This window comes from Streptomyces doebereineriae (assembly GCF_031845645.1).
GTDB lineage: Bacteria > Actinomycetota > Actinomycetes > Streptomycetales > Streptomycetaceae > Streptomyces > Streptomyces canus.
The window spans coordinates 56,488-166,312 of record NZ_JAVREZ010000022.1 but is presented as its reverse complement, the minus strand read 5'-3'; the positions used below and the strand labels follow the sequence as shown (position 1 = coordinate 166,312).

At 71.3% G+C, this 109,825-nt stretch carries 114 protein-coding genes, 2 pseudogenes and 1 riboswitch (1 of these 117 cut by a window edge); of the genes and pseudogenes, 53 read left to right on the top strand and 63 right to left on the bottom strand.

The window, feature by feature from the left end:
• Window positions 1-99 precede the first annotated feature (99 nt).
• The 3 genes from RNB18_RS42440 to RNB18_RS42430 all read right to left on the bottom strand — a co-directional run bounded on the left by RNB18_RS42440 (window position 100) and on the right by RNB18_RS42430 (window position 2,466).
• Window positions 100-1,137, bottom strand: a complete 1,038-nt coding sequence (locus tag RNB18_RS42440; protein ID WP_311719455.1) for a LacI family DNA-binding transcriptional regulator — start codon at window positions 1,135-1,137, stop codon at window positions 100-102.
• Between the two features lie 178 nt (window positions 1,138-1,315).
• Window positions 1,316-1,510: a DUF5999 family protein gene (locus RNB18_RS42435; protein ID WP_057610513.1), complete on the bottom strand. Its 195-nt coding sequence runs from the start codon at window positions 1,508-1,510 to the stop codon at window positions 1,316-1,318.
• A gap of 389 nt (window positions 1,511-1,899) precedes the next feature.
• On the bottom strand, window positions 1,900-2,466 hold the full coding sequence (locus tag RNB18_RS42430) for a hypothetical protein (protein WP_311719454.1): 567 nt from the start codon (window positions 2,464-2,466) through the stop codon (window positions 1,900-1,902).
• A 525-nt stretch (window positions 2,467-2,991) separates the two neighbouring features.
• On the opposite strand from RNB18_RS42430, the gene RNB18_RS42425 reads away from it, so the two are divergent.
• Window positions 2,992-4,509, top strand: a complete 1,518-nt coding sequence (locus RNB18_RS42425) for a glutamate-cysteine ligase family protein (protein WP_311719453.1) — start codon at window positions 2,992-2,994, stop codon at window positions 4,507-4,509.
• Between the two features lie 21 nt (window positions 4,510-4,530).
• Here RNB18_RS42425 and RNB18_RS42420 read toward each other — a convergent pair whose 3' ends face one another.
• Window positions 4,531-6,312 (bottom strand): substrate-binding and VWA domain-containing protein, encoded by a 1,782-nt coding sequence (locus RNB18_RS42420; RefSeq protein ID WP_311719452.1) that lies wholly within the window; start codon window positions 6,310-6,312, stop codon window positions 4,531-4,533.
• 187 nt (window positions 6,313-6,499) lie between these two features.
• Between RNB18_RS42420 and RNB18_RS42415 the strand changes: the two genes are divergently transcribed.
• The gene (locus tag RNB18_RS42415; RefSeq protein ID WP_311719451.1) at window positions 6,500-7,300 is read left to right on the top strand and encodes a CPBP family intramembrane glutamic endopeptidase; all 801 of its coding nucleotides are present in this window, start codon (window positions 6,500-6,502) and stop codon (window positions 7,298-7,300) included.
• Here the strand turns inward: RNB18_RS42415 and RNB18_RS42410 are convergent, their stop codons facing one another.
• Window positions 7,301-8,113: a PhzF family phenazine biosynthesis protein gene (locus RNB18_RS42410; protein ID WP_311719450.1), complete on the bottom strand. Its 813-nt coding sequence runs from the start codon at window positions 8,111-8,113 to the stop codon at window positions 7,301-7,303. It lies immediately after the preceding gene.
• A 344-nt stretch (window positions 8,114-8,457) separates the two neighbouring features.
• On the opposite strand from RNB18_RS42410, the gene RNB18_RS42405 reads away from it, so the two are divergent.
• Window positions 8,458-9,348 carry an alpha/beta hydrolase gene (locus RNB18_RS42405; RefSeq protein ID WP_311719449.1) on the top strand — a complete coding sequence of 297 codons (891 nt, stop codon included), beginning with the start codon at window positions 8,458-8,460 and terminating at the stop codon, window positions 9,346-9,348.
• A gap of 592 nt (window positions 9,349-9,940) precedes the next feature.
• Here RNB18_RS42405 and RNB18_RS42400 read toward each other — a convergent pair.
• Window positions 9,941-10,198, bottom strand: coding sequence for a hypothetical protein (locus RNB18_RS42400; protein WP_311719448.1), 258 nt, complete (start codon window positions 10,196-10,198; stop codon window positions 9,941-9,943).
• 165 nt (window positions 10,199-10,363) lie between these two features.
• Window positions 10,364-10,681, bottom strand: a pseudogene (locus RNB18_RS53915) (hypothetical protein); the annotation flags it as partial.
• A gap of 420 nt (window positions 10,682-11,101) precedes the next feature.
• On the opposite strand from RNB18_RS53915, the gene RNB18_RS42390 reads away from it, so the two are divergent.
• A complete protein-coding gene (locus RNB18_RS42390; RefSeq protein ID WP_079077124.1) occupies window positions 11,102-11,725 on the top strand; it encodes a PadR family transcriptional regulator in 624 nt (207 codons plus the stop codon).
• Between the two features lie 105 nt (window positions 11,726-11,830).
• Here RNB18_RS42390 and RNB18_RS42385 read toward each other — a convergent pair whose 3' ends face one another.
• Window positions 11,831-12,259 (bottom strand): type II toxin-antitoxin system Rv0910 family toxin, encoded by a 429-nt coding sequence (locus tag RNB18_RS42385; RefSeq protein ID WP_306984518.1) that lies wholly within the window; start codon window positions 12,257-12,259, stop codon window positions 11,831-11,833.
• Between the two features lie 250 nt (window positions 12,260-12,509).
• Between RNB18_RS42385 and RNB18_RS42380 the strand changes: the two genes are divergently transcribed.
• From RNB18_RS42380 to RNB18_RS42370, 3 genes are all read left to right on the top strand, one after another.
• Window positions 12,510-13,076 carry a Clp protease N-terminal domain-containing protein gene (locus tag RNB18_RS42380; protein ID WP_311719447.1) on the top strand — a complete coding sequence of 189 codons (567 nt, stop codon included), beginning with the start codon at window positions 12,510-12,512 and terminating at the stop codon, window positions 13,074-13,076.
• A gap of 52 nt (window positions 13,077-13,128) precedes the next feature.
• Window positions 13,129-14,124: an EamA family transporter gene (locus RNB18_RS42375; protein ID WP_311719446.1), complete on the top strand. Its 996-nt coding sequence runs from the start codon at window positions 13,129-13,131 to the stop codon at window positions 14,122-14,124.
• A gap of 192 nt (window positions 14,125-14,316) precedes the next feature.
• Window positions 14,317-15,228 carry a DMT family transporter gene (locus RNB18_RS42370; RefSeq protein ID WP_311719445.1) on the top strand — a complete coding sequence of 304 codons (912 nt, stop codon included), beginning with the start codon at window positions 14,317-14,319 and terminating at the stop codon, window positions 15,226-15,228.
• A 39-nt stretch (window positions 15,229-15,267) separates the two neighbouring features.
• Here RNB18_RS42370 and RNB18_RS42365 read toward each other — a convergent pair whose 3' ends face one another.
• Complete coding sequence (locus tag RNB18_RS42365) at window positions 15,268-15,897, bottom strand: FMN-binding negative transcriptional regulator (RefSeq protein WP_311719444.1); 630 nt, start codon at window positions 15,895-15,897, stop codon at window positions 15,268-15,270.
• Complete coding sequence (locus tag RNB18_RS42360) at window positions 15,897-16,580, bottom strand: pyridoxamine 5'-phosphate oxidase family protein (RefSeq protein ID WP_280856297.1); 684 nt, start codon at window positions 16,578-16,580, stop codon at window positions 15,897-15,899. The genes RNB18_RS42365 and RNB18_RS42360 overlap by 1 nt, the downstream gene beginning before the upstream one ends.
• 35 nt (window positions 16,581-16,615) lie before the next feature.
• Between RNB18_RS42360 and RNB18_RS42355 the strand changes: the two genes are divergently transcribed.
• Window positions 16,616-17,947 (top strand): aminotransferase class I/II-fold pyridoxal phosphate-dependent enzyme, encoded by a 1,332-nt coding sequence (locus RNB18_RS42355; protein WP_311719443.1) that lies wholly within the window; start codon window positions 16,616-16,618, stop codon window positions 17,945-17,947.
• Between the two features lie 99 nt (window positions 17,948-18,046).
• On the opposite strand, the gene RNB18_RS42350 is transcribed toward RNB18_RS42355, so the two are convergent.
• Window positions 18,047-18,970: a DMT family transporter gene (locus RNB18_RS42350; protein ID WP_311719442.1), complete on the bottom strand. Its 924-nt coding sequence runs from the start codon at window positions 18,968-18,970 to the stop codon at window positions 18,047-18,049.
• Window positions 18,971-19,044: 74 nt separating this feature from the next.
• On the opposite strand from RNB18_RS42350, the gene RNB18_RS42345 reads away from it, so the two are divergent.
• Window positions 19,045-19,947: a LysR family transcriptional regulator gene (locus tag RNB18_RS42345; protein ID WP_311719441.1), complete on the top strand. Its 903-nt coding sequence runs from the start codon at window positions 19,045-19,047 to the stop codon at window positions 19,945-19,947.
• Window positions 19,948-20,034: 87 nt separating this feature from the next.
• Here the strand turns inward: RNB18_RS42345 and RNB18_RS42340 are convergent, their stop codons facing one another.
• On the bottom strand, window positions 20,035-20,502 hold the full coding sequence (locus RNB18_RS42340; protein WP_057610529.1) for a pyridoxamine 5'-phosphate oxidase family protein: 468 nt from the start codon (window positions 20,500-20,502) through the stop codon (window positions 20,035-20,037).
• Between the two features lie 138 nt (window positions 20,503-20,640).
• On the opposite strand from RNB18_RS42340, the gene RNB18_RS42335 reads away from it, so the two are divergent.
• Complete coding sequence (locus RNB18_RS42335; protein ID WP_311719440.1) at window positions 20,641-21,291, top strand: cysteine hydrolase family protein; 651 nt, start codon at window positions 20,641-20,643, stop codon at window positions 21,289-21,291.
• Window positions 21,292-21,295: 4 nt separating this feature from the next.
• Here RNB18_RS42335 and RNB18_RS42330 read toward each other — a convergent pair whose 3' ends face one another.
• A complete protein-coding gene (locus RNB18_RS42330) occupies window positions 21,296-21,736 on the bottom strand; it encodes a Rieske (2Fe-2S) protein (RefSeq protein WP_311719439.1) in 441 nt (146 codons plus the stop codon).
• A 91-nt stretch (window positions 21,737-21,827) separates the two neighbouring features.
• On the opposite strand from RNB18_RS42330, the gene RNB18_RS42325 reads away from it, so the two are divergent.
• The 7 genes from RNB18_RS42325 to RNB18_RS42295 all read left to right on the top strand — a co-directional run bounded on the left by RNB18_RS42325 (window position 21,828) and on the right by RNB18_RS42295 (window position 27,859).
• A complete protein-coding gene (locus RNB18_RS42325; RefSeq protein WP_311719438.1) occupies window positions 21,828-22,583 on the top strand; it encodes a HipA family kinase in 756 nt (251 codons plus the stop codon).
• Window positions 22,580-22,996: a DUF3037 domain-containing protein gene (locus RNB18_RS42320; protein ID WP_311719436.1), complete on the top strand. Its 417-nt coding sequence runs from the start codon at window positions 22,580-22,582 to the stop codon at window positions 22,994-22,996. Before RNB18_RS42325 ends, RNB18_RS42320 begins: the two co-directional genes overlap by 4 nt.
• A 154-nt stretch (window positions 22,997-23,150) precedes the next feature.
• Window positions 23,151-23,912, top strand: coding sequence for a 3-oxoacyl-ACP reductase FabG (gene fabG / locus RNB18_RS42315; RefSeq protein WP_069766276.1), 762 nt, complete (start codon window positions 23,151-23,153; stop codon window positions 23,910-23,912).
• Window positions 23,913-23,924: 12 nt separating this feature from the next.
• Complete coding sequence (locus RNB18_RS42310) at window positions 23,925-24,689, top strand: SDR family oxidoreductase (RefSeq protein WP_311719435.1); 765 nt, start codon at window positions 23,925-23,927, stop codon at window positions 24,687-24,689.
• 191 nt (window positions 24,690-24,880) lie between these two features.
• A complete protein-coding gene (locus RNB18_RS42305; protein WP_311719434.1) occupies window positions 24,881-26,461 on the top strand; it encodes an ABC transporter substrate-binding protein in 1,581 nt (526 codons plus the stop codon).
• 70 nt (window positions 26,462-26,531) lie between these two features.
• Window positions 26,532-27,215, top strand: a complete 684-nt coding sequence (gene ung / locus RNB18_RS42300; protein ID WP_311719433.1) for a uracil-DNA glycosylase — start codon at window positions 26,532-26,534, stop codon at window positions 27,213-27,215.
• 122 nt (window positions 27,216-27,337) lie between these two features.
• Window positions 27,338-27,859 (top strand): hypothetical protein, encoded by a 522-nt coding sequence (locus RNB18_RS42295; protein ID WP_311719432.1) that lies wholly within the window; start codon window positions 27,338-27,340, stop codon window positions 27,857-27,859.
• A gap of 12 nt (window positions 27,860-27,871) precedes the next feature.
• Here RNB18_RS42295 and RNB18_RS42290 read toward each other — a convergent pair whose 3' ends face one another.
• Together RNB18_RS42290 and RNB18_RS42285 are read right to left on the bottom strand one after the other, a co-directional pair.
• Entirely contained in the window at window positions 27,872-28,402 is a 531-nt protein-coding gene (locus RNB18_RS42290) for a hypothetical protein (protein WP_311719431.1), read from the bottom strand.
• Between the two features lie 112 nt (window positions 28,403-28,514).
• Window positions 28,515-29,027, bottom strand: coding sequence for a DinB family protein (locus RNB18_RS42285; protein WP_311719430.1), 513 nt, complete (start codon window positions 29,025-29,027; stop codon window positions 28,515-28,517).
• A 121-nt stretch (window positions 29,028-29,148) separates the two neighbouring features.
• On the opposite strand from RNB18_RS42285, the gene RNB18_RS42280 reads away from it, so the two are divergent.
• Window positions 29,149-30,054, top strand: coding sequence for a Gfo/Idh/MocA family protein (locus tag RNB18_RS42280; RefSeq protein WP_311719428.1), 906 nt, complete (start codon window positions 29,149-29,151; stop codon window positions 30,052-30,054).
• On the opposite strand, the gene lnt is transcribed toward RNB18_RS42280, so the two are convergent.
• The 6 genes from lnt to RNB18_RS42250 form a co-directional block, all read right to left on the bottom strand.
• Complete coding sequence (gene lnt / locus RNB18_RS42275) at window positions 29,978-31,537, bottom strand: apolipoprotein N-acyltransferase (RefSeq protein ID WP_311719427.1); 1,560 nt, start codon at window positions 31,535-31,537, stop codon at window positions 29,978-29,980. The genes RNB18_RS42280 and lnt overlap by 77 nt on opposite strands.
• A gap of 65 nt (window positions 31,538-31,602) precedes the next feature.
• Window positions 31,603-32,088, bottom strand: coding sequence for a nuclear transport factor 2 family protein (locus RNB18_RS42270; protein WP_311719426.1), 486 nt, complete (start codon window positions 32,086-32,088; stop codon window positions 31,603-31,605).
• A 105-nt stretch (window positions 32,089-32,193) separates the two neighbouring features.
• Window positions 32,194-33,366: an FAD-dependent monooxygenase gene (locus RNB18_RS42265; protein WP_311719425.1), complete on the bottom strand. Its 1,173-nt coding sequence runs from the start codon at window positions 33,364-33,366 to the stop codon at window positions 32,194-32,196.
• Between the two features lie 49 nt (window positions 33,367-33,415).
• The gene (locus RNB18_RS42260) at window positions 33,416-33,595 is read right to left on the bottom strand and encodes a hypothetical protein (RefSeq protein WP_311719423.1); all 180 of its coding nucleotides are present in this window, start codon (window positions 33,593-33,595) and stop codon (window positions 33,416-33,418) included.
• A gap of 396 nt (window positions 33,596-33,991) precedes the next feature.
• Window positions 33,992-34,867 (bottom strand): undecaprenyl-diphosphate phosphatase, encoded by an 876-nt coding sequence (locus RNB18_RS42255; RefSeq protein ID WP_057610546.1) that lies wholly within the window; start codon window positions 34,865-34,867, stop codon window positions 33,992-33,994.
• A gap of 131 nt (window positions 34,868-34,998) precedes the next feature.
• Entirely contained in the window at window positions 34,999-35,469 is a 471-nt protein-coding gene (locus RNB18_RS42250; protein ID WP_311719422.1) for a winged helix-turn-helix transcriptional regulator, read from the bottom strand.
• A 125-nt stretch (window positions 35,470-35,594) separates the two neighbouring features.
• On the opposite strand from RNB18_RS42250, the gene RNB18_RS42245 reads away from it, so the two are divergent.
• Window positions 35,595-36,764 carry a thiolase family protein gene (locus tag RNB18_RS42245; protein ID WP_311719421.1) on the top strand — a complete coding sequence of 390 codons (1,170 nt, stop codon included), beginning with the start codon at window positions 35,595-35,597 and terminating at the stop codon, window positions 36,762-36,764.
• A gap of 44 nt (window positions 36,765-36,808) precedes the next feature.
• Here the strand turns inward: RNB18_RS42245 and RNB18_RS42240 are convergent, their stop codons facing one another.
• Window positions 36,809-37,576, bottom strand: coding sequence for a TVP38/TMEM64 family protein (locus tag RNB18_RS42240; RefSeq protein ID WP_311719420.1), 768 nt, complete (start codon window positions 37,574-37,576; stop codon window positions 36,809-36,811).
• 26 nt (window positions 37,577-37,602) lie between these two features.
• On the opposite strand from RNB18_RS42240, the gene RNB18_RS42235 reads away from it, so the two are divergent.
• From RNB18_RS42235 to RNB18_RS42225, 3 genes are all read left to right on the top strand, one after another.
• Window positions 37,603-37,794: a hypothetical protein gene (locus RNB18_RS42235; RefSeq protein ID WP_311719466.1), complete on the top strand. Its 192-nt coding sequence runs from the start codon at window positions 37,603-37,605 to the stop codon at window positions 37,792-37,794.
• A 98-nt stretch (window positions 37,795-37,892) separates the two neighbouring features.
• A complete protein-coding gene (gene tuf, locus RNB18_RS42230; protein ID WP_311719419.1) occupies window positions 37,893-39,062 on the top strand; it encodes an elongation factor Tu in 1,170 nt (389 codons plus the stop codon).
• 123 nt (window positions 39,063-39,185) lie between these two features.
• Window positions 39,186-40,031, top strand: a complete 846-nt coding sequence (locus RNB18_RS42225) for a spermidine synthase (RefSeq protein WP_311719418.1) — start codon at window positions 39,186-39,188, stop codon at window positions 40,029-40,031.
• On the opposite strand, the gene RNB18_RS42220 is transcribed toward RNB18_RS42225, so the two are convergent.
• A complete protein-coding gene (locus RNB18_RS42220) occupies window positions 39,993-41,294 on the bottom strand; it encodes an MFS transporter (RefSeq protein WP_311719417.1) in 1,302 nt (433 codons plus the stop codon). The two genes, RNB18_RS42225 and RNB18_RS42220, sit on opposite strands and share 39 nt — an antisense overlap.
• A gap of 155 nt (window positions 41,295-41,449) precedes the next feature.
• Between RNB18_RS42220 and RNB18_RS42215 the strand changes: the two genes are divergently transcribed.
• Entirely contained in the window at window positions 41,450-41,887 is a 438-nt protein-coding gene (locus RNB18_RS42215) for a DUF4442 domain-containing protein (protein WP_266524882.1), read from the top strand.
• A gap of 39 nt (window positions 41,888-41,926) precedes the next feature.
• On the opposite strand, the gene galU is transcribed toward RNB18_RS42215, so the two are convergent.
• The gene (galU, locus tag RNB18_RS42210; RefSeq protein WP_311719416.1) at window positions 41,927-42,877 is read right to left on the bottom strand and encodes a UTP--glucose-1-phosphate uridylyltransferase GalU; all 951 of its coding nucleotides are present in this window, start codon (window positions 42,875-42,877) and stop codon (window positions 41,927-41,929) included.
• Window positions 42,878-43,345: 468 nt separating this feature from the next.
• Here galU and RNB18_RS42205 point away from each other — a divergent pair, with 468 nt between their 5' ends.
• Together RNB18_RS42205 and RNB18_RS42200 are read left to right on the top strand one after the other, a co-directional pair.
• Window positions 43,346-45,130, top strand: coding sequence for an RICIN domain-containing protein (locus RNB18_RS42205; RefSeq protein ID WP_394817761.1), 1,785 nt, complete (start codon window positions 43,346-43,348; stop codon window positions 45,128-45,130).
• 110 nt (window positions 45,131-45,240) lie between these two features.
• Window positions 45,241-45,891: a DedA family protein gene (locus RNB18_RS42200; RefSeq protein WP_059207663.1), complete on the top strand. Its 651-nt coding sequence runs from the start codon at window positions 45,241-45,243 to the stop codon at window positions 45,889-45,891.
• Window positions 45,892-45,894: 3 nt separating this feature from the next.
• On the opposite strand, the gene RNB18_RS42195 is transcribed toward RNB18_RS42200, so the two are convergent.
• A complete protein-coding gene (locus tag RNB18_RS42195; protein ID WP_311719415.1) occupies window positions 45,895-46,428 on the bottom strand; it encodes a gamma carbonic anhydrase family protein in 534 nt (177 codons plus the stop codon).
• Between the two features lie 106 nt (window positions 46,429-46,534).
• Between RNB18_RS42195 and RNB18_RS42190 the strand changes: the two genes are divergently transcribed.
• Window positions 46,535-47,323, top strand: a complete 789-nt coding sequence (locus RNB18_RS42190; protein WP_311719413.1) for an acyltransferase — start codon at window positions 46,535-46,537, stop codon at window positions 47,321-47,323.
• A 290-nt stretch (window positions 47,324-47,613) separates the two neighbouring features.
• Here the strand turns inward: RNB18_RS42190 and RNB18_RS42185 are convergent, their stop codons facing one another.
• A complete protein-coding gene (locus RNB18_RS42185; protein ID WP_311719412.1) occupies window positions 47,614-48,471 on the bottom strand; it encodes an EamA family transporter in 858 nt (285 codons plus the stop codon).
• A gap of 93 nt (window positions 48,472-48,564) precedes the next feature.
• Here RNB18_RS42185 and RNB18_RS42180 point away from each other — a divergent pair, with 93 nt between their 5' ends.
• Window positions 48,565-49,137: a helix-turn-helix domain-containing protein gene (locus RNB18_RS42180; protein WP_266524729.1), complete on the top strand. Its 573-nt coding sequence runs from the start codon at window positions 48,565-48,567 to the stop codon at window positions 49,135-49,137.
• A 20-nt stretch (window positions 49,138-49,157) separates the two neighbouring features.
• Window positions 49,158-49,715, top strand: a complete 558-nt coding sequence (locus RNB18_RS42175) for a YbaK/EbsC family protein (protein ID WP_311719411.1) — start codon at window positions 49,158-49,160, stop codon at window positions 49,713-49,715.
• Window positions 49,716-50,061: 346 nt separating this feature from the next.
• Here RNB18_RS42175 and RNB18_RS42170 read toward each other — a convergent pair whose 3' ends face one another.
• Window positions 50,062-51,192 carry a cation diffusion facilitator family transporter gene (locus RNB18_RS42170; RefSeq protein ID WP_311719410.1) on the bottom strand — a complete coding sequence of 377 codons (1,131 nt, stop codon included), beginning with the start codon at window positions 51,190-51,192 and terminating at the stop codon, window positions 50,062-50,064.
• A 9-nt stretch (window positions 51,193-51,201) separates the two neighbouring features.
• Here RNB18_RS42170 and RNB18_RS42165 point away from each other — a divergent pair, with 9 nt between their 5' ends.
• Window positions 51,202-51,561, top strand: a complete 360-nt coding sequence (locus RNB18_RS42165) for an ArsR/SmtB family transcription factor (RefSeq protein ID WP_311719409.1) — start codon at window positions 51,202-51,204, stop codon at window positions 51,559-51,561.
• Window positions 51,562-51,565: 4 nt separating this feature from the next.
• Here the strand turns inward: RNB18_RS42165 and RNB18_RS42160 are convergent, their stop codons facing one another.
• The 3 genes from RNB18_RS42160 to RNB18_RS42150 form a co-directional block, all read right to left on the bottom strand.
• Window positions 51,566-52,783, bottom strand: a complete 1,218-nt coding sequence (locus tag RNB18_RS42160; RefSeq protein WP_311719408.1) for a 4-hydroxybenzoate 3-monooxygenase — start codon at window positions 52,781-52,783, stop codon at window positions 51,566-51,568.
• 87 nt (window positions 52,784-52,870) lie between these two features.
• Window positions 52,871-54,508, bottom strand: coding sequence for an APC family permease (locus tag RNB18_RS42155; protein ID WP_311719407.1), 1,638 nt, complete (start codon window positions 54,506-54,508; stop codon window positions 52,871-52,873).
• A gap of 151 nt (window positions 54,509-54,659) precedes the next feature.
• A complete protein-coding gene (locus RNB18_RS42150; RefSeq protein WP_311719406.1) occupies window positions 54,660-55,067 on the bottom strand; it encodes a CoA-binding protein in 408 nt (135 codons plus the stop codon).
• A 226-nt stretch (window positions 55,068-55,293) separates the two neighbouring features.
• Here RNB18_RS42150 and RNB18_RS42145 point away from each other — a divergent pair, with 226 nt between their 5' ends.
• The 5 genes from RNB18_RS42145 (at window position 55,294) to RNB18_RS42125 (ending at window position 61,957) form a co-directional block, all read left to right on the top strand.
• A complete protein-coding gene (locus RNB18_RS42145; RefSeq protein ID WP_311719404.1) occupies window positions 55,294-56,010 on the top strand; it encodes a hypothetical protein in 717 nt (238 codons plus the stop codon).
• Entirely contained in the window at window positions 56,007-56,549 is a 543-nt protein-coding gene (locus RNB18_RS42140; protein WP_311719403.1) for a SixA phosphatase family protein, read from the top strand. Before RNB18_RS42145 ends, RNB18_RS42140 begins: the two co-directional genes overlap by 4 nt.
• 44 nt (window positions 56,550-56,593) lie before the next feature.
• Window positions 56,594-57,220 carry a YigZ family protein gene (locus RNB18_RS42135; protein ID WP_311719401.1) on the top strand — a complete coding sequence of 209 codons (627 nt, stop codon included), beginning with the start codon at window positions 56,594-56,596 and terminating at the stop codon, window positions 57,218-57,220.
• 583 nt (window positions 57,221-57,803) lie between these two features.
• Entirely contained in the window at window positions 57,804-58,967 is a 1,164-nt protein-coding gene (locus RNB18_RS42130; RefSeq protein ID WP_311719400.1) for an exonuclease SbcCD subunit D, read from the top strand.
• Entirely contained in the window at window positions 58,964-61,957 is a 2,994-nt protein-coding gene (locus RNB18_RS42125) for an SMC family ATPase (RefSeq protein WP_311719399.1), read from the top strand. Before RNB18_RS42130 ends, RNB18_RS42125 begins: the two co-directional genes overlap by 4 nt.
• A 2-nt stretch (window positions 61,958-61,959) precedes the next feature.
• Here the strand turns inward: RNB18_RS42125 and RNB18_RS42120 are convergent, their stop codons facing one another.
• Entirely contained in the window at window positions 61,960-62,406 is a 447-nt protein-coding gene (locus tag RNB18_RS42120; RefSeq protein ID WP_311719398.1) for an Lrp/AsnC family transcriptional regulator, read from the bottom strand.
• A gap of 94 nt (window positions 62,407-62,500) precedes the next feature.
• Between RNB18_RS42120 and RNB18_RS42115 the strand changes: the two genes are divergently transcribed.
• On the top strand, window positions 62,501-62,986 hold the full coding sequence (locus tag RNB18_RS42115; RefSeq protein ID WP_311719397.1) for a rhodanese-like domain-containing protein: 486 nt from the start codon (window positions 62,501-62,503) through the stop codon (window positions 62,984-62,986).
• A gap of 71 nt (window positions 62,987-63,057) precedes the next feature.
• Window positions 63,058-63,573: an immunity 21 family protein gene (locus RNB18_RS42110; protein WP_311719396.1), complete on the top strand. Its 516-nt coding sequence runs from the start codon at window positions 63,058-63,060 to the stop codon at window positions 63,571-63,573.
• Window positions 63,574-63,665: 92 nt separating this feature from the next.
• On the opposite strand, the gene RNB18_RS42105 is transcribed toward RNB18_RS42110, so the two are convergent.
• Complete coding sequence (locus RNB18_RS42105; protein ID WP_311719395.1) at window positions 63,666-65,357, bottom strand: DUF885 domain-containing protein; 1,692 nt, start codon at window positions 65,355-65,357, stop codon at window positions 63,666-63,668.
• Window positions 65,358-65,390: 33 nt separating this feature from the next.
• Window positions 65,391-65,885, bottom strand: a complete 495-nt coding sequence (locus RNB18_RS42100) for an Lrp/AsnC family transcriptional regulator (RefSeq protein WP_057610572.1) — start codon at window positions 65,883-65,885, stop codon at window positions 65,391-65,393.
• Window positions 65,886-65,945: 60 nt separating this feature from the next.
• On the opposite strand from RNB18_RS42100, the gene RNB18_RS42095 reads away from it, so the two are divergent.
• On the top strand, window positions 65,946-67,124 hold the full coding sequence (locus tag RNB18_RS42095) for a trans-sulfuration enzyme family protein (protein WP_311719394.1): 1,179 nt from the start codon (window positions 65,946-65,948) through the stop codon (window positions 67,122-67,124).
• On the opposite strand, the gene RNB18_RS42090 is transcribed toward RNB18_RS42095, so the two are convergent.
• The 3 genes from RNB18_RS42090 to pdxR form a co-directional block, all read right to left on the bottom strand.
• The gene (locus tag RNB18_RS42090; protein WP_311719393.1) at window positions 67,102-68,532 is read right to left on the bottom strand and encodes a GNAT family N-acetyltransferase; all 1,431 of its coding nucleotides are present in this window, start codon (window positions 68,530-68,532) and stop codon (window positions 67,102-67,104) included. The genes RNB18_RS42095 and RNB18_RS42090 overlap by 23 nt on opposite strands.
• A gap of 136 nt (window positions 68,533-68,668) precedes the next feature.
• Window positions 68,669-70,255: an alkaline phosphatase D family protein gene (locus RNB18_RS42085; protein WP_311719392.1), complete on the bottom strand. Its 1,587-nt coding sequence runs from the start codon at window positions 70,253-70,255 to the stop codon at window positions 68,669-68,671.
• Window positions 70,256-70,386: 131 nt separating this feature from the next.
• On the bottom strand, window positions 70,387-71,844 hold the full coding sequence (gene pdxR / locus RNB18_RS42080; protein ID WP_311719391.1) for a MocR-like pyridoxine biosynthesis transcription factor PdxR: 1,458 nt from the start codon (window positions 71,842-71,844) through the stop codon (window positions 70,387-70,389).
• Here pdxR and RNB18_RS42075 point away from each other — a divergent pair.
• Window positions 71,835-72,677: pseudogene (locus RNB18_RS42075) on the top strand (DMT family transporter); the annotation flags it as partial. The gene pdxR and the pseudogene RNB18_RS42075 sit on opposite strands and share 10 nt — an antisense overlap.
• Window positions 72,678-72,770: 93 nt before the next feature.
• Here the strand turns inward: RNB18_RS42075 and RNB18_RS42070 are convergent.
• Window positions 72,771-73,601 (bottom strand): alpha/beta fold hydrolase, encoded by an 831-nt coding sequence (locus RNB18_RS42070; protein WP_311719390.1) that lies wholly within the window; start codon window positions 73,599-73,601, stop codon window positions 72,771-72,773.
• Window positions 73,602-73,767: 166 nt separating this feature from the next.
• Between RNB18_RS42070 and RNB18_RS42065 the strand changes: the two genes are divergently transcribed.
• On the top strand, window positions 73,768-74,652 hold the full coding sequence (locus tag RNB18_RS42065) for an RNA polymerase sigma-70 factor (protein ID WP_311719389.1): 885 nt from the start codon (window positions 73,768-73,770) through the stop codon (window positions 74,650-74,652).
• A gap of 122 nt (window positions 74,653-74,774) precedes the next feature.
• The gene (locus RNB18_RS42060; protein WP_280856234.1) at window positions 74,775-75,539 is read left to right on the top strand and encodes a GntR family transcriptional regulator; all 765 of its coding nucleotides are present in this window, start codon (window positions 74,775-74,777) and stop codon (window positions 75,537-75,539) included.
• Window positions 75,540-75,601: 62 nt separating this feature from the next.
• Here RNB18_RS42060 and RNB18_RS42055 read toward each other — a convergent pair whose 3' ends face one another.
• The 3 genes from RNB18_RS42055 to RNB18_RS42045 form a co-directional block, all read right to left on the bottom strand.
• The gene (locus RNB18_RS42055; protein ID WP_311719388.1) at window positions 75,602-76,759 is read right to left on the bottom strand and encodes an ROK family transcriptional regulator; all 1,158 of its coding nucleotides are present in this window, start codon (window positions 76,757-76,759) and stop codon (window positions 75,602-75,604) included.
• Window positions 76,760-76,844: 85 nt separating this feature from the next.
• Window positions 76,845-77,507 (bottom strand): response regulator transcription factor, encoded by a 663-nt coding sequence (locus tag RNB18_RS42050; RefSeq protein ID WP_311719387.1) that lies wholly within the window; start codon window positions 77,505-77,507, stop codon window positions 76,845-76,847.
• Window positions 77,508-77,521: 14 nt separating this feature from the next.
• Window positions 77,522-78,691 (bottom strand): sensor histidine kinase, encoded by a 1,170-nt coding sequence (locus RNB18_RS42045; protein ID WP_311719386.1) that lies wholly within the window; start codon window positions 78,689-78,691, stop codon window positions 77,522-77,524.
• A 108-nt stretch (window positions 78,692-78,799) separates the two neighbouring features.
• Between RNB18_RS42045 and RNB18_RS42040 the strand changes: the two genes are divergently transcribed.
• The 3 genes from RNB18_RS42040 (at window position 78,800) to RNB18_RS42030 (ending at window position 81,484) form a co-directional block, all read left to right on the top strand.
• Complete coding sequence (locus RNB18_RS42040) at window positions 78,800-79,720, top strand: ABC transporter ATP-binding protein (protein WP_311719385.1); 921 nt, start codon at window positions 78,800-78,802, stop codon at window positions 79,718-79,720.
• Between the two features lies 1 nt (window position 79,721).
• Window positions 79,722-80,471 carry an ABC transporter permease gene (locus RNB18_RS42035; RefSeq protein WP_311719384.1) on the top strand — a complete coding sequence of 250 codons (750 nt, stop codon included), beginning with the start codon at window positions 79,722-79,724 and terminating at the stop codon, window positions 80,469-80,471.
• A 566-nt stretch (window positions 80,472-81,037) separates the two neighbouring features.
• The gene (locus tag RNB18_RS42030; RefSeq protein ID WP_311719383.1) at window positions 81,038-81,484 is read left to right on the top strand and encodes a hypothetical protein; all 447 of its coding nucleotides are present in this window, start codon (window positions 81,038-81,040) and stop codon (window positions 81,482-81,484) included.
• Window positions 81,485-81,488: 4 nt separating this feature from the next.
• Here the strand turns inward: RNB18_RS42030 and mug are convergent, their stop codons facing one another.
• From mug to RNB18_RS41980, 10 genes are all read right to left on the bottom strand, one after another.
• Window positions 81,489-82,037 carry a G/U mismatch-specific DNA glycosylase gene (gene mug / locus RNB18_RS42025; protein ID WP_311719464.1) on the bottom strand — a complete coding sequence of 183 codons (549 nt, stop codon included), beginning with the start codon at window positions 82,035-82,037 and terminating at the stop codon, window positions 81,489-81,491.
• Complete coding sequence (gene purB, locus RNB18_RS42020; protein WP_311719382.1) at window positions 82,034-83,476, bottom strand: adenylosuccinate lyase; 1,443 nt, start codon at window positions 83,474-83,476, stop codon at window positions 82,034-82,036. Before purB ends, mug begins: the two co-directional genes overlap by 4 nt.
• Before the next feature lie 59 nt (window positions 83,477-83,535).
• On the bottom strand, window positions 83,536-83,877 hold the full coding sequence (locus tag RNB18_RS42015) for a DUF4326 domain-containing protein (protein ID WP_311719381.1): 342 nt from the start codon (window positions 83,875-83,877) through the stop codon (window positions 83,536-83,538).
• 6 nt (window positions 83,878-83,883) lie between these two features.
• Window positions 83,884-84,657 carry an SGNH/GDSL hydrolase family protein gene (locus tag RNB18_RS42010; protein WP_311719380.1) on the bottom strand — a complete coding sequence of 258 codons (774 nt, stop codon included), beginning with the start codon at window positions 84,655-84,657 and terminating at the stop codon, window positions 83,884-83,886.
• A gap of 95 nt (window positions 84,658-84,752) precedes the next feature.
• Window positions 84,753-85,766, bottom strand: coding sequence for a hemolysin family protein (locus RNB18_RS42005; RefSeq protein ID WP_311719379.1), 1,014 nt, complete (start codon window positions 85,764-85,766; stop codon window positions 84,753-84,755).
• A complete protein-coding gene (locus RNB18_RS42000; protein WP_311719378.1) occupies window positions 85,763-87,088 on the bottom strand; it encodes a hemolysin family protein in 1,326 nt (441 codons plus the stop codon). Before RNB18_RS42000 ends, RNB18_RS42005 begins: the two co-directional genes overlap by 4 nt.
• 49 nt (window positions 87,089-87,137) lie before the next feature.
• On the bottom strand, window positions 87,138-87,563 hold the full coding sequence (locus tag RNB18_RS41995) for a GNAT family N-acetyltransferase (protein WP_311719377.1): 426 nt from the start codon (window positions 87,561-87,563) through the stop codon (window positions 87,138-87,140).
• Between the two features lie 57 nt (window positions 87,564-87,620).
• Window positions 87,621-88,511: an LLM class F420-dependent oxidoreductase gene (locus RNB18_RS41990; RefSeq protein WP_311719376.1), complete on the bottom strand. Its 891-nt coding sequence runs from the start codon at window positions 88,509-88,511 to the stop codon at window positions 87,621-87,623.
• 49 nt (window positions 88,512-88,560) lie between these two features.
• Window positions 88,561-91,128: an ABC transporter permease gene (locus RNB18_RS41985; RefSeq protein WP_311719375.1), complete on the bottom strand. Its 2,568-nt coding sequence runs from the start codon at window positions 91,126-91,128 to the stop codon at window positions 88,561-88,563.
• Between the two features lie 4 nt (window positions 91,129-91,132).
• Entirely contained in the window at window positions 91,133-91,945 is an 813-nt protein-coding gene (locus tag RNB18_RS41980; protein WP_311719374.1) for an ABC transporter ATP-binding protein, read from the bottom strand.
• A gap of 209 nt (window positions 91,946-92,154) precedes the next feature.
• On the opposite strand from RNB18_RS41980, the gene RNB18_RS41975 reads away from it, so the two are divergent.
• Window positions 92,155-92,379 carry a hypothetical protein gene (locus RNB18_RS41975; RefSeq protein WP_007380443.1) on the top strand — a complete coding sequence of 75 codons (225 nt, stop codon included), beginning with the start codon at window positions 92,155-92,157 and terminating at the stop codon, window positions 92,377-92,379.
• On the top strand, window positions 92,376-92,750 hold the full coding sequence (locus RNB18_RS41970) for a hypothetical protein (RefSeq protein WP_057610595.1): 375 nt from the start codon (window positions 92,376-92,378) through the stop codon (window positions 92,748-92,750). The genes RNB18_RS41975 and RNB18_RS41970 overlap by 4 nt, the downstream gene beginning before the upstream one ends.
• On the opposite strand, the gene RNB18_RS41965 is transcribed toward RNB18_RS41970, so the two are convergent.
• Together RNB18_RS41965 and RNB18_RS41960 are read right to left on the bottom strand one after the other, a co-directional pair.
• On the bottom strand, window positions 92,751-93,440 hold the full coding sequence (locus tag RNB18_RS41965) for a class I SAM-dependent methyltransferase (protein ID WP_311719372.1): 690 nt from the start codon (window positions 93,438-93,440) through the stop codon (window positions 92,751-92,753).
• Between the two features lie 77 nt (window positions 93,441-93,517).
• Complete coding sequence (locus RNB18_RS41960) at window positions 93,518-94,204, bottom strand: esterase/lipase family protein (RefSeq protein ID WP_311719371.1); 687 nt, start codon at window positions 94,202-94,204, stop codon at window positions 93,518-93,520.
• A gap of 117 nt (window positions 94,205-94,321) precedes the next feature.
• Here RNB18_RS41960 and RNB18_RS41955 point away from each other — a divergent pair, with 117 nt between their 5' ends.
• Complete coding sequence (locus tag RNB18_RS41955; RefSeq protein WP_394817763.1) at window positions 94,322-96,532, top strand: LuxR C-terminal-related transcriptional regulator; 2,211 nt, start codon at window positions 94,322-94,324, stop codon at window positions 96,530-96,532.
• Here RNB18_RS41955 and bioD read toward each other — a convergent pair.
• From bioD to bioB, 3 genes are read right to left on the bottom strand one after another with little or no spacing between them, the layout of a single operon-like run.
• Window positions 96,529-97,266: a dethiobiotin synthase gene (gene bioD / locus RNB18_RS41950; RefSeq protein ID WP_311719370.1), complete on the bottom strand. Its 738-nt coding sequence runs from the start codon at window positions 97,264-97,266 to the stop codon at window positions 96,529-96,531. The genes RNB18_RS41955 and bioD overlap by 4 nt on opposite strands.
• Before the next feature lies 1 nt (window position 97,267).
• Window positions 97,268-98,554 (bottom strand): adenosylmethionine--8-amino-7-oxononanoate transaminase, encoded by a 1,287-nt coding sequence (locus RNB18_RS41945; protein ID WP_311719369.1) that lies wholly within the window; start codon window positions 98,552-98,554, stop codon window positions 97,268-97,270.
• Complete coding sequence (gene bioB / locus RNB18_RS41940; protein WP_311719368.1) at window positions 98,547-99,737, bottom strand: biotin synthase BioB; 1,191 nt, start codon at window positions 99,735-99,737, stop codon at window positions 98,547-98,549. The genes RNB18_RS41945 and bioB overlap by 8 nt, the downstream gene beginning before the upstream one ends.
• Before the next feature lie 149 nt (window positions 99,738-99,886).
• On the opposite strand from bioB, the gene RNB18_RS41935 reads away from it, so the two are divergent.
• Complete coding sequence (locus RNB18_RS41935) at window positions 99,887-101,014, top strand: 8-amino-7-oxononanoate synthase (protein ID WP_311719462.1); 1,128 nt, start codon at window positions 99,887-99,889, stop codon at window positions 101,012-101,014.
• Between the two features lie 38 nt (window positions 101,015-101,052).
• Here the strand turns inward: RNB18_RS41935 and RNB18_RS41930 are convergent, their stop codons facing one another.
• Both RNB18_RS41930 and RNB18_RS41925 read right to left on the bottom strand, forming a co-directional pair.
• Window positions 101,053-101,274 carry a DUF397 domain-containing protein gene (locus RNB18_RS41930; RefSeq protein WP_311719367.1) on the bottom strand — a complete coding sequence of 74 codons (222 nt, stop codon included), beginning with the start codon at window positions 101,272-101,274 and terminating at the stop codon, window positions 101,053-101,055.
• Window positions 101,275-101,283: 9 nt separating this feature from the next.
• Complete coding sequence (locus tag RNB18_RS41925) at window positions 101,284-102,144, bottom strand: helix-turn-helix domain-containing protein (protein WP_311719365.1); 861 nt, start codon at window positions 102,142-102,144, stop codon at window positions 101,284-101,286.
• A gap of 213 nt (window positions 102,145-102,357) precedes the next feature.
• On the opposite strand from RNB18_RS41925, the gene RNB18_RS41920 reads away from it, so the two are divergent.
• On the top strand, window positions 102,358-102,816 hold the full coding sequence (locus tag RNB18_RS41920) for an ATP-binding protein (protein WP_266524626.1): 459 nt from the start codon (window positions 102,358-102,360) through the stop codon (window positions 102,814-102,816).
• A 6-nt stretch (window positions 102,817-102,822) separates the two neighbouring features.
• Here RNB18_RS41920 and RNB18_RS41915 read toward each other — a convergent pair whose 3' ends face one another.
• Entirely contained in the window at window positions 102,823-103,737 is a 915-nt protein-coding gene (locus RNB18_RS41915; RefSeq protein ID WP_311719362.1) for a LysR family transcriptional regulator, read from the bottom strand.
• An 87-nt stretch (window positions 103,738-103,824) separates the two neighbouring features.
• Between RNB18_RS41915 and RNB18_RS41910 the strand changes: the two genes are divergently transcribed.
• On the top strand, window positions 103,825-104,445 hold the full coding sequence (locus RNB18_RS41910; RefSeq protein WP_311719360.1) for a LysE family translocator: 621 nt from the start codon (window positions 103,825-103,827) through the stop codon (window positions 104,443-104,445).
• On the opposite strand, the gene RNB18_RS41905 is transcribed toward RNB18_RS41910, so the two are convergent.
• The 4 genes from RNB18_RS41905 to RNB18_RS41890 all read right to left on the bottom strand — a co-directional run bounded on the left by RNB18_RS41905 (window position 104,381) and on the right by RNB18_RS41890 (window position 107,051).
• Window positions 104,381-104,983: a DUF6328 family protein gene (locus RNB18_RS41905; RefSeq protein WP_311719359.1), complete on the bottom strand. Its 603-nt coding sequence runs from the start codon at window positions 104,981-104,983 to the stop codon at window positions 104,381-104,383. The genes RNB18_RS41910 and RNB18_RS41905 overlap by 65 nt on opposite strands.
• A gap of 93 nt (window positions 104,984-105,076) precedes the next feature.
• Window positions 105,077-105,550, bottom strand: coding sequence for a C40 family peptidase (locus tag RNB18_RS41900; RefSeq protein WP_057610604.1), 474 nt, complete (start codon window positions 105,548-105,550; stop codon window positions 105,077-105,079).
• A gap of 3 nt (window positions 105,551-105,553) precedes the next feature.
• A riboswitch (cyclic di-AMP (ydaO/yuaA leader) is annotated at window positions 105,554-105,687 on the bottom strand.
• Window positions 105,688-106,102: 415 nt separating this feature from the next.
• Complete coding sequence (locus tag RNB18_RS41895; protein WP_311719358.1) at window positions 106,103-106,408, bottom strand: hypothetical protein; 306 nt, start codon at window positions 106,406-106,408, stop codon at window positions 106,103-106,105.
• Window positions 106,409-106,415: 7 nt separating this feature from the next.
• The gene (locus tag RNB18_RS41890) at window positions 106,416-107,051 is read right to left on the bottom strand and encodes an ATP-dependent Clp protease proteolytic subunit (protein ID WP_311719357.1); all 636 of its coding nucleotides are present in this window, start codon (window positions 107,049-107,051) and stop codon (window positions 106,416-106,418) included.
• Window positions 107,052-107,121: 70 nt separating this feature from the next.
• Here RNB18_RS41890 and RNB18_RS41885 point away from each other — a divergent pair, with 70 nt between their 5' ends.
• Window positions 107,122-107,400, top strand: a complete 279-nt coding sequence (locus RNB18_RS41885) for a type II toxin-antitoxin system Phd/YefM family antitoxin (RefSeq protein WP_311719355.1) — start codon at window positions 107,122-107,124, stop codon at window positions 107,398-107,400.
• 28 nt (window positions 107,401-107,428) lie between these two features.
• On the opposite strand, the gene RNB18_RS41880 is transcribed toward RNB18_RS41885, so the two are convergent.
• Window positions 107,429-108,412 carry an ABC transporter permease gene (locus RNB18_RS41880; RefSeq protein ID WP_311719354.1) on the bottom strand — a complete coding sequence of 328 codons (984 nt, stop codon included), beginning with the start codon at window positions 108,410-108,412 and terminating at the stop codon, window positions 107,429-107,431.
• Window positions 108,413-108,536: 124 nt separating this feature from the next.
• Between RNB18_RS41880 and RNB18_RS41875 the strand changes: the two genes are divergently transcribed.
• The 3 genes from RNB18_RS41875 to RNB18_RS41865 form a co-directional block, all read left to right on the top strand.
• Window positions 108,537-109,187: a TetR/AcrR family transcriptional regulator gene (locus RNB18_RS41875; RefSeq protein WP_311719353.1), complete on the top strand. Its 651-nt coding sequence runs from the start codon at window positions 108,537-108,539 to the stop codon at window positions 109,185-109,187.
• A gap of 88 nt (window positions 109,188-109,275) precedes the next feature.
• Entirely contained in the window at window positions 109,276-109,578 is a 303-nt protein-coding gene (locus tag RNB18_RS41870; protein ID WP_037782101.1) for an urease subunit gamma, read from the top strand.
• Between the two features lie 9 nt (window positions 109,579-109,587).
• On the top strand, window positions 109,588-109,825 hold the 5' portion of the coding sequence (locus RNB18_RS41865) for an urease subunit beta (RefSeq protein WP_311719350.1). 74 nt of this gene lie beyond the right edge of the window; 238 of the gene's 312 nt are visible here — the first part of the coding sequence; it begins with the start codon at window positions 109,588-109,590; its stop codon lies off the right edge, out of view.

Below are 109,825 nucleotides of genomic sequence, written 5' to 3'. Positions count from 1 at the left end.
GGAGGGCCTGCTCGCGGGTCCTGTCGGTGGTGCGGGCCCGGCGCGCGTGCTCGTGTCTGCCGGGATGGCGGCCCGATCCACCGGACGGGCCGTGATCCGTCAGCGGATGGCCGGTGGTGCGGTGCTTGATCGCACCACCAACTCCGTGCCCAGCTCCACGCGCGGTGAGTCCGGGCGTTCGCCGCGGGCCAGTTTGAGGACCGTGCGGACGGCCAGCTTGCCCATGTCGGCGAGCGGCTGGCGCACGGTGGTCAGCGGGGGCGCCGACCAGCGGACTTCCGGAAGGTCGTCGAAACCCACCACGCTCATGTCCTCCGGCACCCTCAGCCCGCGTCTCCTCAGCGCCTCGATCGCGCCGAGGGCCATCTGGTCGCTGGCCGCGAAGAGGGCGGTCGGCGGCTCGGGCAGCTCGAGGAGCTTCTCGCAGCCGGCGAAGCCGGACTCCGGGTGGAAGTCGCCGGGTACGACGAGGGACTCGTCGAGGGTGAGCCCGGCGCCCTCGAGAGCGGCGCGGTAGCCGTCGTAGCGGGCCCGCGAGCACAGCAGCCGGGGCGGCCCCGCGATCAGCCCGATCCTGCGGTGGCCCAGCGACAGCAGGTGCTCGGTGGCCGCGAGCCCTCCCGACCAGTTGGCGGCGCCGATGGTGGGGGCGTCCAGTGCGGGGGAGCCGGCCGGGTCGACGACCACGAGCGGGACGCCCAGGGCGCGCAGTTCGTCGTGGAGAACCGTGTCCAGCGCCGAGGTGACGAGGACGACCCCGTCCGAGGCGCGGGCGCGCAGGTTGCGCATCCATTCGCGTGCGTCGCCCGAGCGGCCGTGGATCGCGGAGACGACGGTGCCGACGCCCTCCGCGTGGGCGACCTCCTCGACACCGCGAATGATCTCCACGGCCCAGGGGCTGTCGAGGTCGTTGAAGACCAGGTCGAGCAGGGCGGCGCGGGTGCCGGGGGCCGCGGGGCGCTTGCGGTAGCCGTACTGCTGGAGCAGCTCCTCGACGCGGGCGCGGGTGTGCGGGGACACGTCCGACCGGCCGTTGACCACTCGGGACACCGTCGGCACCGAGACCCCGGCCTGCCGGGCGATCTCCGTGATGGTGACCCTGCCCCGGGGCTCGGCGTCGGCCTTGCCTGCTGTCACTTGCCCACCTCCGCGTCAAAGCCTCGAAACTTCCAGGAGTCTTCCGGAAAAGTAGGGTCATACACAAGGCGTCACAGGGAGTGATCGCCGTGGGACATACGTCGGGGCCGGTGCGCAGACAGTCGCTGCGAGCCGGCCCCTCAGGTCTCCGGACGGTACGGCGGCCGCCCGGGCGTTTTCAGGCGGCTGCCACCGCGAGCGGGCGGTGCGGGGCGATGACCCGGCCGTCGGGCAGGAGCTCACCGGTGTCCTCGAAGAGCAGAACGCCGTTGCACAGCAGGCTCCAGCCCTGCTCCGGGTGGTGCGCCACGAGGCGGGCGGACTCCCGGTCGGCGGAGGCGGCGGTGGGACACGGTGGCTGGTGCTGGCACATTGGTGGGATCTTTCGCTGTGTTGTGGTCATGACGTCCCCCGTTGCGATAACTCAGTCGGAACCCAGTGTTGCCCTACGGGCGTCAATCCGCAGGTATTTCGCATCACCACTTCTTCACAGGTTGGAGACGCGTCACCCGGCCGGACGGTTCATCCCAACTGCACTGTCCCTTCGGATGGTTCGCAGTGGCCGGATAGGGCTAGTCCACCTGGAGTCAGACCCGAGTTCGGCTCGTCCGAGCAATTGTGCGCTCGTACGAGCAAATGGTCTTCTGTGTGATCCCTGGGGATTTTGTACGACCCTAATGGCACCGGAAACGGAGTCGTACCCCGCTACCCGGAATTCGGGGCGGGGTACGGGGGTGGTGGGCGATGCGTGCGGACGAGGATTCAGGCGGGCGAGCCCAGCAGTGGGGCCGGAGTCACCCGATGGGCCAGTACCGGGAGCAGTTCCGCTGCCCGGTGCGGACGGTGGGCGGCGATGCCGGGCGGAGCCGGTGCCAGTGGGACGAGCAGGTCGGTGGCGGCGAGGCGGCCCGTGGCGGCGTCCGCCGCGCAGTCGCCGTGCAGCCACAGCGCGAGCATGTACAGGCCCGGGATCGACAGCAGACGCGGCTGATACGGCTGCTGCATCACCTCCGCCTGACGCAGTGCCCGCTCGGTGGACGCGATGTAGGGGCCCTCGAAGAAGTGCGAGAACGCCCAGCCGTCCGGGGTCAGCATGGTCTCGGCCGCGGCCACCGAGCGATCGCCGCAGCGGACCAGGAAACGCCACCCGGTCAGCCGGGTGGCGGTGCCGTCCAGGACGTGTACGGGTAGGGGGAGCTCGGGTGTGACGGGTCCCTGGGCGCGGAGCAGGGAGGGAGTCCGGGCCTCGCGGACCGCGGTGGGCGAGGCGAGTGCGGTGAGGACGGAGCGAAGTGCTGGGGCGGGAGCCGGGGGGACATGCAGCGGCATGGTGGGTCGCCTCTCATTCGACAGGCACGGTGGCGCGAGGGCGGGGGCGGACGGCGCTGTCAGCTCACGAAGGTCAGAGAGGCGGGGGCCGGGGTCCGGTGACGCGGGTGCGGGTGAGGACTGCGGTACGTCACCTGACGGCAGGATCCAGGACCGCGGGTGCCAACTCTCTGCCTTGTTCGCGAAGTTTATACGACATGTGTTCAGACAGTGTTTCGTCTAGCCGCTTCCATCGCACGGGGCAAGGGGCCATTCGGTCGGCGATACGCGAAAATGATCCCGATACCGTGACTCTTCGCGGCGGTGACCTCGGGAAATGTGCGGGAAGTGGTCGGCCAATTCTCGTCGGCGTTTTTCACGAGTTCTTCGGGGCACTCGAAACTGCTGAGTGCTCCATGCCGAGTGAATGTGCCACCGGTCACTTCCGACAGGGTAGCGCGCTCGGGGCCGACGCGGGACGTTACCGATCGTTCCGGCTGGGCATCATCCCACCTGACTCATGACGCATCGAGGAGGGACCCTTCGATGGGGGAGAAGGTCGTGGCAGGCCGGTTCGACCTGTCCGATCGCCAGCGCTACCGCGACAAGCTCCGCAGGTGCCTGACGGGGCTGGAGCGGCTCCTGGCGGAGCAGCGGTTCGATCGTCCCCAGAACCTGATGGGGCTGGAGATCGAATTGAATCTGGTCGGCACCGACGGTATGCCGAGAATGCTGAATGGAGAGGTCCTCGAACGCATCGCAAGCCGAGATTTCCAAACAGAACTCGCCATGTTCAACCTGGAAGTCAACATAGCCCCACACAGGCTGGGCGGCAGGGTATTCGACCGGCTCGCCGAGGAACTGCGGACCTCGCTGGCGTATGCCGACCGCAAAGCGGGCGAGGTCGACGCGGGAATCGTGATGATCGGCATTCTGCCTACCCTGGACCGGGACGACCTGGTCTCCTCCAACCTGTCCGACGTCGACCGCTACACGCTGCTCAACGACCAGATCGTGGCCGCCCGCGGTGAGGACTTCGTCCTCGACATCGACGGGGTGGAACGCCTCACCTGCACCTCGAAGTCGATCGCCCCGGAGGCCGCCTGCACCTCTGTGCAGCTGCACCTCCAGGTCACGCCGGGACGCTTCGCCGACGTGTGGAACGCCGCGCAGGCGGTGGCCGGCGTGCAGATAGCCGTCGGCGCCAACTCGCCCTTCCTCTTCGGGCGTGAGCTGTGGTGCGAGTCCCGTCCGCCGCTCTTCCAGCAGTCCACGGACACCCGTCCGCCGGAGCTGCAGGCCCAGGGGGTGCGGCCGCGCACCTGGTTCGGGGAGCGGTGGATCTCCTCGGCGTACGACCTGTTCGAGGAGAACCTGCGCTACTTCCCGGCCCTACTGCCGATCTGCGACGAGGAGGACCCGCTGGAGGTCCTCGACCAGGGCGGGGTGCCCTCCCTCGCCGAGCTCGTCCTGCACAACGGCACGGTGTACCGCTGGAACCGGCCCGTCTACGGCATCGCCGACGGCGTCCCGCACCTGCGCGTCGAGAACCGCGTGCTGCCAGCCGGCCCCACCATCACGGACGTCATCGCCAACGCGGCCTTCTATTACGGCCTCGTCCGCGCCCTCGCCGAGGAGCCGCGGCCGGTGTGGACCAGGCTGCCCTTCGAGGCGGCCGCGGCCAACTTCGACGCGGCCTGCCGGTACGGCATCGACGCGCGCATGGTCTGGCCCCGGCGCGGTCGTCACGGCGGCACGGTCGAGGTCGACGCGGTCACCCTCGTACGCGACGAACTGCTGCCGCTCGCCGACGCGGGCCTCGCCGGGTGGGGCGTCGAGCCCGCCGACCGGGAGCTCTACCTCGGGGTGATCGAGGAGCGGTGCCGACGCCGGGCCAACGGGGCGTCCTGGCAGGCGGCGACGTTCCACCGGGCACTGGAGGCGGGACTGTCGCGCGATGCGGCGCTGGCGGCCACGACGCGGCGGTATGGCGAGCTGATGCATCTGGGAGAGCCGGTGCACACCTGGCCGGTGGGGTTGCCGGAGCCGGTGCCGCTGGGGTGAGGGCCTGGGGGACGCGCGGGGTCAGTCGCTGACGCTGCCGCCCTGGGCGCCCGCGGCCACGATCGCGTTCAGGATCACCGTGTGGATCTGGGCGGGGTTGTTGACCTGTTGGCCGGAGCCGCCGGTGGCCTCGGCGAGCTGCTCGGCCTCCGCGCGGTCGGCGTCGGGGCCCACCGCGATCACGATCAGGGGGACCGGGCGTTCGGGGCTGGAGAGTTTCTCCAGTTCGGAGACCAGCGCCCCGCGCGAGATGCTGCCGGGGTCCTGGTTGACGCCGTCGGTCAGGACGACCAGCGCGTTGAACTTGCCCTCGGCGTAGGAGGAGGTCGCCGCCTTGTACGCGGCGAGCGTGGTGTCGTACAACCCCGTCGCTCCGCCCGGCACCGGCTCCAGGCCGCCGAACGCCGCCGACAGCCGCTCTCGTTGGGTGCCGGCCCCGTCCGCGCTGTCGCCCAGACGCTCCGTCGGTACCAGGACCTTGTAGTCCTTGTCGCCGTCGAGCTTGGTGGAGAACTCCCACAGGCCGATCTCGTCCTCCTGGGTGAAGGTCGCGAGGGCCTGGAGGAGGGACGCCTTGGTGACGTCCATCCGGGAGCGGCCGGTGCCCGGCACGGCCTCCGACATGGAGGAGGACGCGTCCACGACCGTGGTGATCCGCGCACTCTGCACGGTGATCGTCCAGGTGCCGAGGGCCTCCTGGAGCGCCGCCGCCGAGGCGGGCTCGCCGGCGGGTTCCGTATACGGCTGCGGCACCTCGCCACCGGCCTTCGCGACCAGCGTCTTCGACACCTGGTCGTCGGAGGTGCGGAATCCCCGGTCCGTCAGCAGCTGTTCCTGCTCGGGCTTGCGCAGGTACGTCATGAAGCGGATCGCCGCACGGCTCTCGTCGGTGGTCAGCCGTGTCTCGTCGACCAGCGCGTAGGGGTAGTCCAGCCGCGGTGAGCCGTCCTTGGGATAGAAGAAGTCCAGACCGTCCCCGGACTCCGCAGAGGAGTTGTGGGCGAAGGCCGCCTGCTCGGACAGAACCAGCGCCTGATTGCGCTTCGGATTGCCCTGCTCGGTGCCCGAGGCGTCCCGCGGCAGCGTCTCCACGAGCTGGCCGTCGCTGTCGGAGATGCGCTGCGAGAGCGCCTTCATCATGGCCGCGGCCCGCGTCTCCCCACCCGCGGTCTGCCCCGCCGCACTCGTGAGCCGGGTGAGGGCGAGCAGCCCGGTCGCGCTGCGCGCGGGGTCGGCGGCGCCCAGCTTGAGGGAGTCGTCCTGCAGGGTGGCGCCCGCCAGTTCGAGCCAGGCGTACGTCTTCTTCGGCCAGCCCAGCGACTTCGCGGCGGTCGGCACCATCGCCATCCCGACCGGGCTGGAGGCCACGTTGCCGACACGGGCCACCTCCGTCGCGTCGCCGTCGGCGGAGATCTGCTCCACCCACACGTCCGAGTCCGGCACCCACACCTGCACACCGGGGTCCTTGCCGGCCGCGAGCGTGTCCCTGACCTTGTACGACTCGCGCGCGGTCACCGTGATGTCGACGCAGCGTCCGTCGGAGGTGAGGTTCTCGTCGTGGGCCCGCTCGGCAGCGCTGCGCAGGGCGGGGGCGACGTCGGGGGAGGCGGCGAGCTCGAGCCGTACCGCATCGTCCCGGCAGGAGGAGCCGAAGGAGAGCAGACCGCCCTGGACGGCGGCGGCCGTCCCGCCGGCGACGGTCAGGACGAGCACCGTCGCGATGGCCACGGTACGGCGGCGCGCGCGTGGGCGGGGGTCGCTGCCGCCCGCCCCATACTGATCGGGCAAGCTGTGACGTCCCATGGCGGTGGTGCCCTCCCCTGTCGATCTCCGTGCCGACACGGCCGTGTATGGCAGGAAAGAGGGAGGCACGCCCCCGTACGGCGTCCGTCCCCCCGACGGCCTTGCGCACGATCTTCGTCACTTCTTTCGAAGGACCCTAGCGGGGCGGGGATACGGATGAGGCTGGATTACTCAACTGGAGGCAGGTGTGCAGGCGGAGGAAGGGGCAGTGGCCGATTCTTTTCCGCAGAAGGCGCTCTCACGGAGGTTTTTCCGTGATGAGACGCTGCTCGTTCTGGGGCTTTCGCTCGGTGCGAGTGGTGTGTCCGCGCTGATCAGTTTTGTCGGATCGGTCACCAAACCAGGGGGTCTCAAGGATCAGGCGGCGACCCTCAACGCCTCGGCCGCGCCGGGCCGTCCCTGGCTGGATCTCGCCTGGCAGCTCTTCGGGATCGCGTCGGCCCTGGTGCCGGTACTGCTCGTCGCGCACCTCCTGCTGCGCGAGGGGCAGAGCCTGAGGACCCTCGGCTTCGACCGCACCCGGCCCGGGCTCGACCTCGCCCGCGGGGCCGGGATCGCGGCCGTGATCGGCAGCACCGGTATCGCCTTCTACCTGGCCGCGCGTGGTCTGGGCTTCAACCTCACCGTGGTGCCCGAGGCGTTGCCCGACGTGTGGTGGAAGTACCCCGTGCTGATCCTCTCGGCGATGCAGAACGCGATCCTCGAAGAGGTGATCGTCGTCGGCTATCTGCTGCGCCGGCTCCACCAGTTGGGCTGGACCCCGGGCACCGCGCTGGTGGCCAGTTCCGTGCTGCGTGGCAGCTACCACCTCTACCAGGGCATCGGCGGCTTCATCGGCAACATGGTGATGGGCGTGGTGTTCGTCTACCTGTACCGCCGGTGGGGGCGCGTGGGCCCCCTGGTGGTGGCGCATTCCCTGCTCGACATCGGGGCGTTCGTGGGCTACGCCCTCCTCGCGGGGAAGGTGGGCTGGCTGCCGACCGCGTGATCAGGCGAGCAGCTCGCCCTCGATGACCGTGACCGCACTGCCCGTCAGCAGCGTGCGCCCGCCGCGCAGCCCGGTGCGGACCCGGCCGGACCGGGGCGAGGCCTGCAGCCCGGTGAGATCCGTACGGCCGAGACGCTCCGACCAGTAGGGGGCCAGAGCGGTGTGGGCGCTGCCGGTGACCGGGTCCTCGTCGATGCCGACGTTCGGGAAGAAGCAGCGGGAGACGAAGTCGTAGCCCAGGTCCGGGTTCTCGGCGCGGGCGGTGGCGATGACGCCGCGCTCCGAATAGGCGGCCAGGGCCTTGAGGTCGGGGCGCAGGGCGTGGACGGTCTTCTCGTCGGCCAGTTCAAGCAGCAGGTCACCGATGTTCGGGCCGGTGTCGAAGGCGGTGAGCGGCTCGGCGCCCAGCGCCTCGGCGACCCCCTCGGGAAGTTCGACCGGGGTCAGCGGGGCCGTCGGGAAGTCCAGGGTGATCGAGCCGTCCTCGCCCGGTGTCGCGATGAGGACACCGCTGCGGGTGGCGAACCGCACCGGGCCCTCGTGCGCACCCGTGCTGTACAGGACGTGGGCCGTGGCGAGCGTCGCGTGGCCGCACATGTTCACCTCGGTGGCGGGCGTGAACCAACGCAGCGCCCAGTCGGCCTCGCCGTCCCCGGGGAGCCGGTGGGCGAAGGCCGTCTCGGCGTGGTTGACCTCCAGTGCGATGTTCTGGAGCCGGTTGTCGTCCGGGAAGGCGTTGTCCAGGAGCAGGACGCCCGCCGGGTTGCCGGTGAAGGGGCGGGCGGTGAAGGCGTCGACGATTCGGATGCGCATGGCCCGACGGTACGAGACGATCTTGCGGCCTGGACAAGGCCAATCCGGGGTCACTGGACCGTTTTCCGTGCGAACACCGAGGTCCTCGTGATCGGCGGCCCGCGGCTGCGCGGGCGTCGAGGCGGCCCGGATCGACGCGGCTGGGCGCAGCGTGACGCCGGCGAGCGGCGGCACGGTCGGCCACTGCTCGGCGTGCTCGCCCGGATGTCGTCCTGACCTGCTTCATCGCGGGGTCCGCAACCCGGAGAACGTGGGAGTCGCCCCCTGCCCATTGCGCTCTCGGCGGCGAGCATCCATTATCAGGAATCCTGTTAGTTTAACCTTGCAGCGATGGGTGTTCAGTCATGGCGTTCAGCCCCCGAATCCAGGCCAGAGGGATCCAGCTCCTGCTCGGTCGCGTGATGTCCCGCGTACACAAGGACCTGCGCTTCACCGACGTCCCGGCGCGCACCGAGAGCCTTCGGGTGGAGACCGGTGCCGGACCGGTGACGTGCACCGTCTACCGTCCGCCGGTCGCCACGGACACCCCCGCCCCCGTGTACGTCAACTTCCACGGCGGCGGGTTCGTGGTCGCCCGGCCCGAGCAGGACGACCACATCTGCCGCTACATAGCCGCCACGGCCGGTTGCGTCGTGATCAACGTCGACTACGCGGTCTCGCCGCAGCGGCCGTTCCCCACACCCGTCACCCAGGCCTACGACGTCACCGCGTGGGTCGCCGAGAACGGCGCCGCCGGTGGCTGGGACGGTTCGCGGCTCGCCGTGGGCGGACACAGTGCCGGGGCCAACCTGACCGCCGCGGTTTGCCGCCTGGCCAGGGAAAGCGGCACCTTCTCGCCCCGGCTTCAGATCCTCGACTCGGCGCCGCTGGACCAGGTGGCTGATCCGGCCACCAAGCGGTCCCTCATCGACAAGCCGCTGCTCACTCCGCAGATCATGCGGATCTTCACCGCCGCCTATGTCCCCGATCCCGCCGACCGCGCCCGCCCCCTCGCCTCGCCCGGCCTCGCCGACGACCTCGCGGGTCTTCCTCCCGCCCTGGTCATCACCGCGGAGAACGACCGCCTGCGCGACGAGGGGGACGCCTACGCCAAGGCTCTGGAGGCCGCCGGCGTCCCGGTCACCCACCGCGTCTTCGAGGGCGTCGACCACTACTTCACCCACACCGGCCCGGCAGCGGCCGGTAAGGAGGCCATCGACCTGATGGCCACCGCGTTGCGTGATGCCTTGAGGTGACCTTCCCGTCCTTTTCGGGCTCTGGCACGGGCGACTCCTGAGCCGTCCATGTAGTCGCGGGCTCGCGTGATCGGTCCATTGCGGACGTGGAGTGCTCGGGAGCTGTTTGCCGAGGAGGGATTACTTCGACTCGAAGCCGCTGACGGCAGCCGATCACATCCGTTTCGCCCTCGGCCGGCAGACCGTCGGCGTCGGTGGCGCTTCGCTGTGTGAGGCCCCTGCCGATCGCGTCACCGCGGCTGCCGGTAGCGCCGCTTCAGACGTTCTGAGACCTGCAGGGAGAGTTGTCACCCAAGGACGGTCGTGAGCAGGGAGCCGGACAAGAGTTTCAGTGGCGAGCCTAGTTGTCACAGAACGGTTCCAGGCTGAGGGCGGCATGCGGCAACGCGTCCCTGACTTCCTTGCGGTGACGCGGGGTGGTCGCTGGCTGATCGATGTTCACATGGCGGACCGTACGGATCAGGATGACCTCCTGCGTTTCGCTGCCACACAGGAGTGCCCTCATCTCCTGGACGTCCCCAGCCGCTTGGCGCGTCCAGTCGGCGACTGGCACTTTCCCTGATTCCGGATGAGGAAGCCTTGGGCGGAATTCCTATGTGCGCTGATGGGGTACGGGGAGGTGTCCGGCGAAGAAGGAGGCCATGTCGCCGAATCCGAATTCGGCTTGTACTCCATGGCCCGTGGCGTCCCTGTAGTGCCGAGCCGCAGCGGTGCCCTGCCCGGCGAGGCGCCCACCGTCCAGGAGGGCGTCCGCCGCCAGGTCGCCGCGCCGGGCGGCGTTGATGAACCCGTGGCGGTAGCCGTCGAGGAGGTACAGCTCGCTTTTCGCGCCCGCCGCGACGAGTGTCAAGTGCACGATTTTCGTTTGAAGACTTGTGAAGCCGTTGCGCGCCGTCCCGACTGGGTCATGACGATCGGGCTGGCAGGGAGTGTGGGGCGCGGAGCACGCTGAGGTGCGCGGATAGCGCTGCGTGGTGGTCAGCGAGCCGTGGCCAGCGATCCGACGTAGGACATGGACCTGCACTCCCGCGTCGGCAAACCAGGTCAGTCCCGTGTGACGGAGGTCGTGGCGGCGCAGGTGCTCGTAGCCGAGCTTGGTGACCACGGCGTCCCAATGGGTGGCTTCGCGCAGGACGGCGGTGGAGATGCGTCCGCCGCGCGGGCCAGTGAAGAGTCGGGCATCGGGATCGGGGCCTGCGCACAGGATGCGCTGGGCGACGAGGGGGCGGATCTCCTCGACGATGGGAACATTGCGGGCGTGCTTGCCTTGGTGCCCTTGTCGGTGAGTCCGCCGGGTGCGGGTGTGGTCTGACGCCGCACGGTCCAGATCCACTGGCCGGCGTCGATGTCACCGACGCGGCATCCGGACGCCTCGCCGATCCGGGCGGCGGTGCCCGCGGCGAAGAGGAAGACGTCTCCCCATCCGCGGTAGTCGTCGTGGGTGGCGGCCACGAGTGCGTCGGCCAGTCGGACGAGGGTCTCCCAGTCGGGTAGGGCGAGGCCGCGTGGGTCGGCGGGGTTGACCTTGATGATGCCGTCGCCGACTGCCTGAGCACGGCGCTGTGCAGGGCACCGATGACAGCAATGGCCACACCTAGTAACTGTCGTCAACTCTCGGTGCCGAGTGGCGCTGAAAAGTGACAACTCTCGCTGAGAGTCTCAACTCGGTTCACCGACGGGTCTTGCCATGCGATCGGTTCCGATATATCGTTGAAGCATCGCGACAGATCAACGATGGAATGGAGTGATTGTGATGCGTTCCCACGGATTCGAGCGTGGACATGGTGGAGCCGGTCGTAGGGGCCGTGGTGGTCCCGAGAGCCTGCGAGGTGCCTTCGGGCCCTTCGGTCCGGGCGGTCCCGGTGGCCCCGGCTTCGGAGGGCCGGGCTTCGGCCCCGGGCCCTGGGGGCCGAGGGGGCGGGGTGGACCCAGGGGGAGGGCGCGGCGCGGAGACGTGCGGGCCTCGATCCTGGCCCTGCTCAAGGACCGGCCCATGCACGGTTACGAGATGATCCAGGAGATCGCCGAGCGCAGCGGCGGGGCGTGGAAGCCCAGCCCCGGCTCGGTGTACCCCACCCTCCAGTTGCTGGAGGACGAGGGGCTGATCGCCAGTGAGAGCGAGGGCGGCAAGAAGCTGTTCGCCCTCACCGAGGCCGGCCGTACCGCGGCCGACGAGGGCCCCGACGCCCCATGGGAGGAAGCCTCCCGTGGCATCGACTTCGAGGCGCTCGGCGAGATCCGGCAGGCCGGCTTCGGTCTGATGGAGGCCTTCGGCCAGGTCTGGAAGACCGGCAGCAAGGAACAGCGCGAGAAGGCGCTGGCCGTCATCAACGAGGCCCGCAAGAAGCTGTACCTCATCCTCGCCGACGAGGACTGAGCCGAGGCCGGGCAGTCGTACGGCGATCAGAAGGCGCCCCGTGGAGCGATCCGCGGGGCGCCTTCCTGTGGCGGCGCACATGTGCAGCGCTCACTTGTGCGGTGCTCACTCCACCAGTCCGGCCAGCTTCCGCAGCGACTCGTTCAGCGCGGCCGTCCCCGAGTCCTTCAGCTTGCCGGCCATCAGCGAGACGGCGGCGCCCGTGAACTCGCCGTCGATGCGGACCGTGGTGGCGTCGCCGTCGGGGGTCAGGGTGTAGCGCGTGGCGACGCTCACCGCCATCGGACCCTTGCCCCGGATGGCGAACAGCCGGGCCGGCTCCACCTGGTCGATCGTCCACTCGACCTCGGCGGGGAAGCCCATCAGCTTCATGTTCTCCTGGAAGGTTCCGCCCGGTTCCAGAACCGTCGGGCCGCCCTTGGGGAAACTGGTGTGGGTCGCGTTCCACTCCCCGTACGCGGACCAGTCGGTGAGCTGGGCCCAGACCTTCTCCGCGGGTGCAGAGATGCGTGCCTCCGCGCTGATTTCCGCCATGCGGCCACCTCTTCGTGTCGGGCTGTGGTGTCGCGGAAAGTAGCCGCAGGGGGCGCAACATTCAATACTGATGAACCGTCAGAAAGCGTGGAGGTGCATTCAGCCCACCTGACGTACGCCTACCGGGGCGGAAAGCCTTGATCTCATCCGTAAGGAGGAGATTCCGGCTCGGGGGTCCGCTCTCCGTGGGACGCAAAGATGCTTCCCCTCGGGGATGACCCGATGCGGTGGGGCTGATGAGGTGGGGGATGTGCACCCCCGTATCCCCCGGCAGTCGGCCCGCGAACAGAGCGGCCCGCCGCCGGTCAGTCCGGACGGCGATGTCAGGCTCAGCGCGGACCTGACAGCGGTGGTGTCCGGTGCCCGCAGGCGCGCGCTGAGGGACGGGGACCGGCAGATCGACACGGCCCATCTGCTGCACTCACTGCTGGACGCCGACGCCGAGGCGTACGCCGTCTTCGACGCGGAACCGCAGTTGCCGCGGCTCCTCGGTTATCTGGTGCAGCGCAGCATCGGCTACGGACTGCGCTGGCAGGGCAGCATCGAGGACTCCGGCGCCGTCCCCGTCGTCACGACGACCGAGGGCCTCTCACCGCTCGCCGCGGGCGCGATGGAATACGCCTGCGCCCGGGCCGAGCACCGCGCCGACGGACCCGCCCGCGGGATCGATCTGCTCGCGGCGATCCTGGTGGACCCCGAGTCCCGGGCCGTCGAGGTGCTGACCCGGGCGGGAATCGACGCCCGTGCCGTGTCAGCGCGGATCGACGACCGTCTGCCCGGAGGGCTGTGGGGCGGCCCGCCACGGTCCAGCCGCTGAGACAGGAGTCATCGGGGGTGACGCTCATGTCCTGCCCTGTCATCATGGGCCGGTGCATACGTCTGAGAGCAGCAGGGCCAGTGAGGGCAAGGGCGTCGGACTCGGTCTCGCGCTGGTGTCCGCGCTCGCCTTCGGCGGATCCGGGGTGGCGGCCAAGCCGTTGATCGAGGCGGGCCTCGATCCGCTGCACGTGGTGTGGCTGAGGGTGGCGGGCGCCGCCCTGGTGATGCTGCCGCTCGCCGTCCGCCACCGCGCGCTGCTGCGCAGCCGTCCCGCCCTGCTCGCCGGCTTCGGGCTGCTCGGCGTGGCCGGCGTGCAGGCCTTCTACTTCGCCTCGATCTCCCGCATCCCCGTCGGTGTCGCCCTGCTCGTCGAGTACCTCGCCCCCGCCCTGGTGCTCGGCTGGGTGCGGTTCGTGCAGCGACGGCCCGTCACCCGCGCCGCCGCGCTCGGCGTGGTCCTCGCCGTCGGCGGGCTCGCGTGTGTCGTCGAGGTCTGGTCGGGTCTGAGCTTCGACGCCCTCGGACTGCTCCTCGCGCTCGGCGCCGCCTGTTGCCAGGTCGGCTACTTCGTCCTGTCCGACCAGGGCAGCGACTCCGGCGAGGTCCCCGACCCGCTCGGCGTGATCGCCTACGGCCTTCTCGTCGGTACCGCCGTCCTGACCGTCGTGGCCCGCCCCTGGACCATGGACTTCTCCGTCCTCGCGCAGCGCGCCGACATGAACGGCACCCCGGTCGCGGCCGGTCTGCTGCTCGGCTGGATCGTGCTGATCGCCACCGTCCTCGCCTACGTCACCGGCGTGGTGTCGGTGCGCAGGCTCTCACCGGCGATAGCCGGGGTCGTGGCCTGTCTCGAAGCGGTCGTCGCGACCGTCCTCGCCTGGGTGCTGCTCGGCGAACACCTGTCGGCACCGCAGATCGTGGGCGGCGCGGTCGTCCTGCTCGGCGCCTTCATCGCTCAGTCCTCGACCCCGGCCAAGGGTTCCTTGGAACCGGTCGCGACCGGTGGCGCCGAAAGTCGGTTGCCCGCCCGGGAGAACGCCGCCTAGGCTCCCGGCCCATGCACACGCGCACGTTCATCGTTTCTCCGCCGGCCGTCTGAGGCGGGCCCTCCGGAGACCACGCCCGGCCATGCCGCCGGGCTGAACGGTGCTGCCCGCAGACGAAGTCCGCGGACCCCGCCACCGAGCGGGCGTCCTCTTCCGAACTTCCGCGCCTCGGCGCATCTGCGGAGAGAACACGTGTCGCATGCTTCTTCAGGCCTGCCCGTCGGGCGAGGCCTCATCTATCTGATCGTCGCCGGTACCACCTGGGGCACTGCGGGAGCGGTCGCCTCGCTGGCCTACCGGACCAGCGACCTGGGCCCGGTGTCCCTGTCCTTCTGGCGCTGCACGGCCGGACTGGCGGTGCTGCTCGCCGTCCGTCCCGTACGGCCACGCGCGCGTACGGCCGTCTCGGAACCGCTCGGCCGCAAAGCCCTGCGGGTCGGTGCGTCAGGCGTCTGTCTCGCGGTGTTCCAGACCGCCTACTTCGCCGCCGTACGGTCCACCGGGCTCGCCGTGGCCACCGTCGTCACCCTCGGCGCCTGCCCCGTGCTCATCGCGCTCGGGGCACGCCTCGCCCTGGGGGAGCGGCTCGGGCGCAGCGGAGTCGTCGCCGTCACCGGAGCCCTCGCCGGACTCGCGGTGCTGACGCTGGGCGGCGCGGAGGCTTCCGTACGCCCCATGGGCGTGCTGCTCGGGCTGCTCTCGGCGGCCGGCTGCTGTGTGATGACCCTGATCACGCGCGCGGCCCGGGCGGAGTCCGCCGGGACGTCCGTGGGGGTGTTCGCGGTCACCAGTCTCTGCCTGCTGCCCCTGGCGCAGGCCGAGGGCCTGGTCCCGCACACGGCCCAACCGGCTCTGCTCCTGGTCCTGTTGGTCTACTTGGCGACCGTCCCCACGGCTCTCGCCTACGCCCTCTACTTCGCTGCCGCCGCGGTCGTCCGCTCCACCACCGTCTCCGTGATCATGCTGCTCGAACCGGTGAGTGCGGCGGTGCTGGCCGTGGTGCTGTTCGGCGAGCGCCTCACTCCGACCACCGTCGTCGGCACCTTGCTGATGCTGGGCGCGGTCGCGGGGCTCGCGGTGACGGAGGCACGTGTGCCCGCATGACGAACCGAAGGGGCCCTTCTGCCCGAAGGGCCCCTTCGCTCAGGCCCGCCGCCGAAGCAGGTGCTCGCGCGCCGCCGCGTCCCCGGGGCCGTCCCGCTCCGCCAGCCCGTCCGCGATCCGGTCCTGCACCTGAACCGTGCGCTTGCCGGCGTACTTGAACTTCGCCCGCACACCGGTCACTTCGAGCCGCAGTCCGCGAATCCCCGGCAGCTGCCTCCCGAACGGCACCTCGTCCGCCGCCACCCGCGCGGTGCCGCCCTCCGGCTGGAAGTGACCGACCTGATGGTTCAGGAGTACGGCCTTCTCGTCCGGGTCGTCCACCACGTGGGCTCGGCAGCGCAGTTGGACCGCCGCGTAGAGGCTCGTGGGCGTGCCGTGCTCGGACGGTACGTCCGGGTCGGCCTGCCACGGGCCCGGGACGTACGCGTAGTCGTCGACCACGCTCAGTACGACGTCGGGGCACGCCTCCAGTGCGCCCCACAGCGGGTTGGGCCGCGCGAGGTGTGTCAGGGCCTCGCCCCGCGAGGGGTCGTAGGCGAAGTGCAGCGGCTGGACGAACGGGGGCTCGCCGACAGGGCCGTTGACGGCGAGCTGCCCGAAGTCGTGGACGGACAGCCACTGCTGCCACTCGGCGTCGTCGCGGGCCGCGTCCCAGGGATGGATCAGCATCACAGCACCGCCAGGTAGTCCGGGACCTCGGTGCCGGGGGCCAGGCCGCCGTCGGCGACCGGGGTGCCGTAGCCCTTGCGCAGCGGGACCACACCGGCCCAGTGGGGGAGGGCGAGGTCCTCGGGCTCGTCGTTGACCCCGCCGGTGCGGAGCTTGGCCGAGACCTCGTCCAGGTCGAGGCGGATGACGGCGGTGGCGGCCAGTTCCTTCTTGTTGGCGGGGCGGGAGTCGAGAGCGCGACCCGGCACCACATGGTCGACCAGCGCGTCGAGGGCGAGGCGCTTCTCCTCGGGGTCCGTGACGTCGTACGCGAGTCCGTGCACCACCACGGACCGGTAGTTGATCGAGTGGTGGAAGGCGGACCGGGCCAGGATCAGCGCGTCGACGTGCGTCACCGTCAGGCAGACCGGCAGGCCCGGGTCGGCCTGGCCGGTCATCCGCAGCGGGCGCGAACCCGTCGAGCCGTGGACGTAGAGCCGCTCGCCCACCCGGCCGTACAGCGTGGGCAGGACCACCGGGGCGCCGTCCCGGACGAAGCCGAGGTGGCAGACGTAGCCCTCGTCGAGTATCGAGTGCACCAGTTCCCTGTCGTACGAGGCCCGGTTGGGTGAGCGTGTCGGGACGGTGCGGTCGGTCGGCGCGTAGGCGGTCGGCTCCGGCGTGGTCGCGGTGGTCCCCTGCATTGCGTTCTCCATTGCACTAGTGCATAATCTGCTTTGTGCTAGGAGAATATCGGATCGAAGGCCGACGCGCATCGGAGATTGCGGCGAGCGTCGAGAGCGCGGTGGGTGCCGGAGAGCTGGCGCCTGGGCAACTACTGCCTCCCATGAGGGAGTTGGCGGTGGATCTCGGGGTGAATCCCAATACGGTCGCGGCCGCCTACCGCACCCTGCGCGAGCGCGGGGTCATCGAGACCGCCGGGCGAAGGGGCAGCCGGGTGCGGTCGAAGCCGGCCACCACGGGACGCGAGTACATCCGGGTGGAGGTCCCGGAGGGCGTGCGGAACGTGGCGAACGGCAACCCGGACCCGGCGCTGCTGCCCCCGCTGGCGCCGGCCTTCGCCGCCGCCGCCGAACAGGGCGACCGGGAGCCGGTCCTGTACGGAGAGGCGACCGTGGACCCGGAGCTGGCGCGCCTGGCGCGAGAGTCGCTGGATGCGGACGGCGTTCCGCAGGGCCCTCTCGCCGTCGCCTCCGGCTCCCTGGACATGATCGAGCGCGTCCTGGCCGCCCACCTCAAGCCGGGCGACACGGTCGCCGTGGAGGACCCCGGCTGGGGCAGCCTCCTCGACCTGGTCCCGGCACTCGGCCTGCGCATCGCCCCGGTGGGTGTGGACGACGAGGGCCCGCGCGCCGACGACGTACGCAAGGCCCTGGAGTCCGGCGCCCGTGCCCTGATCATCACCGACCGGGCCCAGAACCCGACCGGTGCCTCGGTGACCGCCACGCGTGCGCGTGCCCTGCGCGCCGTCCTCGAGGATCACCCCGACATCCTCCTCATCGAGGACGACCACGGCCACGGCATCGTCGACCTGCCCCTGCACCCCCTGGCCGGAGTCACCCGCCGCTGGGCCTTCGTCCGCTCGGTGGCCAAGGCCTACGGCCCCGATCTGCGTCTGGCCGTCCTCACCGGCGACGAGGTGACCGTCGACCGCGTCCACGGTCGCCACCGCCTGGGCCCCGGCTGGGTCAGCCGCATCACCCAGCGGGCGGTGGTGCACCTGTGGGCCGAGGGCGTACTGGACACGGTGGAGGTGGCGGCGGCGTACCGCGAGCGCCGCGACCGGCTGATCGGCGCACTCGCGGAACGCGGAGTCGGGGCGCACGGCCGCAGCGGCCTCAACGTATGGATCCCGGTCCCGGACGAGACGGGCGCGGTGTCCCGCCTCCTGCACGCGGGTTGGGCCGTGTCCCCGGGCGCCCGCTTCAGAATGAGCGCACCGCAGGGGATCCGCGTGACGGTATCGACGTTGGCGACGACGGAGGTGCCCCACTTGGCGGACGCGATCGCGAGGGCCTTGAGCCCGTCGCCGACCCGGAACCATGTGTGAGGGGAAGGTGAGCTGCTTTCAGGGTCGGGGCCGGGGAACCGCGCGACCGTCACCTGCGCCCGCGCCCGCGCCCACCGACAATCCACCCACCCCGCCCCATCAGGCGCCTCGCCGCACCTGACTGAGCGCTGCCCCGGCGAGCACGATCACCGCACCCACCGGTGTCGACCAGCTCAACGACTCGCCGAGCACCGCGACTCCCGCCCCCGTGGCGATGACCGGAATGAAGTACGTGACCATCTGCGCGGTGGTCGGCCCCACTTCGGCGACCAGTCCGTACTGAACCAGCAGCGCCAGCCCCGTCCCCAGCGCACCCAGCGCCGCTATCGCAAGCAGGGGCAGCACATCGACATGGGTAGGAATCCCGGAGAACAGCGAAGTGACGACCGCCAGTTGCACCGTGGCCAACAGCAACTGCGCCCCCATCAGGGATATGTGGGAGTACCCCACACCGGCCAGAGTGCGACGAACGTAGATCCACCCGATCGGATAGCTGAGCGAGGCGAGCAGGGCCATCGCCGTCCCCCTGCCGTCCAGCCCGCTGAACCCCTGCCAGGCCCCGAGAACCGTCAGCACCCCCAGGAACCCGAGCCCGAGCCCGGCGACCCGCACGCGCGTGGGCCGGTCCTCGGACAGTGCGACGACGGACAGAGCCATCCCCCACAGGGGCGAGGTCGCGTTGCAGATCCCCGCCAGCGTGGACGGGATCGTCAACTCCGCGTAGGCGAAGAGGGAGAACGGCAGTGCGTTGATCAGGAACCCCGCGACCGCCAGATGACCCCACGTCCGCACCCCGCGAGGGAGCCGCTCCCGCCGCACCGTCATCGCCGCCGCGAGCACCAGCGTCCCGAACACCAGCCGCCCGAGCGTGACCTGGAAGGGCGCATAGCCCTCGGTGCCCACCTTGATGAGCAGAAAGCTGAACCCCCAGATCAGCGAGAGCACGCCGAAGCGCAGGCGCCAGTCGAGGGCGGGGCGGCGGGTGGTCCGCGGTGGGGCTTCGGTGACGGTCGCGGTGGTCATGCCGACCACGATCCGGCACATGATCTCGTAGCACAAGCGAGTTTTTGAGCGAGATATCTCGTAGTATTGCTTACATGTTGAACCTGGAGCGCCTGCGCACCCTCGACGCCCTCGCCCGGCACGGCTCGGTCAGCGGCGCCGCCGAGGGCCTGCACATCACGACCTCGGCCGTCTCGCAGCAGATGTCCAAGCTGGAGCGCGAGGTCGGCCAGCAGCTCCTCGCCAAGAACGGCCGGGGGGTGCGGCTCACCGACGCCGGTCGGCTCCTCGCCGACCACGCGGCACGCATCCTGTCCCAGGTGGAACTCGCCCAGTCCGACCTGGAGGCCCAACGCGGCCAGGTGGTGGGGGATTTGAGGATCGCCGCGTTCCCGACCGCCGCACGCGGCCTGTTCCCTGCCGCGCTCGCGGGCCTGCGCTCGGCGCATCCGGGCCTGCGGATCAGCTCGAGCGAGATGGAGCCGGAATCGTCGGTCCTCGCCGTGATCCGCGGTGACTACGACCTCGCGGTCGTCCTGGACTGGTACAACAAGCCGCTGCCCATGCCCGACGGGCTGGTGAAGGCCTCGATCGTCGACGACACGGCCGACGTGGCGATGCCCGCGACCCACCGTCACGCGCACCGGAGCGAGGTCGACCTGGAGGACTTCGCGGACGACGACTGGGTCACCTGGGGAGAGAGCGAGTTCTGTCACGAGTGGCTGATGCACACCCTCCGCTCCAAGGGCATCGAGCCCCGCGTCGCGCACCGCGCGGAAGAGCATCCGACCCAAATCGCCCTGGTCGGCGCCGGGCTCGGTGTGTGCGTGGCGCCCCGGCTCGGGCGCGGGCCGATCCCGGAGGGCGTGCGGACCGTGCCCGTACGGCAGTCGGTCAGCCGGCACATCTACGCCGTGTGGCGCGCGGACGCCGACCGCCGCCCGTCGATCCGGGCGGCGGTCGAGGCTCTGAAGTCGGCGGCGGTGAAGGCCGTTTGAGGCTGGTCCCGAATGGCGGACCGGGCCGGCGGCAAGGCGTCCGGTGAGGCGCTGTTCCTCGCAGTCGGTCTCGTCCGCCGGACAGCCCTACGCCGGGCCCAGCTTGCGGAAGTCCCAGGAGACGATCTTCTCGGGGGTCAACCGTATCCAGGCGTGCCGGCCGTCGTGCGGCATCTCCTCCAGGCGGAAGTTCTTGCGGGCGAACAGCGTCTCCGGGACGTCGAGTTCCGCGCGCAGCTCTCCGGTGCGCGGAGCCTCGCCCACGAAGTCCACCGTCCCGGACAACTCCACGCCCTGCAGCTCGTCGTACTCCTCACCCGTGTCGACCACGATCGCGACCCGTGGATCGCGGCGCAGATCGGTCCAGCGCTTGCTGCGCACGACGGAGTACAGCCACAACGAGGTGCCGTCCCAGGCGAACCAGAGCGTGCTCACATGCGGAGCGCCATCGGCGGAGACCGTGGCGACCCGGCAGGTGCGCTGGCTGGTCAGGAACTCGTCCAGCTCGCCCGGCGTCATCATGATCTTCCGGCCGCGGCGCTGAGTGACGGTCATGCATCCCCCTCTTTCTCCCACGTCGTGTCAGAGGAGAGATCCTCTGACATCACGTCAGAAAAGGATGGGTCGTCTTCCGTCCCGACGCAATGGTGGCTACTGTCACCGGCTCCGGGCCGTCGGCGACCAGGGGGAACCGTGCCGTCGTACGAACAACTCAGCGAACTCCTCGCTCCCGAGAGCACTGTCCTGCTCACCGTCGAATGCCAGCAGGGCGTCGTCGGACCGGAGAGCGCGCTGCCCGAACTCGCCCGTGAGGCGCGGACCTCGGGTGCCCTCGCCAACGTCGCCCGCCTGGTCGACGCCGCGCACGGGAACGGGGTCCAGGTGATCCACGCGATCGCCGAACGCCGTCCGGACGGGCGCGGCGCCAACCATAACGCCCGCCTCTTCCGTGCCGCCGAACGCCTGCCCGTCCAGCAGCTGGCCGGGACCACCGCGGTGCGGGTGGCGGCCCCGATCGAGGTGAGCGAGGAGGACTTCGTCGTACGACGGCTGCACGGCCTGTCGCCGATCCAGGGCACCGAGGTCGACGCGCTCCTGCGCAACCTCGGCTGCCGCACACTGGTGGTGACCGGAGTCTCCGCCAACGTGGCCGTCCCGAACGCCGTCTTCGACGCCGTGAACCGCGGCTACACCGCCGTGGTGGTGACGGACGCCATCGCCGGGGTGCCCTCCGACTACACCCCGGCGATGATCCGTCACACGCTCGCCCTCGTGGCCACCCTCGCCACCACGGACGAGATGCTGACCTGTCTGGGACGACCCCGCCGGCCCGGGCGCGTCTGACATCTCATGCGAGTGAGATCGAGTCGCCGCTGACGGTGATCTTCTCCTCGGGCAGCGGCTGGGTCGCCGGCCCCTTCTTCACGCTGCCGTCCGTCACCGAGAACTCGCTCTTGTGGCACGGACAGGTGATGACCCCGTTGGTGATGCCCGTCACCGCACACCCCTGGTGGGTGCACTTCGACGAGAACGCCTTGAACTCGCCCGCCGTGGGCTGGGTGACCACCACGCCCGAGTCCTTGAAGATCTTGCCGCCGCCCTCGGGGATGTCCGAGGTCTTCCCGAGGACACTGCCGGCGGCGGCAGTGTCCGACGACGAGGACGAGGAGGAGGAGTCGTCCTCCGACCCGCACGCGTTCAGGGTGAGGGCGAGTCCTGCCGCGCCGACCGCCGCCACGACGACCCGGCGACTGGGGGCCGATGAGGGATGAATCGAATCGCTGGCCATGCTGACGTCCCCTTCCACGGAATCTTTGAACTGCCCTGAGGTACGGCCCCGGAGTGCCCGTTGTTCAGACACCCCCCAGTAACCTGGGGCGATGCTCAAGGAAGCCATCGCGACCCGCTACATCACGCCTCTGCGCGAGGGCGGCTCGCTGCCGGGGCTCGTCGAGGCCGACGACCGCGGGACGTACGTCATCAAGTTCACCGGCGCAGGTCAGGGCCGTAAAACCCTGGTCGCCGAGGTGGTGGCCGGGGAGCTCGCCCGCAGGCTCGGCTTCCGGGTGCCGCAGCTCGTGACGCTCGACCTCGACCCGGACCTGGGGCTCGGCGAGCCCGACGAGCGGGTGCAGGAGCTGCTGAAGTCCAGCGGCGGCACCAATCTCGGCATGGACTTCCTCTCCGGAGCGCTCGGCTTCGACCCGCTCGCCTTTTCGGTCGGCCCGGAGGAGGCCGGCCGGATCGTCTGGTTCGACGCGCTGGTCAACAACGTCGACCGCTCCTGGCGCAACCCCAACTTGCTGTGGTGGCGGGGCGAGGTGTGGCTCATCGACCACGGCGCGACCATGATCTGGCAGCACAACTGGCCCGGCGCCGAGAAGTCCGCCGCCCGTCCCTACGACGCCTCGGACCACGTTCTGAAGCCCTTCGCACCGGATGTCGCCGCGGCCGCCGCCGAACTGGCCCCCCGGGTCACCGAGGACCTCCTCGCCGAGGTCACCGCCGAGATCCCGGACGCCTGGCTGGCCGGCGAACCCGGCTTCGAGTCGCCGGACGACCTCCGGCGGACCTACGCACGGCCACTGCTCGCGCGCGCGGCCGTCGTCCATGAGCGGATCGAGGGGATCAAGTGACCGAGCGCCACATCATCAGGGGCGGCCGCAGCGACGACCGCGAGGTCTTCGAGTACGCCCTGCTGCGGGTGGTGCCCCGCGTCGAGCGCGGCGAGTGCATCAACGCCGGGGTGCTCGTGTACTGCCGCGCCAAGGCCTACGTCGGCGTGCGCACCCACCTCGACGAGGCCCGGCTGCGGGCGCTCGACCCGGAGGCGGACGTGGCCGGTGTCCGGGCCGCGCTCCACGCCGTCGAGGGGGTCTGCGCCGGCGGTGAGGGGGCCGGGCAGGCCGCCCGCGACGACGCCGGCCGGCGCTTCCGCTGGCTGATCGCGCCCCGCTCCACCGTGGTCCAGCCGGGCCCCGTGCACACCGGGCTCACCACCGATCCGGCCGCCGAACCGGAGCGTCTGCTCGACCTGCTGGTCAGGTAATGGATCACACCCGGCTCGTGGGACGTTGACACCGCGTGCCATCGCTTCTAGCGTCACGTCTGCTGAAGGTACTAAGCGGTCGCTCACCGAATGGGCCGTACATTCTCAGGTCGATTTCCCCAGGTCGATTTCTCAAGGGCGAGGAGAACCAGCAATGTCCACCACAGAGCAGCGGGTAGCCGTGGTCACGGGTGCCGCACGCGGCATCGGCGCCGCCACCGCCGTACGACTGGCGGCCGAGGGGCGCGCGGTCGCCGTGATCGATCTCGACGAGGCCGCCTGCAAGGACACCGTGGAGAAGATCACCGCGGCCGGAGGCCGGGCGATCGCGGTCGGCGCGGACGTCTCCGACGAGGCCCAGGTGCAGGCCGCCATCGCGCGCGTGGCCGAGGAGCTCGGCGCGCCGACGATCCTCGTGAACAACGCGGGCGTGCTGCGCGACAACCTGCTGTTCAAGATGAGCGTCTCCGACTGGGACACCGTCCTGAACGTGCACCTCAGGGGCTCGTTCCTGGTCACCAAGGCCATCCAGAAGCACATGGTGGACGCGGGCTTCGGCCGGATCGTCAACCTGTCCTCGTCCTCCGCCCTCGGCAACCGCGGCCAGGCCAACTACTCCGCCGCCAAGGCCGGTCTCCAGGGCTTCACCAAGACGCTCGCCATCGAGCTCGGCAAGTTCGGCATCACCGCCAACGCCGTCGCCCCCGGCTTCATCGCCACCGACATGACCGCCGCGACCGCCGAGCGCGTCGGCATGGGCTTCGACGAGTTCAAGGCCGCGGCCGCCACTCAGATCCCGGTCGCGCGCGTGGGCGAGCCCGACGACATCGCCAACGCCATCGCCTTCTTCACGGGCGAGGCGGCCGGATTCGTCTCCGGCCAGGTGCTGTACGTCGCCGGCGGACCGCTCGACTAGGGAAACGGGATCATGACTTCGCAGCTCCCCGAGCTTTCGGGCAAGGTCGCGCTCATCACGGGCGCCAGCCGCGGCATCGGCTACGGCATCGCCGAGGCGCTCGTCGCACGCGGTGACCGGGTGGTCATCACCGGCCGCACCGAGGACTCCCTCAAGGAGGCCGTCGAGCAACTCGGCGCCGAGCGTGCCGTCTACGTGGCGGGCAAAGCGCACGACGAGGCGCACCAGACCGCCGCCGTCGAGCGCGCCATGGAGGCCTTCGGGCGCGTCGACTACCTGGTCAACAACGCCGGTACCAACCCGGTGTTCGGGCCGATCGCCGACCTCGACCTGAATGTGGCGCGCAAGGTCTTCGAGACCAACGTGATCTCCGCGCTCGGCTTCGCCCAGAAGACCTGGTACGCCTGGCAGAAGGACAACGGCGGCGCGATCGTCAACATCGCCTCCGTCGCGGGTATCGCGCCCTCGCCCTTCATCGCCGCGTACGGCGTCAGCAAGGCCGCGCTGATCAACCTCACCCAGCAGCTCGCGCACGAGTTCGCGCCGGGGGTGCGGGTCAACGCGATCGCCCCCGCCGTCGTGAAGACCAAGTTCGCGTCGGCCCTGTACGAGGGCCGGGAGGCGGAGGCGGCCGCGTCCTACCCGCTGGCCCGGCTCGGCGTGCCCTCCGACATCGGCGGCGCCGCGGCCTTCCTCACCTCGGCGCAGTCCGACTGGGTCACCGGCCAGACGCTCGTCGTCGACGGCGGCATCTTCCTCAACGCGGGAGTGAGCTGACCCTCGTCGTCTCGGCACGGGCGCCCGTTGACACCGTCGGCGCCCGTGTCGAACGCACAAAAGCCTCACAGGGGATTTACAGGGTCATCACGCTGAGGTGATCAAGCTCCCTGTGAACGAACCGGTTGAGTGTGCGTGGCGCTGCGGTATGTTTTGCCGACTCTCGGCACGGCATTTCGAGGAGCAAGCGCGTGTTCAAGCGGAACCGATACCTGCCGCCCCTCGCGGCCCTCGTGTCCATATCCACGGTGGCCGGATGTGGGGTGTTCTCCTCGGACTCCTCCGACGGCGGGAAAGCGATCATCGTGGGGACCACCAGTGCCCCGGCCACGCTGGACCCCGCGGCCTCCTGGGACAACTCCTGGGAACTGTTCCGCAACGTCTATCAGACGCTCCTGAACTACTCCCCCGGTGCCTCCGACCCCGAACCCGACGCGGCCGAGAGCTGTGAGTTCACGGACACGTCGAGCACCGTGTACAGCTGCACCCTGCGCGAGGGTCTGAAGTTCTCCGACGGGCACACACTGGACGCCAAGGCCGTCAAGTACTCCATCGACCGGATCAAGAAGATCAACCTCAACGGCGGCCCCGCCGGCCTGCTGGGAACGCTCTCCCGAGTGCAGGTGAAGGGTGACCGCGAGGTCGTCTTCCACCTCAGCCAGCCCGACGCCACCTTCCCCCTGGTGCTCACCACGCCGGCCATGTCGATCGTGGACCCCGAGGAGTACTCCGCGACCGCGATCCGCAAGGACGGGAAGATCAGCGGCTCGGGGCCCTACAGCCTCGACTCCTTCAAGGAGGGCGAGAAGGCCGAGCTCGTCCGCAACGACAACTACAAGGGCATAGCGGACCTCAAGAACGACGCCGTCACCATCCGCTACTTCCAGCGGTCGGACGAGATGGTCAAGGCCCTCAAGGACAAGGAGATCTCGGTCGTGTACCGCGGTCTCGGGGCCTCCGACACCGTCGACATCGAGACCAACCAGCAGAAGGAGGGGCTCCAGCTTGTGGAGAACCCCACCACCGAGATCAGTTACCTGGTGTTCAACCCCAGCGACCCGTGGTCCGCGAAGCCCGCGGTCCGCAAGGCCGTCGCCCAGGTCGTCGACCGCCCGGCGCTCGTGCACTTCGTCTACAAGGACACCGTCGAGCCGCTGTACTCGATGGTCCCGGCCGGTCTCACCGGCCACACCACGGGTTTCTTCGACGACTTCGGGGACCCCAGCGTGGCCAAGGCCAAGCGGTTCCTCAGGGAGGCGGGGATCACCGAGCGCGTCCCGCTGACCCTCTGGTACACCAGCGACCGCTACGGCTCGACGACCAAGCCCGCCTTCCAGGAGCTGAAGCGGCAGCTGGAGGCCTCCGGGCTCTTCAAGATCACCCTCAAGAGCCGCCCGTGGAAGACCTACGTCGAGGGCTACCAGAAGGGCGAGTACCCGGTGTTCGGGCGCGGCTGGTTCCCCGACTTCCACGACGCCGACAACTTCATCGCGCCCTTCGTGGGTCAGCAGAACGCGCTCGGCACCCCGTACGACGCCCCCGAGATCACCGGCAAGCTGCTGCCCGAGTCGCGCGCGGAGAGCGACCGCGGGGCCGTGGGGCCGCAGATCGAGGAAGCCCAGCAGGTCTTCGTGGACGACACCCGGCTGGTGCCGCTGTGGCAGGGCAAGCAGTACGTGGCCGCGAACGAGGAGATCGCCGGTCTCGAGAAGGTCATCGACCCGGCGACCATGATGACGATGTGGGAGCTGTACTGGAAGACCAGCTGGTAGCGGCGCGCTGTCAGTGGTCGCCTGTAGGTTCTTGAGCCTGCAAGTGACCGCACATCGTGAGGACGTTGACGTGACCGACACCGCCATGCTGCCCGAGTCCTGGCGCGGGGTTCTGGGCGACGAACTGCAGCAGCCGTACTTCAAGGAGCTGACGGAGTTCGTCGAGGACGAGCGGGCGAAGGGTCCCGTCTACCCGCCGCGCGAGGAGGTCTTCGCCGCCCTCGACGCGACGCCGTACGACCAGGTGAAGGTCCTGATCCTCGGTCAGGACCCGTACCACGGCGAGGGCCAGGGCCACGGCCTGTGCTTCTCGGTCCGCCCCGGCGTCAGGACCCCGCCCTCCCTGCGGAACATCTACAAGGAGATGAAGGAGGAGCTGGGCCTGGAGATCCCGGACAACGGCTACCTCATGCCCTGGGCCCAGCAGGGCGTCCTGCTGCTCAACGCGGTGCTCACGGTCCGCTCCGGCGAGGCCAACTCGCACAAGGGCAAGGGCTGGGAGAAGTTCACCGACGCGGTGATCCGCGCGGTGGCCGAGCGGCCCGATCCGGCCGTCTTCGTGCTGTGGGGCAACTACGCGCAGAAGAAGCTCCCCCTGATCGACGAGAGCCGGCACGTCGTGGTCAAGGGCGCGCACCCCTCCCCGCTGTCGGCGAAGAAGTTCTTCGGCTCCCGCCCGTTCACGCAGATCGACGAGGCGGTCGCCCGGCAGGGCCACCAGCCCATCGACTGGACGATCCCGAACCTCGGCTGACCCGTCCGCCGGGCCGGTGCCGCACGGCCCCGGCCCGGTCCCGCCTGACCTCGATTGTCGGTGGCGGCGGCTAGCGTCGGCAGGGACAGGGGACGACAGCCGACAAGGGCCCGGAGGACGCTTTGACGGAGCGACAGGAGCAGGCGGCGCCGGACACCGTGATGACCCGGATCGGGCAGGTCGTCATGCTGTGTCACGCGGGGGACCGCGAGGAGGCCCGGCACCGATTCCTGGCCCTGTGGGCGGAGATCGGCGAGGACGGCGACCCGTTGCACCGCTGCACCCTGGCGCACTACATGGCCGACGCCCAGGACGACCCCTGCGACGAACTCGCCTGGGACCTCAGGGCGTTGACGGCCGCCGAGGATCTCACCGAGGACCGGCCGGCCCGGCACGAGGGCGCTCTCGCCGTGCGCGCCCTCTACCCCTCCTTGCACCTCAACCTGGCCGCCGACTATGTGCGGCTCGCCCGCACGGACGCCGCCCGCACCCATCTGCGCCGGGCCCGCAGAGCGGCGGACGCTCTGGGGGAGGACAGCTACAGCGACGGTGTGCGGGCGGCGATCAACAGGCTGGAGCTACGGCTCGGCGAGGGTGGATCCGCCGCTGACGGACGGTGGGGTCCGCCGAGGCAGCGGCCCTGAGACCGGGGTACCTCAACGCCCGTATGTCTGGTCGCAGATGACCGACTCGGGGCTGCCCTCCGGCCAGCCGCCGTACTTCCTGCCGAGCGCACAGACGTCCTTCGGACCCTTGGGGACCGACTTGGCCACGTCCGGGATCTCGACCCGGGGCGGCCGGTAGTGCCGGACGTCCGGGTGCCGAGGCGCAGGATGTGCCGGATGTCCGGGATGCCGTGGATGTCCCGGACGCGCCTGTGCGGGCTGTCGGGGCTGCGGCTGCGCGGGAACCGCCGCGGTCCCCGGGGCACTGTCGCGCGGCGCGGCTCCCTCCGGCTTCGCCGACCGGGACGGATCGATCATGGACAGTGCCTCCTGGGCCGGGGCCTGCACGATCTGCGGCTGCGCCTCACCGTCCGGGTGGGCGTCACCCGGTCCCGGCAGCCGTGACGGTGCCGTCGTCGGCGGCGGCCCGGACACAGGTGGACGCTGGACCGTCACACAGCCGGTGAGGGCCGAGACAGCCACGGTGACCAGGAGCGTTGCGGTAGTCGTGGTTCGATGCACCCGCGCCACTCTGCTGGTTCGGGCGACCGCGGCGACAGCGGACGAGCGGAGGTTGCCCCGCACGAGTGATCTCCGCCCCCGTACGGTGTGCTCAAGCCTCCCGGTGCTGACGTCAATCGCCGGTGACGCCGTCGATGCGCTCGCGGATCAGGTCGGCATGGCCGTTGTGGCGGGCGTACTCCTCGATCATGTGGGTGTAGAGCCAGCGCAGGTTGAACCGCTCTCCGGTCCGGCGGTGCTTGCCCACGGTGATGTCGTCCAGGCCGAAGCGGGCCGCGTTCTGCCGGGCCTTGTCGATCTCGGCCTGCCAGGTGCCGTGCGCCTCCTGCCAGGTGTCGGCCTCCGTGAGACGGAACTCGCCGTCCGGGTCGGCCTCGGTGTAGTAGATCGGCGCCGCGTCCTCGTCGGTCAGGACCCGGCGGAACCAGCTGCGCTCCACCTCCGCCATGTGCCGCACCAGGCCCATCAGGGAGAGCGTGGACGGCTCCACCGCGGCGGTCCTGAGCTGGGCGTCGGTCAGGCCTTCGCACTTCCAGGCGAGGGTCTGCCGGTGGTAGTCCAGCCAGCCCTCCAGCATGCTGCGTTCGTCGGCGGTGGTCGCGGGTTCGGCGCGCTGAGTCGTCATACTCGCATCCTGACCCAGCTCACCCCTCACCACCAGCGAATTCCCGGCCGTCGGCCGGGGCCCGCCGCAGCCGCCGTATGCTTCCGGCAAGGCCCTGGCCGGACAACCTGGAGGAGTCCTCGTGAAGGTCGGCTGCATCGGACTCGGTGACATCGCGCAGAAGGCGTATCTGCCGGTGCTCGGCGGCCGGCCCGGCGTCGAACTGCACGTGCAGACGCGGACGCCGGCGACGCTGACCCGGGTCGCCGACGGTCTCCACCTTCCCGACGGCCAACGGCACCAGGACCTCGACTCGCTGCTCGCCCAGGACCTCGACGCCGCCTTCGTGCACGCGCCGACGAGCGTGCACCCCGACATCGTCGCGCGGCTGCTGGAGGCGGGCGTACCGACATACGTCGACAAGCCGCTCGCCTACGAACTCGCCGACTCCGAACGGCTGGTGGCGCTCGCCGAACAGAGCAACGTGAGTCTGGCCGTCGGGTTCAACCGGCGTTTCGCTCCTGGGTACACGCAGTGCGCCGATCATCCGCGCGAGCTGATCCTCATGCAGAAGAACCGGATCGGGCTCCCGGAGGACCCGCGCACGATGATCCTGGACGACTTCATCCACGTCGTCGACACCCTGCGGTTCCTGGTGCCGGGGCCGGTCGACGACGTGACGGTACGCGCGCGCGTGCAGGACGGACTGCTGCACCACGTCGTGCTCCAGCTCGCCGGGGACGGCTTCACCGCGCTCGGGGTGATGAACCGGCTCAGCGGCTCGGCCGAGGAGATCCTGGAGGTGTCCGGGCAGGACACCAAGCGGCAGGTCCTCAATCTCGCCGAGGTGATCGACCACAAGGGCCAGCCGACCGTGCGGCGGCGCGGCGACTGGGTGCCGGTGGCCCGGCAGCGCGGCATCGAGCAGGCGGTGCTCGCCTTCCTCGACGCCGTGCGTGCTGGAAAGGTGCTCAGCGCCCGGGACGCGCTGGCGACCCATGAGCTGTGCGAGCGGGTGGTACACGCGGTTCAGGAGCGGTCCGCCTGAACCGCCGGCCCAGCTGGGCGGCGCACCACACGGCGAGGATCAGCAGGGCCGCGTGCACCGGCCAGTCGCCGAAGCGGACGTACGGCGTCGTCCCGGTCGCCAGCGGTACGTCGTACACGCGCGAGGTGCTGGAGTCGGTGCCGATCCACCGGCCGACGCGCTGTCCGCTCGCGTCGTAGACGGCGGAGACGCCCGTCAGGGTCGAGTGCACCATCGGGCGGCCCGTCTCGGCGGCGCGCAGGGCGGCGAGCGAGGCGTGCTGCTCGGGGGCCCAGCTCTGCTGGAAGGACGAGGTCGCCGACTGGGCGATCAGCAACTGGGCGCCGTCCTCGGCGAGATGGCGGCTCATGTCGGGGAACGCCGACTCGAAGCACACCATCGGCCCGACCTTCAGCCCGTGACCGACGTCCATCACGACCTGCTCGGAACCGTGCCTGCGGTTCTCGCCCGCCGCCTTGCCGACCGAGGTGACCCAGCCGAGCAGCGAGCGGGCCGGGATGTACTCGCCGAAGGGGACGAGCCGCATCTTGTCGTAGCGGTCGCCGGTGAGTCCGCCGGGGCCCACGAGCACCGAACTCTTGTAGATGCCGGGCTTGTCGGAGCGGCGGGCGTCCACGTTGACGAGGATGTCGGCGCCGGTCTCCTCGGAGAGCGCCGCGATCCGCTTCGCCAGGTCGGGCCGGTCCCCGAGGTCGAAACCGACACTGCTCTCGCCCCACACGATCAGGTCGACGTCCTGCGCGGCGAGGTCGCGGGTCAGCTGTTCCTCGCGGGCGAAGCGCCGGTCGGGGCCGTCGATGACACCGGGCTGGACGACCGCGATCCGTGTCGTGCCCCCGGTGTCGGGGCGCGGTGACCACATCCAGGCCGCCGAGGTCACGGCGGCCGTAGCGACAAGACCGGCCACCGCCGGGACCCTGGACTCACGGACCGTCACCAACACGGCGACCGCCACATTGACGGCCACGATCAGGAAGCTGAGCAGCCACACCCCACCCACCGAGGCCAGCCGCAGCGCCGGTTCCACCTCCCACTGGCTGGAGCCGAGTACGCCCCACGGGCCGCCGAGCCCCTGCCAGGAGCGGACGAGTTCGATACCGAGCCAGCCGGACGGCAGCACGGCGAGCGCCGCCGCGATCCGGCCCCGCGAGGGCGTCCCGGCCAGGAAGTGCCGCAGCAGCGCGCCCCACGGCGCCCACAGCGCGCCGAGCAGGGCGCCGATGACGAAGATGAACACACTCAGGCTCGGCAGCAGCCAGTGGTGCATCCCCACCATGAACCCGAACCCCCCGGCCCAGCCGTCGTACGCCGCCCGTTTCGCCGTGGGAGCCGAACGGATCAGCACGATCCAGGGCACGAGGGCGATGTAGGCGAACCACCACAGGGACGGTGCCGGGAACGCGAGGACGGGGAGAGCGCCTGCCACCGCGGCGACGATCGAGCGCCGCCACGGGGAGGCGAGCCAGTGGCCGAACGTGTTCATACGGCGCCTCCTACCCCGTGGGTGACTCCAGTGTGCGTGTGGTGGACCACCCCGAGGGTGTCGGCTCAGTTGATCACAGGTGAGGGCCGAGGGTTCGGCAGTCGCCGCCACTTCTCCTGTACGACGACCTCGCGCAGCCGCCAGCCGTCGTCCGTGCGCAGCGCGGTGAACGCGTACCGGCCGCCGCAGACGAAGTCGGGGGCGGTGGAGGCGGTGCCGTCGTCGGCGAGGCGCATCGGGTTGATGTAGTCGGCCTGGACGCGGGCCGTGTCGCCGGTGTCCTGGTCCAGGGTGCCGAACCGGACGCGGCGGTTGACGATCAGATGCTGGCGCATCGAGAACAGCCGCAGGCTCTCCGCGAGCCATGCGGCGACCTTGCGCGCGTCTCCCTCGACCCCGCCCGCCGAGCGGTAGTCGGCCCGCCCGTCGGAGGTGAACAGTCCTCGGTAGGCCTCCCAGTCGCCGTCGTCCACGGCCACGGCGTAGTCGGTGACGAGTGCGTCCACGGCCAGCCGGTCCATCACGGTCGCGAGCTCCACACGCTGCGTCATCGGCTCAGTGTTGGGCATGGGGCGGGCCGAGCCAAGGGGCGTGCGGTGACATTCGGACGGCGGGCCGGGGGTGATCGGGGGACGGGATTGGTCGAGGGCGGGTGGTCAGCCGTCGGCCACGACGTCCACCGGCCAGGCGGCCGAGTGCGGGCCGAACCTGTTCTCGGCCGCGAGGGCGACCAGCCGGGCGTTGCGCGCCTCGGCCTCGGGGCCGTCCGGCAAGTGGTAGTCGTGGCCCGCGCGAGCGGAACTGGCCTGCACGGACGTGGCGGCCGGGACCCGCCTGCGGACGTACCGGTCGAGCGCTTCGGGCACCTCGTCGGGTGCCGTGCCGGTGAGGCAGTCGCCGAGCACGGCCGCGTCCATGATGGCCTGGGCCGCGCCCTGGGCCTGGAACGGCACCATCGCGTGCGCGCTGTCGCCGAGCAGGGTCACTCGGCCGACGTGCCAGCGGGTGAGCGGGGCGCGCGTGTAGATGCCGTAGCGCAGGACCTGGCCCGCGCGGTCGAGGACGGTCAGCAGCCGGGGGTCCCAGCCGGAGAACGTGCGCAACTGCTCGCCGGGTTCCGCCCGGGCGGTCCACGACTCCTGCGCCGCGTGGTCCGTCACGAACACGGCGACGACGTTGAGCAGTTCGCCGCGGCGCAGCCAGTAGTGGACGACGTGGCGGCCCGGGCCGAGCCAGCCGGCGTACTCCGGGAGATCCAGGTCGGCGACGTCGGCGGCGGGGAGCAGGGCCCGGTATGCGACCGTGTGCGAGAACACCGCCTCGTCCGCGCCGAAGAGCCACTGGCGGGCGGCTGAGCGGATGCCGTCGGCGGCGACGACGAGGTCGGCGTCCAGACGTTCACCGCTCGACGTGGTCACGTGGGCCGCGGTGTCGTCCTGGTCGATCCCCACGACGGCGGTGGCAAGGCGCAGCGACTCGGGTGGTACGGCGGCGGCCAGGGCCTGTTGGAGATCGGCGCGGTGGACCTGGAGGTACGGCGCCCCGAACTCCTCCTCGGCCGCACGGCCGATGACATAGCGGCAGATCTCGGAGCCGTCGGACCAGGTGCGGAAGCTCACGTGGGCCGGGCGCGTGGACTGTTCCGCCACGGCGTCGAGCAGATCAAGGCGGCGTAGTACGCGCGTGGCGTTGGGGGCGAGCTGGATACCGGCGCCGATCTCGGTGAGCTGGCGCGACTGCTCGACGAGCGTCACCTCATGTCCTGCCCGGCGCAGGCTCAGTGTCACGGTCAGTCCTCCGATGCCCGCGCCCACGACGATCGCTCTCATGGCATGACCTCACTTCGACGGTCGTACCGGCGGCTCGGCGGACGTGGGCTCAGGCGGCCTCGATGACGGCATTGCGGATCGCGGCCGCCCACTCGACCACCAACAGCTCGTACTCCGCGCGCTCCTGCGACGACAGCGTGCCGCCGGCGCGCATCCAGAGCGCCCGGATCTGCTCGTTCACCTCGGCAGCAGACCGCGCGGAACCACGGGTCAGAGAATCGGGGGACATGCGCACAAGCCTAGGCGCAAGCACTGACAGTCCGCTACCGGACGGCTACGCAGAACATATGCGATTGGTCACGGATTCCGGGGCGCGCGCCCCGGTGCCGGGGCCGGGTCAGCCGACCCAGACGACCACACACCGACCGCGATGGGCGGCCGCGCGGTAGAACTGCCGCATCGCAGCCAGGTGTTCGACCAGGTGGGCGCACGTCGCCGACGAACCCCGGGCCGAAGCCGCACACGGCCGCGGCCTCGGCGGAGGAGGCCGACAGGTCCGCGAGCAGGGCGCCCACGCCGACATCGCCGTCCGGGTCGCCGGAGACCGCGCGTTCGAGCAGGGCAGCCACCGTGCCCGGGGCAGTGGCGGACGGGCCCCACACCGCCCAGCCCGCGGCGGCGTGTGTCAGCCCGCGGACTCCGCCGCGTGCGGGCTCAGGGCGCCCATCGTGACCAGGGCGATGATGACGATGCCCAGGGCGATGCGGTACCAGACGAAGGGCATGAAGCTCTTGGTCGAGATGAACTTCATGAACCAGGCGATGACCGCGTAACCCACGACGAAGGCGATCACCGTGGCGAAGATCGTGGGGCCCCAGGAGACGTGGTCGCTCTCCATTGCGTCCTTCAACTCGAAGAGGCCGGAGGCCAGTACGGCGGGGATGGCGAGAAGGAAGGAGTAGCGCGCGGCGGACTCGCGCTTGTACCCCATGAACAGGCCGCCACTGATCGTCGCGCCGGAACGGGAGACGCCGGGGACGAGGGCCATGGACTGGCAGAGGCCGAAGATCAGGCCGTCCTTGACGCCGAGGTCCTCAAGGCCCTTGCGCTGCTTGGGCGCGCGGTGCCGCCCGCCGTGCTCGTCGCGTGCCGCCAGCCGGTCCGCGACGCCTATGACGATGCCGACGACGATCAACATCGTGGCGGTGATGCGCAGGTCCCGGAACGGCCCCTCGATCTGGTCCTTGAACAGCAGTCCCAGCACACCGATGGGGATGGAGCCGACGATCACCAGCCAGCCCATCTGGGCGTCGTGGTCGCTGCGCAGCTCCTTCTTGACCAGGGAACGGCTCCACGTCGAGATGATCCGCCCGATGTCCTTGCGGAAGTAGATCAGTACGGCGGCCTCGGTGCCGATCTGGGTGATCGCGGTGAAAGCCGCCCCTGGGTCCTTCCAGCCCGAGAAGGCCGCCGTCAGGCGCAGATGCGCACTGGAGGAGACGGGAAGGAACTCTGTCAGCCCCTGGACGAGTCCGAGGACGAGTGATTCAAACCAAGACATGAAGTTACGGCGTCCAAGTGCTGGTCGTGTGAGGGGAGTCGGGCGTGCCACATCACCGGGCGCGGTGATCGGGGTGCGAGGGCAGCGTAGCGCCCCGCGGTGACGGCCCGGCCACAGGGGCGGGTGCGCGCTTACGCGGCCGTCGGGCCCTTCACCGTCCAGCCGGGGGACTGCGGATGGGACGTCAGGTCCTCGTGCACCACCGTGCCGCCGCAGGCCGCGCAGGCGACGACGGGCGTCAGTTCATGGCCGCAGCTGTGCTCCACGACCATGGGCCGGTCCTCGTCCTCGCGCAGGTGCCGGTCACCCCACGCCATGAGTGTCAGCAGCACCGGCTCCAGTTCGAGCCCTGCCTGTGTGGGCCGGTACTCGAAGCGCTGAGGTCGCTCGCTGTAGACCCGCTTGGTCAGGATCCCGGCGCCGACGAGCCGGCGCAGCCGGGTGGCCAGGATGTCTCGCGGGGCCCCGATGTTGCGCACGAGCTGGTCGAAGCGGCCGTTGCCCAGGCAGACCTCCCGCAGCACGAGCAGGGAGTACTTCTCGCCGACGAGGGCCAGGGCATCGGCGATCGAACAGGGGCGCGGGTCTCGGGTGGCGGCCATGATGCCCAGTCTAGGGGAGGGTTTGGTTCTCCAACTCAAGGGTTTGATTTTCCAACCCGCAAGGCTATGGTGAGTTTGGATTCCCTACTCACTGGTAATCGCCCTCATTGATGGAGGCCCGCACCATGCGTGACGCAGTCATCGTCGAAGCCGTACGCACCCCCATAGGCAAGGGCAAGCCCAACGGCGCCCTCGCGCACGTGCATCCCGTCGAACTCCTCGCCCACACCCTGCGCACCCTCGTCGAGCGCTCCGGCGTCGACCCGGCGCTCATCGACGACGTCATCGGCGGCACCGTCGACCAGGTCGGCGAGCAGGCCATGAACACCACCCGCTACGCGGCACTGTCAGCCGGCTTCCCGGAGACGGTCCCGGCGACCACCGTGGACCGACAGTGCGGCTCCTCCCAGCAGGCCGTGCACTTCGCCGCGCAGGGGGTGATCGCGGGCGCGTACGACCTCGTCGTCGCCTGCGGGGTCGAATCGATGAGCCGGGTGCCGATGTGGTCGAACGTTCCCGAGGGCAAGGACCCCTTCGGTCCCGGGGTCGCCGAGCGCTACAAGGAAGGCCTCGTCCCGCAGGGCATCAGTGCCGAACTCATCGCCGCCAAGTGGTCGATCACGCGCGAGCGGATGGACGCGTTCGCCGTCTCCTCGCACCAGAAGGCGGCCGCAGCCTGGGAGAAGGGCCTCTTCGACGCCGAGGTCGCGCCGCTGGACGGTGTCTCGCGCGACGAGTGCGTACGCCCGGGCAGCACCCCCGAGACCCTCGCCGGCCTGAGGCCCGCCTACTACGACCCGAACTTCGCCGAACGCTTCCCGCAGATCGAGTGGAACGTGACCGCGGGCAACGCGAGCCCGATCAACGACGGCGCCTCGGCCGTCCTCATCACGTCGAGCGAGACGGCCGAACGGCTGGGCCTGCGCCCGCTGGCCCGCCTCCACAGCTTCGCCGTCACCGGCTCCGACCCGATCCTCATGCTCACCGGAGTCATTCCCGCCACGGAGAAGGTCCTGCGCCGAGCCCACCTCACCCTCGACGACATCGACCTCTTCGAGGTCAACGAGGCGTTCTCCAGCGTGGTCCTGGCCTGGCAGCAGGAGACGGGTGCGGATCTGTCCAAGGTCAACGTCCACGGTGGCGCGATAGCGATAGGCCACCCCCTGGGTGCGAGCGGCACCCGTCTGACGACGACGCTGGTGCACGCGATGCGGGAACACGGGGCCCGCTACGCCCTGCAGACGATGTGCGAGGCGGGTGGACTGGCCAACGCGATGATTTTGGAGAGGGTGTGACGAGCGCCCCTTAGCGGCGCGCTCAGCCCCACCCCGTCAAGCGCTCAACGACGGCGCAGGTGATGCCGCTTGCGCCACGCCACGATCGCCCCCGCCAGCCCCGGCAGGGCAATCGCCGCCATGGCGATCAGAAAAGCGGGCGAAGTCGGCGCCGAAGCCCGCGCCCCGGCGACCACGTACGCGGCGGTGTTCGGGATCGACCCGAGCGCCGTCGCGACGAGGAACGGGACGTACCTCATCCGGGAGACCGCGGCACAGTAGTTCGCCGCCCAGAACGGGACTCCGGGGAACAGCCGGGCCGCCAGCATCGACCGGAACCCATGCCGACTGAGCTGCCCGTCCGCCGCCTTCAGCCACCGCCCCCGCAGCAGCGGCCGCAGGGCGTCCTGCCCGAGTATGCGGCCCAGGCCGAAGGCGATCCCTGCCCCGAGCACCGTGCCGGCGAGGGCCGACGCGAGTCCGAGCTGCGAACCGAAGAGTGCTCCGGCGGCGAGATTCAGCAGGGGCCGCGGCACGAACGCCACGGTGCACAGCCCGTACGCCACCCCGAACACGACCGCGGCCGCGACCCCGCCGAGCTGGGGCGGCCAGCCGTCGGAGAGCAGTCTCTGTGGCTCGAAGAGCAGGACCGTGGACGCGGCGCCCGCGAGCAGCGCGACGAGCAGGGACAACCGGGACCACGGCGACAGCAGCACTCTCGTGCAACGGGAGGTGAGACCCACCGGAGCGGGGACGGGGAGAGCGAGCTCCGTGGCGATGGCCGGGGGAGTGGCCGTGGCGGTGCCCCCAGAGCGGGTGGTGGCATCGAGCATCCAGTGACGGTAACCGACATGGATGTGTGATCGCCGTATGGGTGCCGTCGATCGCGCGGGCGGGCGGCGACAAAAACCGTTCGACGTGGGACGACGCGTGGGACATGATCTGCGTCATGTTCCGGTACGCCTTCGCTCTCGCAGCATCCGCAGTCGCGGATGCGCCGAAGGCTGCCGTTCCCGTGTTCCTGGCCGCCGCAGACGGCGCCCGAAGCTGACCCTTCCCGGACAGTCCGGCGGACCCCGCAGGGGGAGGGTCGGCGAGTCCTTGGGGTCCCGTTCTTCCACGAACACGAAGAGGCTTCGAGGTACAGCCATGTCCAAGACCGCTTATGTGCGCACCAAGCCGCACCTGAACATCGGCACGATGGGTCACGTCGACCACGGCAAGACCACCCTGACCGCCGCCATCACCAAGGTCCTGTCCGAGCGCGGCAGCGGCACCTTCGTGCCGTTCGACCGCATCGACCGGGCCCCGGAGGAGGCCGCGCGCGGGATCACCATCAACATCGCGCACGTCGAGTACGAGACCGACACCCGCCACTACGCCCACGTGGACATGCCGGGCCACGCCGACTACGTCAAGAACATGGTCACCGGGGCCGCGCAGCTCGACGGGGCGATCCTCGTCGTCTCCGCGCTCGACGGGATCATGCCGCAGACCGCCGAACACGTGCTGCTCGCGCGGCAGGTGGGCGTCGACCACGTGGTGGTCGCCCTCAACAAGGCGGACGCGGCCGACGAGGAACTGGTCGAGCTCGTCGAGCTGGAGGTCCGTGAGCTGCTGACCGCGCACGGCTACGGCGGCGACGCCGTGCCCGTCGTTCGGGTCTCGGGGCTGAGGGCCCTGGAGGGGGACCCGCGTTGGACGGCGTCGATCGAGGCGCTGCTCGACGCGGTGGACACCTATGTGCCCATCCCCGAGCGGTATCTGGACGCGCCGTTCCTGATGCCCGTCGAGAACGTGCTGACCATCACCGGCCGGGGGACCGTGGTGACCGGCGCGGTCGAGCGGGGCACCGTACGGGTGGGTGACCGGGTCGACGTGCTCGGGGCCGCCGTGGAGACGGTGGTGACCGGGGTCGAGACCTTCGGCAAGCCGATGGAGGAGGCGCAGGCCGGGGACAACGTGGCGTTGCTGTTGCGGGGCGTCCCCCGGGACGCGGTCCGGCGGGGCCATGTCGTGGCCGCGCCCGGCAGTGTGGTGCCGAGCCGTCGCTTCACCGCGCAGGTGTATGTGCTGTCGGCGCGGGAGGGCGGGCGTACGACGCCTGTCGCCACCGGGTATCGGCCGCAGTTCTACATCCGCACGGCGGATGTCGTGGGGGATGTCGACCTCGGCGAGGTGGCCGTTGCTCGGCCTGGGGATCGTGTCGTGATGACCGTTGAACTGGGGCGGGACGTGCCGCTTGAGCCAGGTCTCGGATTCGCCATCCGTGAGGGTGGCCGGACCGTCGGGGCGGGGACTGTTACTGCCCTTGTGTGAGGGGGGTTTCGGTTCGTGGGGGCTGCGGGGCTGTTGTGGCTGGTCGCGCCTGCGCGGCGGAGCCGCAGATCGATACAGCCCCGCGCCCCTATCGGGGCCCTCTCGCCGAGGCACAATGACCGGATGACCGAGTCCCTGCCCGTCGCCCGTGCCGTTGATCACGGGTTCGCCAAGCTGATGCCCGATGTCGATCGGGAGCGGGCCTGGTTGTTGACCGTGGACGGGGCTCCGCAGTCGTACGTCGATCTCGACGAGCCGACGCATCTGGAGTTCGAGTACGCGCAGCGGCTCGGGCATGTGCTGGATTCCATCGGGGAGGCGGGGCGGCCGCTGGACGTCGTCCATCTCGGTGGGGGTGCTCTGACGTTGCCGCGGTATCTGGCGGTCACCCGGCCGGGCTCCCGGCAGGACGTCGTCGAGGCCGACCGGGCTCTGCTGGAGCTGGTCGTCGAGCATCTGCCGCTTCCGGAGGGGGCGGGGATCGCGTTGCACGCGGCCGATGCGCGGGGATGGCTGGAAAGCGCCCCGGCGGCCTCGGCCGATGTGCTGCTCGCCGATGTCTTCGGAGGGTCGCGGGTTCCTGCCCATCTCACGTCCCTGGAGTACGCCCGTGAGGCGGCGCGCGTGCTCAGGAGCGGCGGGGTCTATCTCGCGAATCTCGCCGACGCCGCGCCCTTCGCGTTTCTGCGGTCCCAACTCGCCAATTTCGCCGAGGTCTTCGAGGAACTCGTGCTGATCGCCGAGCCGGCGGTACTGCGGGGGCGGCGGTTCGGGAACGCGGTGCTCGTCGCCGCGCAGCTGCCTCTCGACACGCCGGCCCTGGCCCGGCGCACCGCGGCCGACGCCTTTCCCGCGCGGGTCGAACACGGCGCCGGGCTGCGGAAGTTCATCGGGGCGGCGCGGCCGGTGCGGGACGAGGAGGCGGTGCCGTCACCCGAGCCCCCCGACGGGGCGTTCGGCATCGGCTGAATCGTTTGTGGCGACCTGGGTGACCTGCTTGGTCTTCCGGCGCAGGTTGCGGACGTCCGGTACGCACAGGACGGCCGCCGTGACCGCCGCGATCAGGCCCGCGCAGCCCCACAGGGCCGCGGTGCGTCCGAACGCCGACTCCGCCGGGCCCGCCAGCGCCGCCGCGAGTGGCATGAGGGCGACCGAGCCGAACCAGTCGTAGGCCGACACCCGGGAGAGCTTGTCCTCCGGTATCTCCTGGTGCAGGGCGGTCATCCAGGAGACGCCGAACACCTCGACGGTCGCGCCGGCCACGAACATCGCCGTGCACAGGAGGGGTACCGACACCGGTACGGCCAGTGCGGCGGACGGCAGCGTCATCGGGAACACGCAGAGGATGCCCACGAAGAGCAGCCGGTGCGGCTTCCAGCGGGTCATGAGGAGAGCGCCGACGACCGTGCCCGCGCCGAAGAAGCCGAGGGCCACACCCCAGGGGGCCGCCCCGCCCAGGTCGTCCTGGGCGACCAGCGGGCCGTAGACCGCGTCGGCGGCGCCCAGCACCGCGTTGGCCACGGAGAACTGGACGACGATGCCCCACAGCCAGGGCCGCCCCGCGACCTCCCGCCAGCCTTCGCGCAGATCGGCGAGCATGCCGGCACCCGGTTCGCGCGCCGGGATGTGACTGACGTCGAGGAAGGCGCGGAGCGAACCGGCGACCGCGAAGGCCGCCGCGTCCGCCGCGAGCACCCAGCCGGGGCCGACCGCGGCGACCAACGCACCGCCGAGCGCGGCACCGCCCAGCGCCGCGCCCTGCATCGCCATCCGGAACACCGCGAAGGCACGGCCGGCCTGTTCGCCGCTCACCGAGGACAGCAGCATGCCCTCGGCCGCCGGGCTGAAGAACGCGTGGCCTGTGCCGCCGAGCGCGGTCAGCAGCATCATCTGCCAGAGCCGGGGCTCGCCGGTCAGGACCAGAAGGGCGAACGCGCCCTGGGAGAGGCAGTTGAGGGTGTTGGCCGCGACCATCACCCGGTGCCGGGGCAGGCGGTCCGCCACCGCGCCGCCGATCAGCAGGAACACCACCAGCGGAAGGGTGCGCGCGGCGGCCACCAGGCCGACGTCGCCGCTGTCGCCACCCGCCTCCAGTACGGCGAACGCGGCGGCGATCAGGGCGCCGTTGCTGCCGAGGTTGGTCACGAACGCGGCGGCGGTCAGCAGGCCGTAGTTGCGGCTCGCCCAGGCGGGTCTGCGGGCGCGGCGGGAGGAGGCGGCGGAGGGGGTCACCGGCCGACTATCGCCGCCGGGGTGCTGCCTTGCCAAACCCTTTGCAGGACAGATTGGGATGCGGCCATGTCCGGAAGGAGACGCCGATCACTGGCGCCGGGCCTGGTCAGCGCGATTTACTCGTGGGTAACATCCCGGGCATGAGCGCAGACCAGATGTCCGTCGGCGAGATGCTCGCCGCCACCGTGCCCATGGTGCGGACCCTGAACCTCGAGTTCCTGGAGACCGGCCCGGAAAAGGTCGTGGTCGCCCTGCCCGACCAGGGCGAGTTCCACAACCACGTGGGCGGACCGCACGCCGGGGCGATGTTCACGCTCGCCGAGTCGGCCAGCGGGGCGGTCGTGCTGGCCGCGTTCGGTGACCAGCTCTCGCGCGCGGTACCGCTCGCAGTCAACGCTGAGATCGCCTACCGCAAGCTCGCGATGGGCCCGGTGACCGCCACGGCCACCCTGGGCCGCCCGGCCTCCGAGGTCGTCGCCCAACTCGACGCCGGGGAACGCCCCGAGTTTCCGGTCACCATCGAGATCCGCCGCGCGGACGGGGCGGTCACGGGCGAGATGACGGTGGTGTGGACACTGCGGCCGAACGGCTGAGCGCGGGGCCGGCCGGGCGTGGGGTGAGCGGTCCGGTTGTCAGGCCGCCGACCGCCTCCGCTCCACCCCCGCGCCGCTTTTCCACTCCGCCACGAACCCCTTGAGCCAGTCGATGAACTCCGGGCCCAGGTCGTCGCGGTCGCAGGCCAGGCGTACCACCGTGCGGAGGTAGTCCGCCTTGTCGCCGGTGTCGTAGCGGAGGCCGTTGAAGACGACGCCGTGGACCGTGCCGTCGGTCGCGAGGTTCTGGAGGGCGTCGGTGAGCTGGATCTCGCCGCCGCGACCCGGTGGGGTGCCGTCCAGGACGTCGAAGACCTCGGGGTCGAGGACGTAACGGCCGATGACCGCGTAGGCGCTCGGCGCGTTCTCGGGGGAGGGCTTCTCGATCAGGCCGGTCACGCGGACCAGGCCCTTCTCCTCCGTGGGCGTCACGGCCGCGCAGCCGTAGAGGTGGATCTGCTCGCGCGGTACCTCCATGAGGGCGACCACGCTCCCGGCGTACCGGTCGCGGACGTCGAGCATCGTGCTGAGCAGGGTCTCGCGCGGGTCGATCAGGTCGTCACCGAGGAGGACGGCGAAGGGCTGGTCGCCGACGTGGCGGCGGGCACAGAGCACCGCGTGGCCGAGGCCGAGCGGCTCACCCTGGCGGATGTGGTGGATGCCGGCCAGGCGCGCGGGATCGCGCACGGCGTCGAGGCGTACCGCGTCGCCCTTGGCCGCGAGGGCCTGCTCCAACTCGAAGGCGTTGTCGAAGTGGTCCTCGATGGCCCGTTTGTGGCGGCCGGTGACCATCAGGACGTCGTCGAGCCCGGCCGCTGCGGCTTCCTCGACGACGTACTGGATGGCCGGCTTGTCGACGACCGGGAGCATCTCCTTCGGCGTCGCCTTGGTCGCCGGCAGGAATCGGGTCCCGAGCCCGGCGGCCGGGACGACTGCCTTGCGGACCGTGCGGGTGGGGACGGTGGTGTCGGTCGTGTGGGGGACGATCATGCGAATCATGCTGCGTCACCCGGATGAGAGCCCACCGGGAGACGCCTGGGAGCCTGCTGTGGACCCGGCCGGAGTGGGAGATTTCGTGTGCCAAGCATCCGGCCGCGTACACAACTTGAGTCCCGCGTCCCGCTTAATTTTCGAATGCGGGTGCGGATACCGGCGGTAACATTTCTGAACTCGCCTCTTTTTGAACATGCGTCACTCCACCTTCTTGTTTGCTGTACATCAATTGTGCGAAGGTGAGCGCCCCCCGGGATGAACCGGGTCGCATCTGATGCGGCATAGGTATGCACCAATCAGGCGCCTGCTTTCCGAGGACGCGCATATCCCATGCCGTCCTGCGGCTTGGAAGGAATTGGTCCCGTGCAATCCGCTTACCCCCCACGACCCCCTTACCCCCCACGCCCAGGATCGAGTCCGGCGGAGTCCGACCGCAATCTTCTGGCCCGGCTGGGAGAGAACAGCGTGGACGGTCATGCCGTCGCGCTGTTGATGGCGCGTCACTGGCAGGCGACCTACGAATACTCGGTCATCTGTCTTGCCTCCTGGTCGGGTTCTGCCTCGATGGCGGCCGCGGCGGCATTTCACCGGGTGCTCGGCCGGGCGGGTGACGGCGCGCTGCGCCCCCAACTTCTCGTTGCGGTGAGGGAGTTCGTCAAGGAGTGGGCCGCGGACGACGAAATCTCCGCCGTACTGCCGGAACTTCGCAAGACGATCGGCGGCCGTGGTCTACGCGCGGCGAGGCCCGTCACTCCCGAAAGAAGACAACTCGCCGAGCGCGCATTCAGGGCCCTTCCCGGCGCCTCCCAATGCCTGCTGTGGCACAGTGAGGTCGAGGCCGAACCCATATCCGTACCGGCCGGTCTGCTGGGTGTGGACGCGTCCCGTGCGGCGGCCGCCCTCGATCAGGCACGCGAGCAATTCCGCACCGGCTGTGTCCGTGCTCACCGGGAACTCGCACCCACCAGTGAATGCCGCTTCTACAATCGACTGCTGGATGTCCCGATTCGTCGGGGCGGTGACCTTCTGCCCGATGTCCGTAAACATCTGACGGATTGCCGGTATTGTCGTCACGCCGCCGAACAGCTCAGCCATTTCGAGGGCGGTCTGGAGGTGCTGCTCGCCGAGACGGTGCTCGGCTGGGGCGCCCACCGCTATCTCGACTCCCGGCCCGCGCGGTCCGCCGAGCGTCCGGCCCCGCCCGCGCCCGGCGCGGCCCGCCCAAAACCCGGCGGCCGCCACCGCCCCGCTCCCGCCGGTCTCCTCACCCAGCCGCGCAAAAGCGCCCGTGCCGTTCTCGTCGGCGCCGGTCTGACCTCCCTGGCCCTGCTCGCCACGGTACTTGTGGCCAAGGGCTGGTCCGACGACGGCGGTGTTGCCACTCCCGACGCCACCTGGGGCGCGGTGAGCGGGAACACCGTACGGCCGAGTCCGACGACGGTCTCCCAGGACGCCGGCTCCCCGTCCACGGCCTCTATGGGCAACCCCGTGGAGGTCGGCCACGGCAGGCTCCGCAACGCCGACGCCGGCCTCTGCCTCGACACCCAGGACACACAAGACGCCCACCACGCACGGACCACGGCCGGTACGAAGGCCGTGCTGGCGGAGTGCTCCTCCGCCGGATCCCAGCAGTGGTCGTACCAGGAGGACGGACTGCTGCGCAGCGCGGCCGATCCCAGGCTCTGCCTCGACTCGGACACCGAGAAGCGGTCGGTCGTGATCGCCGACTGCCTGACCCACGCGGGAGAGGTCCGCTACGACCTCACCGTGCGCGGCGAACTGCTGCTGCGGCGCGGGAAGGGGCTCCTGGTCGCGCCCGGCAAGGGGGAGACCGTCGTCGTCACCGAGCGGAACGGCTCGCAGGGGCAGAGGTGGCTGCTGGAGTTCACCGACGAGAGCGCGCCGGCACAACAGGGCACGCAGTCGCCCGAGGACGCGGAGACGGGCCGGCCCTCCGGGGGACCGGACGAGGATCCGGTCGCACCCCACCTCGCCCCCGCCCCGCCCTCAGGTTCCGGCGAACACCCCGACAGCGGACCCGAACAGCGCCCCGGTCAGCCCTCGGACCAGCACGGAACACCGCCGCCGCAGTACGGGACACGGGTCGCCCAGGTCGACGACACCCACTCCGAGCCGACCACTCCGACCCCTCCGGCCAAGGGGGCCGCGGCGGTGGTGAGTGCGGTCGTGGACACCGCGACCTCGGTGACGGCGCCCCTCGCGTCGACGCTCGGCAACGCACTGCCGTAGACCAAGGGTGAGCTGTTGCTCCGGACGTCGGTTCTCGTGAACCGGTAGGCTGCCACGGCGTGCGTCGGTACTTGGCGCACGCCGGGAACGCGACTCAGGAGGAACCGGCGTTGCACGTCCAGGAATGGCTCGACACCGTGCCCCCGGCCGCCGTCTACGCCCTGGTGGGCCTGGTCATCGGCCTGGAGAGCCTGGGCATTCCGCTGCCCGGCGAGATCATCCTGGTCTCCGCCGCGCTGCTGTCCTCGCAGCACGCCGGGATCAATCCCGTGGTGCTCGGTGCGTGCGCCAGCGTCGGGGCGGTCGTCGGCGACTCCATCGGCTATGCGATCGGGCGCAAGGGCGGACGGCCGCTGCTCACCTGGCTCGGCAACAAGTTCCCGAGGCACTTCAGTGAGGGCCATGTCGCCACGGCGGAGCGGTCCTTCGAGAAGTGGGGCATGTGGGCGGTGTTCTTCGGCCGTTTCGTCGCGCTGCTGAGGATCTTCGCCGGACCGCTCGCCGGTGTGCTGCGGATGCCGTACTGGAAGTTCCTGATCGCCAACGTGCTGGGCGGGATCATCTGGGCGGGCGGGACGACCGCGGTCATCTACTACGTGGGGATCGTCGCCGAGTCGTGGCTGAAGCGGTTCTCGTGGCTCGGACTCGTGCTCGCCGTGCTGATCGGGCTCACTTCGATGCTCGTGCTCAAGCGCCGGGCGGCGAAGGCGACGGCCCAGATGCAGGCGGCCGAACCGGAGACCGTTCCGGCCGCCGACTGAGGCTCACGGCTTGTCGTGCACCTCACTGTGGGCCTGGGCCAGGTCCGCGTAGAGCGTTCCGTTCAGGGTGACTCCCTGGCGCTCCTCCTCCGTCAGCTCCCGCCGCACCTTCGCCGGCACGCCCGCCACCAGCGAACCCGGCGGTACTCGCATCCCCTGCGGTACCAGCGCCTGGGCAGCCACGAGGGAACCCGCCCCGATCACCGCGCCGTTCAGTACCGTCGCGCCCATGCCGATCAGGCAGTCGTCCTCGACCGTCGCTCCGTGGACCACGGCGTTGTGGCCCACCGAGACGCGCTCGCCGATCGTCACCGGGAAGCCGGGGTCGGCGTGCAGGGTGCAGTTGTCCTGGATGTTGCTCCGGGCGCCGACTGAGATGCGTTCTACGTCGCCGCGGGCCACCGCGCCGTACCAGAGGCTCGCCCCCGCCTGCAGCGTCACGTCACCGATCACCGACGCGGTGGGCGCCACGAAGGCCTCCCCGTCGATCTTCGGTTCCTTGCCGCCGATGCCCGTGATCAACGCCTCGTGCGCCATTTCGCCTCCTGGTTCGTGATATCCCGAACCGTACGCCACCCGGGTGGGGCGAAGATCACAAGCCCGCCGTCTCATCTGTGTGCCGTGCGCTCAGTACGGTGAGCTCGTGCCGAAGAGTAAGAACACGTTCTCATCCTGGCGGGGTCGTCTCGTCCAGCGTGCTGTTCACGCGGGCTGGGCCTGGGTGCAGCGCACGGGCTCCGTCACCGCCGAGCGCCCGGGGCGCTTCCGCTTCGGCGCGCTCGGTGTGCACACCCGGCTGGCCTTTCCGCTCGGCACGGTCTTCGGTGAACCGTGGATCCATGTCGGGTCCCACTGCATCGTCGGCGAACAGGTCACTCTGACCGCCGGCCTGATGCCCGACCTGGACCTCGGTCCGGAGCCGATCCTGCGCATCGGCGACGGGGTCGTGCTGGGGCGCGGCAGCCATGTCATCGCCGACACCACGGTCACCATCGGCAGCGACTGCTACTTCGGGCCGTACGTCTATGTCACGTCCACCAATCACTCGTACGACGATCCCCACGAGCCCATCGGCAAGCAGTGGCCGCGGATGGAGCCGGTGGCGATCGGGCCGGGGTGCTGGATCGGGACCGGGGCGGTGATCCTGCCCGGTGCGCGGATCGGGCGGAACGTCGTCGTGGCCGCCGGGGCCGTGGTGCGGGGTGTGGTGCCGGACCACGCGGTGGTGGCGGGGGCACCCGCCCGGGTCGTACGGCGCTGGACCGCCGAGGACGGCTGGCAGCCGCCGCTCAGGACACCGGCGCCGGTACCGATACCCGAGGGAGCCACGGCGGAACAGCTCAACGCGCTGGCCGGGCTGGACGAGGAGACGGCGGCGAAACTCGCTGAGTTGGACGAGGATGCGGCGGGGCGACTCGCCGGGCTGGACTGAGGGGCGGGGCGTCGCGGGGCTTGGCGGGCGGGCGGCTTGGGCTGAAGGTGTGCCGGGTTGGCCGATGGGTGTCGGCTGGGCCGATTGGCGGGGAGCTCGCTGAGTCGGGTGGCTGAGGGGTGCTGCTGCGTAGCGGGTCTTGTTGGCCGGGGCCGAACCTGCGTCGGGTCAGGCCGTCGCGAGGAGCAGGGTGTCGGCCGGGGGCAGGTCCCTACCCGCTGCTTGGGGGTGCGGGGGTGTTCGTGAGCCGTGCCGGGTGTGGGGTGTGACCACCGGTAGGCGGGACGAGTTCAGCCTGTCGCCAGGAGCAGGGTGCCGAGCAGGGCCAGGCCCGCGCCCGTTGCCTGGAGGGTGCGGAGGCGTTCGCTGAGGAAGCCGCGGGCGGCCAGGGCCGTGACCACCGGGTAGAGCGAGGCCAGGACGGCGGCCACCGTGACCGGGCCGTGCTGGGCGGCCACCGAGTACGTGCCGTTCGCCGCCACGTCCGCGAGGCCGATGAAGGCGAGCGCGGGGAGGGAAGACCAGGAGAAGCCGGTCGTCGGGAGCGCGGGCGTGCCCCGTTTCACCGAGACGTACAACGCCGCACCGCCCACCGCCACGTTGACCAGGCGCTGCACGAACAGGGCGAGGAACAGGCCGGTGACGGTCGCGGACGCCTCCGCGATCAGGGCGAACACCGTACCGAAGCCGAGGGCCGCGATCAGGGTGAGGACGATCGCCCGGCGTTGCACCGGGGCGCCGCGCAACTGGGGCCCGCCCGCCAGGATCACTCCGGTGACGGCCACCGCGATGCCCGCGGCCTGCGTGAGCCCGGGACGCTCGCCGAGGAAGAGACCCACGCCGACCGGGACCGCCACGCTCAGCGTGCCCAGCGGGGAGACGACACCCATCGGCCCCATCGCGAGCGCCTTGTAGAAGCAGATCAGGGCGACCGGTCCGGCCAGACCGGCGGCGAACGCGAACCACAGCCGGGGTCCCGCCTCGCTCCAGCCGCCGGTCGCCACCACGATCGCACCGAGCACGGCGGCGGCGATCGCCTGCGAGACCACCACCACCGTGAGCGCCGGGAGCCGTCGGGTCAGCACGCCGCCGCCGAAGTCGGCCAGGCCCCACAACAGGCTGGTGGCCAGGGCGAAGAATGCTGTCACGGGTCGCCTCGCAGTACAGTTCGGTGAACGATCGGGTACACCCCACCGTAGTTCATTCAGTTGCACTGTGTCATACAGAATATTGGACGTGAAGTGTCGGACCTCGACCTGCTGACCCAGTCCCTGGCGCGCAACGTCAAGCGCTGGCGGACCGAGCGCGGCTTCACCCTGGACGCGCTCGCCGCCCGAGCTGGGGTCAGCCGCGGCATGCTGATCCAGATCGAGCAGGCCCGGACCAACCCCAGCCTCGGCACGGTCGTGAAGATCGGCGACGCGCTCGGCATCAGCATCACCACGCTGCTCGACTACGAGCAGGGGCCGAAGGTGCGGATCGTCCCGCCGGAGCAGGTGGTGCGGCTGTGGAGCACGGACGCGGGCAGCTGGAGCCGGCTGCTCGCGGGCGCGGAGGCGCCCGGCCCGCTGGAGATGTGGGAGTGGCGGATGATGCCGGGCGAGAGCAGCCGGTCGGATCCGCACCCCGCCGGGACGGTGGAGATCCTGCATGTCACGGAGGGCGAGATGACCCTGACCGTCGACGGCGTCGAGCACCGGGTCCCCGCCGGGGCGAGCGTGACCTTCGAGGCCAACGCCGAGCATGTGTACGCCAATCAGGGCGAGGTTCCCGCGCAGTGGATGCTGGCCGTCTCGGTGCCGGCCGTGCCGTGAGCGGCTGTTAGCGTGCCGCCATGGACGCACCCATCGGACACTTCGACCACGCCACCCCCGCCCCCGCCGCCCTCGACGAGCTGACCCGCCCGGTCGCCGACGCCGTACGCCAATGGAGCGGCAGCGTCCCCGCCGAGCAGATCGTGTACGTCGAGACCGACCCGCAGTGGGCCGACACCGCGGTCTTCGTCGAGCACTACGGCCGGGAGCTCCTCGAGCGGTCGGCGAACTGTGTGGTCGTCGCGGGCAAGCGCGGTGGCGAGAGCACCCTCGCCGCGTGCGTGGTGCTCTCCACCACCCGGGTCGACGTCAACGGGGTCGTCCGCCGCCAACTCGGCGCCCGCAAGGCCTCGTTCGCCTCGATGGACACGGCTACGGGGGAGACCGGCATGGAGTACGGCGGCATCACCCCGATCGGACTCCCCGGCGACTGGCCGCTGCTGGTCGACTCGGCCGTGGTCGACCTCCCGTACGTCCTGGTCGGCAGCGGGCGGCGACGGGGGAAGCTGCTGGTACCGGGGAAGGCGTTCGCGGAACTGCCCGGCGCGGTGGTACTGGAGGGACTCGGCATCGCCTGACCAGGTCGAGCGTCCTGACCTCGGGCCGGGGGTGCTGGCCTGGGGCCGGTGGGGTTCTGATCTGGGGGTTGAGGGTCCTGGCCTCGGGGTCGGGGAGTCCTGGCATCGGGTGCCTGCGCGAGGTGTGCGCCGGGTGCCGCGGTGGAGTGCTCGGCGGCGGCCACGCTGGAGGGGTCCTGGCCTCGGGCCGGAGGGGTCGTGGCCAGGCCGGAGGATCTTGGGCTCGCGCCCGAGGGGCCTGGTCAGCGCCTGAGGGGCCTGATCTCGGGCTGGACACCTGATCTCGGACCGGGGGCCCCGACCTCGGGCCGGAGGATCCTGGCCCCAGGCCGGAATGCCCCTGCTCTCAGGCCGGCGCGTGGTGGGCCAGGGCGTGATGGGGGTCCGTCTCGCCCGGGACCGGGGCCGGGTCGGCGTGCACCAGGGCTGCCGTGAGGCGGGGCACCGCGTGCAACAGGGCATGTTCGGCCTCGACGGCGACCGCGTGCGACTGGCGCACCGTCATCTCCCCGTCCACCACGACCGCCACCTCGGCCCGCAGCCGGTGCCCGATCCAGCGCAGCCTCAACTCGCCCACCCCGCGCACCCCTTCGACCTCGCGCAGCGCGCTCTCGGCCCGGTCCACCAGCTCCGGGTCGACGGCGTCCAGCACGCGCCGGAACACCTCACGTGCCGCGTCCCGCAGCACCAGTGTGATCGCGGCCGTGATCGCCAGGCCCACGATCGGGTCGGCGAGTTGCCAGCCCAGGGCCGAGCCGCCGGCCCCGATGAGCACGGCCAGTGAGGTGAACCCGTCGGTGCGGGCGTGCAGTCCGTCCGCCACCAGTGCGGCCGATCCGATGTCCCGGCCCACCCGGATGCGGTAGCGGGCGACCCACTCGTTGCCCGCGAAGCCCACCAGCGCGGCCGCGGCGACCGCCGGGACGTGCGCCACGGGACGCGGATCGAGCAGCCGGTCGATCGCCGCCCACCCCGCGAAGGCCGCGCTCGCGGCGATCGTCAGCACGATCACGATGCCCGCGAGATCCTCGGCACGGCCGTAGCCGTACGTGAAGCGGCGGGTGGCCGCGCGCCGGCCCAGTACGAAGGCGATGCCCAGCGGTACGGCGGTCAGCGCGTCCGCCGCGTTGTGCACCGTGTCGCCGAGCAGCGCGACGGACCCGGACACGGCCACGACGACCGTCTGCATCAGGGCCGTGACACCCAGCACCGCCAGCGAGACCCACAGGGCGCGCATGCCACGGGCGGAGGACTCCAGGGCGGAGTCGAGTTTGTCGGCGGTCTCGTGGGAATGGGGGGTGAGGACGTGCGCCAGGCGATGGCGGAGGCCGTGGCGTCCGTGCTCGTGCGCATGCCCATGCCCATGCCCATGCGGATGGTCGTGACCGTGGTCATGACCGTGACCGTGCTCGTGGTGGCTCACGTCGTACCCCTTCCGGTGCGCGCGATGGTGGACGTACCGCGCCCACGGAGCCATTATGTGCGTATGAGCGCACGCATGCACCTATCAACTGCGCACGATGCGCACCCGCGCACCCCCGGCGAGGAACAGTTCGCCCTGGCCGCCGAGATCCTCGCCCTGCTCGGCGACCGCACCCGACTCACCCTTCTCCACGCCCTGGCCGGAGGAGAGGCCGACGTCACGACCCTCACGGAGGCGTGCGGGGCCGCCCGGCCGGCCGTCAGCCAGCACCTGGCGCGGCTCAGGCTGGCCGGGCTGGTGAACACGCGCAAGGAGGGGCGCCGGGTGATCTACGCACTGCGTGACGGGCACCTGCGCCGCCTCGTCGACGAGGCCCTGAACGTGGCCGACCACCGGCTCAGTGACCGGCCGGTGCATGACTGAGAGGTCAGTACGTGGCCGCCGTACCGAGATACTGCTCCGCGAAGGCCGCGGCGGCGGCAGGTGAGGTGAACAGGCGGCGGAGGCGGGCGAAGGTGGTGCCCGCGCGGTACTCGTCGCCCGAAGAAGTGCCGTGGTAGACCTCGGAGAGCCACTGCGAGAACTCCTGGTAGTCCCACACGCGCCGCAGACAGGCCTCCGAGTAGCCGTCCAGGCCGCTGCCGTCGCCCTTGCCGAGGTAGGCGACGAGCGCGTCACCGAGCAGGAAGGCGTCGTGCAGGGCGAGGTTCATGCCCTTCGCCGCTATGGGCGCGGTGAGATGGGCGGAGTCCCCGGCGAGGAAGAGCCTGCCGAACGTCATGGGCTCGACCACGTAGTTGTGCATGTCCAGGACGCGCTTCTCGATCAGCCGGCCCTCGGTGAGCGGCGGGGTGCCGTCCGCGCCCAACCGCTGCTGGAGTTCGGCCCAGACGCGGTCGTGGGACCAGTTCTCGGGGTCGTCGCCGGGCGGGCACTCCAGGTAGTAGCGGGTGACCTCGGGGCTGCGGGCCATGTGCCCGGCGAAGCCGCTCGGGTGGATGCCGAACAGGACGCAGTCGGAGGACGGCGGCGCCTCGGCGAGCAGCGCCAGCCAGCCGATGCCGTAGTCGTGCCGGGCGATGTTCGTGGTCGCGGGGAGGACGGTGCGGGTCACCCCGCGGGCCCCGTCGCAGCCCGCCACGAACTCGCAACTGACCAGCTGTCGTTCGCCTGTGCCGGCATCGGTGTACGACACCGACGGCCGGGGCGTCTCAAGGTCGTGCAACTGGATGTCCTGCACGCCGAAGCGGATCTCGCCGCCCCGTACGTCGGCGTACTCGCGCACCAGGTCCGTCACCAACAGCGGTTGCGGATACACGAAGTGGTGCTGTCCCGTCAGCTCTCCGTAGGCGAAGCGGAAGCGGTCGCCGGCGAAGCGGAACTCGCACTCGGTGTGCAACTGGGCGCGCTCCAGCAGGGTGTCGGCGAGGCCGCGCCGCTGGAGACCGCGTACGGCCCACTCCTCGATGACGCCCGCCCGGGGCCGCTGCTCGATGAACTCTCGGGTCTCCACCTCCAGCACGAGGCAGTCCACACCCTCGGCTCGCAGGATGTTGCCGATGGTGAGTCCGGCGGGTCCGGCGCCGACGATGACGACCGGAAAGCGTTGTGGGGAACCGGAGTTGGAGGGGGAGGCGGAGGTCACCGCAACATTATGTCGGTGCCCTGTGGAGGGCGGGAGTGGTGCCGGGGCGCCTCCACACGCGGAGGCGCCCCGTCCGGACTGTTTTCCTCAGTGCGCGGGCGCCTCGGTGACGACGACCTCGTCGATGCTCCGCTCGATGTCCTCGGGTCGGGAGGCGGTCGCCTTGGCCCAGTAGTAGATCACCAGGGAGAAGGCGGTGACGACCAGCATGTCCCACCACAGGGCCAGGTGTCCCTGGCCGCCGAAGCCGCCCTGCCAGGAGATCAGGCCGAGACCCAGCAGGTAGACCGGCAGCCACTGTGCGGCCTTCCAGTCGAGCCGGGGCGCGTCGGGCAGTCCGGCGGCCACGGCGTACCAGGCGTACGCGCCGAGCAGCAGGTAGCCGAGGACGATGGCCACTCCGAGCCGCCACAGGGTGTCCCAACCAGCCCAGTAGATGATCAGGTTGGCCACCACGAAGGACAGCGGGGCGAGCACCTTGCCGGCGGGGAGCCGGTACGGGCGCTCCAGGTGGGGCAGCCGCTCGGCGAACACGCCGTACGCGAGCGGCGCGCCGGCGTACATGAGGACGCTCGCCGAGGTGATGAAACCGACCAGCTCCTGCCAGCTGGGGAAGGGCAGGAAGCAGACCACGCCCGTCACGAAGGACATGATCAGTCCGAACCACGGCACGCCCCTCCGGTCGGTACGGGCGAACACCTTCGGCAGGTAGCCGTTCTTGGCCAGACCGAAGGAGACGCGGGAGGTCGCAGTCGTGTAGATCAAGCCGGTGCCGCCGGGGGAGACCACTGCGTCGAGGTACAGCACCAGGCTCAGCCAGCCGAGGCCCACCAGGGTCGCGAGGCCGGCCCAGGGCCCGCTGATGCCCTCGTAGTGCAGCTTGGCCCAGCCGTGGGCGAACGTGGAGTGCGGGAGGGCGGCGATGAACACCAGCTGGAGCAGGACGTAGATGACGGCGCCGATCGCGACCGAGCCGAGGGTCGCCCGGGGCAGGTCCCGCTTCGGGTCACGGCTCTCGCCGGCGAGCTGGATCGCCTGTTCGAAGCCCAGCAGCGCGAAGATGATGCCGCTGGAACTGATCGCGCTCAGCACGCCCTTGGCGCCGAACGGCGCGAAGCCCTCCGAAGTGAAGTTGCCCGGATGGAAGTTGCCGACCGCGATGAGGAAGATGGCGGCCAGCGGCACCGCGATCTTCCACCAGGTGGCCGCGCTGTTGGTGAACGCGAGCACCCGGACGCCGAGGAAGTTGACGGCGACGAACACGGCCATGAGGAACACGGCGACCGCGAGACCACTGGCGGTGAGTGTGCCGTCGGCGTGCTGGAAGCCCTTCGCCCAGCTCCAGTGTCCGGCGTATCCGATCATGGCCTCGACCTCGATCGGCGCCACGGTCGCCGCCTGGAGCCAGGAGAACCAGCCGAAGGACATTCCGGCCAGGCCGCCGAAAGCGTAGTGCGGATAGCGTGCGGTACCGCCCGCCACCGGGAACATGCCGCCGAGTTCGGCGTGCACCAGGGCCAGCAGGACAATGGCGACCGCGCCGATGATCCACGAGATGATCGCCGCGGGGCCGGCCATGACGACCGCCTTTTCGGCGCCGTAGAGCCAGCCGGAGCCGATGATGGACCCCACCGAGGCCCACATGAGCCCGATCAGCCCCACGTCCCGCCGCAGGCCGCCGCCCGGCCTCCCCTTTGTCTCAGGTGCTGAATCGACGCTTACCATAAATTAAGGGGCCTCTCACGAATTACCTACATTTGCTGTGTGAGCGGCCCCAGATTACGAATCAACCGCCTTTGGGTTAAAGGCGGTTGTCGCATATTTGACTTCTTGGCGGGGAATTCCTTGCGAGTGTTTCAGGAATTCGGGAAGGACATCAGGACAGGCGGGGGATCTCGATCGCCGGGCACCGGTCCATGACCATGTCGAGGCCGGCCGCGCGGGTGCGGTCGTAGGCCGCCTCGTCGATGACGTCCAACTGGAACCAGACGCCCTTCGCGCCCTTGGCCACGGCCTCGTCGGCGACCGCTCCCGCGAGGTCGCTGTTCACGAACACGTCGACCACGTCCACGTCGAAGGGGATCTCCGCGAGGGAGGCGTACCCCTGCTCGCCGTGCACGGTCTCCGCCTTGGGGTGGACCGGCACGATCCGCTTGCCGTGGCGCTGGAGCACCTCGGCAACCCCGTAGGCCGCGCGCCGCTGGTTCGACGACAGGCCCACGATCGCCCAGGTGTCGCCGAGCTCGGTGAGGATCCTGCGGACAATTGCTGAGTCGCCGTACACGCTCGGCTCCTTGCTCTGGATGCCAGGACTGTTGTGCTCGGAAACAGCCCGCGGGCGCGGTTGATTCCGGGCGGCGGGGACGGGAGGGCGACGGCGAGATGCAGGGCGGTGGACAGGGCGAGCAGCAGGGGCACGGGAGTGGGCGCCGTTGGTTGAATCCCGTACCCGTGTCCGGAATACCGGTCAGTCACCTGCGCCGAGCCCTCCGTCCGCCTACGCTCGCCCCGTGCTGCGCATCACCGACGCCCGAACCGGCCTGCCCGTAGACGCCGTCCTCGCCCGCAGGGGCCTGACCCGAGTCGAAGCCCATGTACGGGGCTACGACATCTCCGCCCTCCGAGTCCTGCTCGTCGCCGATCTCCTCGTCAGGGCCCTGGAAATCGGCGGCACGCCCGTGTGGGCGCTGCTCACCGGCGACCGCGAACAGGCGGAGCTGCACGCGGGCGCCGCCGCACTGGGCATCCGGCCCTTCGAGGACCGCCGGGACGTCGGCCCGGGGTGGGGCGAGTCCCAGGTCGTCCATGTGGTGGGAGAGGGCGGTGCGGCCCCGGACGGCGTACGGGTCGCCGTCGCGCCCGTCGAGACGCCGGACCTTCCGGAGGGTGCCGACCCCGCCGTGGTCCGGCTCGCTCTGCTCGTCGCGCCCCGGAGCACGCCCGCACGGCTCGACGAGGCGATCCTGGGCGAGGCCCACGGCACCCTAGGGCGCTGGCGCCGGGCCGTCGCCGCCTGGGCACGGCATCCGTCACGGCCCGTCCCCGACAAGGTGCGCGGACGGCTCCGTACCGCCTGGGAGGACGATCTGGACGTACCCGAGGTGTTGAGGGTGCTGCGGTGGGTCGAGGAGTCGGACCTGCCGGAGGGCGCCCGCTTCGAGACGTACGCTCACGCGGACCGGCTGCTCGGCCTCGACCTCACTCGCGACCTGGGATCCCCGGCATGACGGCGCGCACCGGAGCGGGCCCGCTGCGCCGCCTGGTCGTGCTGAGGCACGCCAAGTCCGCCTGGCCCGAGGGCGTCGCCGACCACGACCGCCCACTGGGACCCCGCGGCCGCCGGGACGCGCCCGAGGCGGGCCGCACCCTCGCCGCCTCCGACCTGCTCCCCGACCTCGCCCTGTGCTCCACCGCCGTACGCGCCAGGCAGACCTGGGAGCTGGCGTCCGCCCAGTGGGGCACCCCACCGACGGTGCGTCTCGACCCGAAGCTGTACGGGGCCGACGTACCGGAGCTGCTGGCGGCCGTGCACGAGACACCTCCCGAGGTCGTGACGCTGCTCCTCGTCGGACACAACCCCGGTCTGGAGGAACTCGTCCTCACGCTGGCCGGGGACAGCCTCGACGACGCGCTGGACGAGGTGCGGGTGAAGTTCCCGACCTCGGCGATCGCGGTGCTGACCTGGCACGGCACCTCCTGGCAGGCCCTGGAGCCGGGGACGGCGCTGCTCACGTCCGTGATGGTGCCGCGGGGCAGGATGCGATGAGCTGGCCCGTCGGGACGCCCTGACCGACGGATTAGGCTGACCGGATGCAGGACGAGTACCGCACAGTGGCCCACGCGGGGGTGCACGAGACCGAGGTCAACCGCTCCCGCTTCCTGTGCGCCCTCGCCCCGGCGGCCACCGAGAAGGAGGCCCAGGACTTCATTGCGTCCGTCCGCAAGGAGCACGCCGACGCCACCCACAACTGCTACGCGTACGTCATCGGCGCCGACGCCGCGGTCCAGAAGGCGAGCGACGACGGCGAACCCGGCGGTACCGCAGGCGTCCCCATGCTCCAGATGCTGCTGCGCCGCGACATGCGGTACGTCGTCGCCGTCGTCACCCGCTACTACGGCGGCGTCAAGCTCGGCGCGGGCGGACTGATCAGGGCGTACGGCGGCGCGGTCGGCGAGGCCCTGGACGCGGTGGGCACCCTCACCCGCCGCCGGTTCCGCCTCGCCACGGTGACCGTCGACCACCAGCGCGCCGGCAAGGTGCACAACGACCTGCGCTCGACCGGACGCGAGGTGCGGGACGTGCGGTACGGCGAGGCCGTCACCATCGAGATCGGGTTGCCGGACGCCGACGTGGACGCCTTCCGGGGGTGGCTCGCCGACGCCACCGCGGGGACGGCGGGGTTCGAGCTGGGCGGGGAGGCCTACGGGGACGCGTGAGTCGGATCCTCCTCGCCTCTGGGTGCCCGACTGGTGGATGGTCACGACCTTGCCGTGTATCTCTCGTACCGGTAGGGGCCGTTGCGGGCCTCGTAGCCGACTGGCCGGGGATGCGGTGCGTAGATCGGCGGCGGGCGCGGCAGCGGGACGAACACGCCTTCCTCGGTGCGTGGCCGGGTGCCGCTCGACGCAGTACTGGTGCGCCGGGTCGACGTACCGGACGTGCCGGGGCGCGAGGACGCCGGTCTCGACAGGGAGGTTCCCAGCCGGTGGCCAGCCGCGTACCGCCGGCCCGGCCGGACCGGCCCGCCTCCTGCCCCGCCGTGTCGATATCGCCCGAATTTCCCGCTGAACAGGCGTGTCAAGGTAGGGGAGCAGCGCGGGGCCGGTGGTGCTTCTTTTCACATCGGCCGAAAGTCGCCGAACCCTTTCCCGGTCCGGCACGCGAAGCCCGTTCCACCAAGGGTTTGCCCAGGCAGGCGAGTTGGCCTGAATGCGGTGGGCGGGTACAAAGAGCGCGGTGGCGGACGATTACGGGAGTAACCGCCCGTGATGTCAGACCCGGCCGTTAGTCTCGGGGATCATGAGGCTGCTGCACACTTCCGACTGGCATCTCGGCCGGGCGTTCCACCGGGTCAACATGCTCGGGGCCCAGGCCGAGTTCATCGGTCACCTCGTGACGACCGTGCGGGAGCACGGGGTGGACGCGGTGGTCGTGTCGGGAGACGTGTACGACCGGGCGGTGCCGCCGCTCGCCGCGGTCGAGTTGTTCGACGCCGCCCTGCACCGGCTCGCCGACCTCGGCGTGCCGACGGTGATGATCTCCGGGAATCACGACTCCGCCCGCCGCCTGGGTGTCGGCGCGGGGCTGATCGGACGCGCCGGCATCCATCTGCGGACCGAACCGGCGGCGTGCGGGACTCCCGTGGTCCTCTCCGACGTCCAGGGTGACGTGGCCTTCTACGGGCTGCCGTATCTCGAACCAGCCTTGGTGAAGGACGAGTTCGGCGTGGAGAAGGCGGGCCACGAGGCGGTGCTCGCCGCCGCCATGGACCGCGTCCGCGCCGATCTCGCGACGCGCGCGCGGGGGACGCGGTCCGTCGTCCTCGCCCATGCCTTCGTCACCGGCGGCGAGGCCAGCGACAGCGAGCGGGACATCACCGTCGGTGGGGTGGCCGCCGTGCCCGCCGGGGTCTTCGACGGGGTCGACTACGCGGCCCTCGGGCATCTGCACGGCAGCCAGACCATCACCGAGCGCGTGCGCTACTCCGGCTCCCCGCTGCCGTACTCCTTCTCGGAGACCGACCACCGCAAGAGCATGTGGCTGGTCGACCTGGACGAGGAGGGCGCGGTCACCGCCGAGCGCGTCGACTGCCCGGTGCCGCGGGCGCTGGCCCGCATCCGGGGGACGCTGGAGGAGCTCCTCGCCGACCCGCTGCTCGTGCCTCAGGAGGAGGCGTGGGTCGAGGCGACCCTCACCGACCCGGTCCGCCCGGCGGAACCCATGGCCCGGCTCTGTGAGCGCTTCCCGCACACGCTCAGCCTCGTGTTCGACCCCGAGCGGACCCCGGACGACCCCGATGTGTCGTACGCCCGGCGGCTGGCCGGGCGCAGCGACCAGGAGATCGCCGAGGACTTCGTGGCACATGTGCGCGGCGCCGGGCCCGACGAGCGTGAACAGACCGTGCTGCGGGACGCGTTCGACGCCGTGCGCGCGGACGAGACCGTGCGGGAGGTGGCGCGGTGAGGCTGCACCGGCTGGACATCACGGCCTTCGGGCCGTTCGGCGGCTCCCAGACGGTCGACTTCGACGAGCTGTCGGCGGCGGGGCTGTTCCTGCTGCACGGGCCGACGGGGGCGGGCAAGACGTCGGTGCTGGACGCCGTGTGCTACGCGCTGTACGGCGCCGTGCCGGGGGCCCGGCAGAGCGGACAGGGCATGACTCTGCGGAGCGATCATGCCGCTGCGAGCACCCGCACCGAGATCCGCCTCGAACTCACCGTCGCCGGGCGCCGGTTGGAGATCACCCGGCAACCGCCGTGGGAGCGCCCCAAGAAGCGCGGTTCCGGTACGACGCTCGACAAAGCGCAGAGCTGGCTGCGCGAGTACGACGGGGCCGTGGGGGCGTGGAAGGACCTGAGCCGGTCCCACCAGGAGATCGGTGAGGAGATCACCCAGCTGCTCGGCATGAGCCGCGAGCAGTTCTGCCAGGTCGTGCTGTTGCCCCAGGGCGACTTCGCGCGCTTCCTGCGGGCCGACGCCGAAGCGCGCGGCAAGCTGCTGGGCCGGCTCTTCGACACCCATCGGTTCGCCGAGGTCGAGAAGCGCCTGGCCGAGCGGCGCCGTGCCGCCGAGGCGCAGGTCCGTGAGGGCGATGCCGCGCTGCTGGCCGACGCGCACCGCATGCAGCAGGCGGCCGGTGACGCAATGGAGCTGCCCGAGCTGGCGCCCGGTGAGCCGGGGCTGGCCGAGGCCGTCCTGAGCGCGGCTGCCGTGGCCCGCAGCACCGCCCGTGACCAGCTGACGATCGCCCATTGCGGACTCGGTGCCGCGGAGTCCGCCCAGGCCGCCGCCGAGCGCGTCCTGGCCGACGTACGCGAAGTCGACCGGCTGCAACGCCGGTTCGCCCAGGCGCACGAGCGGGCCGCACTGCTCGAGGATCGCGCCGACGGCTACCACCAGGCGCAGGCCAGGATGGAGCGGTCCCGCAAGGCGGAGGCGGTGGCGCCCGCACTGGAGCTGCGGGAAGAGGCAGAGGCGGAGCACCGCCGGGCGGCCGTGGCCGAGGCACGCGCGCGTGGACTGCTGCCGGACACCTTCGCGGGGGCGGGCGCCGCCGGACTCGCCGCCTCCGCACGCCGCGCGGCCGAGGAGCTGGGCGGCCTGGACTCGGCCCGGCGCGCCGAGCAGCGCCTGGCCGAACTCGTCGCGGAACGCGCCGACCTGGACCGCCAGGAGCGCTCCGACGAGGAGGTTCTCCAGGAGGCCGAGGCATGGCTGGCCGGGTGGGAGGAGGCCCGCGCGGGTCTTCTGCACGGCGTCGAGTCCGCCCAGGAGGCGGCCACCCGCGCCGAACAGCTGGCCGTGCAGCGGGAGCCCGCCCGCAAGCGGCTCGCCGCCGCACGCCAGCGCGACCAGTTCGCCCGGGACACCGACGACGCCCAGCAGCAGGTCATCGAGGCGACGGACCGCGCGCTGAAGGCCCGCGCCGACTGGCTGGACGTCAAGGAGCAGCGGCTGAACGGCATCGCCGCCGAGCTGGCCGCACAGCTCACCGCCGGCGAGCCCTGCGCGGTCTGCGGCGCCACCGAGCACCCCGCCCCCGCTCGCAAGGACGCCGGACACGTCGACCGGGAGACAGAGGAGCGCGCGCTCGCCACCTCGCAGCACGCCGACGAACAGCGCGCCGAGGCCGAGCGACGCCTCGCCTTCGTCCAGCGGGCCCTGGCCGCCGCCCAGGGCGAGGCCGGCGACACCTCCACCGAGGAACTCGCCGTCCAGGCCGACGAGTTGGAGCGCGAATACGCGCAGGCCCGCAGCGCCGCCTCGGCTCTCCACACAGCGACGGAACAGCTGCGGCAGGCCGAGCGGGAGCGCGAACAGCGGCTGTCGGCCCAGCAGGACGCCGCCGTGCGCACCGCGTCCCGAAGCGCCCGCCGGGACGCCCTGGACCGGGAACGCACCACCCTGGAAGCGGAGTTGACCGAGGCGCGCGGTGCCGCCGACAGCGTGGCCGCCCGCGCCGCCCAGCTGGAGCGGCAAGCCGCACTGCTCACCGACGCCGCCGACACCGCGCGCGTCGCCGAGGACACCGCCCAGCGGCTCAAGGACGCCGACGCCCGGCTCGCCGACGCCGCCTTCCGGGCCGGCTTCGACACCCCGCAGGCCGCGGCCGCCGCCCTCCTCGACGAGACGGCCCACCGCGACCTGCAGCACCGGCTGGACGCCTGGCAGGCCGAGGAGGCCGCCGTACGAGCCGTACTCGCCGAGGCCGACACCGCCGACGCCGCCCAGCAGCCGCCCGCCGACGTGGCGCGGGCGGAGCGGGCCGCCGCCGACGCGGGCCGCCGGGTCCGCGAGGCCGCCTCCGCGCGCGACGCGGCCGACCGGCGCTGCGCCGAACTCGACCGGCTCTCCGCCCGCTCGGCCACCGGCCTCAGGCGGCTGGCGCCGCTGCGCGAGGAGTACGACCGGGTGGCCCGGCTGTCCGCGCTCGCCGCGGGCACCTCCGCGGACAACGAACGCAAGATGCGGCTGGAGGCCTATGTGCTCGCGGCGCGCCTGGAGCAGGTGGCGGCCGCCGCGACCGCGCGCCTGCAACGCATGTCCTCCGGCCGCTACACCCTCGTCCACTCCGACGACCGCACCGGACGCGGCCGCAGCGGACTCGGGCTGCACGTCGTCGACGCCTGGACCGGACGCGAGCGGGACACCGCGACCCTCTCGGGCGGGGAGACCTTCTTCGCCTCCCTCGCCCTGGCCCTCGGCCTCGCGGACGTCGTCACCGACGAGGCCGGCGGGGTCCGGCTCGACACCCTCTTCATCGACGAGGGCTTCGGCAGTCTCGACGACCAGACCCTGGACGAGGTCCTCGACGTCCTGGACTCACTGCGGGAACGCGACCGCAGTGTGGGCATCGTGAGCCATGTGGCCGACCTGCGCCGACGGATCCACGCCCAGCTGGAGGTCGTGAAGGGGCGCTCGGGGTCGGTGCTGAAACAGCGGGGCGGAGGCTGAGGTCAGCGCCCCAGGGGCCGCCGGGGGAGCGGGGAGGAGTAGACGACGCTCGTGGTCACCGAGCCCAGTGTGCCGATCTTGCCCGACACCTCCTCCAGGTGGCGCATCGAGCGGGCGGCCACCTTGATGACGAAGCAGTCGTCGCCGGTCACGTGATGCGCCTCCAGGATCTCGGGCGTCACGGCGACCAGGTCGTGGAAGGGCTTGTAGTTGCCGTTGGGGTAGCGCAGGCGGACGAACGCCAGGATCGGCAGGCCCAGCCGGTCGGGGTCGACGACGGCGGCGTACCCCTGGATGACCCCCGCCTCCTCCAGCCGCCGCACCCGCTCGGTGACCGCGCTCGCGGACATCGATACGGCGCGGGCGAGCTCGGTGAAACTGGCCCGGCCCTCCCGCTGGAGGACGTCGAGGATGCGCCAGTCGGTGGCGTCCGGGGAATACGCGGTCATGCCCGAGGAATACCAGGGGAATCCCCGGCCGAGCAAGGTACACGCCGTGGAATTCCCCTTCAGGTTGTTGATCGCCAACCGTAGATTTCTGGCCATGACGACAACCGACTCGCTCACCCCGAACCCCGTTCTGCGCGTCGCCCCCGCCGCCCCGGCCGAGGCCGCCGCCTACTTCCGGGCCAGTCTCGTCTTCCACGCCGACGTGTCCGACGTCGCCGCCGCGCTCGCCGCCGACGGCGACCCCGGCTTCGTCGTCCTCGACTCCCGCTCCACCGCCGCCTGGGACCAGGGCCACGTCCCGGGTGCGGTCCACCTGCCCACCGCCCTCATCCCGGGGCAGGCAGGACAACTCCTCGACCGGTCCGTGCCCGTCGTGACGTACTGCTGGGGCCCGGGCTGCAACGGCGCCACCCGCGCCGCGCTCGCTCTCGCCGAACTCGGTTACCAGGTCAAGGAGATGCTCGGCGGCTTCGAGTACTGGGTGCGCGAGGGCTTCGAGTTCGAGACCTGGGAGGGCCGCGAGCGGCGCACCGCCGACCCGTTGACCGCGCCGGCCGGCTCGGAGGACTGCGGCTGCTGAGTCCTGGCGATTCCGGTGGGGTTCCTGTGCAGGTGCAACCTTGAGGTTCCTGTGCGTGTAGGTTCTGGCGCATGGTGCGATACGCGGAGCCGGGCGCGGTGGAGTGGGTGGAGTCGGGCGGCGGCCCGCTCATAGCGGTGCCGGAGACGGTGCTGCCGTTCTGGGCGGGCGCCGACGGCGACGAGACGGCCTCCGACTACGACCGGGCCTGTGAAGTGGACGGCTGTGTGGGCCTGTTGCCGGTCGGCGACGCCGCCGCCCTGGTCCTCGGGGACGAGCCCGCCTCGACCTCCTACCTCCCCGACCACGGCACTTTCGTACGGTGGTGCGCCGCCGACTCCGAGGACGAACTCCTCGCCGAAGTCCCCGCCGCGCTCGCCACGGCCGTCTGGGAGGACGAGGTGAAGTGGTCGGTACCCGGCCCGGTCGTCCTCTTCGACGCGGCCTGGCCCGGCAACGACTCCGTGAACACCGACCACTTGAAGGTCTCGCTCGCTCCCGGCCGGTACGCGGTGCGCGCCGCCAACGTGCGGCCCGGACCGGAGACCTGGCTGGGTCTCGTCCAGCTGCGTCGGCTCCCGGACTGAGGGCCGTTCACGTGCGCGACGCCGGCGGGTGACGGCTGCGGCCGGTGACCGACTCGGAGCATGCGTGCGAGTCGGTCACCTGATCCCGAGCGTCAGAGCCGCGCCAGTTCGTCCACCAGGTCGTCCAGTCCCAGCGAGCCCTGCGACAGCGCCGCCATGTGCCAGGCCTTCAGGTCGAAGGCGTCGCCGTGCCGTGCGCGGGCCTTCTCCCTGCCCAGCAGCCAGGCCCGCTCGCCGAGCTTGTAGCCGATCGCCTGGCCGGGGATCGTGAGATAGCGGGTCAGTTCGCTCTCCACGAAGTCCGCCGGACGGCTGCTGTGCCCGCCGAAGAACTCCTGCGCCAGCTCGGGGGTCCAGCGCTCGCCCGGGTGGAAGGGGGAGTCCGCCGGGATCTCCAGCTCCAGATGCATGCCGATGTCGACGATGACACGGGCGGCCCGCATCATCTGCGCGTCGAGATAGCCGAGCCGCTGCTCCGGGTCCGTGAGGAAGCCCAGCTCGTCCATCAGCCGCTCCGCGTACAGCGCCCAGCCCTCGGCGTTGGCGCTGACCCCGCCCACCGCCGCCTGGTAGCGCGAGAGGTTCTCCGCGACATGGGCCCACTGGGCGAGCTGGAGGTGATGGCCGGGGACGCCCTCGTGGTACCAGGTGGAGACGAGGTCGTAGACCGGGAAACGGGTCTGGCCCATGGTCGGCAGCCAGGTGCGGCCGGGACGCGAGAAGTCCTCCGACGGGGGCGTGTAGTACGGGGCCGCCGCACCACCGGGCGGCGCGATGCAGGACTCCACCTTCCTTACCCGCTCGGCGAGTTCGAAGTGGGTGCCGTCGAGCGAGTCGATCGCCTGGTCCATCAGGCCCTGGAGCCAGTCGCGGACCTCGTCGACACCCTCGATGTGCTTGCCGTGCTCGTCGAGGTGGGCGAGCGCCACCCAGGGCGTCCCGGCGCCGGGCAGGATCTTCTCGGCCTCCCGCTTCATCTCGGCGAGCAGCCGGTGGTACTCGGACCAGCCGTACGCGTACGCCTCGTCCAGGTCGAGGTCCGTGCCGTTGAAGTAGCGCGCCCAGCGGGCGTACCGCTCCCGGCCCACCGTGTTCGAGGCGCCCTCGATCGTCGGCGCGTACACCTCCCGCATCCAGTCGCGCAGCTCCACCACGGAGGCGGTCGCCGCGCGGGCGGCCTCGTCCAGCTCCGCGCGCAGCGCCTCGGGGCCCGCCGAGACGAAGTCCTCGAACCAGCCACGGCCGTTGCCGTCGGTGTCCGCCCACTCGGTGAGCTGCTCGACGAAGGTGGCGGTCGGACGCGGCGCCGCGTACAGCTTGCGCTCCAGACCGAGCGCGAGGGACTCGCGGTAGCCCGCGTACGCCGTCGGTACCGACCGCAGCCGCTCAGCGATCGCAGCCCAGTCCTCCTCCGTCTCCGTCGGGGTGACGGAGAAGACCTCGCGGATCGAGTGGGCCGGCGTGGCCATGTTGCCGACCGCGCGCAGACCCTCATCGGCCTCGTGCACGGCGAGTTCGGCCGTCAGGCGCTCCCGCAGCAGCCGGCCGCACCGGCGCTCGATGTCACTGTCCGCGCCGGGCTGCCGCTCGGCCTCGTCGAGCTTCGCGAGCGTGGCCCGCTGGAGCTCCGCCAGCGCCTCCTGGCCCGCCGGCGAGGTATCGGGAAGCTTGCTCGAACTCTCCTTCACACCCAGGTAGGTGCCGGTGATCGGATCGAGGGCGATGAGCTCGTCGACGTAGGCGTCGGCGACCTGACGGGGCAGCGGGCTCTGAGTCTCAGACATGCGGTCCATCCTCATACGGGGACCTCGCGGGCGTCACCCCGATTCCGCTGTCGGCGTGGCAGGCGGCAGGAGGGGTCCGCACTCCCACTGCTGGAAGATCAACCGGGTCTCCACCCGGGCCACCTCACGCCGGGACGTGAACTCGTCCAGCACCAGCCGCTGCAGATCTGTCATGTCCGCCACGGCCACATGCACGAGATAGTCGTCGGGGCCGGTCAGATGGAAGACGGTCCGCGACTCGGGCAGCGCCCTGATGCGCTCCACGAACGGCCCCACCAGCTCCCGCCGATGCGGCCTGACCTGCACCGACAGCAGAGCTTCCAGGCCCCGGCCCAGCTTCCCCGGATCCAGCCGCAGCTGATGACCGAGGATGACGCCCGAGCGGCGCAGCCGGGTCACCCGGTCCAGACAGGTCGACGGCGCGACACCGACCTGCGCGGCGAGGTCGCGGTAGGTGGTCCGGGCGTCGTTCTGCAACAGCCGCAGCAGATGCAGGTCCACCGGGTCCAGTACGACAGATTCGGCCATCGGCCGAACGTAGCACGGGGTCCGGCACGAGAACGCCGGTCGGTGTTCACTCTTGCGGGCATGGACTCAGCGCGCATCGCCACCGCCTCTCGTACGCCGCTCAGAGCACTGGCCACCGAGGCCGTCCACGCCGGCCGCGACGACCTCGCCCGGCAGGGACTGCACGCCCCGCCCATCGACCTGTCGACGACCTACCCGTCCTACGACAGCCGCGGCGAGGCCGCCCGCATCGACGCCTTCGCAGCGACCGGCGCCGAGCCGGACGGCCCGCCCGTGTACGGACGCCTCGGCAACCCCACGGTCGCCCGCTTCGAGACCGCCCTGGCCCGGCTGGAGAAGGCCGAGGCCGCGGTCGCCTTCGCCAGCGGCATGGCCGCGCTCACGGCCGTCCTTCTCGTACGGGCCTCCCTGGGCCTGCGCCACGTCGTCGCCGTACGCCCCCTGTACGGCTGCAGCGACCACCTCCTGGCCGCGGGACTCCTCGGCACGGAGGTCACCTGGACCGACCCGGCGGGCGTCGCCGACGCCCTGCGTCCGGACACGGGCCTGGTCCTGGTCGAGTCCCCGGCCAACCCCACCCTCGCCGAGATCGACCTGCGGGCCCTGGCCCACTCCTGCGGCTCCGTGCCCCTCCTCGCGGACAACACCTTCGCCACACCGGTCCTCCAGCGCCCCGCGGAACAAGGCGCCCGCCTGGTGCTGCACAGCGCCACCAAGTACCTCGGCGGCCACGGGGACGTGATGGCGGGCGTGGTGGCCTGCGACGAGGAGTTCGCCGGCCACTTGCGGCAGGTCCGCTTCGCAACGGGCGGCGTCCTGCACCCCCTGGCCGGCTACCTGCTGTTGCGAGGCCTAGCGACGCTTCCCGTACGGGTGCGGGCCGCCTCCGCGAACGCCGCCGAACTCGCCCAGCGCCTGGCAGCCGACCCCCGCGTCACCCGAGTCCACTACCCGCGCATCGGCGGCGCGATGATCGCCTTCGAGGTCGACGGCGACCCGCACGAGGTGATCGAGCGGGTTCGCCTGATCACCCCGGCGGTGAGCCTGGGCAGTGTGGACACCCTCATCCAGCACCCGGCGTCGATCAGCCACCGCATCGTGGACGCGGAGGACCGCAGGGGCGCGGGCGTGAGTGACCGATTGCTCCGGCTGTCGGTGGGCCTGGAGGACGTAGAGGACCTGTGGACGGATCTGGACACAGCACTGGAGCGCTCGGTCAGGGCCGCGGGCCTGTATTGACCTGCGGCTCCGCCACTCCCACAGCAGGCTCCGGCTCCCCCTGCGGAGCGATACGCGCGGTGATCACCAGGGTCCCCTCCTCGATCTGATAGTCGAGGGGGAGCCCCAGCCCCCGCATCGCGGCGACCATTCCCGTGTTGGAGGACTGGGTCACGGCGTACACGCTCTCGCACCCGGCCTCGACAGCCAGCGCCACCAGCCGCTCCAGCAGCTCCGCGCCGATCCCCCGCCGCTGCCACGCGTCCTCGACGAGGAGCGCCACCTCGGTCTCGTCACCGTCCCACAGCAGATGCCCGAGCCCCACGATCCGCCCCGACGCGGTCTGCACGGCGAGGGTGCGGCCGAACCGCGGACTGAGCAGGTGGTTGAGATAGCGGTCGGCGTCACCGACGGGCCCGTGGTAGCGCATGGTCAACGTCCGCGACGAGCACCGCTCGTGCATCGCCACCGCGGCGTCCAGGTCCCCGGTGTCGGCCCGGCGCACGGTGATGTCATGGCCTTCCGGCAGCGTCAGTGCGTCCTGGCTGCGGGGCACCCGCGGGCCCAGCCGGGCGTCCAGCTCGACCAGGGCCCGGGCCCGGGCGAACTCCGTCGGCGTGAACGGCAGATACGGCCGTTCCACGGTGATCACTCCGCCTTCCGGCGCCCGCAACCGCATCACGGTGTCCTCCAGAGCTCCTTCCACGGGCACACTCTCCGAGCCTCGACCGCCTCCCACCGGAACGGCCGGCAAGGAGCGGATCGTGCACCGGCCCAGCAACTGCCGCAACGCCAGCGGCAGTTCCGCCGCGTCCATCGCGGTCCGGGTGGCGAGGCCCAGCACCCGGGTCGGGGCGTCCACCAGATCGTGCGTGTCGGCCCGCTCGATCCAGGTGTCGGAGCCGCCGGCCAGCGCGACGGCGCGGGTGATCTCGGAGCCCTCCAGCGCACCGGGGGCACGCAGCAGGAACTCGTCGACCGTGCCCTCGGCAAGTGGGTGGGTCTGCAGGCTGAGGATGTCGACCCGGTGCGCGGCGAGGGCCGTGCAGAGGGCGGCGAGCGAGCCCGGTTCGTCCTTCACCGTGGTGCGCATCCGCCACAGCGTGCTCTCCGCGGCCACGGGGTCCGAGGTGCGCGACGGCTGATCGGACGGCCCGGCCTGCTCCCCCTGGGGCAGCGGCCGGGTGCCGGTATCACCCGTCGGGGGTGCGTGACCGTGGCGGCGTGCCCACCATGTGTGGAATCCGGCCGTGGCGAGCAGGGCCACCGCCGAGATCACCAGCAGCGCGGTACCGTCGGGGCCGTGCCCGATCAGGTTCGCCACGGTGTCGGCCACCGCGACGGCCGTGAACAGGGCCGCGAGTTCGATCACGTCGCGCCGCCAGTGGTGCACGGGGCGACCGTGTTTGGCACGGGTCACATCTGACATGTCTCGAGTCATACAGCCACTGTGGAGGAACGGTGTTGCGTGATCACGAACGCATTGTGACTGATCGGTAAAGCGTGGTTCTGTACTTTTTTGTGCCTTTTTCAACCGTTCGGTCATGAGTGATGTCGGCGGGAGGTCACTGACCCACCCGGCCCGGCTGGAGCACCCGCGTGAACAGCACCGTGCCGTCCTGCTCGCGCAGACGCACCGTCAGCTCGCCGCTGTGGCCGTCGATGTCGACCTCGCCGAAGAACTGGTAGCCGCCCGCGGGGGAGACGTTCGAGGCGGTCGGCGCCTTCACGAACACCTGCTCCGGGCCGAAGGTGCCGTCGAGCGCGCCGGCCGGGAAGGCACCCGCGTTCAGCGGACCCGAGACGAACTCCCAGAACGGCTCGAAGTCGGTGAACGCGGCCCGTGACGGCTGGTAGTGCTGGGCAGAGGTGTGGTGGACGTCGGCGGTCAGCCACACCGTGCCGGTGATCCGCCGGTGCTTGATGTACCGCAGCAGCTCGGCGATCTGCAGCTCCCGCCCGAGCGGGGCGCCCGGGTCGCCCTGCGCCACCGCCTCCATGTTCGCCCTGCCCTCCGTGGTGTCGGGCACGACCAGGCCGAGAGGCATGTCGGAGGCGATCACCTTCCACACCGCCCTCGAGCGCGACAGCTCCCGCTTGAGCCATTCCAGCTGCTCCCGGCCGAGGATGCCCTGCGGGTCCACGGTCTGGTCGTCGGGCGAGTTGGCGTTGCGGTACGTGCGCATGTCCAGCACGAACACGTCGAGCAGCGGACCCTGGCGCAGCACCCGGTACACCCGGCCGTCCCGCGCACCCGGCCGCAGCGTGGAGACCGGGAAGTACTCGCTGAACGCGCGCCGGGCCCGGCCCGCGAGGACGTCGACGCTCTTCTCGGTGTAGCGGGCGTCGGAGTCGAGGATCGTCTGGCCCGGGTACCAGTTGTTGCGCACCTCGTGGTCGTCCCACTGGATGACGGACGGCACCTGGGCGTTGAAGGCCCGGAGGTTGTGGTCGAGCAGGTTGTAGCGGAAGTTGCCGCGGAACTCGGCCAGGGTCTCGGCGACCTTGGACTTCTCCTCGGTGGTGATGTTCCGCCAGGTGCTGCCGTCGGGCAGGGCGGCGGTCGCCGAGATCGGGCCGTCGGCGTAGATGTTGTCGCCGCTGCACAGGAAGAAGTCCGGGTCGAGCTCGGCCATCGCCCGGTAGATCGTGTAGCCGCCGAAGTCCGGGTTGATGCCCCAGCCCTGCCCGGCAAGGTCGCCGGACCACAGGAACCGCACCCCGTCACGGCGCTTGGGGGACACCGTGCGGAAGGTGGCGGCGACCGGCTCGCCGGTGCGGCGCGGGTCGTCCGGGTCGGCCAGCAGCACGCGGTAGTGGATCTGCTCGCCCGACGGCAGACCGCGCAGCCGGGTCGTACCGGTGAAGTCGGTGTCCGCGCCGAGCAGCGGGCCGTGCCATCTGCGGGGGTTGCGGAACGACTCGGTCGCCGACGTCTCCACGATCATCCGGGCCGGACGGTCGGAACGCACCCACACCAGGCCGGAGTCGGAGGTCACGTCTCCCGTCTGCACCCCCCAGCCCGCCCCGGGGCGCCCGGAGAGGGCGAAGGCCGGTGCGGCTCCGGACACCGCGGGCAGGGTGAGGGCGGCCGACGCGGCCAGGGAGCCGCGCAGCACGCTGCGGCGGCCGGGGAACGGACGGTGTGACATGGATGCGCCTCCAAGGACGGGATCCGGCCGGTGTGCGATGCCACAACTACTGGGGCACCGCAGCGCACACGCAAACCACAGGTGAACAACTGGCCGCGGGCACAAGGGAAACCGCGTGCGAAATGGGCGGGTCAGTCGCTGGCTGCCTCGGCCATCAGGCGTACGCCGTCCCGGATCCGTGTCTCAGGCAGGTGCGCGTAGCCGAGGACCAGCCGCACACCCCGCTTCTCGTCGGGCTCGGCACGCGCGTGTGCGTAGTCCGTCAGCGGGCGGACGGTCACACCGGCCGCCGCCAGGCGCGCGAGGAACCTCGCCTGGGGGCCGTACCGGGGCGGCAGCGTGGCGATGACGTGCAGCCCGGCGGCGATGCCGGACACCTCCGTGCCGGGGAGGTGCTCGTCCAGCGCGGAGACCAGCGCGTCGCGCCGCTCCCGGTAGGCGCGCTGGCAGCGGCGCAGTTGGCGGTCGTAGTCGCCGCGCTCCACGAACCGGGCGAACAGCGCCTGGTCGATCGTGGGATGGCCGAGGTCCATGGTCCGCTTCCGCTCGACGACCTCGTCGGCCAGCGCTTCCGGCACCAGCAGCCAGCCGAGCCGCAGTCCGGGAGCGAGGGACTTGCTGACCGATCCCGCGTAGGCGACCCGATCCGGGTCGAGCCCCTGGAGCGCGCCGACGGGGGCCCGGTCGTAGCGGAAGTCGCCGTCGTAGTCGTCCTCCAGGACGAAGCCGTCGACGGACCGCGCCCAGTCGAGCAGTTCCGCGCGGCGCCGCGCGGAGTAGGCGATGCCGGTGGGGAACTGGTGGGAGGGCGTCGTGACCACGGCACGCACGCCCGAGTCGCGCAGGGGACCGAGGGAGATTCCGTCCTCGTCCAGCGGTACGGGAACGGTGGTGACGCCCGCCGCCGCGTACAGGTCGTCGTGCTGCGGGCTCCCGGGATCCTCCACGCCGACCGTCGGCAACCCGTGCGCGTGGAGCGCGAATCCGAGCAGCGTCGTCGCCTGCGCCACGCCGGAGACGACCACGAGCCGCTCCGGATCCGCGACCACGCCCCGGCGGCGGGCCAGCAACTCGGCCAGGGCGGCGCGCAGCCGGGGCAGCCCGCGCGGGTCGGGATAACCGAGGTCCTGGTGCGGCAGTTCCGCCAGCACGCCGCGGTGTGCCGTGGCCCAGGCGGTGCGGGGAAACAATGACAGGTCGGGCGTCCCGGCCACGAAGTCCGCGCGGCTGCCCGGAGTGCGCGGGGCCAGGTCACGCGCGCGTGGGTGGGCGGCCCGCACGGCACCGCCGACCCAGGTGCCCGCACCCCGGCCGCTGCGCAGATAACCCTCCGCCGTCAGCTGCTCGTACGCCTCGGTGACCAGCCCACGCGACACACCGAGGTCGGCCGCCAGATCCCGGCTCGACGGCAGCCGCGTCCCCGGCACGAGCCGTCCGGACCGCACCGCCTCCCGCAGCGCCTCCTGCAGGGAACGGCCACGCGTGCGTGCCGGCGCGGAGACGGCGGGCAGGAGCAGCTCCCAGGCGGGCGACCCGGCGGATTCCGATACGGCGGGCCGCCCCTGCGGATTGGTCCCCGATGACGTCATGGGAATGGACCTTAAACCGGACCGCCACCCTTCCTAGCGTCACTGCCATGAACACCACCACGCGCGGTTCCCTGCTCGCCGCGTTCGCCTGCGTCCTCGTCGGAGCGTCCTTCACCGCCAACAGCCTGCTCGGCGACTACCCGTACGCGGGCGGCCAGTTCCTGCGCTACGGCCTCGCCGCGCTGTTGCTCGTTCCGCCGGCCGCGAGGGGCGCCACGTCACGCTTGCGGGCACTCGGGCCCCGCCAATGGACCCGTCTCGCACTTCTCGCCGCCGTGGGGATGGTCGGCTTCAACCTCGCCGTCATCGCCGCCGAACGCACCGCGGAACCGGCCGTCCCGGGCGTCTTCGTGGGCTGCGCCCCCGTGCTGGTGGCCGTTCTCGTGCCGCTGCTCGACGGACGCCGACCCCGGTCCCGCGTACTGCGGGGCGCATCGCTCGTAGCCCTGGGAGCCTTCGCCGTGCAGGGCTGGGGCCGCACGGACGGCACGGGCATCGCCTTCTCCGTGTGCGCGCTGGCCGGTGAGGTCGGTTTCGCGGTGCTCGCCGTACCCGTGCTGCGGCCCCTGGGGCCACGGCTGTTGTCCGCCGTCGTCTGCGCGGTCGCCGCCGTCGAGGCCGCGGCGGTCGGACTGCTCCTGGACGGCACCGCGTGGCTGCGCCGCCCCGACACCGCCGAGGCCGCCGCGCTGCTGTGGCAGGCGGCGGTCGTCACCGTCGTCGGGTTCGTGTGCTGGTACATGGGCATGCAGCGGATCGGCGCGGAGCGCGCCACGCTGTTCTCCGGGCTCATCCCGGTCGCGGCCGCCTTTACCGCGCCCCTTGTCGGAACGGGCTCGTACGGCGCCGCCCAGGCCGTCGGCAGTGCTCTGGTCGGCGCCGGAGTCGCCCTGGGATCAGGGGCGTTGAGCCGGCGGCGGAAGGACTCAGCGGCTGCCGTCGAGGATGACGCGCGCAACCAGAGCGGGGTCGTCGTTCATCGGGCAGTGGCCGCAGCCGGGCAGCCGCACGAGCCGGGCCCGGGGAATGATCTGCTTGGCCCGCACCCCCTGCCGGCGCATGAGCAGCATGTCCCTGGTGCCCCAGGCCACCGTGACCGGCAGCCCCGGGACGTCGTCGCCGAACTGGACGGCGGCACCGGCCCGCAGGGTCGCGTCGAACCCCGTGGCCTGCGCCAGGGCGAGCGTCTCGGCGACCACGGCCTCGGGTGAACGCAGGCCCGGGCGCGCATAGATGGTGCTCGTGAGCATCGTGCGGCCGGCCGCGCTGCGCGACAACTGCTCGACCAGCGGCAGCGGCAGCCGCCGGGAGATGTGCCGCATCGCGAGCAGTACCCCGAACGCGTAGCGCCGCTCGGCCCGCGACCAGAACCCGGCGGGGGACAGCGCGGTGACGGACCGTACGAGCTGCTCGCGGCCGAGTTCCAGGGCCAGCAGACCGCCGAGGGAGTTGCCCGCCACGTGCGGGCGGTCCAGCTCCAGGGCCTCGCAGAGCGCCCCGAACACGGACGTCGTCGTGGCCAGGTCGTACGACAGCCCCTCGGGCAGCCCGGGCGACGCGCCGAACCCGGGCAGGTCCACGGCGATCACGTCGCGCTCGGTCGCCAGGATGTCCACCACCGGGTCCCAGGCCTGCCGGTGGTGACCTATGCCGTGCAGCAGGAGCAGCGGCTCGCCGCGGCCCACGCGCGCGTAGGAGACGGTCACGGGCTGCGGCCCCTGGGCGGAGGGGACTTTGAAGGAGACGGTGGTGGACATGAGGGCTCCTTGACGGCGACTCACGGGCTGAGGCAGGCGCACGGCGGACGCGCTGTAGACAGCTTGTCAGCAATTGCTACTGGCGGGTAGACCCTCGGATCCTTCGGGGCCCGCCGCCCGCCGATATCGCCTGGACACGAACCGGCGTCTGGGTTGGGATGAACCCGTGGCCACTGACACCGAGACCGATGTCTTCGAAGAACACCGTCCCGTCCTCATGGGCGTCGCCTACCGCATGCTCGGGCGCGTCACCGACGCCGAGGACGTGGTGCAGGAAGCCTGGCTGCGCTGGTCGGCGGCCGACCGGAGCGAGGTGCGCGAACCGCGCGCCTACCTGGTCCGCGTCACCACGCGCCTGGCGATCGACCGGTTGCGCCAGGTCAAGGCGCGCGGCGAGACGTACGTCGGCCCCTGGCTGCCCGAGCCGTACGAGACCGACTTCGGGGACACCGTGCCCGACACCGCCGAACAGGCCGTCCTCGCCGACTCGGTCTCCCTCGCGGTCCTCGTCGTCATGGAGTCGCTGTCACCGCTGGAGCGGGCGGTGTTCGTCCTCAGGGAGGCCTTCGGCTACCCGTACGCCGACATCGCCGCCATGCTCGACCGCGGCGAACCCGCCGTGCGGCAGCTCGCGGGGCGGGCCCGCAGGCACGTCGAGGAACGACGGCCGCGCTACGAGGTCGACCCGGCCCGGCGCCGCGATCTGACGGAGCGTTTCCTCGCTGCCGCGGGCGGAGGGGACCTGCAGGGGCTGATGTCGCTGCTCGCCCCGGACGTCCGGCTCGTCGGGGACAGCGGCGGCAAGACCAAGGCGCCGCTGCGGGTCCTGGAGTCGGCCGACCACGTGGGCCGTTTCCTCGTCGGCATCGCCGAAAGGGGCGTCACGGACATCACGTGGCGCTTCCTGGAGCTCAACGGTGGACCGGCGGTGCTCGTCCTGTCGGGCGGAAAGCCCGACTCCGTCTTCCAACTCGACATCCTGGACGGCCGCATCCAGTCCGTCTACATCATCCGCAACCCCGACAAGCTGCGCGCCCTGTCTGCTGCCTGAGGGATCGAGGATTGGTCTTGACCAAGGGTGGGGGCCGCCCTATGGTCGCAGAGAAGTGCAACAACCTTTAATAAACAAGGGCGCTAAAACGCCGCCGGACCACGGCGATTGCGGAGGACAGGGTGGGGACCACCACGCAGCTCGAAACGGTGCCGGAACCGAAGTACTGGCATCTCAAGACGGTGCTCAGTGAGGCACTGGACTCCGAATTCTCCGTGGGCGAGATCCTGCCGAACGAGCGCGATCTCGCCGCCCGTTTCGGCGTCGCCCGCGCCACGCTCCGCCAGGCTCTGGAGCAACTGGAGCTGGAAGGCAGGCTGCAACGCCGCCGCGGTGTCGGTACGACCGTCGCGCCGCCTCGCGTGGGCGTGGCCGTCGGCACCGAACAGCACGCTTGGCCCGGTGCGGCCGGCGACGACTGGCAGACCGTCGACTGCGCCGCCGCGGTGCCGCCCGCGGCCGTCGCGGACGCCCTCGGGACCGACCGCGAGCAGCCGGTGCACACCGTGCGCCGCTCCCGCATGACCCACGGCCAGCCCGTCGCCGCCGAGCTGCTGTACATCCCCGAGGCCTCGGTGCCGGAACTCTCCGCCATAGACACGCCGTCCGGGGCGGCACGCGCGCGTGCCGTGTTGCGCGAACTGCAGCGCTTGGAGCTGGAGAGCCGTGAGAACGCCGTCGAACTCGGCTCGGCCCGCGCGGACGACGCGAAGGAGCTGGACCGCCTGCCCGGGGCCCCGGTCCTCGTCGTCACCACCCGCTACCTGGCGGGGGGCCGCACCGCCGCCGTCTCGGTGGCCACCTACCGTGCGGACACCTGCAGGCTGACCTTCGGGGACTCCGGCGCGGTGGAGATCCACGAGGGCCCGGAACGCCGGGCCTCCTGAGCACTGCGGCGGGGGGGCCCACCCGCCGCATGTCGTCGGCCCGCCGCACGGCACCGGACGGCTCACCGCCGCGCCGTGACCGTGCCCTCCACCGCGAACAGCTGCTCCTCCACATGGTCGAGAGCCAGTCGCAGCGCGCCCGTCGCCACGGCCGCCTCGCCCAGGAGCGACAGGGTCACCTTCGGCGGCCGCAGACAGTAGCGGTCCAACTCGCGCCGCAGCGGCTCCAGTACGCCGTCCAGGCCGGCCGCCCAGCCGCCGACCACGACGAGTTCCGGGTCGAGGGCCAGGACCAGCGCCGCCACGTCGTGGACGAGCCGCTGGATGAACCGGTCCACGGCCGCCCGGGCCCGCTGGTCGCCCTTCCGGGCCTGGGCGAAGACCTCGGCGACCGCCTGCTCGTCGAGCGGGTGCAAGGGCTCGTCCGTGGTGGACAGCAGCGTCTCGGGGGTGACCTCGCGCCCCAGCAGATGCAACGCGCCGATTTCCCCGGCCGCCCCGCCGTACCCACGGTGCAACCGCCCGCCGATCAGCGAACCGGCCCCCGGACTCAGCCCGGCCAGCACGAACACCACGTCGTCGGACTCGGTGGCGGAGCCCTTCCAGTGCTCGGCGACCGCGGCCGCGTTGGCGTCGTTCTCCACCAGGACCGGGCACTTGAAGGAACGGCTCAGCCGCTCGCCGAGACGCAGCCCCGTCCACTCGGGCAGCGCCGCGCACAGCCGTATGGTCCCGTCCGCCTCCACGATGCCCGGCGAGGCGACCCCCACGGCCCACAGGGAGTCGCGCGCGACCCCGGCCCGGCGCAGCAGTTCGGCGACCGCGGTGCGCAGCCGCTCCAGACGTTCGTCGGCGGATGCCGTCTCGTCGACGTCCTTGGCCACGGCGCCGAGTACCCGGCCGTCGAGGTCGGACAGGAGCGCGGCGACCCTGTGGGGCCCGATGTCCAGGCCCAGCAGGTGCCCGGCCTCGGCCCGGAACCGGAACCGCCGCGCGGGCCGTCCCTGCCGCCGGGCGACGCTCTCGTCCGCCGCCTTCTCGACCACCAGGCCGCTCTCGATGAGCCCCTCGACGACCCCCTCGACCGTCGGCCGGGACAGACCCGTCACCCGGGTGACCTCGGTCAGCGTCGCGCAGTCCGTGGCGCGCAGCGCGTGCAGCACCACCGCGGAATTGATTCTTCGCAGGAGCGAGGGATCCCCGCCGGTCAGTCGCCCCAACGTCCGTCCTCCCAGCTCGTGCGCGTGTGGGGCGGATGGTACAGGTCGCTCCGCCGCCCTGGCGCCCTGCCGGCCGATTCACCTTTCACCCCGGCGCCACGAACCCCGATTCGTACGCCGCGATCACCGCCTGCGTTCGGTCCCGCGCCCCCAGCTTCGCCAGGACGGCGCTGACGTGCGACTTCACGGTCTCCGTGCCGACGATCAACCGCGCGGCGATCTCCGCGTTGGACAGACCGTGCGCCATCAGCCGCAGCACCTCGGCCTCCCGCTCGGTCAGCTGGGCCCGCTCCATCGCGGCCCGGGCGGCACGGTTGCCGCCCTCCTCGCCGTACTGGGCGGCCAGCTGTCGTACCGAGGCCGGGAACAGCAGTGACTCACCCTCGGCGACCAGCCGCACCGCGTGCACGATCTCGGCCGGCCGGGCCCGCTTCAGCAGAAACCCGTCGGCACCGGCCCGCAGTGCCTCGTACACGTACTCGTCGTTCTCGAACGTCGTCACCACGAGGATCTTCGGCGGCTCCGCGACCGTCCGCAGCACCGCGCGCGTGGCCTCGATGCCGTCCAGCAGAGGCATCCGTACGTCCATGGCGACCACGTCGGGCCGCAGCTGCCGTACGAGGGGGATCACCGCCGCCCCGTCGGCCGCCTCGCCGACGACCTCGATGTCGGGCTGCGCCTCGAGCACCGCCCGCAGACCGGCGCGTACGAGGGGTTCGTCGTCGACGAGGAGAACGGTGACCGGCATCCCGTCAGCGTAGATCAGCGGAGCGGCAGCTCGGCATGCACCTGCCAGTCACCCCGGTCGGGGCCGGTGTGCGCGCGGCCGCCGAGCAGGGCAGCCCGTTCGCGTATCCCGCGCAGCCCGCTGCCCCGCCCGGGGCCGGGTATGTCGGCCGTCAGCGGATTGCGGACCTCCAGGGCGAGGGCCACGTCCGTGACCTCGATACGGATCCGGACCGGGACGGCCCCCGCGTGCCGCAGCACATTGGTCAGCGACTCCTGGAGGATCCGGTAACCCTCCCGGGATACCGGCCCGGGCACGGTGTCCACCGGCCCGGTCAGTTCGGCGTCCACCTTGGCGCCGGACGCGCGCGCGGACTCCAGGAGCCGGTCGGCGTCCGTCAGCGTCGGGCGGCTGCTCACCGGCCGGTCGGACTCGCGCAGGATGCCGAGGACACGCTCCAGGTCCTCCAGCGCGGCCCGGCCGGTCTCCTCGATGGCGTCCAGGGCACGGTCGGTGAAGGCCGGATCGCCGGCCGCCCGCGCGGCGCCCGCCTGGACGACGGCGACGGTCAGAGCGTGCCCGATGGAGTCATGCAGCTCACGCGCGATACGGGTGCGCTCCAGGAGCTGCTCGGTGCGCTCCTCCATGGCGGCCAGGCGCTCGGCGGGGGAGGGGCCGAGCAGCCGCAGCGCGAGCGCGGTGATCAGACGGCCCGAGCCGACCACGGTCGCCGCCAGCGCGGCCAGCGACAGGGGCGCGAGCATGACGTGCCACCACCGGTGGCCGTCGAGGAGGATCAGCACGCCCTCGTCGACGTCACCGCCGAAGGCCGACGCCACCAGGTCCACCGAGCTGATCAGCAGTTGCATGCTGAGCATCCCCGTCGCGTAGCCGAGCAGCAGACGCGCCTCCAGCCACACGACCAGCCGCCCCCGGTCGCTCCAGGACGCCGACGGCGCGACGACGATGTCGATGCTCTCGCTGTTGTGCCGGTGCCCCGTCAGCAGCAGCCTCGCCTGCAGCCCCTCCACGGTGCGCATCGCGGGCACCAGCCCCGCGGGCGCGAGCGTCACGGCCGCCACCAGCCAGATCCACCACGCTTCCTCGACGAACATCCACATGGCCGGCCACACGACGGCGATGAACAGATGCAGCCATCGTGTGTACGTCACCGCCCGACCGAACGGGCGCAGCAAGCGGACCATGTGGTCATCGTGCCAGCCGCCACCGACAACGAGCCTCCCCCGCACGGGGGACACGATCTCCACACGCGGGGGAGGTCCCGCCCCGGCGGCACCGGTCAGGCTGCTGCCATGACCAGCATCGAAGTCCAAGCCCTCACCAAGGAGTTCGGCACCCGACGAGCCGTGGACGACGTCACCTTCCGTGTCCTGCCCGGCCGTGTCACCGGTTTCCTCGGGCCCAACGGCGCCGGAAAGTCCACCACCATGCGACTCGTCCTCGGCCTCGACCGTCCGACTTCCGGGACGGCCACGATCGGCGGCCGTGCCTACGTCACACTCGACGAACCCCTGCGGCATGTGGGCGCCCTGCTCGACGCCCAGGCCGCGCACGGCTCGCGCTCCGGCCGCGACCACCTGCGCACACTGGCGGCGAGCAACCGCATCCCCGACCGCCGGGTCGAGGAGGTGCTGGAGCAGACGGGGCTGGCCTCGGTCGCAAGGCGCCGGGTCAAGACCTACTCCCTGGGCATGCGGCAGCGGCTCGGCATCGCGGCCGCCCTGCTCGGCGACCCCGGCGTGGTCATGCTCGACGAGCCGTCGAACGGCCTCGACCCCGAAGGCATCATCTGGATCCGCGAGTTGCTGCGCCGGCTGGCCGGCGAGGGTCGCACGGTGCTGGTCTCCAGCCACCTCATGAACGAGACCGCGTCCTTCGCCGACCACCTCGTCGTCCTGGGCCGGGGGCGGCTGCTCGCCGACACACCGATGCGGGAGTTCATCCACGCACGCGTGCGGCCCGGCGTCCGCATCCGCACGACGGACCCCACCGCCCTCAAGAGCGCCCTCGCCCGGCACGGTCACGACGCCGTGGAGCACGAGGACGGGCACTGGACCGTGCAGCACGCGCGCGTGGACGAGATCGGCGCCATCGTCTCCGCCGCGCGCGTGCCGCTCCTCGAACTGGCCACACAGGAAGCCACGTTGGAACAGGCCTACCTGGATCTGACCGCGACCGAGACAGAGTTCACCGCACAGCCGCAGGAGGCCTGACATGTCGTCCCCAGCCACCCCCCGCTCCTTCACCCCGGTCCTCCGCTCCGAGTGGCTGAAGATCCGTACGCTGCGCTCGCTCCTCGGCGCGCTGCTCGCCCTGTTCGCGGCGACCACCGCGTTCTCCGCGATCGCCGGGGTCTCCGAGACCTCGGACCCCGAATTCGATCCGCTGTTCATGGCGCTGTCCGGGGTCGGGCCGGGCCAGATCGCGGCCATCTCCTTCGGAGCGATGGCGGTGTCGTCGGAGTTCCACGGGGGTGGGCTCCGGCTGTCGCTGGCCGCGGTGCCGCGGCGGGGGCGGTGGTTCGCGGCGAAGCTGCTCGCGATCGGCGTGCCGACGCTGGCCGTCGGGCTGGTCACCGCGTTCGCGGCGCTCGTCGTGGGACGGGCCGGGCTCGGGGACGCGGCGAGCGGCCTCTCCACGGGAGAGCAGACTCGCGGTGTCGTCGGCAGTGCGGTCTACCTCACGCTGATGGCCTTGTTCGCGGCGGGAGTCGCGGCCCTGTTGCGCAGTGGTGTGGGCGCGCTCTCCCTGATCATCCCGTTCATCCTCGTCGTGTCGTTCGTGATCGGGGACGCGGCCGGGGCGGGCGTCGCCGACTTCCTGCCCGACAGGGCCGGACAGGCCGTCCTGTACGAGACCCCCGACCGGACTCTGGGCCCGTGGCCCGGACTCGGCGTCACCGCCCTGTGGACAGCGGCAGCCGTCACGGCGGGCACGTGGAGCCTGCGTCGCCGGGATGCCTGACCCTGGGGTGGGTCCGTGGCCGTGGCGCGCGACTCTCCGGTGGGTTCGGGACTGGGGCCCGTCCCCACGACTGGTCCGGTCCCGGGGACGCCGACCCCCACGACTCGTCCGTCGCCGGAACGAGCGGCCCCGGTGGGCCCGTGGCTGGGGTACCCGACCCCCCCATCAGCGGGTCCGTGGTTGTGGGGCCTGCCTCCATGGCGGGTTCGTGGCTGGGGTGTCGGAGCCCGTGACTGGTCTGTGCCGTGGCACGTGACTCCGCGGTGGGCCCGTCGCCGGGATGCCCCAGCCCACGAGCGGTCCGTGGTTGTGGGGCCTGCCTCCATGGCGGGTTCGTGGCCGGGATGTCCGGCCCCACGACCGGTCCGTCGCCGGGGACGCCGACCCCCACGACCGATCTGTTGCCGGGACGCGGGGCCCCGGCTGGTCCGTGGACCGGAGGACTGCCCCCGGCGGGTCCGTGACCGCGACGCCCGACCCCACGACCGCCCCGTCCCCGGGACGCCCGACCCCCGAGTCACTTGACGCCCCGCCAAATGTCAGTGGTGGCCGGTTTACTGGATCACATGGACAGTGCGAAGTACCTCGCCGCGATCGACTCGCTGTGCGCCCGCGACCTGAGCGCGGCGGACGGCGAGCCGGTGCCCTACGGGGCGGGACCCGGTTACCGCATCGAGTCGTTAGAGGTGAGCCATGGGATGCGGACCGGTGACGCGGCGCGGCGCATGGCGACCGTGGAGGACTTCTATGCCCTGAAGAGCTACATAGCGCAGCAGTTGGACGACCGCTGGGGCAAGCAGCGGCCGCTCTGGGGGATGGGAACGCTCCGGGTGCACGGCGAGCGGGGCGAGGAGATACCCGAACCCTGGGCCACCACGAGCTCCGTGGCGGACGACCTGGACCTGTGGCAGCCCCCGGGCTCGGACCGCTGGATCGCCCTCGGCGTGGGGTACCGGGACAGTACCGACGAGGTCCACGTCCTGGCCGTGGCCTCGGACATCGACCCGGTCTGACCCGCTAGCCGTCCCCCGCCGCCACCCGGAGCCGGGCGAACTCCTCCGCCATCGTCGCCGCCGTCCAGTGCGCGTTGAGGCCACTCGGATTCGGCAGCACCCACACGCGCGTCTCCCCGATCCTCCGCTCCTGCGGCCCGACTTTCGCCTTCCTGTCGTCGAAAGCCGCCCGATAGGCGGTGACCCCCACCACGGCCAGCCAGCGGGGCTTGAGCCGCGCCACCTTCTCCGCCAGCAGCCGCCCGCCCTCGCGGTACTCCGCGGCGCTCAGCTCGTCCGCCCGCGCGGACGCCCGGGCGACGACATTGGTGATCCCGAGCCCGTACGACAGCAACTCCTGCTGCTCCGACGGCTTCAGGAGCCTCGGGGTGAAGCCGGACAGATGGAGCACCGGCCAGAACCGGTTGCCGGGCCGGGCGAAGTGATGGCCCGTCGCGGCCGTCATCAGACCGGGGTTGATGCCGCAGAACAGCACATGGAGACCATCCGCGATCACGTCCGGTACGAGACGGTCGCGGGCGGCCTCCAACTCCTCTGGGGTGAAGCGGGTCAGAGGATCGCTCCGGGGGTGTAGCCCGCCGCCTCCGGGTGCTGCTTCACGATTTCCTCGATCCGGCCCACGACCGCGGCGACCTGGTCGGCCGCGGCGCCCGTGAAGGACAACTTGTCGGCCATCAGCGCGTCCAGCCCGGCCCGGTCGAGCGGAATGCGCTCGTCCGCGGCCAGCTTGTCGAGGAGTTCATTGCGCTCGGCGCCCTGCTCGCGCATCGCGAGGGCGGAGGCGACGGCGTTCTCCTTGATCGCCTCGTGTGCGACCTCACGGCCGACACCCGCGCGCACCGCGCCCATCAGCACCTTGGTGGTGGCGAGGAAGGGCAGGTAGCGGTCCAGCTCGCGCGCGACGACGGCCGGGAAGGCGCCGAACTCGTCGAGGACAGTCAGGAAGGTCTCCAGGAGACCGTCGAGAGCGAAGAACGCGTCCGGCAGCGCGACCCGGCGCACCACCGAGCAGGACACGTCGCCCTCGTTCCACTGGTCGCCCGCCAGCTCGCCGGTCATCGAGGCGTAGCCGCGCAGGATGACCATCAGGCCGTTGACGCGCTCGCAGGACCGCGTGTTCATCTTGTGCGGCATCGCGGAGGAGCCGACCTGGCCCGGCTTGAACCCCTCGGTCACCAGCTCGTGCCCGGCCATCAGCCGGATCGTCTTCGCCAGCGACGACGGGGCCGCCGCCACCTGCACCAGCGCGGTGACGACCTCGTAGTCCAGGGAGCGCGGGTAGACCTGGCCGACCGAGGTGAACGCCTGCGAGAAGCCCAGGTGACCGGCGATCCGCTGCTCCAGGTCCGCCAGCTTCGAGGCGTCCCCGCCCAGCAGGTCCAGCATGTCCTGCGCGGTACCGACGGGGCCCTTGATGCCGCGCAGCGGGTAGCGGGCGAGAAGCTCCTCGACCCGGCCGTGGGCCACGAGCAGCTCGTCCGCCGCGGTCGCGAAACGCTTGCCGAGGGTGGTGGCCTGCGCGGCCACGTTGTGGGAGCGGCCGGCCATGACCAGCTCGCCGTACTCGCCGGCCAGCTTGCCGAGACGCGCCAGGACGGCCACGCTGCGGTCGCGGATCAGTTCCAGGGAAAGCCGGATCTGGAGCTGCTCGACGTTCTCCGTGAGGTCCCGGGAGGTCATGCCCTTGTGGACCTGCTCGTGCCCGGCGAGGTCGTTGAACTCCTCGATCCGCGCCTTCACGTCGTGCCGCGTGACCTTCTCGCGCTCGGCGATGGAGGCCAGGTCGACGGTGTCCAGGACCCGCTCGTAGTCGGCGAGCGCCTCATCGGGCACCTCGATCCCGAGGTCCTTCTGGGCCCGCAGCACGGCGAGCCAGAGCTGACGCTCGAGCTTCACCTTCTGCTCGGGCGACCAGAGCGTGGCGAGCTCGGCGGAGGCGTAGCGTCCGGCGAGGACGTTGGGGATGCGGGGCTTGGCGGGAGCGGAAGTCACGTGTACGGATTCTACTGGCGATTCGTGCAGGCCAGCGCCCGGGCCCCGTTCGTGGGAACCTACGAGAGGTCTTCCGCGAGCTCCGCCAGCACATCGGCGTGACACGGTTCGGGCGCGCACCAGCAGGCCAGGGCCCTGCCGCGAAGGCCGGGGACCAGAGCGAGCAGATCCGGTCGCTGCAGCAGATACGCCCGGTACTTCGCCATGACCTCGGCCCGCGTGCCGTCCCGGCGGCGCGAGGGGGTGTCGTAGGCGAAGGGGTTGTACAGCGGGTGCTTCGGCAGGTCCCAGCCGCCCATGGTCCAGCGTCGGCCGACGTAGACGAGGTCGGTGGGCGCGTGCTCGAGGCGGGGGCCGTACTCGTGGATTCGGCCCCTGACGTTGACCACCCGCGTGTGCACGACGTCCTAGGGCTCGTAGGACCGCAGGTCGGGCCGCTTCGGCGGCAGGCCGTCGCCCGACGAGCGCCCCGTCAGCCGCCGGCCGATCCACGGCAGCAGGTGCTGCCTGGCGAAGCGGGCGTCCGCGACGCGCCGCGCGACCCACCTCGGTGGGACCGTCGCCGGGACCGGCGTACGCCACTCCGTGTCCTCGGGGTCGTAGCCGAGGGTCTGCCACACCGCCTCGGCGACGCGGCGGTGGCCTTCGGCCGTCAGATGCAGCCGGTCCACGTCCCACAGGCGCGGGTCGGAGAGCGAGGGGGCGCCGTACAGGTCGACGACCACCGCGCCGTGCCGTGCCGCGAGCTCGTCGACGACCGTGAACAGTTCCTCCATGCGCGGCCGGAACCGCTCCAGGACCGGGCCCTGGCGGCCGGGGCTGCGCATCAGCACCAGTTGCTTGCAGGACGGGGCCAGCCGCTCCACGGCCTCCGTCAGCAGGTCGCGGACCTGGACCATGTCGCACTTGGGCCGCAGGGTGTCGTTGAGCCCGCCCACCAGCGTGATCACGTCCGCCTGCATCGCCGCCGCCACGTCGACCTGCTCGTCGACGATCTGCTGGATCAGCTTGCCGCGCACCGCGAGGTTGGCGTACCGGAAGCCGGGCGTCACGGCGGCCATCCGGCCGGCGAGAAGGTCGGCCCAGCCCCGGTAGGAGCCGTCCGGCAGCAGGTCCGACATGCCTTCGGTGAAGGAGTCGCCTACCGCGACGAGGCTGGAGTAAGTGGGATTAGTCTGCATGGCGGAAGAAATGGTAACCGCTGCACATACCCGGCGGTCGGTCACCCTGGGGCCCCGAACGGCCACTCAGGCCCGCCGCCCGCCCGAACCGCTCCTCACACCTGCCGTCCGAACAGCTCCCGCAGCACGTCCTCCATCGTCACCAGCCCCGCCAGCCGACCGTCCTCGCCGAGCACCGCCGCCAGATGGGTACGGCTGCGGCGCATCGCCGTCAGTACGTCGTCCAGCGGTGTGCTCTCCCGGATCCGCGCGATCGGCCGCATGTCCCGCACCGGGAACGGCAGATCCCGCGGCGAGGCGTCCAGCGCGTCCTTGACGTGGAGGTAGCCGACGATCCGCCGCACCTCGTCCACCACGGGGAACCGTGAGAACCCGGACTCGTTCGACAGCGCCTCCAGCTGTTCCGGCGTGACGCCCACGCGCGCGTAGACGACCTCTTCCAGGGGCAGCACCACGTCCCGCACGGGCCGTCGCCCCAGTTCCAGCGCGTCGTGCAGCCGCTCCCGCGCCCGCTCGTCGATCAGGCCCGCCTCGCCGGAATCCCGTACGATCCGGGCCAGCTCGGCGTCCGAGAAGGACGCCGTGACCTCGTCCTTGGTCTCCACGCGCAGCAGTTTCAGCAGGGCGTTCGCGAAGGCGTTGATCGCGAAGATCACCGGACGCAGCCCGCGGGCCAGCGTGACGAGCGGCGGCCCGAGCAGCAGCGCGCTGCGCACCGGCTCCGCGAGGGCGATGTTCTTCGGGACCATCTCGCCGAGCAGCATGTGCAGATAGGTCGCCAGGGTCAGCGCGATCACGAAGGACACCGCGTGCCCCGCGCCCTTCGGCACCCCCACCGCATGGAACACCGGCTCCAGCAGATGCGCGATCGCCGGCTCCGCGACCACACCCAGGACCAGAGTGCACAACGTGATCCCGAGCTGCGCCGCCGCCATCAGCGCGGAGACGTGCTCCAGCCCCCACAGCACGCTCTTCGCACGCCGGTCGCCCTGATCGGCGTAGGGCTCGATCTGGCTGCGCCGCACCGAGATCAGCGCGAACTCGGCACCCACGAAGAAGGCGTTGACGACGAGAGACGCCAGCCCGATCAACAACTGCACGACGGTCATGACTCGGTCGCCTCCCCGGTCAAGGGCGCGTGCAGCAGCACTCGCGCGGCCCGGCGGCCCTGTGCGTCCAGCACGTCGAGCTGCCAGCCGGCGACCTGTACCGAGTCGCCGACGGCCGGAATCCGGCCGAGCTCCGTCGCCAGTAGTCCGGCCAGCGTCTCGTACGGGCCCTCGGGCGCCCGCAGGCCCACGCGCGCGAGCTGGTCCATGCGTGCCGAACCGTCGGCCCGGAAGAGCTCCCTGCCCTCCTCGTCGGTGCCCGCGGCGGCCAGGTCGGACGTCTCGTGGGGATCGTGCTCGTCGCGTACCTCGCCGACGACCTCCTCGACGATGTCCTCCAGCGTGGCCACGCCCGCCGTGCCGCCGTACTCGTCGATGACGACCGCCATCGTGCGCTTGCCGGACAGCCGGTCCAGGAGCCGGTCCACGGTGAGCGACTCGGGCACCAGCAGCGGCTCCCGCAGCAGCTCGGCCACCGAGGCGCGGGGCCGGCGTTCGGCCGGTACCGCCAGGACGTCCTTGATGTGCGCGATGCCGACGACCGAGTCGAGGCCGCCGCGGTAGACGGGGAACCGGGACAGCCCCGTCGCGCGCGTCGCGTTCGCCACGTCCTCGCAGGTCGCCTGCACGTCCAGGGCGATCACCTGCACCCGCGGGGTCATCACGTTCTCCGCGGTCAGGTCGGCGAGATTCAGCGTCCGCACGAACAGCTCGGCGGTGTCCGCCTCCAGCGCGCCCGCCCGGGCGGAGTGCCGGGCCAGCGCGGCCAGCTCCTGCGGCCCGCGTGCCGAGGCCAGCTCCTCGGCGGGCTCAAGACCGAAGCGGCGCACCACCCGGTTGGCCATGTTGTTGAGGTGCGTGATGAACGGGCGGAAGGCCGCACTGAACCAGCTCTGCGCGGTGCCCACCCGCTTGGCCATGGCCAACGGCGAGGAGATCGCCCAGTTCTTGGGCACCAGCTCGCCGACCACCATCAGGAACACCGTCGACAGCGCGGTGCCCAGCACCAGCGCCAGCGACCGGGAGGTGGACGGCGAGACCCCGAGCGACTCCAGGGGCCCCGCGATCAGCGCCGCGATCGACGGTTCGGCGAGCATGCCGACGACCAGGTTGGTGACGGTGATCCCGAGCTGCGCCCCGGACAGCTGGAACGTCAGATGCCGTACGGCCTTCAGGGCGCCGGACGCGCCCCGCTCGCCGCGCTCCACCGCCCGCTCCAGCTGCCCGCGCTCCACCGTGGTCAGCGAGAACTCCGCCGCCACGAAGGCACCGCAGGCCAGCGAGAGCAGGATCGCCACCAGCAGGAGGAGCACTTCGGTCATCGGGTCACCTCCGTCCCATGATCGGACAGGGTCCCCAGGATCGCCCGTCCTACCCGGCGAAGGGTTTCACCCATCGCCGCCACTTTTCCTCGGGCGCATACCCAGCCGCGCGCCACGCGTGCTGTGCCGTTTCGTTGCGCACCAGCACCATCGCGTCCCCGCGCCGCCCGCCGAGCCGTACGAACCGCTCCTCGGCGGCCGTGAGCAGCGCCGATCCGATGCCCCGACGCCGGCGCTCCGGGTGTACGGCGAGCCGGTACAGATGACACCGCCAGCCGTCGAAGCCCGCGATCACCGTGCCGACCAGTTCGCCGTCGAGCTCGGCGAGGATCAGCGCCTCGGGGTCCCGGATGACGAGCCGCTCCACGCCGTCGCGGTCGTCGCTGATGCTCGTCCCCTCGGCGGCCTGTTTCCAGAAGGCCAGCACGGTGTCGAGGTCGTCGGGCGTCGCGGCCCGTATCCGCAGGTCGGTCATGTGGCGATCCCATCACGCCGGCCCCGCCCGGGACGGGAAATTCCAGGATCCGGACGGCTAACGGCCGCGCAGCCGCGCCATCACCGGTGCGAACGCCTCCATGAAGGCCTCCAGCACCGTCAGATAGGTGAAGCCGTACCGCTCGCGCTGCGCCAGCACCTGAGCGACGATCTCCTCGACCGTGCCGATCAGCATGATGGGCAGATCCAGCGCCTGCTGCAGGGTCAGGTCCGGCACCCGGTGCAGGAACGGCGTGGCCACCGCCTCGCGGTCGTCGGTGACCACCACCATCTGGATGAGCAGGTTCAGTTCGGCCGGCTCCTTGCGCCCCTCGGCCAGTTGCAGATAGCGCCCGACCCGCTCGTCGAGTTGCTCGGCGGTGGTCGGGGTCAGCTTGCCGGTCGTGTCCCCCGGCACCAGGGTCGCCCCGGTGAAGGCCGCTATGTCGGCGTGCTGGGCGGACAGTTTCAGCATCCGGTTGCCTATGCCGCCGATCAGCAGGGGCACCCGGGGCCGCTGCACCGGCTGGGGCACATGGTCCTCGGAGGACAACAGCCGCTCCAACTCCTCGACCGTGCGCCGGAGATGGTCCACCCGCTCGCCCGCCGAACCGAAGGGCAGCCCCGCCTGGTCGTGCTCGGACTGCACATAGCCGGTGCCCAGGCCGAGTTCGAGGCGGCCGCCGGTGAGGGTGTCCACCGTGGCGACCTCGCGGGCGAGCAGCGCCGGGTTCCAGAAGCCCGCGTTGAGGACGAACGTGCCGAGGCGCGGTCGCTCGGTGACCTGCGCCGCCGCGACCAGCGCGGGGAAGGGCGCGACCTTGCCGAGATGGTCGGGGACCAGGATCACGTCGTAACCGAGTTCCTCGGCCTGTCGGCACTTGGCGCGCCAGTCCTCGTCGGTGGCGGCGGCGGTCAGGTTGACGGCGAAGCGAAACGGGCGGGGCATGAACTCTCCTCAGCGGTAAGCGACTTGAGTTTTCTGCCCCGCGATTCCCTCATTCGTGCGCGATCGCCGCCAGTACGTTCATGCGCGAGGCACGCAATGCCGGCAGCAGCGCCGCCACGATGCCCACCACCGCCGAGCCGACGACGACCGCGACGATCGTGCCCCAGGGGATCGCCAGCGCGTTCATGCCCTGAAGCGCCAGCACCTGCTGGGTGCACACGCCCCACACCAGCCCGAGCGCGAGCCCGAGGACCGCGCCGAACACGGCGATCACCACCGACTCCAGCCGGATCATCCGGCGCAGCTGACGCCGGGCGAGCCCGATGGCGCGCAACAACCCGATCTCCCGGGTGCGCTCCACAACCGACAGGGCGAGGGTGTTGACCACGCCGAGCACGGCGATGACGATCGCGAGCCCGAGCAGCGCGTAGACGAGGTAGAGCAGGACGGCGATCTGGTCGTGGACCAGGTCCTTGTAGTCGGCGAGATCGCGCACCTGGACCTGCGGATACGGGTCGAGTGTCTTCTCCAGGGCTGCGCGCAGCCGGTCGGCGCCGGCCCCGGAGGCGGCGTTCACATACAGCGCGGAGTCCTGGCCGCCCGGCGCGAACCGCTCCAGGGTGGACAGGCCGAAGTAGATGCCGCCCTGCGTCCCGAACCCGTCCGCGGAGTCCTGGTCGGTGAGGGCGCCCACGGTCAGTTCGGTCCGGCGGCCGCCCTGGAACTCGACCGGGACCCTGCTGCCGACCTTCACGTCGTGGTCGCGCGCGAAGTCCAGGTCCATGGCCAGGTGCCCGGACGCGAGCGCGGCCGCGGTGTCGCCCTGCGCGTAGGTGATGTGGGCGACCTCGTCGAGCTGCGGGTCGTACCCCGCGGCGGTGGTCTCGACGCGCTTGCCGTCCGGCAGCCGTACGGCGACGGGTGCGAACCTCGACCGTACGACGAGCCCGGCGCCCTCGGTCCCGCGCACCGCCTCCGTGACCTCCTGCGGGAACGGCAGGAAGTTGCCGTTCTGCACGACGAAATCGGCACCCAGTGTCTTGTCGATCTGGTCGTCGAAGGACTTGGACATCGAGGCGCTGGCCACGGACATCCCGCCGACCAGGGCGAGGCCCACCATCAGGGCGGCCGCGGTGGCGCCGGTACGCCGGGGATTGCGCAGGGCGTTGCGCTGGCTCATCCGCCCGACCGAGCCGAAGAGGGCGGGGAAGGCGCCGCCCAGTACCCGGATCACCGGCCGCACCAGCAGCGGGCCCGCGATGACGGTGGCGAGGAGCGTCAGGACGACGCCGAGGCCCAGCAGGGAGGCCGCGGACGCCGTCTTCGACGAGGTGACACAGCCCACCAGCGCGGCCGCGCCCGCCGCGCCGACGACCCCGCCCACGATCGCCCGCATGCGCAGCGGCTTTCCGATCCCGGCGATCTCGGCGTCCGCGAGGGCCGCCATGGGGGAGACGCCGGCCGCGCGCCGGGCCGGGAGATAGGCCGCGACGAAGGTGACGCCCACCCCGACGACGTATGCCGCCACGGGTGTTCCCCAGCCGATGACCATCTCGCTCGTCCGGATGTTCATGCCGAAGGCGTTCATCAGCGAGATGAGCCCGACGGCCAGCCCGATTCCCGTGCCGAGCCCGACCGTGGAGCCGACGAGTCCGAGCAGGGTGGCCTCGGTGAGCACCGAGCGGCGGACCTGGCGACGGTCGGCACCCAGTGCGCGCAACAGGCCCAGTTCGCGGGTGCGCTGGGCGATCAGCATCGAGAAGGTGTTGACGATCAGGAAGACGCCGACCAGGACGGCGATGCCCGCGAATCCCAACATGACGTACTTGATGACGTCGAGGAATCCGCCCAGTTGGTCGACGTCCGACTTCGCCTGCTCTTCGGCGGTCCGGTACTCGTAGGTGCCCGTCCCGAGCGCGGCGGCCACGCGCTGCTTGAGCTGGTCGTTGCCGACGCCCTCCGCCGCGTCGATCGAGATGCTGGTGGCGGCCTTCGGGGAACCGAGCAGCTTGGCCTGCGCGGTCGGTGGATCCAGGAACAGCAGTGTGGCACCGGGGTTGGTGGTGGTGAACGTGACGATGCCGACGATCCGGACCTTGAAGGAGCCCGGCGCCGCGATCACGGTGAGCGGGTCGCCGATGTGCAGGTTCTTGCGGTCGGCGGTCTCCGAGTCGAGCAGCGCCTCGGTCGGGCCGTGCGGGGCGTGGCCCGAGGTGAGCTTCACGGGGCTGCGCGAGGTCGGGTTCCAGTCGGTGCCGATGGTGGGGGCGCCGGTGGTCGAGCCCACCGACTCGTTCTTGGAGTCGGCGACGGTGATCCCGTCGTCCTCGGCGTCGAAGCGCGCGGCGGCGACCCCCTCGACCCGGGACACGCGGTCCGCGAGCGCGGCCGGCAGGGTGGCCGTCGTCCCGGACGGGATGGCCTCGCTCAGGTCCTCCTTGGGGCTGACTGTGAGGTCGGGCGCGGTCGAGGCGAAGAGCCGGTCGAAGGTGTGGCTCAGCGTGTCGGAGAAGATCAGGCTGCCCGAGACGAACGCCACGGACAGCACCACGGCCAGCGCGGAGAGCACCAGCCGTCCCTTGTGCGCGAGGAAACTGCGGAGCGTCGCCTTCAGCACGGCGTCAGGCCTCCCCGGCCTCGGGTGCCTCTTGGTACTGACTGCGGATCACGTCGAATCGCTTCATGCGTTCCAGTACGGCCTCCGCGGTGGGCTGCTCCATGCGGTCCACGACCCGCCCGTCCCCCAGGAACAGCACCACGTCCGAGTGGGCCGCGGCGCCCGGGTCGTGGGTGACCATGACGACCGTCTGCCCGAGCTGGTCGACGGCCTCGCGCAGGAATCCGAGGACCTCCAGTCCCGCCCGTGAGTCGAGGTTGCCGGTCGGCTCGTCGGCGAAGATCAACTCGGGCCGGGAGGCGAGCGCGCGGGCACATGCGACGCGCTGCTGTTGACCGCCCGAGAGCTGCGACGGCCGGTGCCCCAGCCGGTCCCGCAGCCCCAGGGTGTCGATGACCTGGTCCAGCCACTTCTCGTCGGGCTTCTTGCCCGCGATGTCCATGGGCAGGGTGATGTTCTCCGCCGCGTTCAGCGTCGGGATCAGGTTGAACGACTGGAACATGAACCCGATCCGGTCCCGGCGCAGCCTGGTCAGCTCGCGCTCCTTCAGCCCGGTGATCTCGGTGTCGCCGAGCCACACCTGACCGGCCGACACGGTGTCGAGCCCCGCCAGGCAGTGCATCAACGTGGACTTCCCCGAGCCCGAAGGCCCCATGACCGCGGTGAAGCGGCCGCGCGCGATGTCCACGTCCACCGCGTCCAGGGCGAGCACGGCCGTCTCGCCCGAGCCGTACGCCTTGGTCAGACCGCGGGCGCGGGCCGCGATCCCGTCGGCCGGAACGGCACCGGGAGCGTGCTCGGCAGCAGCTGTGGACAAGGCTCTCTCCTCGCTCGTGGACAGCGCTCGCGGACCGGGTGGTCCCCATCCGGCCGAGCGTAATGTGATCCACCCCACACCGGATATCCCCCGTGCGGTCGAGACGGTCTCCACCCCAGGTCGGGCCCCCGATACCGATGTAAGGGGCACATTCCACCTGTGGGTGGACCCCCTTGCGGCTGCTAGCGTTTCGGCGCTAGCTTCGAACCATGGCGAAGACTCAGTTGAACGTGCGGGTGGACGAGGGCACCGCCCGTGCCGCCCGTGAACGTGCCCTCGCCCGTGGCGTGAGCGTCAACCGCTACATCGAGGAGCTGGTCATGAAGGACACCGGTGAAGCGGGCCAGGCCTTCGTGGAGGCCGCGGCCGACTTCATGAAGCAGTACGAATCCGTCTTCGCGGAGGAGTTCGGCAAGGATCACGAGACTCGTTGAGCGATCTGCACATCGATCTCGCCTGGCTTCTGATGCTCGCCGAGCAGAAGACCCCGGGCGATCCCCAGGTCATCGACTGGGGCGCCCTGGTAGCCGCCGTGGCCCGGCACCAGGCCGAGATATTCGACATCCCCGTCTACGACAGCCCGCACCTGCGCGCCGCCGCACTGCTGCAACTGCTCATCCACGTCCCGGCGTTGGAGCGCACCAACGCGCTCTTCGCGTGCGCGGTCGGGTACGCCTATCTCGTCGCGAGCGGACTCAGGGTGGTCACCTCGCCCGAGCTCGTCCGTGACCTCGCCAAGGTGGCCAAGAAGGGCGACGCCTCGTTGCACGACATCGCGCGCGAGCTGCAGAGGTGGACCCTGTGATCAGCTGTCCGTCGCCGGTGGTCGCCAGGCGGTGCCCAGCACGCAGAAGGACGTAGGCAACGCGGGCCCCTTCTCCGGCATCAGCACCCGTCGGTAGGGGCCGAGTTCGAACCCGGCGTCCCGCAGCGCGGCGACCGGGTCGCGGGCGAGATGACAGCCGCCGCTCAGCGGAGGCCACACCGTGCGGTCGAGGGCGCGCTGGGTGAAGCGCATCGCCGGGCCGCCGCCCCTGCCGTGCTCGAAGAACCGCACGGTCCCGCCGGGCCGCAGCACCCGGCGCACCTCGCCGAGCGCGCGCGGCACATCGCGCACACTGCACAGCACCAGAGAGATCACCACGGCGTCGAAGGCCTCGCTCTTGACGGGCAGCGCCTCCGCGGCGCCGGGCACCACGTCGACCGGCACCTCGCAGCGCAGGGCGGCCTCCACCGCGAGCTGCCTGAGCCGGCGCTCCGGCTCGATCGCCACGACCTCGGAGACCGTGCCGGGATAGTGCGAGAAGTTCAGGCCGTTGCCCGCGCCGATCTCGATCACCCGCCCCCACAGCCCGGTGAGCAGCCGATCCCGCACCCGGGCCATGCCCCATCTGCTCTCGGCGGTGACACTGACCCGGGCGTAGTACCGGGCGAACAGCGGATGGTGGACGGGGTCCCGGGACACCTTGCCGGAACCGGCGGACCGCGGCGCCATGGCAGCCTCCCTCACCGGACAGGACTGACCTCACCGCAATTGTCCCCCGCGGAACCCCGTCGCACCCCTGCGGACGGTCACTCCACGAAGTCGCGCACCTGCTCGTAGACGCCGTGGTCGTTGTTCATGTCGGTGTGCGAGACACAGCCGACCTCGACGTTGGTGGCGCCGCTCAGGATCGCCGTGGTGTCCGGGGTGAGCGCGTCGTCGCAGTTGGACCAGTAACTGGCGTACGCGACGCTGCCCGGCGTCTCGTCACCGGAGTTGAGGGCGGTGAGGAAGGAACTGCCGGTGGACATCTCCGCGCACGACGTGTAGAGCCAGGAGCACCAAGAGGCCGTCGTGGTCCCATGGTTGACGCCGGCGGCCGAGACGAAGTCGTCCACGTACGCCGTACCGCCGAGGTTCTTCAGGTAGTAGCGGGCGCTGAGCGCGCCCATCGAGTGGGTGACCAGGTCGACCTTCGAGGCGCCGGTGGCGGCGAGCACTCTCTTGATCTCGGTGGCCAGCTGCTGGGCGGTGGTCACGTTCGACTGCGACCAGCTGTACGACCAGGCGTCCAGCTCGGAGGCCTGGTAGCCGTCGGCCTCGAAGTCGGCGATCCAGTCGTCCCAGCTGCTCGCGTCGCTGCTGAGACCGTGTACGAAGACGACGGGGTTGTGGGTCGCCGCGTGTGCGGGGACCGCGGTGAAGGAGAGTGCCAGAAGGAGAGAAGTGACCACGGCCGTGCCGGCCGCGGCGATGCGACGCCCGAAGCGCTGCATGATGCCTCCTGAAACGGGTGGGGTTGTCAGGAGTGTCGGGCGGGTCTACGCGCGCCGCATCGGCGAAGTCGCCGGTCTTTACGGGTCAATTAACTCGCCAGTAACGTGAATGACGTGGTGACTCCGGTGAACCCTCCGCATCAGACCCGCACTTCGCCACCGCAGCGCGTGATCTCGGCGCTTCCGGAGGGCGTCAGGGTACGGCTGCTGCATTCCGTTCACGGCGATCCGCGCGCCGCCGCCGAACTCGTGACGCTGCTGACCGACCGTCAGTCGGCCGGCCTGGACCCGCTCCCGACCGAACCCGCCGACCTCGCCCCCGCACTGCTGCGCGTGCTCCGCGCGCAGATCCGGGCCCTGCCCGACGACACCCGCCTCCTTCTGCTCCTCGCGGCCGCCGACCAGTACCCGGTGGCCACCCAGGCTTTCCTCCGTGCCGTCACCGCGGCCCGCCTCGACACCCGCCCGCTGGAGACCGCGGAAGCGGCCGGTGTGGCGCACGCGGGGGCGGGCGGCGTCGTCTTCCGGGACGCCTGGACGAGGATCGCCGCGTACGAGTCGGGCTCGCCGGCCGACCGCCGTGACGTCCACCGGCTGCTGGCCCGTGTGCTGCACGGCGACGGCGAGACCGCTCGCCGGTCCTGGCACCGGGGCGCGGGGGCGCTCGGCCCGAGCGGACGGCTCGCGGCGGAGCTGCGCGGATCCGCGGACAAGGCCCGCCGCACCGGCCAACTCGCCCTGGCGCGGGCTCTGCTGGAGCGTTCCGCCGCCCTCAGCCCGGACCCTTCGGACCGGTCCCGCCTTCTCACGCGCGCCGCCGTGGACGCCTGGAACGCGGGCGACGGCGACCGGGCGCGCCGCCTCGCGGCGAGCGGCGCGGCCGACGACGCCCTCGGCGGGCTGATCGCGTTGCGCGCGGGGAACGCGACGGAGGCGTTCGACGGGTTGCTGACGGCGGTGACGCACCGAGCGAGACCGTCCCACCCGGTGAGAGGGAACGGTTCTTCAGGTGGACGTGAGCAGGCCGAGTCCGTCACCCACCTCCTCGCCCGCGCCACCGAGGCCGCCGTCTACACCGGCGACCTGCGCCGCTGCCGGGAGGCCGCGAGAGTGGCGGCACGGCTCGGGATCGAGCCGCCCGGCACACTCGGCGGACTCGCGGCCGCCTTCGAGGGGCGCTACGAGGATGCCCGCGACCTCCTCCGGGCGGCGGCCGGGCGCTGCGGTCCCGGCGGCGACCCCACCCTCCTGGTCCACGCCGGCATCGCCGCCCTGATGCTCGGCGACCACACCCGCGCCGCCACCGCGACCCTCCGCGCCGCTGCCTCCGCCCGCGCCCGGGGCGCGACGGCCGTCGTGGCACAGGCCATGGAGTTCCGCGCCTACGCCGACTTCTGGACCGGTCGTCCACAGGCCGGTCAGGCCGCGGCGACGGAGGCCCTGCACCAGGCGCACGCCACCGGTCAGGACAACGGCGCCTGTCATCTCCAAGCCGCCCTCGCCATGTTCGCGGCGATCACGGGAGACGCCGACGGCTGCCGCGAGCGTGCCGCCGCCGCACGGTCGTACGCCCTCGCCCGGGGCCTCGGCCTGCCCGCCGCCCTCGCCCAGTGGGCGCTCGCCTTCCTTGATCTCACCGACGGACGCTTCGCGGGAGCGGCGGCCCGGCTGCGTGCCCTCGCCGGATTCGGCCCCGGCCACGGTCATCGGGCCATCCGGCACCTGGCCACCCCGCACTACGTCGAGGCCGCCGTCCGCACCGACGACACCAGGATCGCCCGCGGCGCCCACGCCGACTACCACCGCTGGGCCACGGCCGTGCACAGCCCCGACGACCTCGCCCTGAGCGCCCGCTGCCGTGCCCTGCTGGCCCCCGGCGAGGAGGCGGTGGAGCACTACCGCACCGCCCTCGACCTGCACGCGCGCGGCACCCGCGACTTCGAACGCGCCCGCACAGAGTTGCTGTTCGGCAGCGCCCTGCGCCGGCTGCGCCGCCGCACGGAGGCACGCGACCGCCTGCACAGCGCCCTTGAAGCCTTCGAACACTTCGGAGCCCCGCACTGCGCGGTCCGGGCCCGCGCCGAACTCCGCGCCCTGGGCGCCCCCGCCGCCCCGAGGCACGCCGTGAATCCCACCGCCCGTCTCACGGCCCAGCAGTTGCTGGTCGCCCGCATGGTCGCCGAGGGGGCCACCAACCGCGAGATCGCCGCCCGCCTGGCCCTCAGCCCGCGCACGATCGACCACCATCTGCGGGGCGTCTTCACCCGGTTGGGCATCCGCTCCCGCATCGAACTGGTGCGGCTGATCGCGGAGAGCGAGGCGTCCTAGAGCTCAGCGGGCGTGTTCGAGGGAGCCTCACGCACCCCGAACTCCTCCGCGTCCCACGTCCCGTCCAGGCGCGGTGCCAGCCAACCCGGCGCCGCCGCACGGAAGTCGGCAGGGGCCAGCCGGCCGGCGCCGGCCGGCAGGGCGCCGAGCAGCGGAGCCCCGGACACGTCCGGCAGGTCCGCGAGGTTGCAACGTGAGGCGAGATCGGGGGAGTCGGGCCAGCTGCCGATCACCACGCCCGCCAGGTCCAGCTTCCGGCGGCGCAGTTCACGGGCCGTCAGCTCCGTGGTGTTCAGCGTGCCCAGGCCCGCCGACGCCACGACCAGGACCGGCGCCCGCAGCAGCTCCGCCACGTGGGCCAGTGTCCCGCCCTCATGGTCGAAGCGGACGAGCAGTCCGCCGGCCCCCTCCACGAGCACCAGGTCGTGCTCGGTGGCCAGTTTGGCAGCGGCCTCGGCGACCTCATGAGGGCGCACCGGCGTCAGACCGGCCCGCCGAGCGGCCGTGGCCGGGGCCAACGGCTCGGGATAGCGGGCGACTTCGGCCTTCGTCACGGCACCCGCGAGCCGCTCCACCTCGTCGGCGTCCCCGGGCTCGTCCGGCCGTACGCCGGTCTGCGCGGCCTTGAGGACGGCGACCGTCCGTCCGGCGGCGAGCGCCGCGGCGGCGACAGCGGCCGTCGCGACGGTCTTGCCGACCTCCGTGCCCGTCCCCGTGATCACCAGTACCGGCATGTCATCCCTCCAGAGCGGCGGCGCACACCGCACGCGCGATCCGTGCCACGTCCTCGTCTCCCGTGACGTACGGCGGCATCGTGTACACGAGGTCGCGGAACGGCCGCAGCCATACGCCCTCGCGTACGGCGGCCTCCGTCGCGGCCCTCATGTCGACCTCGTGGTCCAGCTGTACGACCCCGATGGCGCCCAGAACCCGTACGTCCCGCACGCCCGGCAACTCACGCGCCGGCTCCAGCCCCTCCCGCAGCCCCGCCTCGATCCGCTTGACCTCCGCGAGCCAGTCCTGCCCGAGCAGCAGCCCGATCGAGGCGCAGGCCACCGACGCGGCGAGCGGGTTGCCCATGAAGGTGGGGCCGTGGGCCAGTACCGGCACCTCGCCCCGCGAGATGCCGTCGGCCACGCGAGGCGTGCACAGGGTCGCCGCCATCGTCATATAGCCGCCGGTCAGCGCCTTGCCGACACACATCACGTCCGGCGTGACCGCGGCGTGCTCCGCGGCGAACAGGGCGCCCGTGCGCCCGAATCCGGTCGCGATCTCGTCGAACACCAGGAGCACGTCGTGCGCGTCGCACGCCTCGCGCAGCACCCGCAGATACGCGGGGGAGTGGAACCGCATCCCGCCCGCACCCTGCACCACCGGCTCCACGATCACCGCGGCCAGCTCGTCGGCGTGCCGCCCGATCGCCGCGCGCAGCTCGTCGGCGTACGACTCCTCGTACTCGGCCGGAGGAGCCTCCACGAACACCTGGCGGGGCAGGACCCCGGACCACAGCTCGTGCATCCCGCCCTCGGGGTCGCACACCGACATGGGCTGCCAGGTGTCACCGTGGTAGCCGCCGCGCCAGGTCAGCAGGCGCTGCTTGCGCGTACGGCCCAGCGAGCGCCAGTACTGCAGACACATCTTCACCGCGACCTCGACCGACACCGACCCCGAGTCGGCGAGGAAGACATGCTCGAGGCCGTCGGGAGACATGTCGACAAGGAGCTTCGCGAGCCGGACGGCGGGCTCGTGGGTGAGCCCGCCGAACATCACATGGCTCATCCGCCCGAGCTGCTCCCGCGCCGCCTCGTTCAGCACCGGGTGGTTGTAGCCGTGGATGGCCGACCACCAGGAGGACATCCCGTCGACCAGCTCCGGGCCCTCGGCGAGCTTCAGCCGCACCCCGCTCGCCGACTCCACGACGAGCGGGTCGACCCGGCCGGGCATCGGACCGTACGGATGCCACACGTGCCGCCGGTCGAGCGCCAGCAGCTCCGTCACCGGCAGGCCGGGCAGATCAGGCATTGGGCGCGAGATCCGTTCCTGCGCCCCGTCGGCGTACGGCGACCAGATCCGTCCGCGCCTCGTTGGCGGCGGTGGCCGGGACCGCCGTACCGCAGACTCCCGCGCTCTCGTGCGATCCGCACCCCGCGCCCTCGTGAGAGCCGCAGCCCGCGGATTCATGGGACCCGCAGCCGCCCGCCGCCCGGTGCTCCGGCAGCGTCACCTCGCCCGCGCCCTCCACTTCGAACCCGGCGTCCGCGATCATCTCCAGGTCGGCCTTGCCGGCCTGGCCCTCGGTGGTGAGGTAGTCGCCGAGGAAGATCGAGTTGGCGAGGTTGAGGGCGAGGGGCTGCATGGTGCGCAGATGGACCTCGCGGCCGCCTGCGATGCGTACCTCGACGTCCGGGCAGACGAAGCGGACCATCGCGAGAATGCGCAGGCAGCGCTGCGGGGTGAGGTTCCACTCCTTGGCCAGCGGGGTGCCCTCGACCGGGATCAGGAAGTTCACCGGAACGGAGTCGGGGTCCAGCTCACGCAGCGAGTAGACGACGTCGACCAGGTCCTCGTCGCTCTCGCCCATGCCGGCGATCAGGCCCGAGCAGGCGGACAGACCGGCCGCGTGCGCCTTGGTCACGGTGTCGACCCGGTCGGCGTAGGTGTGCGTGGTCGTGATGTCGCCGTAGGTCGACTCGGATGTGTTGAGGTTGTGGTTGTAGGCGTCCGCGCCGGCCTCGCGCAGCCGCTCGGCCTGGCCGTCGGAGAGCAGTCCGAGACAGGCGCACACCTCGACGCCCTCGTTCTGGTCCTTGATGGCCTTGATGGTGCCCGCGACCCGGTCCACGTCCCGGTCGGTCGGACCGCGGCCCGAGGCCACCAGACAGACCCGCTTGGCGCCGCCCGCGAGGCCGGCCGCCGCGGCCTTGGAGGCCTCGTCCGGCTTGAGCCAGGTGTACTTCAGGATGCCGGTCGAGGAGCCGAGCCGCTGAGAGCAGTAGGAGCAGTCCTCGGGGCACAGCCCGGACTTCAGGTTGACGAGATAGTTGAGTTTCACCCGCCGTCCGAACCAGTGCCGGCGCACCTTCCCGGCCGCGGCCACCACATCGAGCAGCTCGTCGTCGGACGTGGCCAGCACGGCCAGCGCCTCCTCGCGGGTCGGCAGCTCGCGCCGAAGCCCCTTGTCCACCAGCGTGTTCAGCAGGTCCATGAGAGCCGATCCTGTCCTACGGACCCGCCTCGGGCCAAGGTAGGGATCGCACAACACACCCGCTGTGACGTGTGGGTATTGCCACACCGTGGGTAGCGTTTGCTGCCGCTAGGGTCTGTCCGTTGTCTACAAAGGCCCCGGAGGACCCCATGGCGTTCGGCTGGATCGACGAGCAGGCGGCGGCGCGTCGGCGGGCCGGACTCGTGCGGACACTGCGGCCGCGTCCGGCCGACTCGCCGCTGCTCGATCTCGCGAGCAACGACTACCTGGGCCTGGCCCGCCATCCCGAGGTCGTCGAGGGCGCCGCGGCCGCCGCGCGGACCTGGGGCGGCGGTGCGACCGGGTCCCGGCTCGTCACCGGCACCACCGAGCTGCACGCCGAACTCGAACGCGAGCTGGCCGACTTCTGCGGCTTCGAGGCGGCGCTCGTCTTCTCCTCCGGATACGCGGCGAACCTGGCCGCCGTCACCGCGCTCGCGCCGCACGGCTCGCTGATCGTCTCCGACGCGGGCAACCACGCCTCACTCATCGACGGCTGCCGGCTGGCCCGCGGTACGACGCAGGTCGTCGCGCACGCCGACCCGGACGCGGTGCGCAAGGCGCTCGGTACGCACGAAGGGCCCGCCGTCGCCGTGTCCGACACGGTCTTCTCGGTCGACGGCGACGCGGCGCCCCTGGCCGGTCTCGCCGGGGCGTGCCGGGAGTACGGCGCGGGCCTGGTCGTCGACGACGCCCACGGCCTGGGGGTGCTCGGCGCCGGCGGCCGCGGGGCCCCGTACGCCGCGGGACTCGCGGGCGCCGACGACGTGGTCGTCACGGTCACGCTGTCCAAGTCGCTCGGCAGCCAGGGCGGTGCCGTCCTCGGCCCCGCACGGGTCGTCGAGCACCTGGTCAACGCGGCGCGGACGTTCATCTTCGACACCGGCCTGGCCCCCGCGTCGGCGGGAGCCGCCCTCGCTGCCCTGCGGCTGCTCGGCCGTGAGCCCGAGCGGGCCGCACGCGCGCGCGAGGTGGCGACCGGACTGCACGCACGCCTGACCGCCGCGGGTCTGGAAGCGGTACGTCCGGACGCCGCGGTGGTCTCGGTGCGCGCACCCTCCCCGGAGGAGGCCGTTCAGTGGTCGGCCGACTGCCGTGCCGCCGGGCTCTTCGTGGGCTGTTTCCGGCCCCCTTCCGTGCCCGACGGCATCTCACGGCTCAGGCTGACCGCCCGCGCGGACCTCTCCGAGGAGCAGATCGAACGCGCTGTGCGTGTGATCGGCGAAACACGACCATGAGTCGGCGTGACACGGCCGTGCTCCTGGTGGACTGACGGTCAGAACCCGGCCGTGAAGCCCGCCCAGCTCTCGGGGGAGAAGAGCAGCGCGGGTCCGTCCGGATTCTTGGAGTCGCGTACGGCGAGCAGCCCGGCACATGGCCCGGCCGACGGCCTCGCCGTCTCGACGCAGTTGTTCGCTCCGGTGCTGTAGCTGCTGCGCAGCCAGCGCACCTCGGGCAGTTCGGTACTGGAGATTACGTTCCGAGGCGGTGCAGACATGGTGCCTCCTTACGCGCCGTCACCCATCCCGGCGAGGTAATCCAACGAGTCCTCGGGCGAAAGGGCGTGGATCTGAAGGGTGTTGAAGGCCTCGGTGTAGGCCTGGAGGTCTTCTTTCCGCTCGAGATAGAGGCTACTCGTCAAGTGGTCGAGAACAACCACATCCAGATCAGAAGTGCGCGAAAATGAGAAGATTACGAAAGGCCCGGTGATGCCCACATGCGCCCCGGCCGTGAACGGCAGTACCTGCAGCCGCACTTGGGGCAGCCGCGCCGCCTCCAGGAGTCTCTTCAGCTGCCGGCCCATCACCTCGGGACCGCCGACCTCCCGCCGCAGCACCGCCTCGTCGAGTACGGCGCTCAACTCCAGTGGCGGCTGCGCACGGAGGATGTCCTGCCGGGCCAGCCGGACCTCGACCAGCGCGTCGAGACGTTCGTCGTCGAGGCCGTCCACCGCGGCCCGGGTCACCGCTCGGGCGTACTCGGGCGTCTGGAGCAGCCCGGGCACGACCGAGGTCTCCAGCGTGCGCATCGCGCTCGCCTGGGACTCCAGGCTGATGAAGTCCCGGTAGGTCGGCGGCAGGACACCGCGGTACGCGTGCCACCAGTGGTGCCGGCCACCGGTCTCGTCGGAGCCCGCCAATACCAGCAGCAGTTCCCGCAGATTCGCGTCCCCCACGCGGTAGGCGTCGAGGAGTAATCGCACATCGGCCGGTTTCACCCCGCTGGCTCCGGTCTCGATGCGGCTCACCTTCGACTGGTGCCAGCCCACGAGCCGGGCCGCCTCACCGCTGGTGAGCCCCGCACTCGTGCGCAGCGCGCGCAGTTCGGCGCCCAGTTTCCGGCGGCGCACCGCGGGACCGTGCTGCATGGGTTACTCCTTACTCCTTACGAGCCGCCCAAATACGGTCTCGCGTCGCAGAGTTCACCGCTTTGAGCGACAGATATATGCACATCTTGGTGGATCGGCACTCGTCACGGCCTCGGTAATGGCACTCTGACGAAGAACCACCAGTCCGGGACCGTACTCGAACCCTCCGCACCGTGTCGGGCTTCGGTCCCGTGGGAAAGGGACGACGTCGCCATGGCAGACCACCTGGAAGCATCCGTCACCCTGCCGAGCGAACCCGCTTCGGTCTCCGCGGCCCGCACCTATGTCCTGAGCACACTGGCGGAGTGGGGGCTGCCGTCCACCACGGACGCCGCCGAGACCGTCCGGCTCATCGTCTCCGAACTCACCACCAACGCCGTACAGCACACCTTCGGTCAGTCACCCACCTTCACGGTGGACATCGAGCTGGACCGTGACGAACACCTGCGCATCGGGGTGACCGACAGCCACCCCCGCTTCCCCAAGCGCCTTCCGGCCGCGGTCCAGCAGGACAACGGACGGGGGATGGTGATCATCCGCTGGCTCGCCGCCGAGTGCGGCGGCAAGCTGAGAGTCAGGCCCACCAGGGAAGGCGGCAAGACCGTCTCCATCGAACTCCCGTGGACGGTACCGGTGCAGCCGGTCACGGCGGCGGGGCAGCAGGAGCCGTAGCAGAGCTCATACCGGCCGCGCGCGGCCGAACGCCCCCCGCAGCAGCGCCCGGAAGGCGTCCGCCGCAGGTGCCGCCTCGCCGGTCCGGTGGACGACCGAGATCGTACGGCGCAACGCGCCGGCCTCCAGCAGTCGCGTGCCCACCGGAGTGGCCGCCGTCCGGGCCACCATCTCCGGCACCACCCCGACCCCGAGCCCCGCGCTGGCCAGCGCGCACACCAGGGCGTATCCCGGGGTCGCCACCAGCACCGACGGCGTGGCCCCGGACCGGGCCAGCACCGCTTCCACCTCCCGCCGGGCCGGATGATCCGGCGCCATGCTGATCAGCGGCTCACCAGCGAGCTCCGCCAGCGGCAGCCGCGTCGAGCCGCCCGCGAGGGCATGTCCGGGGGCCGTCACGAGGACCAGCTCCTCGGTCAGCAGCGGCTCCGAGCTCAGGGTGGCCGGGAGGGAGGGGGGCTCGCCCGGCTCGTAGGCGTGCGTCAGCGCCAGGTCGATCTCGCCGGCCGCCACCGCGGTGATCCCGGCCGTGGGTTCGTGGAAGGCGACCGACAGCTCCACGTCCGGGTACGTCCGGCGGAACGTGCTCAGCACCGGCGGCAGCAGCTGAATGCCCGCCGTCTGGAAGGTGCCCAGCCTGAGCGTGCCGCCCGCCAGGCCGGTCAGCCGGGCGAGCTCATGCCGGGCCCGGTCCAGCTCGTCCAGCACCCGCCGGGCCCGCGCCACCAGCAACTCACCCGCACCGGTGAGCCGCGCGCCGCGGTGATGCCGTACGAGAAGAGCGGTACCCGCCTCCCGCTCCAGCTTGGCCAGCTGCTGGGAGAGCGCGGGCGGGGTGTAGCCGAGGCGTTCGGCGGCCCGGGTGATCGAGCCCGCCTCCGCGACGGCGACCAGGGCGGCGAGCCGGACCGGGTCGTACATACCGAGGCCTGCCTAAAGGAGTGCTTAAGGGAAACCCAGGTTATTCGACATACCTGCTGAAGGCTCTCTCGCGGCAGGCTGGTCCGCATGGACGGACAGATCATCGCCTTCACCGGGGTCGCCGCCGGCATGGTCGCCATGCCGGGCGCCGACTTCACCGTCGTCGTACGCAACGCCCTGGTCTCCCGCCGGGCCGGGGTCGCCTGCGCGCTCGGCGTCGTGGGCGGGCTACTGGTCCACACGGCGCTCGCGGTGGCCGGCGTCGCCGCGGTGCTCACGGCCGTGCCCGCGCTGTTCCGGGCGCTTCAACTGCTGGGCGGGGGTTATGTGTTGTACCTGGGCGTACGGACCTTGCTGGACCTGCGGCGGACACGCACGGAGACCGTCGTCGAGGCCGGCGCGGCGGTACACCCCCTGCGGCAGGGGTTCGTCACCAACGCACTCAATCCCAAGGTCCCCATCACCTTCCTCAGTCTGCTGCCGCAGTTCGTGCCCCAGGGAAGCTCCGCGCTGCCCGGGACGCTGCCGCTCGCGCTGATCGTGGTCGTTCTCGCGCTGGTGTGGTTCCCGGCGGTGGCCGTGCTCGTGGACCGGCTGGGGCGGTGGCTGCGCCGGCCGCGGGCGGCCCGGGCCGTCGCCGGGGTCACCGCAGGCGCGTTGACGGTTCTCGGGGTGATGCTCCTGGCCGAGCCGCTGCTCGCGGCCTGACCACCTCGCGCTTCGCGGACGGAGGCGCCGGGTGCGGCTGTGCCGTCCTGCGTTCCTCGGCGAGTCCCGCCCGCCGGACCAGCCGGGGGAGCAGTCCCCACAGGCCCAGGCACACCAGCAGGGTCGCCGCGCCCGCGGCCACTCCGCCGGCCCGGCCCGTCGTCACGTCCACCACGAGCAGTACCGACCCGGTGAACGCGAGCACCAGAACCCCCATGCCGACCGTGGCCAGCCGGGAGGAGACCTGCACGATGCGGGCCTTGGCGCCGCGTTGGAAGAGCGAGCGGTGCAGGGCGGCGGGCGCGGTGAACAGGGCCGCCGCGAGTACCGCGAGGAGCAGCGTGGTGACGTACGTGGCGCGCTGGAAGGTGTCGAGGGACGGGAAGCGCTGGGTGAAGGCCAGGGTCAGCAGGAAGGCGAAGAGGATCTGCACCCCGGTCTGGGTGACGCGCAGTTCCTGGAGCAGCTCGCCGAAGTTGCGGTCGGCGCGCTCCAGCGGCGTCTCGTTGCGGGCGGTGCACGGGCGGTGGTCGGCCATGACGCCACGGGTAACCACCTGAGCCCGTGTCACGCGTGCCGGGGGACCCGAGGGGGCGGCGGGAGGTCAGGTCGCCACCACCCCCTCGGGGCGTCACTTGACCCGGCCGTACCAGACGCTCTTCGTCCAGATCTTCTGCAGCCTCACCACGTCCCCGGTCTTCGGGGCGTGCCAGATCTTTCCCTTCCCGGCGTAGATGCCGACGTGGTAGACGCTCGAACCCGAGTGGAAGAACACCAGGTCGCCGGCCTTACGGCTGCCGGCGCCGATGTGGCGGGTCTTGTTGTACTGCTGGGCCGCCGTACGAGGGAGCTTCTTGCCCGCCTTCTTGAACGAGTACAGCGTGAGCCCTGAGCAGTCGAAGCGGCGGGGCCCCGTGGCGCCGTACTTGTACGGCGAGCCCTTCTTGGAAGCCGCGACCTTGAGTGCCTTCGTCGCCGGCGTCGCGGCGGCGGCGTCGGCTGCGACACCCGGGACCACGACGGAGCCGCCCACGGCGGCGATGGCGAAGGCCGAGGCCGTACCGGCCCGGACCATCAGCGACGGGACACGATTGAGCGCAGTCATGCGCAACCCTTCGTCAGCCGCCTGTGAAGGATGACCTGTCGGATTCGGGCTGGCGAAGTTGCCCGGCCGCTGACGCGGCTTCACCCCAAGGGCTGCTCGGCCCGGTCATGGCGTGACCGTTCCGGCGACCCGTCGTGCCTGGGTCCTCCACTCCTGCCGATCCACTTCTGTCGACCGGTCATCCGGGCGGCGGCAGGACTCGGCGTCCGCCCGGACCGCCCCGCCGCTGCGGCGGGGGCTTGTCGTCAGTCAGGGATCTTGGCGCACGGATGTCCCAAAAACCCAACGGAACCGGGGGTTTGTGTTGTTACTCACCACTCACCCGTTCGGGTGGACACGTCTTCGAACGAAGGGGTGTCGAGGGCCCCGAAGGCCCCCGGACCAGCACAGGAACTCCTCATTCCGCTCCCGTACTACGCGCGTTGTGCAACTCCGGGGGTCCTGAAAAAGGAGCCGCGCCTCCTGCAAATGGTGGTACGTCGTTTGGTCCGTTTCAAAGGCCCTCCGGACGTCCCGTCAGACCGCGGGACGCCCGGAAATGCTGTCGGTGCGTCAATTGCCGGATTCGGGGGGCACGGTGACCCGGGACGTGCGCCGCTCTCCGTCCAGAACCCGAAGAGCTCGTGCCAGCGTCGCGGCGTGCAGCTCGCGCTCACCACGGCCGTGCATCAGCACGAGCGCGTCGCGCAGCTCGGTCGCCCTGCTCACCAGCGCCTGCGCCGCGCGCAGTCCGCCATAGGTGTCCTCGCGCCGGGCCGGGTTGATCCGGCCCAGCAGGTCGACCACGTCGAGATAACGGTCGATCAGCTCGCCCTCGGCGCGTGTGAGCGCGGGCAGCGGTGGAAGGTCCGGCACCATCTACGGCTCACCTCGCGTCCGGCGTGGTGCGCGAGGACTTGCGGCTCGGGACGATCGCGTCCGCGAGGCCGTAGTCCAGGGCGCCCTGCGCGTCCAGGATCTTGTCCCGCTCGATGTCCACGCTCACCTGCTCGGCGCTGCGCCCGGTGTGCCGGACGAGCATCTCCTCCAGGCAGGCCCGCACCCGGGTCAGTTCGTCGGCCTGGATGGCCAGATCGCTGGCCTGCCCCTGCACCGGCTCGCTCAGCGCGGGCTGGTGGATCACCACCCGCGCGCCCGGCAGCACGGAACGCTTGCCGGGGGTGCCGGCGGCCAGCAGCACGGCCGCGGAGGAACCGGCCTGCCCGAGGCACGTCGTCTCCACGTCACAACTGACGTACTGCATCGTGTCGTAGAGCGCCGACATCGCGCTGAACGAGCCGCCGGGGGAGTTGATGTACAGCGAGATGTCCCGGTCCGGGTCCTGGTACTCGAGGTACATGAACTGCGCCATCAGATCGTTCGCCGAGATGTCGTCGATCCGGGTCCCGAGGAAGACGATCCGCTCCTCCAGCAGCTTCGAGTACGGATCCATCGTCTTCTGCCCGGAACTCGTGCGCTCGTGGAATTCCGGCAGCACGTAACGGGCGGTCGGTCGGGTCATGGCGTACCCCTCCTCGCGGCAGGCTGTCTGTAAAAAATGTACAGGACGTACGTGACGTTATGATGGGGGTATGGCCTACGAGATTCCGGTGACGCAAGCCAGGGCTGAACTCGCCGACCTGATCAACCGGGTGGTGTACGGCGGTGAGCGCGTCGTCGTCACGCGGCATGGAAAGCCGCTGGTCGCCCTGGTCTCCGCGGCCGACCTCGAACAGCTGGAGGGGCTCCAGGAGCCCGTCGAGGAGCAGGTGGTCAGCGCGGTCTCGACCGTGCGGGAGGTCGCGTCCGCTCCCCGCGAACAGCAGCGGTTCGGTATCGCGGCGCATCACCGGGGGACCGGCGCCTCGTAGCGACGCGGGCGCGGAAGAGCGGGGTCGGTCAGCCGACGGAGGTGAGTTCGCGCTGGGTGGCAGGCGTGGTGCCCTTCGCCCGCGCCTTCAGTGCGTTCCCGAGGATCACGGCGCCCAGGCCCAGCGCCGCCCACCAGGTGAGGGTCAGGACGGGCCCGACCGCCGCGGCCCCGTCGAAGAACGACACCGAGCGCAGCAGGGCCGCGCTCGCGCCCGGGGGCAGCCACTGGCCGATCGTGCCGACAGGGTCGGGCAGCAGCTGCGGGGCCGTGGCGGCACCCGAGAACGGGTTGCCGAGGAACATCACCAGGAACGCGACCACGCCGATCCCCGCGGGACCGACGAGGGCGGCGAGTCCCGCCACGGCCGCGCTCACCGCCAGGCTCGACAGCGCGAACGTCCCGGCCTCCGCCCACCAGTTCCCGGTCAGGACGCCGAGCCAGCTGTGGGCCAGTGCGGCCGCCAGGACGCCCACCAGCCCGGCGCTGACGACCAGCGCGGTCACCGCGCGGAATCCGCGCAGCCCGAGAAACGTCACCATGGCGCCCGCGATGATCCCGGCGAGGGTCAGCGGCAGCACGGAGCTGTTCAGAGCCGCCCCCCTCGGGTCGGACGCCGGGGCGGGGACGACGTCCACCGTCCTCACCTCGGCGCCGCTCGCGACGGCCTGCCGGCCCACGGCCTGCTGGAGGAGCTGGGCCACGACCGGGCTCGCGGCCGACGCCGTGAGGAGCTCCGGGCCCTGCGCGGTCACGACGACCGCGCCGTATACGGTCCGGTCCTCGATCGCCGCCCGCGCGGCCGCCTCGTCGGCGTAGTGATGGATCTCGAACGCTCCCTCGTGCTGCCGCAGCTGCTTCTCCGTCTGCGCGGTCGCGGCGGCCGGCCCGGCCACGCCGAGCGGCAGGTCGCGAGGGGCGGTGCGGGCGGCGGGCCAGGCGAAGGCCCACAGTGCCAGGGCGGCGAGCAGCGGCACGAGGACGACGACCGCGATCGTGCGACGGGTGGACATGAGGGTCCTCTCCGGAACCTGGTGGTCCCGTTAAAAAGAAGGATCGTTCGTTTTGGCTTCGGTCCACACCGTCCCGCCGTTGCCGCGCCTTGTCAAGAAGGAATGTTCGTTTTAGTTTGTCGCCATGGCTCGCGTATCCCAGGCACACCTCGACGCCCGGCGCCGGCAGATCCTCGACGGCGCCGCGGTCTGCTTCGCCCGCAACGGCTTCCACGCCACGTCCATGCAGGACGTCCTGAAGGAGGTCGACCTCTCGGCCGGGGCCGTGTACCGCTACTTCAGCGGCAAGGAGGAGCTCATCGGCGCGATCGTCGGGGAGGTGCTCGGACAGGTCCACGAGGGGTTCGAGGAGGCGACCCGCAGCAGCCCGCCCCCGCCTCCGGACCTCCTGGTGGCGTCCGTGCTCAGCCGCGTCCTCGCCACCAAGGAGTCCCTGACCGTGGACGGGCGGCCGGCGTTCCCGCGGCTGGTGGTCCAGGTGTGGACCGAGACCCTCCGCAACGACGAGCTCGCGGCCCTCCTGCGCGAGGGCTACGGCGCCGTGCGCGAGACCTGGACGCGGATCGTCGGGGCGTATCAGGAGGCCGGAATCATGCGGCCGGACGTGGCCCCGGAGGACGTGGCGCGCACGATGATGGCGGCCGCGATGGGCTTCCTCGCCCAGCAGGCCCTGTTCGGACCGACGCCCGCCAAGGCCCTGGGGGACGGTCTACGGGCGTTGATGAGTATGCGGGATCACAGCTTGGTTAACGTGCCTGAAACCGGATCCAACTAGCCTGCGGATCCACGCCACCAGGGACTTTGCCCCGGGGCTGCGGCAGCCGGACCCCGCACGGTCCGGAGCGAGGACTGTGAGGTGGGACGTGCAACTGACCCCGCACGAGCAAGAGAGGCTGCTGATCCATGTGGCGGCCGACGTGGCCGAAAAGCGCCGGGCCCGCGGGCTCAGGCTCAACCACCCCGAGGCGGTCGCCCTCATCACGTCGCACATCCTCGAAGGCGCGCGTGACGGCCGTACCGTCGCCGAGCTCATGGCCTCCGGGCGCAAGCTGCTCACCCGGGACGACGTCATGGAGGGCATCCCCGAGATGATCCATGACGTCCAGGTCGAGGCGACCTTCCCGGACGGCACCAAGCTCGTCACCGTCCACGACCCGATCGTCTGAGGGGCCCCGATGATTCCCGGAGAGATCCTCTTCGCCGACGGGCCGATCGCCTACAACGAGGGCCGCGAGGTCACCCGGCTGACCGTCCTCAACGCCGCCGACCGTCCTGTCCAGGTCGGTTCCCACTACCACTTCGCCGAGGCCAACCCGGGCCTGGAGTTCGACCACGGCGCCGCGCGCGGCAAGCGGCTGAACGTCGCCGCCGGCACCGCCGTGCGCTTCGAGCCCGGCATCCCTGCCGAGGTGG

Bases quoted from the DNA above. Each gene is read 5' to 3' on its own strand.
- RNB18_RS42435 (WP_057610513.1), bottom strand. From the start codon at position 1,510: ATGTGCCAGCACCAGCCACCGTGTCCCACCGCCGCCTCCGCCGACCGG.
- RNB18_RS42430 (WP_311719454.1), bottom strand. From the start codon at position 2,466: ATGCCGCTGCATGTCCCCCCGGCTCCCGCCCCAGCACTTCGCTCCGTC.
- RNB18_RS42425 (WP_311719453.1), top strand. From the start codon at position 2,992: ATGGGGGAGAAGGTCGTGGCAGGCCGGTTCGACCTGTCCGATCGCCAG.
- RNB18_RS42420 (WP_311719452.1), bottom strand. From the start codon at position 6,312: ATGGGACGTCACAGCTTGCCCGATCAGTATGGGGCGGGCGGCAGCGAC.
- RNB18_RS42410 (WP_311719450.1), bottom strand. From the start codon at position 8,113: ATGCGCATCCGAATCGTCGACGCCTTCACCGCCCGCCCCTTCACCGGC.
- RNB18_RS42405 (WP_311719449.1), top strand. From the start codon at position 8,458: ATGGCGTTCAGCCCCCGAATCCAGGCCAGAGGGATCCAGCTCCTGCTC.
- RNB18_RS42390 (WP_079077124.1), top strand. From the start codon at position 11,102: ATGCGTTCCCACGGATTCGAGCGTGGACATGGTGGAGCCGGTCGTAGG.
- RNB18_RS42385 (WP_306984518.1), bottom strand. From the start codon at position 12,259: ATGGCGGAAATCAGCGCGGAGGCACGCATCTCTGCACCCGCGGAGAAG.
- RNB18_RS42365 (WP_311719444.1), bottom strand. From the start codon at position 15,897: ATGCTGATCCATCCCTGGGACGCGGCCCGCGACGACGCCGAGTGGCAG.
- RNB18_RS42360 (WP_280856297.1), bottom strand. From the start codon at position 16,580: ATGCAGGGGACCACCGCGACCACGCCGGAGCCGACCGCCTACGCGCCG.
- RNB18_RS42350 (WP_311719442.1), bottom strand. From the start codon at position 18,970: ATGACCACCGCGACCGTCACCGAAGCCCCACCGCGGACCACCCGCCGC.
- RNB18_RS42345 (WP_311719441.1), top strand. From the start codon at position 19,045: ATGTTGAACCTGGAGCGCCTGCGCACCCTCGACGCCCTCGCCCGGCAC.
- RNB18_RS42340 (WP_057610529.1), bottom strand. From the start codon at position 20,502: ATGACCGTCACTCAGCGCCGCGGCCGGAAGATCATGATGACGCCGGGC.
- RNB18_RS42330 (WP_311719439.1), bottom strand. From the start codon at position 21,736: ATGGCCAGCGATTCGATTCATCCCTCATCGGCCCCCAGTCGCCGGGTC.
- RNB18_RS42325 (WP_311719438.1), top strand. From the start codon at position 21,828: ATGCTCAAGGAAGCCATCGCGACCCGCTACATCACGCCTCTGCGCGAG.
- fabG (WP_069766276.1), top strand. From the start codon at position 23,151: ATGTCCACCACAGAGCAGCGGGTAGCCGTGGTCACGGGTGCCGCACGC.
- RNB18_RS42310 (WP_311719435.1), top strand. From the start codon at position 23,925: ATGACTTCGCAGCTCCCCGAGCTTTCGGGCAAGGTCGCGCTCATCACG.
- RNB18_RS42285 (WP_311719430.1), bottom strand. From the start codon at position 29,027: ATGACGACTCAGCGCGCCGAACCCGCGACCACCGCCGACGAACGCAGC.
- lnt (WP_311719427.1), bottom strand. From the start codon at position 31,537: ATGAACACGTTCGGCCACTGGCTCGCCTCCCCGTGGCGGCGCTCGATC.
- RNB18_RS42270 (WP_311719426.1), bottom strand. From the start codon at position 32,088: ATGACGCAGCGTGTGGAGCTCGCGACCGTGATGGACCGGCTGGCCGTG.
- RNB18_RS42265 (WP_311719425.1), bottom strand. From the start codon at position 33,366: ATGAGAGCGATCGTCGTGGGCGCGGGCATCGGAGGACTGACCGTGACA.
- RNB18_RS42260 (WP_311719423.1), bottom strand. From the start codon at position 33,595: ATGTCCCCCGATTCTCTGACCCGTGGTTCCGCGCGGTCTGCTGCCGAG.
- RNB18_RS42255 (WP_057610546.1), bottom strand. From the start codon at position 34,867: ATGTCTTGGTTTGAATCACTCGTCCTCGGACTCGTCCAGGGGCTGACA.
- RNB18_RS42250 (WP_311719422.1), bottom strand. From the start codon at position 35,469: ATGGCCGCCACCCGAGACCCGCGCCCCTGTTCGATCGCCGATGCCCTG.
- RNB18_RS42245 (WP_311719421.1), top strand. From the start codon at position 35,595: ATGCGTGACGCAGTCATCGTCGAAGCCGTACGCACCCCCATAGGCAAG.
- RNB18_RS42240 (WP_311719420.1), bottom strand. From the start codon at position 37,576: ATGCTCGATGCCACCACCCGCTCTGGGGGCACCGCCACGGCCACTCCC.
- tuf (WP_311719419.1), top strand. From the start codon at position 37,893: ATGTCCAAGACCGCTTATGTGCGCACCAAGCCGCACCTGAACATCGGC.
- RNB18_RS42225 (WP_311719418.1), top strand. From the start codon at position 39,186: ATGACCGAGTCCCTGCCCGTCGCCCGTGCCGTTGATCACGGGTTCGCC.
- RNB18_RS42215 (WP_266524882.1), top strand. From the start codon at position 41,450: ATGTCCGTCGGCGAGATGCTCGCCGCCACCGTGCCCATGGTGCGGACC.
- galU (WP_311719416.1), bottom strand. From the start codon at position 42,877: ATGATCGTCCCCCACACGACCGACACCACCGTCCCCACCCGCACGGTC.
- RNB18_RS42195 (WP_311719415.1), bottom strand. From the start codon at position 46,428: ATGGCGCACGAGGCGTTGATCACGGGCATCGGCGGCAAGGAACCGAAG.
- RNB18_RS42175 (WP_311719411.1), top strand. From the start codon at position 49,158: ATGGACGCACCCATCGGACACTTCGACCACGCCACCCCCGCCCCCGCC.
- RNB18_RS42170 (WP_311719410.1), bottom strand. From the start codon at position 51,192: ATGGCTCCGTGGGCGCGGTACGTCCACCATCGCGCGCACCGGAAGGGG.
- RNB18_RS42165 (WP_311719409.1), top strand. From the start codon at position 51,202: ATGAGCGCACGCATGCACCTATCAACTGCGCACGATGCGCACCCGCGC.
- RNB18_RS42155 (WP_311719407.1), bottom strand. From the start codon at position 54,508: ATGGTAAGCGTCGATTCAGCACCTGAGACAAAGGGGAGGCCGGGCGGC.
- RNB18_RS42140 (WP_311719403.1), top strand. From the start codon at position 56,007: ATGACGGCGCGCACCGGAGCGGGCCCGCTGCGCCGCCTGGTCGTGCTG.
- RNB18_RS42135 (WP_311719401.1), top strand. From the start codon at position 56,594: ATGCAGGACGAGTACCGCACAGTGGCCCACGCGGGGGTGCACGAGACC.
- RNB18_RS42130 (WP_311719400.1), top strand. From the start codon at position 57,804: ATGAGGCTGCTGCACACTTCCGACTGGCATCTCGGCCGGGCGTTCCAC.
- RNB18_RS42120 (WP_311719398.1), bottom strand. From the start codon at position 62,406: ATGACCGCGTATTCCCCGGACGCCACCGACTGGCGCATCCTCGACGTC.
- RNB18_RS42115 (WP_311719397.1), top strand. From the start codon at position 62,501: ATGACGACAACCGACTCGCTCACCCCGAACCCCGTTCTGCGCGTCGCC.
- RNB18_RS42110 (WP_311719396.1), top strand. From the start codon at position 63,058: ATGGTGCGATACGCGGAGCCGGGCGCGGTGGAGTGGGTGGAGTCGGGC.
- RNB18_RS42105 (WP_311719395.1), bottom strand. From the start codon at position 65,357: ATGTCTGAGACTCAGAGCCCGCTGCCCCGTCAGGTCGCCGACGCCTAC.
- RNB18_RS42100 (WP_057610572.1), bottom strand. From the start codon at position 65,885: ATGGCCGAATCTGTCGTACTGGACCCGGTGGACCTGCATCTGCTGCGG.
- RNB18_RS42095 (WP_311719394.1), top strand. From the start codon at position 65,946: ATGGACTCAGCGCGCATCGCCACCGCCTCTCGTACGCCGCTCAGAGCA.
- RNB18_RS42090 (WP_311719393.1), bottom strand. From the start codon at position 68,532: ATGTCAGATGTGACCCGTGCCAAACACGGTCGCCCCGTGCACCACTGG.
- RNB18_RS42085 (WP_311719392.1), bottom strand. From the start codon at position 70,255: ATGTCACACCGTCCGTTCCCCGGCCGCCGCAGCGTGCTGCGCGGCTCC.
- pdxR (WP_311719391.1), bottom strand. From the start codon at position 71,844: ATGACGTCATCGGGGACCAATCCGCAGGGGCGGCCCGCCGTATCGGAA.
- RNB18_RS42070 (WP_311719390.1), bottom strand. From the start codon at position 73,601: ATGTCCACCACCGTCTCCTTCAAAGTCCCCTCCGCCCAGGGGCCGCAG.
- RNB18_RS42050 (WP_311719387.1), bottom strand. From the start codon at position 77,507: ATGCCGGTCACCGTTCTCCTCGTCGACGACGAACCCCTCGTACGCGCC.
- RNB18_RS42045 (WP_311719386.1), bottom strand. From the start codon at position 78,691: ATGGTCCGCTTGCTGCGCCCGTTCGGTCGGGCGGTGACGTACACACGA.
- RNB18_RS42040 (WP_311719385.1), top strand. From the start codon at position 78,800: ATGACCAGCATCGAAGTCCAAGCCCTCACCAAGGAGTTCGGCACCCGA.
- RNB18_RS42035 (WP_311719384.1), top strand. From the start codon at position 79,722: ATGTCGTCCCCAGCCACCCCCCGCTCCTTCACCCCGGTCCTCCGCTCC.
- RNB18_RS42030 (WP_311719383.1), top strand. From the start codon at position 81,038: ATGGACAGTGCGAAGTACCTCGCCGCGATCGACTCGCTGTGCGCCCGC.
- RNB18_RS42010 (WP_311719380.1), bottom strand. From the start codon at position 84,657: ATGCAGACTAATCCCACTTACTCCAGCCTCGTCGCGGTAGGCGACTCC.
- RNB18_RS42005 (WP_311719379.1), bottom strand. From the start codon at position 85,766: ATGACCGTCGTGCAGTTGTTGATCGGGCTGGCGTCTCTCGTCGTCAAC.
- RNB18_RS42000 (WP_311719378.1), bottom strand. From the start codon at position 87,088: ATGACCGAAGTGCTCCTCCTGCTGGTGGCGATCCTGCTCTCGCTGGCC.
- RNB18_RS41995 (WP_311719377.1), bottom strand. From the start codon at position 87,563: ATGACCGACCTGCGGATACGGGCCGCGACGCCCGACGACCTCGACACC.
- RNB18_RS41990 (WP_311719376.1), bottom strand. From the start codon at position 88,511: ATGCCCCGCCCGTTTCGCTTCGCCGTCAACCTGACCGCCGCCGCCACC.
- RNB18_RS41975 (WP_007380443.1), top strand. From the start codon at position 92,155: ATGGCGAAGACTCAGTTGAACGTGCGGGTGGACGAGGGCACCGCCCGT.
- RNB18_RS41965 (WP_311719372.1), bottom strand. From the start codon at position 93,440: ATGGCGCCGCGGTCCGCCGGTTCCGGCAAGGTGTCCCGGGACCCCGTC.
- RNB18_RS41960 (WP_311719371.1), bottom strand. From the start codon at position 94,204: ATGCAGCGCTTCGGGCGTCGCATCGCCGCGGCCGGCACGGCCGTGGTC.
- bioD (WP_311719370.1), bottom strand. From the start codon at position 97,266: ATGCCGGTACTGGTGATCACGGGGACGGGCACGGAGGTCGGCAAGACC.
- RNB18_RS41945 (WP_311719369.1), bottom strand. From the start codon at position 98,554: ATGCCTGATCTGCCCGGCCTGCCGGTGACGGAGCTGCTGGCGCTCGAC.
- bioB (WP_311719368.1), bottom strand. From the start codon at position 99,737: ATGGACCTGCTGAACACGCTGGTGGACAAGGGGCTTCGGCGCGAGCTG.
- RNB18_RS41935 (WP_311719462.1), top strand. From the start codon at position 99,887: ATGGCGTTCGGCTGGATCGACGAGCAGGCGGCGGCGCGTCGGCGGGCC.
- RNB18_RS41930 (WP_311719367.1), bottom strand. From the start codon at position 101,274: ATGTCTGCACCGCCTCGGAACGTAATCTCCAGTACCGAACTGCCCGAG.
- RNB18_RS41925 (WP_311719365.1), bottom strand. From the start codon at position 102,144: ATGCAGCACGGTCCCGCGGTGCGCCGCCGGAAACTGGGCGCCGAACTG.
- RNB18_RS41920 (WP_266524626.1), top strand. From the start codon at position 102,358: ATGGCAGACCACCTGGAAGCATCCGTCACCCTGCCGAGCGAACCCGCT.
- RNB18_RS41915 (WP_311719362.1), bottom strand. From the start codon at position 103,737: ATGTACGACCCGGTCCGGCTCGCCGCCCTGGTCGCCGTCGCGGAGGCG.
- RNB18_RS41910 (WP_311719360.1), top strand. From the start codon at position 103,825: ATGGACGGACAGATCATCGCCTTCACCGGGGTCGCCGCCGGCATGGTC.
- RNB18_RS41905 (WP_311719359.1), bottom strand. From the start codon at position 104,983: ATGGCCGACCACCGCCCGTGCACCGCCCGCAACGAGACGCCGCTGGAG.
- RNB18_RS41900 (WP_057610604.1), bottom strand. From the start codon at position 105,550: ATGACTGCGCTCAATCGTGTCCCGTCGCTGATGGTCCGGGCCGGTACG.
- RNB18_RS41895 (WP_311719358.1), bottom strand. From the start codon at position 106,408: ATGGTGCCGGACCTTCCACCGCTGCCCGCGCTCACACGCGCCGAGGGC.
- RNB18_RS41890 (WP_311719357.1), bottom strand. From the start codon at position 107,051: ATGACCCGACCGACCGCCCGTTACGTGCTGCCGGAATTCCACGAGCGC.
- RNB18_RS41885 (WP_311719355.1), top strand. From the start codon at position 107,122: ATGGCCTACGAGATTCCGGTGACGCAAGCCAGGGCTGAACTCGCCGAC.
- RNB18_RS41880 (WP_311719354.1), bottom strand. From the start codon at position 108,412: ATGTCCACCCGTCGCACGATCGCGGTCGTCGTCCTCGTGCCGCTGCTC.
- RNB18_RS41875 (WP_311719353.1), top strand. From the start codon at position 108,537: ATGGCTCGCGTATCCCAGGCACACCTCGACGCCCGGCGCCGGCAGATC.